At 71.1% G+C, this 115343-nt stretch carries 101 protein-coding genes, 3 tRNA genes and 2 pseudogenes (1 of these 106 running past the window's edge); 57 read left to right on the top strand and 49 right to left on the bottom strand.

The window, feature by feature from the left end; genetic code table 11:
* Positions 1–88, top strand: the final stretch of a protein-coding gene (locus ABD691_RS33425; protein ID WP_344686373.1) for an SdpI family protein. The gene continues 329 nt to the left of window position 1, outside the view; the window shows 88 of its 417 coding nt (coding positions 330–417); the start codon falls outside the window, past its left edge; it ends in the stop codon at positions 86–88.
* On the opposite strand, the gene ABD691_RS33420 is transcribed toward ABD691_RS33425, so the two are convergent.
* Together ABD691_RS33420 and ABD691_RS33415 are read right to left on the bottom strand one after the other, a co-directional pair.
* Positions 85–657 (bottom strand): YqgE/AlgH family protein, encoded by a 573-nt coding sequence (locus ABD691_RS33420; RefSeq protein WP_344686372.1) that lies wholly within the window; start codon positions 655–657, stop codon positions 85–87. The two genes, ABD691_RS33425 and ABD691_RS33420, sit on opposite strands and share 4 nt — an antisense overlap.
* A gap of 158 nt (positions 658–815) precedes the next feature.
* Positions 816–2306, bottom strand: coding sequence for a CCA tRNA nucleotidyltransferase (locus ABD691_RS33415; RefSeq protein ID WP_344686371.1), 1491 nt, complete (start codon positions 2304–2306; stop codon positions 816–818).
* Between the two features lie 136 nt (positions 2307–2442).
* Between ABD691_RS33415 and ABD691_RS33410 the strand changes: the two genes are divergently transcribed.
* From ABD691_RS33410 to ABD691_RS33370, 9 genes are all read left to right on the top strand, one after another.
* Complete coding sequence (locus ABD691_RS33410; protein WP_344686370.1) at positions 2443–3000, top strand: NUDIX hydrolase; 558 nt, start codon at positions 2443–2445, stop codon at positions 2998–3000.
* A complete protein-coding gene (locus ABD691_RS33405) occupies positions 2997–5195 on the top strand; it encodes a DUF6049 family protein (protein WP_344686369.1) in 2199 nt (732 codons plus the stop codon). Before ABD691_RS33410 ends, ABD691_RS33405 begins: the two co-directional genes overlap by 4 nt.
* Before the next feature lie 68 nt (positions 5196–5263).
* The gene (gene murJ, locus ABD691_RS33400; RefSeq protein ID WP_344686368.1) at positions 5264–7072 is read left to right on the top strand and encodes a murein biosynthesis integral membrane protein MurJ; all 1809 of its coding nucleotides are present in this window, start codon (positions 5264–5266) and stop codon (positions 7070–7072) included.
* A 96-nt stretch (positions 7073–7168) separates the two neighbouring features.
* Entirely contained in the window at positions 7169–8734 is a 1566-nt protein-coding gene (locus tag ABD691_RS33395; protein WP_344686367.1) for a protein kinase family protein, read from the top strand.
* 57 nt (positions 8735–8791) lie between these two features.
* Positions 8792–9400, top strand: a complete 609-nt coding sequence (sigM, locus tag ABD691_RS33390) for an RNA polymerase sigma factor SigM (RefSeq protein ID WP_344686366.1) — start codon at positions 8792–8794, stop codon at positions 9398–9400.
* Positions 9397–10161 (top strand): anti-sigma factor, encoded by a 765-nt coding sequence (locus ABD691_RS33385; protein WP_344686365.1) that lies wholly within the window; start codon positions 9397–9399, stop codon positions 10159–10161. The genes sigM and ABD691_RS33385 overlap by 4 nt, the downstream gene beginning before the upstream one ends.
* 219 nt (positions 10162–10380) lie before the next feature.
* On the top strand, positions 10381–11379 hold the full coding sequence (trxB, locus tag ABD691_RS33380) for a thioredoxin-disulfide reductase (protein ID WP_344686364.1): 999 nt from the start codon (positions 10381–10383) through the stop codon (positions 11377–11379).
* Positions 11380–11417: 38 nt separating this feature from the next.
* A complete protein-coding gene (gene trxA / locus ABD691_RS33375) occupies positions 11418–11744 on the top strand; it encodes a thioredoxin (protein ID WP_344686363.1) in 327 nt (108 codons plus the stop codon).
* 299 nt (positions 11745–12043) lie between these two features.
* Positions 12044–13195 (top strand): N-acetylmuramoyl-L-alanine amidase, encoded by a 1152-nt coding sequence (locus ABD691_RS33370; RefSeq protein WP_344686362.1) that lies wholly within the window; start codon positions 12044–12046, stop codon positions 13193–13195.
* A gap of 102 nt (positions 13196–13297) precedes the next feature.
* Here ABD691_RS33370 and ABD691_RS33365 read toward each other — a convergent pair whose 3' ends face one another.
* Positions 13298–13933: a GNAT family N-acetyltransferase gene (locus tag ABD691_RS33365; RefSeq protein WP_344686361.1), complete on the bottom strand. Its 636-nt coding sequence runs from the start codon at positions 13931–13933 to the stop codon at positions 13298–13300.
* A gap of 257 nt (positions 13934–14190) precedes the next feature.
* On the opposite strand from ABD691_RS33365, the gene ABD691_RS33360 reads away from it, so the two are divergent.
* On the top strand, positions 14191–15528 hold the full coding sequence (locus ABD691_RS33360) for an aminotransferase-like domain-containing protein (protein ID WP_344686360.1): 1338 nt from the start codon (positions 14191–14193) through the stop codon (positions 15526–15528).
* A 99-nt stretch (positions 15529–15627) separates the two neighbouring features.
* Positions 15628–16575 carry a D-alanine--D-alanine ligase family protein gene (locus ABD691_RS33355; protein WP_344686359.1) on the top strand — a complete coding sequence of 316 codons (948 nt, stop codon included), beginning with the start codon at positions 15628–15630 and terminating at the stop codon, positions 16573–16575.
* A 115-nt stretch (positions 16576–16690) separates the two neighbouring features.
* Here the strand turns inward: ABD691_RS33355 and ABD691_RS33350 are convergent, their stop codons facing one another.
* The 8 genes from ABD691_RS33350 to rpmH form a co-directional block, all read right to left on the bottom strand.
* Positions 16691–17701, bottom strand: coding sequence for a ParB/RepB/Spo0J family partition protein (locus ABD691_RS33350; protein WP_344686358.1), 1011 nt, complete (start codon positions 17699–17701; stop codon positions 16691–16693).
* Complete coding sequence (locus tag ABD691_RS33345; RefSeq protein WP_344686357.1) at positions 17698–18597, bottom strand: ParA family protein; 900 nt, start codon at positions 18595–18597, stop codon at positions 17698–17700. The genes ABD691_RS33350 and ABD691_RS33345 overlap by 4 nt, the downstream gene beginning before the upstream one ends.
* A 110-nt stretch (positions 18598–18707) precedes the next feature.
* Positions 18708–19439 carry a 16S rRNA (guanine(527)-N(7))-methyltransferase RsmG gene (rsmG, locus tag ABD691_RS33340; RefSeq protein ID WP_344686356.1) on the bottom strand — a complete coding sequence of 244 codons (732 nt, stop codon included), beginning with the start codon at positions 19437–19439 and terminating at the stop codon, positions 18708–18710.
* A gap of 178 nt (positions 19440–19617) precedes the next feature.
* Entirely contained in the window at positions 19618–20148 is a 531-nt protein-coding gene (locus ABD691_RS33335; RefSeq protein WP_344686355.1) for a Jag family protein, read from the bottom strand.
* A gap of 33 nt (positions 20149–20181) precedes the next feature.
* Complete coding sequence (gene yidC, locus ABD691_RS33330; RefSeq protein WP_344686354.1) at positions 20182–21126, bottom strand: membrane protein insertase YidC; 945 nt, start codon at positions 21124–21126, stop codon at positions 20182–20184.
* Positions 21127–21130: 4 nt separating this feature from the next.
* On the bottom strand, positions 21131–21460 hold the full coding sequence (yidD, locus tag ABD691_RS33325; protein ID WP_344686353.1) for a membrane protein insertion efficiency factor YidD: 330 nt from the start codon (positions 21458–21460) through the stop codon (positions 21131–21133).
* On the bottom strand, positions 21460–21894 hold the full coding sequence (gene rnpA / locus ABD691_RS33320; RefSeq protein ID WP_425565219.1) for a ribonuclease P protein component: 435 nt from the start codon (positions 21892–21894) through the stop codon (positions 21460–21462). Before rnpA ends, yidD begins: the two co-directional genes overlap by 1 nt.
* Positions 21895–21952: 58 nt before the next feature.
* Positions 21953–22096: a 50S ribosomal protein L34 gene (gene rpmH, locus ABD691_RS33315; RefSeq protein ID WP_263250281.1), complete on the bottom strand. Its 144-nt coding sequence runs from the start codon at positions 22094–22096 to the stop codon at positions 21953–21955.
* Positions 22097–22684: 588 nt separating this feature from the next.
* Here rpmH and dnaA point away from each other — a divergent pair.
* From dnaA to ABD691_RS33260, 11 genes and pseudogenes are all read left to right on the top strand, one after another.
* Positions 22685–24460, top strand: a complete 1776-nt coding sequence (dnaA, locus tag ABD691_RS33310) for a chromosomal replication initiator protein DnaA (protein WP_344686350.1) — start codon at positions 22685–22687, stop codon at positions 24458–24460.
* A 1136-nt stretch (positions 24461–25596) separates the two neighbouring features.
* Positions 25597–26721: a DNA polymerase III subunit beta gene (dnaN, locus tag ABD691_RS33305; protein WP_344686349.1), complete on the top strand. Its 1125-nt coding sequence runs from the start codon at positions 25597–25599 to the stop codon at positions 26719–26721.
* Between the two features lie 46 nt (positions 26722–26767).
* Positions 26768–27679 (top strand): annotated as a pseudogene (gene gnd / locus ABD691_RS33300) (phosphogluconate dehydrogenase (NAD(+)-dependent, decarboxylating)); the annotation flags it as partial.
* A gap of 154 nt (positions 27680–27833) precedes the next feature.
* On the top strand, positions 27834–29009 hold the full coding sequence (gene recF / locus ABD691_RS33295) for a DNA replication/repair protein RecF (protein ID WP_344686348.1): 1176 nt from the start codon (positions 27834–27836) through the stop codon (positions 29007–29009).
* Between the two features lie 103 nt (positions 29010–29112).
* Positions 29113–29634, top strand: coding sequence for a DciA family protein (locus ABD691_RS33290; protein WP_344686396.1), 522 nt, complete (start codon positions 29113–29115; stop codon positions 29632–29634).
* Positions 29635–29938: 304 nt separating this feature from the next.
* Positions 29939–31912 carry a DNA topoisomerase (ATP-hydrolyzing) subunit B gene (gene gyrB, locus ABD691_RS33285; RefSeq protein ID WP_344686347.1) on the top strand — a complete coding sequence of 658 codons (1974 nt, stop codon included), beginning with the start codon at positions 29939–29941 and terminating at the stop codon, positions 31910–31912.
* 164 nt (positions 31913–32076) lie between these two features.
* Positions 32077–34572, top strand: a complete 2496-nt coding sequence (gene gyrA / locus ABD691_RS33280; protein WP_344686346.1) for a DNA gyrase subunit A — start codon at positions 32077–32079, stop codon at positions 34570–34572.
* 54 nt (positions 34573–34626) lie between these two features.
* Positions 34627–35442, top strand: coding sequence for a DUF3566 domain-containing protein (locus ABD691_RS33275; protein ID WP_344686345.1), 816 nt, complete (start codon positions 34627–34629; stop codon positions 35440–35442).
* Between the two features lie 93 nt (positions 35443–35535).
* Positions 35536–35609, top strand: a tRNA-Ile gene (locus ABD691_RS33270).
* 65 nt (positions 35610–35674) lie between these two features.
* Positions 35675–35782 (top strand): annotated as a pseudogene (locus ABD691_RS33265) (DLW-39 family protein); the annotation flags it as partial.
* 173 nt (positions 35783–35955) lie between these two features.
* Positions 35956–36031, top strand: a tRNA-Ala gene (locus tag ABD691_RS33260).
* Positions 36032–36088: 57 nt separating this feature from the next.
* Here ABD691_RS33260 and ABD691_RS33255 read toward each other — a convergent pair.
* From ABD691_RS33255 to ABD691_RS33245, 3 genes are all read right to left on the bottom strand, one after another.
* Complete coding sequence (locus tag ABD691_RS33255) at positions 36089–36634, bottom strand: Clp protease N-terminal domain-containing protein (protein ID WP_344686344.1); 546 nt, start codon at positions 36632–36634, stop codon at positions 36089–36091.
* A gap of 2 nt (positions 36635–36636) precedes the next feature.
* Positions 36637–36846, bottom strand: a complete 210-nt coding sequence (locus ABD691_RS33250) for a helix-turn-helix domain-containing protein (protein ID WP_344686343.1) — start codon at positions 36844–36846, stop codon at positions 36637–36639.
* Positions 36847–36950: 104 nt separating this feature from the next.
* Positions 36951–37469 (bottom strand): hypothetical protein, encoded by a 519-nt coding sequence (locus tag ABD691_RS33245; protein ID WP_344686342.1) that lies wholly within the window; start codon positions 37467–37469, stop codon positions 36951–36953.
* Between the two features lie 194 nt (positions 37470–37663).
* Here ABD691_RS33245 and ABD691_RS33240 point away from each other — a divergent pair, with 194 nt between their 5' ends.
* A complete protein-coding gene (locus ABD691_RS33240) occupies positions 37664–38218 on the top strand; it encodes a peptidylprolyl isomerase (protein ID WP_344686341.1) in 555 nt (184 codons plus the stop codon).
* Position 38219: 1 nt separating this feature from the next.
* The gene (locus ABD691_RS33235; protein ID WP_344686340.1) at positions 38220–39146 is read left to right on the top strand and encodes a rhomboid family intramembrane serine protease; all 927 of its coding nucleotides are present in this window, start codon (positions 38220–38222) and stop codon (positions 39144–39146) included.
* Positions 39147–39159: 13 nt separating this feature from the next.
* Here the strand turns inward: ABD691_RS33235 and ABD691_RS33230 are convergent, their stop codons facing one another.
* Positions 39160–39570, bottom strand: coding sequence for a PH domain-containing protein (locus ABD691_RS33230; RefSeq protein ID WP_344686339.1), 411 nt, complete (start codon positions 39568–39570; stop codon positions 39160–39162).
* A gap of 205 nt (positions 39571–39775) precedes the next feature.
* Positions 39776–40042, bottom strand: coding sequence for a cell division protein CrgA (gene crgA, locus ABD691_RS33225; RefSeq protein ID WP_344686338.1), 267 nt, complete (start codon positions 40040–40042; stop codon positions 39776–39778).
* 272 nt (positions 40043–40314) lie between these two features.
* Between crgA and ABD691_RS33220 the strand changes: the two genes are divergently transcribed.
* The 4 genes from ABD691_RS33220 to ABD691_RS33205 all read left to right on the top strand — a co-directional run bounded on the left by ABD691_RS33220 (position 40315) and on the right by ABD691_RS33205 (position 42452).
* Positions 40315–41136: a class E sortase gene (locus tag ABD691_RS33220; protein WP_344686337.1), complete on the top strand. Its 822-nt coding sequence runs from the start codon at positions 40315–40317 to the stop codon at positions 41134–41136.
* Positions 41136–41291, top strand: a complete 156-nt coding sequence (locus tag ABD691_RS33215; RefSeq protein ID WP_344686336.1) for a hypothetical protein — start codon at positions 41136–41138, stop codon at positions 41289–41291. The genes ABD691_RS33220 and ABD691_RS33215 overlap by 1 nt, the downstream gene beginning before the upstream one ends.
* A gap of 47 nt (positions 41292–41338) precedes the next feature.
* The gene (locus ABD691_RS33210; protein WP_344686335.1) at positions 41339–41980 is read left to right on the top strand and encodes an aminodeoxychorismate/anthranilate synthase component II; all 642 of its coding nucleotides are present in this window, start codon (positions 41339–41341) and stop codon (positions 41978–41980) included.
* A 124-nt stretch (positions 41981–42104) separates the two neighbouring features.
* Positions 42105–42452, top strand: coding sequence for a peptidase inhibitor family I36 protein (locus ABD691_RS33205; RefSeq protein ID WP_344686334.1), 348 nt, complete (start codon positions 42105–42107; stop codon positions 42450–42452).
* Between the two features lie 54 nt (positions 42453–42506).
* On the opposite strand, the gene pknB is transcribed toward ABD691_RS33205, so the two are convergent.
* From pknB to ABD691_RS33170, 7 genes are read right to left on the bottom strand one after another with little or no spacing between them, the layout of a single operon-like run.
* Positions 42507–44471: a Stk1 family PASTA domain-containing Ser/Thr kinase gene (gene pknB, locus ABD691_RS33200; protein WP_344686333.1), complete on the bottom strand. Its 1965-nt coding sequence runs from the start codon at positions 44469–44471 to the stop codon at positions 42507–42509.
* Positions 44472–44529: 58 nt separating this feature from the next.
* The gene (locus tag ABD691_RS33195) at positions 44530–45813 is read right to left on the bottom strand and encodes a serine/threonine-protein kinase (RefSeq protein WP_344686332.1); all 1284 of its coding nucleotides are present in this window, start codon (positions 45811–45813) and stop codon (positions 44530–44532) included.
* 3 nt (positions 45814–45816) lie between these two features.
* Positions 45817–47268: a peptidoglycan D,D-transpeptidase FtsI family protein gene (locus tag ABD691_RS33190; protein WP_344686331.1), complete on the bottom strand. Its 1452-nt coding sequence runs from the start codon at positions 47266–47268 to the stop codon at positions 45817–45819.
* Positions 47265–48704 carry an FtsW/RodA/SpoVE family cell cycle protein gene (locus ABD691_RS33185; RefSeq protein WP_344686330.1) on the bottom strand — a complete coding sequence of 480 codons (1440 nt, stop codon included), beginning with the start codon at positions 48702–48704 and terminating at the stop codon, positions 47265–47267. Before ABD691_RS33185 ends, ABD691_RS33190 begins: the two co-directional genes overlap by 4 nt.
* Positions 48704–50125, bottom strand: a complete 1422-nt coding sequence (locus ABD691_RS33180; RefSeq protein ID WP_344686329.1) for a PP2C family protein-serine/threonine phosphatase — start codon at positions 50123–50125, stop codon at positions 48704–48706. Before ABD691_RS33180 ends, ABD691_RS33185 begins: the two co-directional genes overlap by 1 nt.
* Positions 50122–50586: an FHA domain-containing protein FhaB/FipA gene (locus ABD691_RS33175; protein WP_344686328.1), complete on the bottom strand. Its 465-nt coding sequence runs from the start codon at positions 50584–50586 to the stop codon at positions 50122–50124. The genes ABD691_RS33180 and ABD691_RS33175 overlap by 4 nt, the downstream gene beginning before the upstream one ends.
* Before the next feature lie 54 nt (positions 50587–50640).
* Positions 50641–51945, bottom strand: a complete 1305-nt coding sequence (locus tag ABD691_RS33170) for an FhaA domain-containing protein (protein ID WP_344686395.1) — start codon at positions 51943–51945, stop codon at positions 50641–50643.
* Between the two features lie 231 nt (positions 51946–52176).
* On the opposite strand from ABD691_RS33170, the gene ABD691_RS33165 reads away from it, so the two are divergent.
* The 7 genes from ABD691_RS33165 (at position 52177) to ABD691_RS33135 (ending at position 59600) form a co-directional block, all read left to right on the top strand.
* A tRNA-Leu gene (locus ABD691_RS33165) sits at positions 52177–52259 on the top strand.
* A 404-nt stretch (positions 52260–52663) separates the two neighbouring features.
* The gene (locus ABD691_RS33160; protein ID WP_344686327.1) at positions 52664–53527 is read left to right on the top strand and encodes a helix-turn-helix transcriptional regulator; all 864 of its coding nucleotides are present in this window, start codon (positions 52664–52666) and stop codon (positions 53525–53527) included.
* Between the two features lie 152 nt (positions 53528–53679).
* Positions 53680–54534 carry an oxidoreductase gene (locus tag ABD691_RS33155; RefSeq protein WP_344686326.1) on the top strand — a complete coding sequence of 285 codons (855 nt, stop codon included), beginning with the start codon at positions 53680–53682 and terminating at the stop codon, positions 54532–54534.
* A gap of 201 nt (positions 54535–54735) precedes the next feature.
* Complete coding sequence (locus tag ABD691_RS33150; RefSeq protein ID WP_425565222.1) at positions 54736–55194, top strand: DinB family protein; 459 nt, start codon at positions 54736–54738, stop codon at positions 55192–55194.
* Between the two features lie 203 nt (positions 55195–55397).
* Entirely contained in the window at positions 55398–56963 is a 1566-nt protein-coding gene (locus tag ABD691_RS33145; RefSeq protein WP_344686324.1) for a GMC family oxidoreductase, read from the top strand.
* Between the two features lie 536 nt (positions 56964–57499).
* Entirely contained in the window at positions 57500–57655 is a 156-nt protein-coding gene (locus tag ABD691_RS33140; RefSeq protein ID WP_344686323.1) for a hypothetical protein, read from the top strand.
* 100 nt (positions 57656–57755) lie between these two features.
* Positions 57756–59600: an ABC transporter ATP-binding protein gene (locus tag ABD691_RS33135; protein ID WP_344686322.1), complete on the top strand. Its 1845-nt coding sequence runs from the start codon at positions 57756–57758 to the stop codon at positions 59598–59600.
* On the opposite strand, the gene ABD691_RS33130 is transcribed toward ABD691_RS33135, so the two are convergent.
* The 3 genes from ABD691_RS33130 to ABD691_RS33120 all read right to left on the bottom strand — a co-directional run bounded on the left by ABD691_RS33130 (position 59597) and on the right by ABD691_RS33120 (position 62333).
* The gene (locus ABD691_RS33130; RefSeq protein WP_344686321.1) at positions 59597–60823 is read right to left on the bottom strand and encodes an FAD-dependent monooxygenase; all 1227 of its coding nucleotides are present in this window, start codon (positions 60821–60823) and stop codon (positions 59597–59599) included. The two genes, ABD691_RS33135 and ABD691_RS33130, sit on opposite strands and share 4 nt — an antisense overlap.
* A gap of 92 nt (positions 60824–60915) precedes the next feature.
* On the bottom strand, positions 60916–61770 hold the full coding sequence (locus ABD691_RS33125; protein WP_344686320.1) for an arylamine N-acetyltransferase family protein: 855 nt from the start codon (positions 61768–61770) through the stop codon (positions 60916–60918).
* Between the two features lie 89 nt (positions 61771–61859).
* A complete protein-coding gene (locus ABD691_RS33120) occupies positions 61860–62333 on the bottom strand; it encodes a MarR family winged helix-turn-helix transcriptional regulator (protein WP_344686319.1) in 474 nt (157 codons plus the stop codon).
* A gap of 59 nt (positions 62334–62392) precedes the next feature.
* Between ABD691_RS33120 and ABD691_RS33115 the strand changes: the two genes are divergently transcribed.
* From ABD691_RS33115 to ABD691_RS33100, 4 genes are all read left to right on the top strand, one after another.
* A complete protein-coding gene (locus tag ABD691_RS33115) occupies positions 62393–62809 on the top strand; it encodes a cupin domain-containing protein (protein ID WP_344686318.1) in 417 nt (138 codons plus the stop codon).
* Between the two features lie 75 nt (positions 62810–62884).
* Positions 62885–63673 carry an IclR family transcriptional regulator gene (locus ABD691_RS33110; protein WP_344686317.1) on the top strand — a complete coding sequence of 263 codons (789 nt, stop codon included), beginning with the start codon at positions 62885–62887 and terminating at the stop codon, positions 63671–63673.
* Positions 63674–63884: 211 nt separating this feature from the next.
* Positions 63885–64523 carry a hypothetical protein gene (locus ABD691_RS33105; protein ID WP_344686316.1) on the top strand — a complete coding sequence of 213 codons (639 nt, stop codon included), beginning with the start codon at positions 63885–63887 and terminating at the stop codon, positions 64521–64523.
* Between the two features lie 37 nt (positions 64524–64560).
* The gene (locus ABD691_RS33100) at positions 64561–65217 is read left to right on the top strand and encodes an SDR family oxidoreductase (RefSeq protein ID WP_344686315.1); all 657 of its coding nucleotides are present in this window, start codon (positions 64561–64563) and stop codon (positions 65215–65217) included.
* A 95-nt stretch (positions 65218–65312) separates the two neighbouring features.
* Here the strand turns inward: ABD691_RS33100 and ABD691_RS33095 are convergent, their stop codons facing one another.
* A complete protein-coding gene (locus ABD691_RS33095; RefSeq protein ID WP_344686314.1) occupies positions 65313–66629 on the bottom strand; it encodes a D-arabinono-1,4-lactone oxidase in 1317 nt (438 codons plus the stop codon).
* Positions 66630–66720: 91 nt separating this feature from the next.
* Between ABD691_RS33095 and ABD691_RS33090 the strand changes: the two genes are divergently transcribed.
* Positions 66721–67920 (top strand): amino acid deaminase/aldolase, encoded by a 1200-nt coding sequence (locus ABD691_RS33090; RefSeq protein ID WP_344686313.1) that lies wholly within the window; start codon positions 66721–66723, stop codon positions 67918–67920.
* Here ABD691_RS33090 and ABD691_RS33085 read toward each other — a convergent pair.
* Complete coding sequence (locus ABD691_RS33085) at positions 67890–68537, bottom strand: TetR/AcrR family transcriptional regulator (RefSeq protein ID WP_425565217.1); 648 nt, start codon at positions 68535–68537, stop codon at positions 67890–67892. The two genes, ABD691_RS33090 and ABD691_RS33085, sit on opposite strands and share 31 nt — an antisense overlap.
* A 571-nt stretch (positions 68538–69108) precedes the next feature.
* Between ABD691_RS33085 and ABD691_RS33080 the strand changes: the two genes are divergently transcribed.
* Entirely contained in the window at positions 69109–72417 is a 3309-nt protein-coding gene (locus tag ABD691_RS33080) for an L-tyrosine/L-tryptophan isonitrile synthase family protein (protein WP_344686312.1), read from the top strand.
* Between the two features lie 321 nt (positions 72418–72738).
* Here the strand turns inward: ABD691_RS33080 and ABD691_RS33075 are convergent, their stop codons facing one another.
* Both ABD691_RS33075 and ABD691_RS33070 read right to left on the bottom strand, forming a co-directional pair.
* On the bottom strand, positions 72739–73077 hold the full coding sequence (locus tag ABD691_RS33075) for a hypothetical protein (RefSeq protein ID WP_344686311.1): 339 nt from the start codon (positions 73075–73077) through the stop codon (positions 72739–72741).
* Positions 73078–73090: 13 nt separating this feature from the next.
* On the bottom strand, positions 73091–73339 hold the full coding sequence (locus ABD691_RS33070) for a hypothetical protein (protein ID WP_344686310.1): 249 nt from the start codon (positions 73337–73339) through the stop codon (positions 73091–73093).
* Between the two features lie 221 nt (positions 73340–73560).
* On the opposite strand from ABD691_RS33070, the gene ABD691_RS33065 reads away from it, so the two are divergent.
* From ABD691_RS33065 to ABD691_RS33055, 3 genes are all read left to right on the top strand, one after another.
* Positions 73561–74931: a helix-turn-helix domain-containing protein gene (locus tag ABD691_RS33065; protein WP_344686309.1), complete on the top strand. Its 1371-nt coding sequence runs from the start codon at positions 73561–73563 to the stop codon at positions 74929–74931.
* Positions 74932–75039: 108 nt separating this feature from the next.
* Positions 75040–75927: a phosphotransferase enzyme family protein gene (locus ABD691_RS33060; protein ID WP_344686308.1), complete on the top strand. Its 888-nt coding sequence runs from the start codon at positions 75040–75042 to the stop codon at positions 75925–75927.
* A gap of 144 nt (positions 75928–76071) precedes the next feature.
* Positions 76072–76380, top strand: a complete 309-nt coding sequence (locus ABD691_RS33055) for a hypothetical protein (RefSeq protein WP_344686307.1) — start codon at positions 76072–76074, stop codon at positions 76378–76380.
* A 79-nt stretch (positions 76381–76459) separates the two neighbouring features.
* On the opposite strand, the gene ABD691_RS33050 is transcribed toward ABD691_RS33055, so the two are convergent.
* From ABD691_RS33050 to ABD691_RS33035, 4 genes are all read right to left on the bottom strand, one after another.
* Positions 76460–77332 carry a macrolide 2'-phosphotransferase gene (locus ABD691_RS33050; protein WP_344686306.1) on the bottom strand — a complete coding sequence of 291 codons (873 nt, stop codon included), beginning with the start codon at positions 77330–77332 and terminating at the stop codon, positions 76460–76462.
* 87 nt (positions 77333–77419) lie between these two features.
* Positions 77420–77947, bottom strand: coding sequence for a copper resistance CopC family protein (locus ABD691_RS33045; RefSeq protein ID WP_344686305.1), 528 nt, complete (start codon positions 77945–77947; stop codon positions 77420–77422).
* Positions 77944–78684 carry a YcnI family copper-binding membrane protein gene (locus ABD691_RS33040; RefSeq protein ID WP_344686304.1) on the bottom strand — a complete coding sequence of 247 codons (741 nt, stop codon included), beginning with the start codon at positions 78682–78684 and terminating at the stop codon, positions 77944–77946. The genes ABD691_RS33045 and ABD691_RS33040 overlap by 4 nt, the downstream gene beginning before the upstream one ends.
* Before the next feature lie 76 nt (positions 78685–78760).
* Positions 78761–79000 (bottom strand): hypothetical protein, encoded by a 240-nt coding sequence (locus ABD691_RS33035; RefSeq protein WP_344686303.1) that lies wholly within the window; start codon positions 78998–79000, stop codon positions 78761–78763.
* Positions 79001–79637: 637 nt separating this feature from the next.
* Here ABD691_RS33035 and ABD691_RS33030 point away from each other — a divergent pair.
* Genes ABD691_RS33030 through ABD691_RS33010 form a run of 5 tightly spaced genes read left to right on the top strand, consistent with a single transcriptional unit; the run spans position 79638 to position 84841 of the window.
* On the top strand, positions 79638–81275 hold the full coding sequence (locus ABD691_RS33030) for a BCCT family transporter (RefSeq protein ID WP_425565216.1): 1638 nt from the start codon (positions 79638–79640) through the stop codon (positions 81273–81275).
* Between the two features lie 6 nt (positions 81276–81281).
* Complete coding sequence (locus ABD691_RS33025; protein WP_344686302.1) at positions 81282–81929, top strand: ABC transporter permease; 648 nt, start codon at positions 81282–81284, stop codon at positions 81927–81929.
* On the top strand, positions 81922–83097 hold the full coding sequence (locus ABD691_RS33020; RefSeq protein ID WP_344686301.1) for an ABC transporter ATP-binding protein: 1176 nt from the start codon (positions 81922–81924) through the stop codon (positions 83095–83097). Before ABD691_RS33025 ends, ABD691_RS33020 begins: the two co-directional genes overlap by 8 nt.
* Entirely contained in the window at positions 83094–83861 is a 768-nt protein-coding gene (locus ABD691_RS33015; protein ID WP_344686300.1) for an ABC transporter permease, read from the top strand. The genes ABD691_RS33020 and ABD691_RS33015 overlap by 4 nt, the downstream gene beginning before the upstream one ends.
* Positions 83858–84841 carry a glycine betaine ABC transporter substrate-binding protein gene (locus tag ABD691_RS33010; protein ID WP_344686299.1) on the top strand — a complete coding sequence of 328 codons (984 nt, stop codon included), beginning with the start codon at positions 83858–83860 and terminating at the stop codon, positions 84839–84841. Before ABD691_RS33015 ends, ABD691_RS33010 begins: the two co-directional genes overlap by 4 nt.
* A 49-nt stretch (positions 84842–84890) precedes the next feature.
* Here ABD691_RS33010 and ABD691_RS33005 read toward each other — a convergent pair whose 3' ends face one another.
* The 3 genes from ABD691_RS33005 to ABD691_RS32995 form a co-directional block, all read right to left on the bottom strand.
* Positions 84891–86207: a hypothetical protein gene (locus tag ABD691_RS33005; protein ID WP_344686298.1), complete on the bottom strand. Its 1317-nt coding sequence runs from the start codon at positions 86205–86207 to the stop codon at positions 84891–84893.
* Positions 86208–86327: 120 nt separating this feature from the next.
* A complete protein-coding gene (locus tag ABD691_RS33000) occupies positions 86328–87143 on the bottom strand; it encodes a lipase family protein (protein WP_344686297.1) in 816 nt (271 codons plus the stop codon).
* A 114-nt stretch (positions 87144–87257) separates the two neighbouring features.
* On the bottom strand, positions 87258–87800 hold the full coding sequence (locus tag ABD691_RS32995) for a DUF6474 family protein (protein ID WP_344686296.1): 543 nt from the start codon (positions 87798–87800) through the stop codon (positions 87258–87260).
* Positions 87801–87996: 196 nt separating this feature from the next.
* Between ABD691_RS32995 and ABD691_RS32990 the strand changes: the two genes are divergently transcribed.
* Positions 87997–89631, top strand: a complete 1635-nt coding sequence (locus ABD691_RS32990; RefSeq protein ID WP_344686295.1) for a TM0106 family RecB-like putative nuclease — start codon at positions 87997–87999, stop codon at positions 89629–89631.
* Positions 89632–89733: 102 nt separating this feature from the next.
* On the opposite strand, the gene ABD691_RS32985 is transcribed toward ABD691_RS32990, so the two are convergent.
* The 4 genes from ABD691_RS32985 to ABD691_RS32970 form a co-directional block, all read right to left on the bottom strand.
* On the bottom strand, positions 89734–90912 hold the full coding sequence (locus tag ABD691_RS32985; RefSeq protein WP_344686294.1) for a hypothetical protein: 1179 nt from the start codon (positions 90910–90912) through the stop codon (positions 89734–89736).
* The gene (locus ABD691_RS32980) at positions 90909–91223 is read right to left on the bottom strand and encodes a hypothetical protein (RefSeq protein ID WP_344686293.1); all 315 of its coding nucleotides are present in this window, start codon (positions 91221–91223) and stop codon (positions 90909–90911) included. The genes ABD691_RS32985 and ABD691_RS32980 overlap by 4 nt, the downstream gene beginning before the upstream one ends.
* A gap of 106 nt (positions 91224–91329) precedes the next feature.
* Positions 91330–92088, bottom strand: a complete 759-nt coding sequence (locus ABD691_RS32975) for an SDR family NAD(P)-dependent oxidoreductase (RefSeq protein ID WP_344686292.1) — start codon at positions 92086–92088, stop codon at positions 91330–91332.
* A 373-nt stretch (positions 92089–92461) separates the two neighbouring features.
* Positions 92462–93424, bottom strand: a complete 963-nt coding sequence (locus tag ABD691_RS32970) for an aldo/keto reductase (protein ID WP_344686291.1) — start codon at positions 93422–93424, stop codon at positions 92462–92464.
* 171 nt (positions 93425–93595) lie between these two features.
* Here ABD691_RS32970 and ABD691_RS32965 point away from each other — a divergent pair, with 171 nt between their 5' ends.
* A complete protein-coding gene (locus tag ABD691_RS32965; RefSeq protein WP_344686290.1) occupies positions 93596–94909 on the top strand; it encodes a UDP-glucose dehydrogenase family protein in 1314 nt (437 codons plus the stop codon).
* Here the strand turns inward: ABD691_RS32965 and ABD691_RS32960 are convergent.
* Positions 94906–95748: an aldo/keto reductase gene (locus ABD691_RS32960; RefSeq protein WP_344686289.1), complete on the bottom strand. Its 843-nt coding sequence runs from the start codon at positions 95746–95748 to the stop codon at positions 94906–94908. The two genes, ABD691_RS32965 and ABD691_RS32960, sit on opposite strands and share 4 nt — an antisense overlap.
* 118 nt (positions 95749–95866) lie before the next feature.
* Here ABD691_RS32960 and ABD691_RS32955 point away from each other — a divergent pair, with 118 nt between their 5' ends.
* The 3 genes from ABD691_RS32955 (at position 95867) to ABD691_RS32945 (ending at position 101595) form a co-directional block, all read left to right on the top strand.
* Positions 95867–97576, top strand: a complete 1710-nt coding sequence (locus tag ABD691_RS32955; RefSeq protein WP_344686288.1) for an oxygenase MpaB family protein — start codon at positions 95867–95869, stop codon at positions 97574–97576.
* Entirely contained in the window at positions 97577–99376 is a 1800-nt protein-coding gene (locus tag ABD691_RS32950; protein WP_344686287.1) for a gamma-glutamyltransferase family protein, read from the top strand.
* A 158-nt stretch (positions 99377–99534) separates the two neighbouring features.
* Entirely contained in the window at positions 99535–101595 is a 2061-nt protein-coding gene (locus ABD691_RS32945) for a putative bifunctional diguanylate cyclase/phosphodiesterase (protein ID WP_344686286.1), read from the top strand.
* A gap of 46 nt (positions 101596–101641) precedes the next feature.
* Here ABD691_RS32945 and ABD691_RS32940 read toward each other — a convergent pair whose 3' ends face one another.
* The 6 genes from ABD691_RS32940 to ABD691_RS32915 form a co-directional block, all read right to left on the bottom strand.
* Positions 101642–102778, bottom strand: a complete 1137-nt coding sequence (locus ABD691_RS32940; RefSeq protein WP_344686285.1) for a glycerate kinase family protein — start codon at positions 102776–102778, stop codon at positions 101642–101644.
* A 13-nt stretch (positions 102779–102791) separates the two neighbouring features.
* Positions 102792–104243: an SLC13 family permease gene (locus ABD691_RS32935; RefSeq protein ID WP_344686284.1), complete on the bottom strand. Its 1452-nt coding sequence runs from the start codon at positions 104241–104243 to the stop codon at positions 102792–102794.
* 199 nt (positions 104244–104442) lie between these two features.
* Positions 104443–105330 carry a DMT family transporter gene (locus ABD691_RS32930; protein WP_344686283.1) on the bottom strand — a complete coding sequence of 296 codons (888 nt, stop codon included), beginning with the start codon at positions 105328–105330 and terminating at the stop codon, positions 104443–104445.
* Positions 105331–105851: 521 nt separating this feature from the next.
* The gene (locus ABD691_RS32925; protein WP_344686282.1) at positions 105852–106514 is read right to left on the bottom strand and encodes a response regulator transcription factor; all 663 of its coding nucleotides are present in this window, start codon (positions 106512–106514) and stop codon (positions 105852–105854) included.
* Positions 106511–107962, bottom strand: a complete 1452-nt coding sequence (locus ABD691_RS32920) for a sensor histidine kinase (protein ID WP_344686281.1) — start codon at positions 107960–107962, stop codon at positions 106511–106513. The genes ABD691_RS32925 and ABD691_RS32920 overlap by 4 nt, the downstream gene beginning before the upstream one ends.
* Positions 107955–108203, bottom strand: coding sequence for a hypothetical protein (locus ABD691_RS32915; protein ID WP_344686280.1), 249 nt, complete (start codon positions 108201–108203; stop codon positions 107955–107957). Before ABD691_RS32915 ends, ABD691_RS32920 begins: the two co-directional genes overlap by 8 nt.
* A 153-nt stretch (positions 108204–108356) precedes the next feature.
* On the opposite strand from ABD691_RS32915, the gene ABD691_RS32910 reads away from it, so the two are divergent.
* On the top strand, positions 108357–111575 hold the full coding sequence (locus tag ABD691_RS32910; RefSeq protein WP_344686279.1) for a glycosyltransferase: 3219 nt from the start codon (positions 108357–108359) through the stop codon (positions 111573–111575).
* A gap of 313 nt (positions 111576–111888) precedes the next feature.
* On the opposite strand, the gene ABD691_RS32905 is transcribed toward ABD691_RS32910, so the two are convergent.
* The gene (locus ABD691_RS32905) at positions 111889–113217 is read right to left on the bottom strand and encodes a hypothetical protein (RefSeq protein WP_344686278.1); all 1329 of its coding nucleotides are present in this window, start codon (positions 113215–113217) and stop codon (positions 111889–111891) included.
* A gap of 257 nt (positions 113218–113474) precedes the next feature.
* Between ABD691_RS32905 and ABD691_RS32900 the strand changes: the two genes are divergently transcribed.
* Positions 113475–115343, top strand: a 1869-nt coding sequence (locus ABD691_RS32900; protein ID WP_344686277.1) for an acyltransferase family protein, incomplete at its 3' end; no start/stop codon positions are given.

The raw sequence follows: 115343 nt of genomic DNA, 5'->3' as shown, positions 1-115343 counted from the left end.
CGCCGCCGAGGCGATGCCCGAGCCCGCTCCCGCCGCGGGATGCGGCGGCTGCGCCGGGGGCTGCTGCTCGGCCCTCCAGAAGGGCTAGTTCAGCTTCACGTCTCCGGGGTGCGTGGCCAGGAACGCCAGCGGCGGCCCCTGCCTGCGCAGCACCCGGCCCCACAGCTCCGGCTGCGGAGCGGAGATCACGTCGTCCGGGAGCGCGGGCACGACCAGCCAGTCGCCGCGCTCGATCTCCCCGGCGAGCTGACCGGAGTCCCAGCCCGCGTAGCCGGCGAAGAACCGCAGGCCGCGGGCGCGCGGGACGAGTTCGGCGGGATCGCCGTCGAGGTCCACGAGCCCGATCGGGCCGCGGACGCCGATCATGCCCTCGACCGAGCCGACGTCCACGCCCGCGCGCAGCGCGGCGAGGCAGATCGCGGTGCGCTGCTCGACCGGGCCGCCGACGAACAGCGACTGCGGTTCGGTGGCGTGCTGGCCCCAGCGGGGCAGGACGTCGTCGACCGCCACCTCGCTCGGCCGGTTCAGCACGACGCCGAGGGTGCCCTCCGGCCGGTGGTGGATGATGTAGACCACCGTGCGGCGGAAGTTCTGGTCGAGCAGTTGTGGGGCAGCGACCAGCAACGTCCCCGGTTCAACGTCCGCGTCCGATCCCACATTCGCATGATCTCAGAAGCGCGGTGCCCGTGGAGCGCGGCCGGGCGCAACGGTTCGAAAAGCGAACAGATTTCCGCGATTCAGCGCTCAACATTGAGCAGCACAACTGAGTCGCATCGCTCAATATTATTAGTAGACTGCTGGCCAGCGGGAACGCGTCAGGACCCGGTTTCGATGCCCTGCTCCCGCGCCCACCGCAGCAACTCCGCGACGGCATCGTCCCGGTCCATGGGACCGCGGTCCAGCCGCACCTCCTTCAGGTGCTTCCACGCCTTGCCGACCACCGGACCGGGCGCCACGCCGAGCAGCTCCATGATCTCGTTGCCGTCGAGGTCGGGCCGGACCCTGGCCAGGTCCTCCTCGGCCGCGATCCGCGCGATCCGCGCTTCCAGGTCGTCGTAGGCGCGCTGCAACGCCGACGCCTTGCGGCGGTTGCGGGTCGTGCAGTCGGCGCGGACGAGCTTGTGCAGCCGGGGCAGCAGGTGCCCGGCGTCGTTGACGTAGCGCCGGACCGCGGAATCGGTCCACTGCCCCTCGCCGTAGCCGTGGAACCGCAGGTGCAGGTAGACCAGCCCGGAGACGTCGTTGACGAGCTCCTTGGAGTAGCGCAGCGCGCGCATCCGCTTGCGGGTCATCTTCGCCCCGACCACCTCGTGGTGGTGGAAGCTGACCCCGCCGCCGGGCTCGAACCGGCGGGTCGCGGGCTTGCCGATGTCGTGCAGCAGCGCCGCCAGCCGCAGGACCAGGTCCGGCTCGCCGTCCGGGTCGTCGGCGCGCTCCAGGTCGATCGCCTGGTCCAGCACGACCAGCGAGTGCCGGTAGACGTCCTTGTGCTGGTGGTGCTCGTCGATCTCCAGCTTCATCGCGGGCAGCTCCGGCAGCACGTGGTCGGCCAGCCCGCTGTCGACCAGCAGCTCGATGCCCCGCCGCGGGAACTCGCCGCAGACCAGCTTGGACAGCTCGACCTGCACCCGCTCCGGCGTGATCCGGTTGATCTCGGCGGCCATCTCGGTCATCGCCTCGACCACCCGCGGCGCCGGGGTGAACCCGAGCTGGGCGACGAACCGCGCCGCCCGCAGCATCCGCAGCGGGTCGTCGGCGAAGGACTCCTGCGGCGTCGCCGGGGTGTCCAGCCGCCGGTCCACCAGGTCGGCCATGCCGCCGTGCAGGTCGACGAAGGACTTCCGCGGCAGCTCGATGGCCATCGCGTTGACCGTGAAGTCCCGGCGCAGCAGGTCGCCCTCGATGGTCTCGCCGAAGGCGACCTCGGGGTTGCGGGTGACCCGGTCGTAGGTGTCGGCCCGGAACGTGGTGATCTCCACCGTCGTGCCGTGCCGGTACGCGCCGAGCGTGCCGAACTGGATGCCGGTGTCCCACACCGTCTCCGCCCAGCCGTCCAGCAGCCGCCGGACCTGCTCGGGGCGGGCCTCGGTGGTGAAGTCCAGATCGGTGCCCAACCGCCCGAGCAGCGCGTCGCGCACGCTGCCGCCGACCAGGAACAGCCGGTGTCCCGCGGCGGCGAACCGCTCCGCCAGCTCCTCCGCCACGGGTGCGACCCGCACCAGCTCGACGACCGCGTTGCGCTGCGCGTCGCGCTCCCGGGTCAGGTGGTCGGCCGATGTGGCTGGATCGTGGTGCGAGGTGGACACAGCTGTCCAGGGTATCTACTGCTCAGCGCGGCGAGCCCCGGTGCCCGCCGGAGATCCGCACGGGGTCGGGTGACAGGCCGCGCGCCGCACGCGGTGCACCGCCGGGCCGCACGGTGTCCGCACTACCATCGGCGGCATGCCCCCGTCGCCCGGCCGCTCCGGCGGTACCCAGCCGGGGCGTCGGAACCGGCGCCGGCGCCGGCGGCTGCGGACGGTCGACGAGACTTCGGCCGGTGGGCTGGTGGTCGACGGCGGCCAGGAGCTCGCTGCCATCATCGGGAGGCTCGATCGCAAGGGGCGGCTGCTGTGGTCGCTGCCGAAGGGCCACATCGAGGTGGGCGAGAGTCCGGAGCAGACCGCGGTGCGCGAGGTCGCCGAGGAGACTGGGATAACCGGCCGCGTGGTTGCTCCGATCGGCATGATCGACTACTGGTTCGTCGCGGGCAATCGACGCGTGCACAAGACCGTGCACCACTTCCTCATGGAAGCGGTGGGCGGTGAGCTTTCCGACGAGGACGTGGAGGTCACCGAGGTGGCGTGGGTGCCGCTTGGTGAACTGGACGGGGTGCTGGCCTACGCCGACGAACGGCGGCTGGTGCGACGGGCGCTGACCCTGCTGGACGGCGCGACCGACATCGCGGCCGGGGACCTGGCGCCCCGGCCGGTGCGTGGCAGTGGGACGGAGCCGGCGTGAGGTTTCTGCTAGCCGCCGTGGTCGCGGTGCTGATGCTGGGCGCGATCGCGCTGCCGCCTGCGGCGAGCGCGCAGCCCGCCGCCCAGCAGACGCTGCTCGAAGTGAGCAAGATCACACCAGCTGTGGTCGAGGGCGGAGCGCCCGGTGAGGTCACGGTCACCGGGACGCTGACCAACACCGGCGACCGCCGGATCGACGACGTCGAGGCGCGGATCCAGCGCGGCAACCCGGTGTCCACCGAGTCCGCCGCCCAGCAGGCGATCCGCGAGACCCCCTCGACCGTCACCGACCCGAACTTCACCCCGATCATCGACAGCCTCGCGCCCGGCCAGCGGCTGCCGTTCGAGCTGCGGGTGCCGTTCAACGGGCCGAACTCGCTGCAGATCAGCTCGCCGGGGGTCTACCCGCTGCTGGTCAACATCAACGGCAAGCCGGGGTCCGGCGGACGCGCCCGGATCGCCGAGGAGCACTTCCTGCTCCCGGTGCTGGCCACCCCGGGCGCCGCACCGGTCCGCCCGCCCAAGCCGACGCCGTCGACCCTGGTCATCCCGGTCGTCGACTACCCGCGGATGACCCGCGGCGGCGGCCCGGGCAGCCGCCCGGTGCTGATCGACGACCTGCTCTCGGCATCGCTCGCGCCCGGCGGGCGGCTCTACGAACTGGTGCAGGCGGTCGAGGACGGCGCCGGTCCCGGATCACCGCTCGGCAGCGCGCTGTGCTTCGCCGTCGACCCCGACCTGCTGGCCACGGTCGAGGCGATGCAGGGCGGCTACGACGTGCAGCAGCCCAACGGCGGCGCCGTGGAGGGCATCGGTTCCGGCGCGGCGCGGCTGTGGCTGGGCAAGCTGAGGTCCGCGGTCTCGGGCCGCTGCGTCATCCCGCTGCCCTACAGCGACGCCGACGTGGTGGCGCTGGGGCGGGCCGGGCTGCCGGACCTGATCAAGGGTTCGCTGGAGGGAAGCTCGCTGCTGATCGCGGACCTGCTCGGCGTCGAACCGCGCAAGGACGTGCTCTGGCCGATCGAGGGCGCGCTCGACCAGCCCGCCGCCGGTCAGCTCGCCGGGACCGGGATCACCACCACCCTGCTCCGCCCGGAGGCGCTGGGCGGCCCCGCGCCCGCGAAGGTGCGCGGCAGCAACCTGACCGCGCTCACCGTCGACCCGCTGGCCGCGTCCGCGCTGGACCCGCTGCGCGACACCCCGCGCGAGACGACCGAGATGTCGCCGCCGGTCGGCGGCTCGGCGAGGACGCAGGACGCGCTGGGCGCGCTCGCGTTCCGCGCGAGCAACGCGCCTGCCGGGCACTCGGTGATCACCCCGCCGCGGCGGTGGAACGTCCGCGGCGACGACGTCCGCGGCCTGCTGAGCGGTATGCAGCAGCTGACCGCGGCCGGGTTCCTCCAGCCGACAGCGCTGTCCGAGGCCGGCGGGGCCGCCCTGCCCGAGGCCGACCTCAGCTATCCGGTCGAGTCGGCCGCGCGGGAGATCCCGCGCCGGGTGCTCGACGAGCTCGCGCGGGAGAACTTCAAGGTCGGCGACCTGTTCCTGTCGTCGGACGTGGAGCGCTCGGTCAACATCGCGCCCGCCGAGGTCACCAACCCGCTGCGCGACGCGCTGCTGCGCGGGGCCTCCAGCGCCTGGCGGGGAAACCCCGAAGCGGCCCGGTTCTGGGTCGGCAACGGTGCCCGCACGCTGTCCGGCCAGCTGTCGAGGGTCCGGCTGGAGGAGGGCAACACCAAGATCGCGCTGTCGGAGGCCCAGGCGCACATCCCGCTCACCGTCAGCAACGAACTGCCGATCCAGGTGAGCATCGCGTTCCGCATCCCGCACACCCCCGGCATCATCACCCGCGACCTGGGCGTGCTGCGGATCCCGGCGCAGGGGCGCCGCACCTTCTACGTGCCGACCGAGGTGCAGCGCTCGGGCACGTTCAGCGTCGACGTCCACGTCACCACGCCGGCGGGCACCGAACTCGGGCCGCCGCAGCGGATGCGGTTCGACGCGGGGACCTACGGGCCGGTGACGATGGTGATCACGATCGTCGCCGCGGCGCTGCTGATCGTGCTGTCCTCGCTGCGGATCCTGCGCAGGCTGCGCAACCGGATCCGCCGCAACCGCGCCGCCGCGCAGCCCCCGGCCATCGAGTCGGAGGCCACTCCGCTCACCACCACCGACAGCGACCGAGGTTCGAGCTGACATCCTGTTCGGGTTAGGCGCCCCTCGGGCCGCGCGACGCGGTGCCCGGTGAGTGAAGGACTGAGCTGGTGAACCGAGACCGGGGACACCCCGCACGCCGGGTGCACCCATCCGAGCACCCGACCAGGCCGATCCAGCGCAGGCCGGCCCCGCCGCAGGCCGAGCGCGGCTGGCACGCCGCGCCGACCCAGCCGATCCCGGCGGTGGTGCCCGAGCCGGGCATGGACCAGGCCGCCGAGCAGGCGGCGGAGCAGACGCAGGTGATCCGCCCGGTCTCGCCGGGCCGCAAGTCCTCGCTGCTGCGCTCCAGCGGTTCGATGGCGATCGCCACCCTGATCAGCCGGATCACCGGCTTCCTGTGGAAGCTGATGCTGGGCTGGACGATCGGCGTCGGCGTGGTCAACAGCTCGTTCACCGTCGCCAACAACCTGCCGAACAGCATCTTCGAGTTCCTCATCGGCGGCGTGCTGACCAGCGTGATCGTTCCGGTGCTGGTGCGGGCGGGCAAGTCCGACGCCGACGGCGGCGAGGCGTACGTGCAGCGGCTGCTCAGCATCTCGGTGGTGGTGCTGGGGATCGGCACCGTGCTGTCGGTGATCGGGGCGTCCTGGCTGGTCGCGCTCTACGCCTCCGGCGAGGACAAGGGCAACCCCGAGCTGGCCACCGCCTTCGCCTACTTCCTGCTGCCGCAGATCTTCTTCTACGGGATCAGCGCGCTGATCAGCGCGATCCTGCAGTCCAAGGAGATCTTCAGCCCGCCGGCGTGGGCGCCGGTGGTCAACAACCTGGTCGTCATCGCGACCATCGCGGTCCTGTGGCTGCAGCCGGGCGAGCTGGTGATCGACCCGGCGCGGTGGCCCGCGTCGCAGACGATGCTGCTGGGCATCGGCGTGACGCTCGGCGTGGTGGCGCAGGCGCTGATCCAGATCCCGGCGCTGCGCCGGACCGGCATCCGGTTCCGCTGGCGCTGGGGCTGGGACCGGCGGCTGACCGAGTTCGGCGGCCTGGCGCTGTGGATGATCGCCTACGTCGGCATCAGCCAGCTCGGCCTGATGGCGATGAGCAAGGCGGGCACCAGCTCCGGCACCTGGGCGATGTACAACACCGTCTGGATGCTGCTCCAGCTGCCCTACGGCGTGATCGGCTTCTCGGTGATGACCGCGATCCTGCCGCGGATGAGCTCGGCGGCGGCCGACGGCGACCACCAGCGCGTCATCGACGACCTCTCGCTGGGCAACCGGCTGTCCACCGTCACGCTGCTGCCGATCAGCGCGGTGATGTGCGCGCTGGGCACGCCGATGGTGCTTGCGCTGCTCGGTTTCGGGGAGAGCGCGGGCGACGTCGACGAAATCGGCCTGGGGCTGGCGCTTTCGGCTTTCGGCGTCCTGCCGTACGCGATCACGATGATGCAGATGCGCGTGTTCTACGCGATGAAGGACGCGCGCACGCCCACGCTGATCATGGTGATCATGACGGCGTTCAAGATCCCGCTGTCGCTGTGGTCGACATCGCTGGAGACGCCGGTGCAGGTGCTCGCCGCGCTGACGATCATCAACTCGGCCAGCTTCGTGGTCGGCTGGCTGGTCGGCGAGGTCTGGCTGCGGCACCGGATCGGACCGCTGGGCAGCAGGCGTTTCCTCGTCACACTCGGCAAAACCCTGGTCGCCTCGGTCGTCGGCGGTGCGCTGGGCTGGCTCGCCGCGGTCGGCATCGACGCGATCGTGCCCGGCCCGGCCGGGCCCGGGACCGGCTGGCTCCAGTCCGTCCTCGGCAGCGTGATCGCGCTCGCGGCGATCTTCGGGCTGATGTGGGTGCTGCGGGTGGCCGAACTCCAGCCCGCGATCGGGCGGCTTACCGGTTTGCTGCGTCGTCGATAGGTTCCGCGTCACGTACCCTCGAACGGGAAGTCTCCTTTCGTGGGGGAGGGGGTGTCAGGTGCCCCCGGCTGGACCGGAAGGAGCGGGAGAGGGAAGGTGACCAGCAAACCGACCGAGCAGGTGGCGCCGGAACGCGAGGACATCGCCGGGAGCGAGGGCAAGGAACAGGGCCTCACTCCCGGTTCCGTGTTGGACCATGGGCGTTACCGGCTGCTGGCGCAGGTCGGCACAGATCCCCGCTGCGACGCGCAGCTGTGGCGCGCGAAGGACGGGGTGCTCGGCCGCGACGTCGCGCTGACGATCCTCGTCGGCGACCGCTCCGACTCGGAGGCCTCCGGCAACGCGCGCCGCACCCTGGAACGCGCGATGCACGCCAGCACCTTCAACCACGTCGGCGTCGCGCGGGTGCTCGACGTCGTCACGCAGTCGCCCGGTGATCCGCAGGGCGTGCTCGGCGTGGTGATCGCCGAGTGGACCCACGGCACCGACCTGCTCGACCTGATCGCCGAGGGCCCGCTGCCGCCCGGCACCGCGGCCCGCCTGCTCCAGCCGCTGGCCGCGGCCGTCGAGGCGGCGCACCACGCCGGCCTGGTGCTCGGCGCCGACCACCCGCAGCGCATCCGGGTCACCCCGGACGGCGAGATCCGGATGGCCTTCCCCGGTCCGCTGGCCAAGGCGACCTCCAGCGAGGACGTCCGCGGGCTCGGCGCGGCGCTGTACCTGCTGCTGACCGGCAGGTGGGCGCTTCCGGACGGACCGGAGGGCGTGCCGACGGCACCGACCGGCCCGGACGGCACGATCGTCTCCCCGCGCACGCTGCGGCCGACCGTCCCGCTGGAGCTGTCCACCGTCGCGGTCCGCGCGCTCGGCAGCCCGGACTCGACCGGCACCACCGGCGGTGTCCGCACCGGCGCCGCGGTGCTGCGCGTCCTGGAGCAGCACGCGACCTTCGAGTCCGCCGCCGCGGCCGACCAGGCGGCCACCGCGACCAAGGGCGAGAACGAGGTCTGGCGCACCGAGGACCCCAAGCCCGACCAGGCCAAGCGCAAGAAGCTGATGATCAGCGTCGGGGTGCTCGCGTTCGCGACCCTGCTGGTCGTCGGCTGGCTGGCCACCGGGCTGATCGGGATGTTCACCCAGAACGAGCGCGACACCGGCAACAGCCAGGTCGTCACCGACCCGAACAGCGACCAGGCCGGGCAGCCCGGCCAGCCGCCCGCGGAGCCGACGCCGATCGGGATCACCGGCGGTTCCTCCTACAACACCAACGGGGAAGCCGACGCGCCGAACCGGGTCAAGAACCTCTACGACGGGGACCCGGCGACCGACTGGCGGACCTTCGACTACTTCCAGCAGCTCGGGCCGGGCGGCATCAGCAACGGCACCGGCGCGGTGCTCGACCTGGAACGCCCCGCCACGCTGCGCGAGATCGTGATCAACTCGCAGAGCGCGGGGGCGCACGTCGAGATCCGCACCGTCGAGGGCGCGCCGAGTGCCACCGGCGGTCAGCTGATCGGATCGGCCGATCTGCGGGCGGGCGACACCCCGATCGAGATCCGGATGTCCGGTCAGACCAAGCAGATCCTGGTCATCCTGACCAAGCTCAACGGCAACGGCGGGAAGTTCGGCGCGCAGATCAACGAGGTCACCGTTACCGGCTGATATCAGTCTGCACGCGGGCGGCGGTGCACCGCTGCGTGGTCAGTAGAGTGCTCTACCGTGTCTGTCCCCGTCAGAACGGACGCCGACCTCATCGCGGCGCACACCAACGGAGATCCGCACGCGTTCTCCGAACTCTTCCGCCGGCATCGCGACCGGCTGTGGGCGGTGGCGCTGCGCACGATGCGCGACCACGAGGAAGCGGCGGATGCGCTGCAGGACGCGATGATCTCGGCTTTCCGAAACGCCTCGTCATTCCGTGCCGAATCGCAGGTCACCACGTGGTTGCACCGCATCGTGGTGAACGCCTGCCTGGACCGCATCCGGCGCCGCCAGGCCAGGCCGACGGTCCCGCTGCCCGACACCGGACCCGCCGAACCCGCGGTGCCCCGCGACGCCATGGCCGAGCAGGACACCCGGATGGCGGTGCAGGACGCGCTCGCCGAATTACCCGAGGACCAGCGGGCTGCGATCGTGCTGGTCGACGTCGAGGGCTACTCGGTCGCGGAGACCTCGACGATGCTCGGAGTCGCGGAGGGCACGGTGAAGAGCCGCTGCGCACGCGGGCGAACCAAACTGGCGAAACTTCTGGGACACCTGCGGAACCCAAGTGCAGATGCGAACGTCCCAGATGACGCCAAGGCCATGCGTCGACGGGAGGGACGATGAGTGGCGAAGAACGGCGCTCGGGGGCGCCGCAGGGCCCACCGTGGTCCCTGGATCTCCTGGCTGATTTCCACGCCGGAGTGCTCGACCAGGAGACCTCGGACCGGGTGCGGGTCCAGATCCAGGAGGACCCGGAGGCCAGGGAGGTCCTGGCCGCGCTGGACGCCACCACGTCCGACCTCTCCGACCTGCCGCCGCTGACGATCCCCGACGACGTGTCGGCGCAGATCGACGCGGCGCTGGCGGCGGAGGTCAAGGCGTGGTCGGCGGAGACCGCCGAGCCGCAGGCCCAGGTCGTGGACTTCGCCGCGGCCAAGCAGCGCAGGCGGCGCCGGTTCACGCTGGGCGCGGGGGTCCTGGCAGCAGCCGCCGCGGTCGCCGGGATCGTGGTGTTCTCCAGCGGCCTGGTCGGGCCGGGCGACACCAACTCGGCGCAGCCGCCTGCGGGCACTCCCAGCGGACCTCCGCCGCTGGCCTTCCAGGGCGAGGTCCGGCTGGAGGGGCAGGAGTTCTCCGAGGCGCTGGACAAGCCGCAGTACATCTCGTCGCTGGCCGACCCGAAGCAGCTCGTCGGCTGCCTCCAGGCCAACGGCGTGCGCAGCGGGAACCCGATGGGGGCGCGGGAGGTCACGCTCGACGGCAAACCGGGCCAGCTGCTGATCCTGCAAGGCGGCGGGATCGGCCGGTTCCGGCTCTTAACGGTCGGCCCCGACTGCGGCCCGGGCAACCCGGCCGTCATGTCGGACACCACCATCGGCGGTTGACCGGCAGCACTGCGCGGGCCCGGGGTGCTCCCCGGGCCCGTTTCGCTGTTCCTGACGGGCTGTCACCGGTCGGCTACCCGGCCCAACACGCGTGGTGAGTTCAACTACAGGCCCCAACTGGCCCAAAAGTGCGGGAACAGAGCCGCCTAGGATCGCGTTCACCCAGATAAGTTCGCGCAGAACGAGGCGCGGCGGGAGACGCGATACGGAAGGGGCACGGTGACTGACGACGTCCGCAATGTGATCATCGTGGGCTCCGGCCCGGCCGGTTACACCGCTGCGGTGTACGCCGCTCGAGCGGAGCTCGAACCACTGGTCTTCGAGGGCAGCCAGTTCGGCGGCGCGCTCATGACCACTACCGACGTGGAGAACTACCCCGGGTTCCGCGAAGGGATCATGGGGCCGGATCTGATGGAGCAGATGCGGTCGCAGGCCGAGCGCTTCGGGGCCGAGTTGCGCGCCGAGGACGTCGAGTCGCTCGAACTGGCGGGCGAGGTCAAGACCGTCGTCGCCAACGGCGTCACCTACCGGGCCAAGGCGATCATCCTGGCCATGGGGGCCGCTGCCCGCTACACCGGAGTCCCCGGCGAGGAGGAGCTGCTGGGTCACGGCGTGTCGGCCTGCGCGACCTGCGACGGGTTCTTCTTCCGCGACCACGACATCGCCGTGGTCGGTGGCGGGGACTCGGCGATGGAGGAGGCGACCTTCCTGACCCGCTTCGCCCGCTCGGTGACGATCGTGCACCGCCGCGAGGAGTTCCGCGCGTCCAAGATCATGCTGGAGCGCGCGCGGGCCAACGAGAAGATCAAGTGGATCACCAACGCCAAGGTCACCGAGGTCGAGGGCGAGGGCAAGGTGTCCGGCGTCAAGCTGGCCGACACCGTGACCGGCGAGGCGTCGGAGCTGCCGGTGACCGGCCTGTTCCTGGCGATCGGCCACGACCCGCGCAGCCAGCTCGTGCGCGGTCAGGTCGACGTCGACGACGAGGGTTACGTGCAGGTGCAGGCACCGACCACGCACACCCGGCTGCCGGGTGTGTTCGCCGCGGGCGACCTGGTCGACAAGACCTACCGCCAGGCCGTGACCGCGGCGGGCTCGGGCTGCGCGGCGGCCATCGACGCCGAGCGGTGGCTGGCCGAGCAGGAGGCCGCGCCGACCGCGGAGATGGCCTCCGAGTTCGTCGGCGGCGGCTACGCCGCCCAGGTCACCACCCTCTGAACAACCGCAAACCCCCCACCGAAACAAGGGAGCAGAACATGGCCGGCAACACCGTGACCGTCGACACCGACACCTTCAAGTCCGAGGTCCTCGACAGCGACAAGCCCGTCCTCGTCGACTTCTGGGCGACGTGGTGCGGACCGTGCAAGATGGTCGCGCCGGTGCTGGAGGAGATCGCCGGAGAGCACGGCGACAAGCTCAAGATCGCCAAGCTCGACATCGACAAGAACCCCCAGCTGCAGCGCGACTACCAGGTGATGTCGGTCCCGACCCTGCTGGTGTTCTCCAACGGCGAGCCGGTCAAGCAGATCGTCGGCGCCAAGCCGAAGGCCGCGCTGCTGTCCGACCTGGCGGACTTCATCTGATCCAGCTGTGAGGTCGGACGCGATCCGACGCAACCGACTAACGCGGTCCTGCCGTCCATCCGATATGGGTGGAGTGGCAGGACCGCGTTTTCGCGCACTGCGCGCGATCAGGTGCGCACCCGCAGGTCCCGCGCTTCCCCGCAGTCGTCGATGGGCCGCAGCGCCGCTGCGCGACGGGCAAGGCACAATGAGCCAGTGGCTCCGGGGCACATCCGGGTCACACCACAGAAGGACACCGGGGGACTAGGACCATCCTTCGCGTCGGTCCCGCACCGACGCCTGAATCGAGCGAGGAGTGCATGCAGCTGCTCCACCGCGGTGACGTCGGTCCGGCCGTTGCCGAGATCAAGAACACTCTTGCTGCGCTGGGTCTGCTCCCGGCCCCGAACGGGCGCCCCGGCCCCGCCACTTTCGACGCAGCGGTGGAACACGCGGTCCGGGTCTTCCAGCAACAGCGAGGTCTCATCACCGACGGCGTGGTGGGCCCGGCCACCTACCGCGCGCTGACCGACGCCCGCTGGCGGCTCGGCGACCGCTCGCTGGCCTTCCTGGTCTCCAAGCCGGTCAGCGGCGACGACGTCTTCGCCCTCCAGGAGCGCCTGCTCGAACTCGGTTACGACGCGGGCCGCCCGGACGGCATCTTCGGCCACGAGACCGAGCAGGCCCTGCGCAGCTTCCAGCGCGACTACGGCCTCAACTCGGACGGCATCTGCGGCCCGGCCACCCTGCGCGCGCTCAAGCAGCTCGCGCCGAAGGTCCGCGGCGGGCGCCCGGTGTTCCTGCGGGAGCAGGAGAAGGTGCGCCGCTCCGGTCCCCGCCTGCGCGGCAAGCGGATCGTGATCGACCCCGGGCACGGCGGCGCCGACCGCGGCGTCTGCGTCGGCGGGGTCTCCGAGGCCGACCTGGTGTGGGACCTGGCCCGCAGGCTGGAGGGCCGGATGGTCGCCACCGGCATGGAGGCGCTGATCTCGCGCGGCCCGAACGCCTGCCCGCCGGACGCGGAGCGGGCGCGGTTCGCCAACGAGGCGGGCGCGGACATGTTCCTGTCCCTGCACACCGACGGCAACGCGTCGCCGCTCGCGCAGGGCGTCGCGAGCTTCCACTTCGGCACCGGCAACGGCACCACCTCGACCGTCGGCGAGGCCCTGGCCGGCTTCCTCCAGCGCGAGATCGTCGCGCGTACCGGCATGCGCGACTGCCGCACGCACCCCAAGACCTGGGAGGTGCTGCGGCTGACCCGGATGCCCGCGGTGCGGATCGAGATCGGCTACCTGACCAACGCCGACGACCGCAACCGCCTGCTCGACCCGCGGTTCCGCGACATCATCGCCGAGGGCCTGCTGGTGGCGGTCAAGCGCCTGTACCTGCTGGGCAAGGACGACCAGCCCACGGGCACCTTCACCTTCGACGACCTGCTGCGCCACGAGCTGGCCCGCGCGGAAGGCGCCTGAGCCCGCTCTCAGCGTGCGACCGGCCCTGGTCACACCCGAACCGAGGCGAGCGTCCTTCGGATCCTGTCCGGCCTTCTGAGCCGTTGTTTCACGTGAAACCGGTCAGCGCCCGAAGGCGCCGCCGAGCGCGGGCTCGGCGGTCTTGACGGTGACGCTGCCGAGCAGGCGTTCCAGCGCCGCCTCGACGTCTTCCTTCCAGGAGATGGCGGTCCGCAGTTCGAGCCGCATCCGGGGCCACTTCGGGTGCGCCCGGACCGTCTTGAAGCCGACCCGCTGGAGGAACCCGGCCGGGATCACGCACCCCTGCGCCGTCTCCTGGAGGTCGGCGAACGCCTCGACCGCCTTCACCCCGCGCTTGGTCAGGTCCTTGGCGACGTTCTGCACCAGCACCCGGCCCAGGCCGCCCTGCTCGAACTCTGGCGAGATCCGCAGCGCGGTCAGCAGCACCGCGTCCGCGCTGACCGGGGCGGTCGGGAAGGAGGCCGCTCGCGGCACCGCGGCGGGCGGGGCGTACATCGCGTATCCGGCGGGAACGTTGTCGACGTAGATGATGCGTCCGCAGGAGCCCCATTCCAGCAGCACGCTGGACACCCAGGCTTCCTTTTCCAGATCGGTCTCGCCGAACTCCTCGGCCTGCTCCCGGACGTGCGGCGCCAGTTCCCAGTACACGCACCGGCGGCACCTCTGGGGCAGGTGGTCGAGGTTGTCCAGCGTGACGCCGACTACACGTCGCGACACCTGACCTCCTGGCACCCGCAAGGACCCGCGCTGCAGCTCGCGGGACGGGGTCAGGATATGCCGCAAGCACCGGCATCGGAAGGTACGCGGGTCCCGGCACCGAGTCCCGATGGGGTGAGATGGATTACCGCCGGACCGGTTTCTGCGAGGCGCCCGTTACACGACGACACTGTTACCGCGATAACACGGTTAGAATCGCGCGATCGTCCGCCAGCAGGAGACGATCACCACAGCGCACGACGAAACCGGAGCGCGGAATGCCAGATCAAGGAAGCCAGCCGACCGACCGCACCCTCGACAAGCAGGGAGCGGCACGCAACCTCGATGCGCACCTGGACCGCTACGCCCAGCGCACCGCAGGTATGACGGCCTCCGAGATCCGAGCTCTGTTCGCCGTGGCCAGCCGCCCCGAGGTGGTCTCGCTGGCAGGCGGCATGCCCAACCTCGCCGCGCTCCCGCTCGACTCGATCGCCGGCGAGGTCGCCCGCCTGATCTCCGCGGACGGCCAGGCCGCGCTGCAGTACGGCTCCGCGCACGGCGTGCCGGAACTGCGCGAGCAGATCTGCGAGATCATGGCGCTGGAGGGCATCTCCGCCCACCCCGACGACGTGATGGTGACCGTCGGCTCCCAGATGGCGCTCGACATGGTCACCCGCATCTTCTGCGACCCGGGCGACGTGGTCCTCGCCGAGGGCCCGTCCTACGTCGGCGCGCTCGGCTCGTTCACCGCCTACCAGGCCGACGTCGTGCACGTCGCGATGGACGACGACGGCCTCCAGCCGGAGGCGCTGCGCCAGGCGATCCGGGACGTGACCGCCAAGGGCAAGCGCATCAAGTTCCTCTACACGATCCCGAACTTCCACAACCCGGGCGGTGTCACGCTCGCCGTGCAGCGGCGGGCGGAGGTCCTGGAGATCTGCCGCAACCACGGCATCCTGGTGCTGGAGGACAACCCGTACGGCCTGCTCGGCTTCGACGGCCAGACCTACCCGGCGCTGCGCAGCCTCGACCCGGACAACGTGGTCTACCTCGGCTCGTTCTCCAAGACCTTCGCGTCCGGCCTGCGGGTCGGCTGGGTGCTGGCGCCGCACGCGGTGCGGGAGAAGCTGGTCCTGGCCGCCGAGTCGGCCACGCTGTGCCCGCCCACACTGAACCAGATGATCGTGTCCCGCTACCTCAGCTCGCACGACTGGCAGGGCCAGATCAAGGTCTTCCAGGAGCAGTACCGGGAGCGCCGGGACGCGATGCTCGGCGCGCTCGAACAGCACATGCCCGCGGGCTGCTCGTGGACCCGGCCGGACGGCGGGTTCTACGTGTGGCTCACCGCCCCGGAGGGCGTGGACACCAAGGCGATGCTCCCGCGCGCGGTGACCCAGCGGGTCGCCTACGCGTCGGGCACCGGCTTCTACGCCGACCAGCTCGGCAGCCGGCAGATGCGCCTGTCGTTCTGCTACCCGACACCGGAACGCATCCGGGAGGGCGTGCGGCGGCTGGCCAACACGCTGACCGACGAGATGGAGCTGGTGCGCACCTTCGGGTCGGTTCCCCAGCGAGCGGTGCCGGGCCCGCAGGCTCCGTCGCCGGACACCGCGTAATCTGTTCCGCACCAACGATTTCCAGCCGTTCGGTCCACTGTGCAGTGGTGTTCGCGCCACGTGCACAGTGGACCTGTCAGTTTCAGGGGTGTTCGAAGAGTGTCCGATCGCTGGGTCGCCGTGCTGGCCGGAGGGCTGTCGCACGAGCGTGAGGTTTCGCTGCGGTCCGGCCGCCGCCTGTCCGCGGCGCTGCGCTCCGTCGGCGTCACCGTCGCGGAGTGGGATGCCGACTCCCGCCTGCTGTCCCGGATCTCGCAGGAGCGGCCGGACGCGGTCGTCGTCGCGCTGCACGGTGGCGAGGGGGAGAACGGGGCGGTCCAGTCGGTGCTGGACATGTTCGGCATCCCGTACGTCGGCACCGACCCCCGCGCCTGCCGACGCGCGTGGGACAAGCCGACCGCGAAAGCGGAGCTGGCCCGGGCCGGGCTCGCCACGCCGGACTGGGTCGTGCTCCCGCACTCGACGTTCCGCGAGCTCGGCGCCCAGGCGGTGCTCGACGCACTTGTCGCGAAGCTCGGCCTGCCGCTGATGCTCAAGCCCGACCAGGGCGGCTCGGCGCTCGGCGCGCACGTCGTGCGCGACGCCGCCGATCTGCCCTCCGCGATGGTGGGCGCGCTGTCCTACGGCGACACCGTTCTGGTCGAGCAGTTCATCGAGGGGACCGAGGTCGCCATCGGCGTCCTCGACGGACCGGACGGACCGACGGCGCTGCCCGCCGTCCAGATCGAGGCGGCCAACGGCGTCTACGACTACACCGCCCGTTACACGGCCGGCCTCACCACTTACCGCGCTCCCGCGGAGCTCCCGGAGGAGACCGCGGCGGCGGCCGGGGAACTCGCGGTCGCCGCGCACCGGCTGCTCGGCCTGCGCGACGTGTCCCGGACCGACGCGATCATCGACCGCGACGGCACGGTCCACTTCCTCGAAGTGAACGTCTCGCCCGGGCTGACCGAGACCTCGCTGCTGCCGATGGCGATCGAGGCCGCCGACCGGTCTCTGGGAGAGGTCTTCGCGACGCTCGTGGAACGAGCGATCTCCCGGGGCTGATGTTTCACGTGAAACAGGGCCCGCCGATCCGGCGGGCCCTGTTTGCGTTCCAGCCCTCTGAAGCGCCAGATTTGTCCAGTTCTATTGATCGTCACCGTGACGAAAGACCCCAGGGTTATTGATCACGGGATTCGCGGCCCTTTTCGTTCAAGATCAACTCGCCGAGCCGCTCCAGGTCGTCGACCGAGCCGAACTCGATCACGATCCGGCCCTTCCGGCGTCCCAGCTCGACCTTCACCTTGGTGTCCAGCCGATCCGACATCCGCTCCGCCAGTCCCTGGAGGCCGGGGGCCTGGAGCTGCTTGCGCGCTGTCTGCTTCGGCTTCGCCGGCGCCTCGCTCTTCTTCAGCGTCACGGCTTCCTCGGTGGCTCGCACCGACAGCCCCTCCGCGACGATCCGCGAAGCCAGCTCCTCCTGACCGTTCGGCTCTTCCAGGCTCAGGAGCGCGCGAGCATGACCGGCCGAGAGCACACCCGCAGCGACGCGCCGCTGCACCGGCATCGGCAGGCGCAGCAGGCGGATCGTGTTCGTGATGACCGGTCGGCTGCGTCCGATGCGGTCGGCCAGCTCGTCGTGCGTCACGTCGAACTCGTCCAGCAGCTGCTGGTACGCCGCCGCTTCCTCCAGCGGGTTCAGCTGCACCCGGTGGATGTTCTCCAGCAGCGCGTCCCGCAGCAGCGCGTCGTCCTGCGTCTGCCGGACGATCGCCGGAATGACCTCCAGGCCCGCTCGCTGCGCCGCGCGCCACCGGCGCTCGCCCATGATGAGCTCGAACTGGTCGGCCCCGACCTCGCGGATGACGATCGGCTGCATCAGGCCGAACTCGCGGATCGAGTGCTCCAGCTCGCTCAGCGCCTCCTCGTCGAAGACCTGCCGCGGCTGCTTCGGGTTCGGCGTGATCGCCGAGATGTCGACCTCGCGGTAGACGGCCCCGGCCACCTCTCCGCTGGTTTCACGTGAAACCTCGGGCTCCGCGGAAGCGGTAGCCGGAGTGGAGGCGGGGGAGGGCGGGGTCCCGAATCCGGCCCCGCGGACGGCAACCCCGTTCGGCCCGCCTTCGGCGGGCGGGCCGCTCGGGATCAACGCGGCGAGGCCACGGCCGAGGCCGCCTTTTCGCTCGGTCATGCTGTCTTCCTCTCGGCACCACGTTCGGCGATCTCCCGCGCCGCGTCGAGATAGCTCATGGAGCCGCGCGAACCCGGGTCGTAGGTGAGGACGGTCTGACCGAAGCCGGGCGCCTCGGAGATCTTGACGCTCCGGGGGATCACCGTTCGCAGGGTCAGGTCGCCGAAGTGGCCGCGGACCTCGCTGGTGACCTGGTCGGCCAGCTTGGTCCGGCCGTCGTACATCGTCAGCAGGATCGTGGACACCCACAGCGCGGGATTGAGGTGCGACTGGACGAGCTCGATGTTGCGCAGCAGCTGCCCCAGCCCCTCCAGCGCGTAGTACTCGCACTGGATCGGGATCAGCACCTCGTGCGCGGCCACGAGCGCGTTCACCGTGAGCAGGCCGAGCGACGGAGGGCAGTCGATGAAGACGTAGTCCGGCGCGAGCTGCTCCAGCGCCTCGGAGTTGAGCGCCTCCTTGAGCCGGCTCTCCCGGGCGACCATCGTGACCAACTCGATCTCGGAGCCGGCCAGGTCGATCGTCGCCGGGACGCAGTGCAGGTTCTTCGACTGCGTGCTCTGCGCGGCGGCGTCGGCGATGCTGATCTCGCCGAGCAGGACCTCGTACACCGACGGCACGCCCGACCGGTGATCGACGCCCAGCGCCGTGCTCGCGTTGCCCTGCGGGTCGAGATCGATGACGAGCACGTTGAGACCCTGCAACGCCAGACCGGCGGCCAGGTTCACCGTGCTCGTCGTCTTCCCGACGCCGCCCTTCTGGTTCGCCACCGTGAGGATGCGCCGGCGGTCGGGACGGGGGAGCTGCATGGTCTCCGGGTGCAGCACCCGGGTCGCCCGCTCCGCCTCCTCCATGATCGGAGTCCAGCCGATGTCCTTCGAACCGAACTCGCTCATCGACTGCTCGTCTCCACCCGCTCCCGCAGCGGGGAAGCGCATACCGCCCACGGCGCGTCCCCTTGTTTCACGTGAAACACGACCCGCTCCGTTCGACTCCGGATTCACCGTCAACGATCCTTCCTCGTCCGACGCCCGCCGTCACGACGCCGACCGGACGTAGTTCGGGGCGATCCCGCTCCGGGGTGGGACCGGGCAGCCCGCTCGACCACTACGACGGTCGTCGGCACTTCGAGCACTCCGTCACCGCAAGACACAACTTCTGCACGGCCGCCACCGGCCGCCTGGATCGCCGCCGCGTCCCGTTCGAGCTCCTCCGCCGCGGTGGAGCCCTTCAGGGCCAGCAGCTTGCCGTCCGGGCGCAGCAGCGGAAGGCACCACTTCGCCAGCCGTGCCATCGGTGCGACCGCGCGGGCGGTCACGACGTCCTGACCGCTCAGTCGTTCCCGCACCGGGCCCTCCTCGGCACGTCCGCGCACCACCTCGATGTCGAGGCCGATCTCCGTGCTGACTTCCTGCAACCACGCCACCCGCCGAGCCATCGGCTCCAGCAGGGTCAGTTCAAGGTCCGGGCGAGCGATCGCGATCGGAATGCCCGGCAATCCCGCCCCAGAGCCTACGTCCACCACCCGGCAGTTCGGTGGTAGCAACTCCGCGAGTACCGCAGAGTTCAGCAGATGTCTTTCCCAGATCCGGTCCACTTCACGCGGACCGATCAGCCCGCGCTGGACACCGTGTTCCCGGAGCATCTCGGCGAACCGTTCAGCCGCTGCCAACCGGTCGCCGAACACGGTCCGCGCGACGTCCGGAGTCCGACCCGGTTCACCTTCTGCTGCCGTCACAGTCTTCCATCCCGATGTCGATGTTTCACGTGAAACGGCCCGTGGATTCGAGCCGTCCTGACTAAGCCTGCCGGATCGACTTCGAGGACCCGACACCAACCCATTGGTGTTGTTTCACGTGAAACACGAAGGCGCCCCCGCGGTCCGCAGACCACGGGGGCGCCCCGGTGACGAGCTGTCAGCTCTTGAAGACGACGACCTTCCGGTTCGGCTCCTCGCCCTCGCTCTCGCTGTGGACACCGTCCACGGCGGCCACCGCGTCGTGGATGATCTTCCGCTCGAACGGGGTCATCGGACGCAGCCGGGTTTCCTTGCCGGACTCCAGCACGCTCTCCGCCGTGGTCCGGCCGAGCGTGGTCAGCTCCTCGCGGCGGTCCGCGCGCCAGCCGGCGATGTCGAGCATGAGCCGGCTGCGGACGCCGGTCTCCTGCTGCACCGCGAGACGGGTCAGCTCCTGCAGCGCTTCGAGCACCTGGCCGCGGGCGCCGACGAGCTTCTCCAGATCGTCACCGCCGTCGATGCTCACCACCGCGCGGCCGGCTTCGACGTCGAGGTCGATGTCGCCGTCGTAGTCGAGCAGATCCAGCAGCCGCTCCAGGTAGTCGCCCGCGACGTCGCCCTCCTGCACCAGCAGCGCCTCGGTGTTGCTGGGGGACGACTCGGACGATGTCGCCTCGGCCTGGCTCGGCTCCTGCACAGTCTCAGACACTGGGTGTCTCCTCTCCAGGGGTACGCGACCGCCTCACCGGGACTCGCCCGGCTTGTCGGTGTCGCGGGAACGGTCTTCGATCACCCCGGGGATCTCACCGGGTTCGTCTTGGGCGGCCTCGCTCGACGGCTTCGCCGGAGCGGCCGGGGTCTCCGCGCTCACCACGGTCGAGTCGACGACGGTGGCGGTGCCGGCCTTCTCGGCCTCCTCGCGGTCGATCCGGCGGTAGACCACGCGCTGCTGCGCCAGCGTCCAGAAGTTGTTGGCCAGCCAGTAGATCAGGATCGCCAGCGGCAGGAACGGGCCACCGATGATCGCGAACATCGGGAACAGCCACAGCGTCATCCGGTTCATGACCGCCGTCTGCGGGTTCTGCGCGACGTCCGCGGTCTGCCGCTGCACGCCGTGGCGCGCGGTGAAGTGGGTGGCGATCGCGGCGGCGATCATCAGCGGCACGCCGACGATCAGCATCGAGGTGCGGTCGGTCTGGAACTGCGCCAGCACCTCCGGCGCCTGGCTGATGGTGTTCGACAGCTTCGCGCCGAACAGGTCGGCGGCCACGAACGAGGAGACGTCCTCGGCGTTGAACACGAAGTTCGACGCCGCCCCGGGGTGGAACCCGTTCAGCACGTGGAAGAGACCGATGAACACCGGGATCTGCACCAGCATCGGCAGGCAGCCGCTGATCGGGTTGAACCCGTGCTCGGCCTGGAGCTTCTGCATCTCCTGCGCCATCTTCTGGCGGTCGTCGCCGTACTTCTCCTGCAGCGCCTTGATGTGCGGAGCGAACTCCTGCATCTTCTTCATCGAGCGAACCTGGTGCACGAACGGCTTGAACAGCAGCGCGCGGAGCGTGAACACCAGGAAGACCACCGACAGCGCCCACGCGATGCCGCTCGCCGGATCCAGCACGAAGCCGAACACCTTGTGCCAGAACCAGAGGATGGCCGACACCGGGTAGTAGATGAAATCGAGCACTGAGCTACTCCTCGGCAGGGGACTGGGTCGCGCGTCGGGGCGGTACCGGGTCGAGTCCGCCCGGGTGCCACGGCCCGCACCGCAGCAGCCGCCGAACGGTGAGCCAGCCACCGCGAACGGCACCGTGCACGGTCAGCGCCTCGACCGCGTACGCGCTGCAGCTCGGGTAGAAGCGGCAGGTCGGCGGCAGCAGGGGAGAGATGACCTTGCGGTAGACGTGCACCGGAACCAGCAGCACCCAGGCGAGCGGGCTCGCCCGCCGAGCGCGCGGCTCGCCGTCCTGCACGTCTGACGTCCGGGCGTTCGCCGGAGTCGCGGGGTCGTCTGCTGCCATCAGGTGGAACTCGTCGAAGGGCGTGGGGCCTCGGGTACGAGCACACGGAGCTTGCGCAACGCCGCGTCCAGATCCGAACCGAGGTCACGGCTCGGGGCGTCGGCCGCCGGAGGTAACGCGCGTACCACCACCAGTGTGCCAGCGGGCAACAGCGCGAGGCGGTCGCGCATGAGATGGCGGAGCCGACGGCTCACCCGGTGGCGGACGACGGCGGTCCCCACCGCCTTGCTGACGACAAAACCCACCCGGGGCGACTCGCTCGGTTCCCGGGTGGGTGCCGTGTCCACGTCGGCTTCCGGGGACGTCCGCTCGCGGTCCGATCGCGCTGCTGAAGGCCGCGGGACCGCGCCCAGCTGGGCACGCGTCGCCGCGTCCGGTTGCAGCAGGTGGACCACCAGGCGGGAACGCCCGGCTCGGCGACCGCGACGGACCACCAGGCGGAACTCCTGGTTCCTGGTCAGTCGGGCAGCCGCAGGAAGCACAGGTCGGCTGTCAGGCGGTCAGGCTGGCGCGACCCCTGCGGCGGCGCGCGGCCACGATGGCCCGGCCCGCCCGGGTGCGCATGCGCAGCCGGAAACCGTGCTTCCTGGCACGGCGGCGGTTGTTCGGCTGGAAGGTGCGCTTGCCCTTGCTCACGGTCGGATCTCCCGGTTACTACAGGCACAATGGCCACGCTGGCCATGCGGGTCTGGTCAGGTGTCCCGTTTTCTCAAGCCGCAGCCGCTGAAACCGACACCGAGCGGTGTGCGTGGCACCTGATTCGTCAGGGCAGCGACGTGCCCGCTCGTGAAGCGGGGGACTGTACGAGGGTACGCAGTGCCCCCGGGCGAGTCGAACCCGGGGTCGGCCTCCAGCTTCCCACACCGGCGATCACGCCTGTGCGCCGTGGGGCGCTTGTGACCGCGAGCGCCCCTTGTTAGCGTGCGCATCTGCGAATCGGCCCGACGAGGTGGGAGTCCTCGGGCCGCCCGGGAGTGCGTGGCCCGGAGCGCAGCGCAAACCAGCGGTTGACCGGAGCTGCGGGGACCCACGGGGGATCTTCGAAGCATCCTGTCGTACCTTCGTACACAGTTGTGGACAACTCTGTGGACATCTGTCCCGACAGGTGCCCCCGGAGGTCCGACCCGCTCGTCGCAGCGCCCGCCGAACCACTCGCGGAACGTGGTCCGGCCTGGGGCAGCAGCGGTGCGGGTCGTGCGCAGGCGAGGGGAGGGGAGCACAGCGGTGTCCGACCAGGCGGATCTCGGCCGGGTCTGGGAAGAGGTGGTGCAGGAGCTGTCCTCCGGCACCCTTTCGCCCCAGCAGCGCGCGTGGATGCGCGTGACGCGGCCGATCGGTCTGCTGGACGGGACCGCGCTGCTGGCCGCTCCCAGCGACTTCGCCAAGGAGGCCATCGAGCGCGCCCTGCGCGAACCGATCACCGACGCGCTCTCGCGCCGGCTCGGCCGGGACGTCTCGCTGGCCGTCAAGGTCGACACCGCCGTGCCCGCGCCGCCGCGCCCGGCGCCCGGCGACGCGTCGTGGCCGACCCGCGACTCGATCACCGGCACCGAACGCCCGCCCGGCTTCGGCGACTCCGGCGTGTCGACCTTCATCTCGCCGCAGGCCTACGGCCAGCAGCCGCGCCCGGAGAGCTTCAGCACGCCCGTCCCGTCGCCCGGTGGCGACGGCCACTACACGCCGGTTCCCGACTACTCGGTCCCGGACTACTCCGTCTCCGACTACCCGACGACCGAGTACCACGACTGGCCCACCGCGGCGGAGCTGACCGGTAGCCAGCCCGCGATCCCGGCGGAGCCGGACGCCGAGCCGACCGCGGAGGCCACCGAGGACGAGGTCGACGAGGAAGGCGAGGCGATCGACGCGGCCAACGAGATCTGGCCGACGTTCAGCCGGGGCCAGTCACCGGAGTCGCAGCAGGGCCAGCCGTTCACCGCGCCGAAGCACGCACCGCCGACCTCGCAGACCCGGCTGAACGCGAAGTACACCTTCGACACCTTCGTCATCGGCGCGTCGAACCGGTTCGCGCACGCCGCCGCGGTCGCGGCGGCCGAAGCGCCCGCCCGCGCCTACAACCCGCTGTTCATCTGGGGCGAGTCCGGTCTGGGCAAGACCCACCTGCTGCACGCGGTGGGCCACTACGCGCAGCGGCTGTTCCCCGGCATGCGGGTGCGGTACGTCTCCACCGAGGAGTTCACCAACGACTTCATCAACTCCCTGCGCGACGACCGCCAGGTGGCGTTCCAGCGCAGGTACCGCGATGTCGACGTGCTGCTGGTGGACGACATCCAGTTCCTGGAGGGCAAGGAAGGAACCCAGGAGGAGTTCTTCCACACCTTCAACACGCTGCACAACTCGAACAAGCAGATCGTCGTGTCCTCGGACCGCCCGCCCAAGGGGCTGCGGACGCTGGAGGACCGGCTGCGGACGCGGTTCGAGTGGGGTCTGATCACCGACATCCAGCCGCCCGAGCTGGAGACGCGGATCGCGATCCTGCGGAAGAAGGCGGCCCAGGACCGGATGAACGCGCCTGCCGACGTGCTGGAGTTCATCGCGGCGCGCATCGAGCGCAACATCCGCGAGCTGGAGGGCGCGCTGATCCGGGTCACGGCGTTCGCGTCGCTGAACCGGCAGCCGGTGAACGTCCAGCTCGCCGAGATCGTGCTCCGGGACCTGATCCCGGACTCGCAGACCCCGGAGATCACCGCGCCGACGATCATGGCGGTGACCGCGGAGTTCTTCAGCGTCACCATCGACGACCTGTGCGGCCCCGGCAAGACCAAGGCGCTCGCGCAGGCCCGGCAGATCGCGATGTACCTGTGCCGCGAGCTGACCGACTCGTCGCTGCCCAAGATCGGGCAGAGCTTCGGCGGGCGCGACCACACCACGGTCATGTACGCGGACAAGAAGATCCGCAAGGAGATGGCCGAGCGCAGGCGGGTCTACGACCAGGTGCAGGAGCTGACCTCCCGCATCAAGCAGCAGTCGCGTTCCGCCTGACGCGTCCCTTCCCCTCACGTCTCCCCGGTGGATGCTGTCCTGAGCCGGGGGCTTCACCTTCGCTGCGGGCGCGAGATCTTTCTGTTGCCCCACCCCGGTCCGAGCGGACACCTCCGCCAGAAAAGATCGACGCGGGCGCCCGAGGGTCGGAGGTGGGCCGCAGTGCCGGCCGCCGCACCGGCGATCTGAGCTCGAAGCGCCGTCCCGCACCGCGGTGATCGGGCTTCGCCCGTCCTCGGACCCCTCGCCGCAGGCGCGGAATCTTTCTGCTGACCCACCCTGACCTGGCCGACCCGGTCCAGCAGAAAACTTCCGCCGCGCCGGAACGCCCGCCGCACAGGGGCGAACTGCTACCCACTGTGCCTTGTCGATCTCTCTCCGTGCACATCGGGTCCTTCGGGCGCCCGGGACTTTTCTGGGGACAGGGGTGGGCTTCACCTCACCGCCGCGTCAGAAAAGTCCGCGCGGCCGGAGCTGTCCACAGGCAGTTCATCCCCAGCCCTGACCAGGTCGTCTTGCCGAGTTGCCCACAAGCTGTGCACAGGTAGCCCACAGGTATCCGGGAGTTGACCACAGGATTCCCACAGATCCGCTCACAGCACGATCGGCTGAGCTGCCGAAATCGGGCTGGGTTGGGTACAACTCGGCGCACAGCTGTGGATGGAGGTGTGGATAACTGTGGACAGCTGTGGATCATCTGCGGACGGGCCGAAGTTGTCCACCACCCAGATGAACCATCCACCGGTTACACACAGTGCTCATCCACAGCCCGACACGCGCGATGACCAGCGCAAACATGAGCTGTCCCCATTATCCACAGCCCCTATTACTACTGCGCTCTTTTCTTCTCTTGATTGAAAAAAGAGAAGAGAAGTAGGGGCGGTGGATAAGTGGACAACTCGCGGCGGCGGTCGCGGTGGGGCCGCCGGAGTGCCCGGACCCGGATGCGGCGATCAGCGCGAACGCTCTACGGTGGAACTCCCGCGGAGGCCGCCCACTCGTTCTCCGGGCTCGCGGCAGTCGTGCGGGATCGCTCGGCGCCTCGTCGGCGCACGAAGCTGTTCGACCTCCAACGAGCCCCGGCTCGACCGCAGTTCTCCGGCAGCCGAGCCACGGCTGGACCCGAAAGGACACCCATGAAGATCCGCGTGGAACGTGACGGTCTCGCCGACGCCGTCGCCTGGGTCGCGCGCAGCCTGCCGTCGCGGCCACCGGTTCCGGTGCTCGGCGGCGTCCTGCTCGATGCGAGCTCGGGCGAGGCGCTGACCATCTCGGGCTTCGACTACGAGGTCTCGGCGCAGGTGACGATCGAGGCGTCGATCGACTCCACCGGCAAGACGCTGGTCTCCGGCAGGCTGCTGGCCGACATCACCAAGGCGCTGCCGAACCGGCCGGTGGAGCTGACGGTCGACGGTTCCCGCGTGACGATCACCTGCGGCAGCTCGAAGTTCAGCCTCCCGACGATGCCGGTCGAGGACTACCCGGAACTGCCCGCGATGCCCGACCACGCCGGCTCGGTCCCGGGCGACCTGTTCAGCGAGGCGGTCTCCCAGGTCGCGGTCGCGGCGGGCAAGGACGACACGCTGCCGATGCTCACCGGCGTCCGGATGGAGATCAACGCCGACCGGCTGACCATGGTCGCCACCGACCGGTTCCGGCTGGCGATGCGGGAGTTCACCTGGGAGCCGGGCACTTCGTTCGAGGACACCGCGGTGCTGGTCCCGGCCAAGACGCTGTCCGACTCGGCCAAGACCCTCGGCAGCGGCGGGAACAAGGTGGAGATCTCGCTGGCCTCCGGGGACGGCCTGCTCGGCCTGTCCGGCAGCAGGCGCCGCAACACCACCCGGCTGCTCGACGCGGAGTTCCCGAAGTACCGCCAGCTGCTGCCGTCGGAGAGCGCGGTCACCGCGATCATCGACGTCGCCCCGCTGGCCGAGGCGATCAAGCGCGTCTCGCTGGTCGCCGAGCGCGGCACCCAGGTGCGGCTGGAGTTCTCGGACAACGGGCTGCGGCTGACCGCGGGCGGCGACGACGAGGGCAGCGCGGAGGAGGAGCTGCCGGTGGAGCTCGTCGGCGAACCGCTGACGATCGCGTTCAACCCGGCGTACCTGCTCGACGGCCTCGGAGCGCTGAAGTCCGACCGCGCGCAGATGCTGTTCACCACATCGAACCGACCGGCAGTCATCAAACCGGTCGGGGAAGATGGTGAAGTGGCAGAGGGTTACCTCTACCTGCTGATGCCGGTCCGGTTGCCGGGCTGAGCGTCGCCCAGATGACGAGCGGTGGCGCGTCTGGCCACAGCCTCGCGCCACCGACAGTGAAGTGAGGGAGTCGGGTTTGCAACTCGGACTAGTCGGCCTCGGCCGGATGGGTTTCAACATGCGCAAGCGGCTGCGCGCCGCCGGGCATGACGTCGTGGGCTACGACCGCGACCAGGAGGTCAGCGACGTCGCCTCGATCGCCGACCTGGTGCAGAAGCTGGCCGGACCGCGGATCGTGTGGATCATGGTGCCGCACGGTGACCCGACCCGGCAGACGGTGGAGGCGCTCGCCGAGCTGCTGTCCCCGGGCGACCTGGTGATCGAGGGCGGGAACTCGAAGTTCACCGACGACCAGGCCAACGCCGCGCTGCTGGCGGAGAAGGGCATCAAGTACGTCGACGTCGGCGTGTCCGGTGGCGTCTGGGGTGCCGAGAACGGGTACGGCCTGATGGCGGGCGGTGACGCCGAGGACATCGAGCGCGCGATGCCGGTCTTCGACGCGCTGCGGCCGGAGGGTCCGCGCGAGGAGGGCTTCGCGCACGCGGGGCCGGTCGGCGCGGGCCACTACGCGAAGATGGTGCACAACGGCATCGAGTACGGCCTGATGCAGGCCTACGCCGAGGGCTTCGAGCTGCTCGCCGCTTCCGACGTCGTGACCGACGTCCCGGCGACGATCAAGGCGTGGAGCCGCGGCACCGTCGTCCGCTCCTGGCTGCTGGACCTGCTGGTCCGCGCGCTGGACGAGGACCCGGAGCTGGAGCAGCTCAAGGGCTACGTCAGCGACTCCGGCGAGGGCCGGTGGACCGTCGAGGAGGCGATCAACAACGCGGTGCCCGCGCCGGTGATCACCGCGGCGCTGTTCGCGCGGTTCGCCTCGCGGCAGGACGACTCGCCTGCGATGAAGGCGGTCGCCGCGCTGCGCAACCAGTTCGGCGGGCACGCCGTCCAGAAGAGCTGAACCCGGCGCGGAGGTCCGGCAGGCCCAGCGACGTGCCCCGGACCGACTCGTCGACTTGTCGACATTCCGGTGTCGGGCGCTTGGTCCGCGGACCTGTGGACAAAGTTCCGGTGTCGGCCTTGCCGGCCCGCGCCCACGACTAGGTTGGACCGCCGTGTACGTCCGCCATCTGCAAGTGACCGACTTCCGCTCCTGGCCGCACGCGGACCTGAACTTGGAGCCCGGCCCGACGGTGCTCGTCGGCTCGAACGGGCAGGGCAAGACGAACCTGGTCGAGGCCCTCGGTTACGTCGCCACCCTCGGTTCGCACCGGGTGGCGACCGACGCGCCGCTCGTGCGCGACGGCGCGTCGCGCGCGGTCGTGCGCACCGCCGTGGTCAACCAGGGGCGTGAGCTGCTGGTCGAGCTGGAGATCACGCCGGGCAAGGCGAACCGGGCGCGGATCAACCGCGGCGCGGCGGGCAAGCCGCGCGACGTGCTCGGGATCCTGCGGACGGTGCTGTTCGCACCGGAGGACATGGCGATGGTCCGGGGCGATCCCGGGGAACGCCGCCGGTTCATGGACGATCTGCTGGTCGCGCGGGCTCCGCGGTTCGCGGGCGTGCGGTCCGACTACGAGCGGGTGCTGCGGCAGCGGAGCGCGCTGCTGAAGTCCGCGGGCGCGGCGCGGCGCGGGGGCGCCGGTGCGGACCTGTCCACGCTGGAGGTCTGGGACGGGCACCTGGCGCGTTACGGCGCGGAGCTGCTGGCCGGTCGGCTCGACCTGGTCGCGGCGATCGCACCCCATGTGACCAGCGCATACGCCAGCGTCGCCGCGACCGACGAGAGCACCGCGCCGTCCGGGCGGGTGGCCGACGTGCGCTACCGGAGCAGCCTCGGGGACGCGTTGCCGGAGGGGTACGGGGTGCCGCTGGGCAAGGAGGCCGACGCCGAGGTGCTGGAGTCGGCGCTGCTCGGCGAGCTGGAGCGGGTGCGCCCGCAGGAGCTGGAGCGGGGCGTGTCGCTGGTCGGACCGCACCGCGACGACCTGGAGCTGGTGCTCGGCGAGCTGCCCGCGAAGGGGTATGCCAGCCACGGTGAATCGTGGTCGTTCGCGCTGGCGTTGCGGCTGGCGTCGTACCACCTGCTGGCCGACGATGGCGCGGAACCGGTGTTGATCCTCGACGACGTCTTCGCCGAGCTCGACCGCCGCCGGAGGTCCCGGCTGGCCGAGCTCGTCGCGGGAGCCGAGCAGGTGATCGTCACCGCGGCCGTTGCCGAGGACGTCCCGGCGGAGCTCACCGGCGTCCGGTTCGACGTGCGCGAAGGTGAGGTGCGGCGTGCGGAGTGACGACGCCCAGGCCGGCGGTGAGAGTGCACGCGGAGTGACCCAGGACACTCCAGAAATCCCCACATCTGGGGATAACTCTGTGGATGGTGTGGATAACTCTGTGATCACGGTCGGTTCCGACGGCGCTTCGCTGCGCGGACCGGACCTCGCGCGGGCGGCGCTGCAGGCCGCGCGCGAGCAGTCCAGGACCAAGCGCGGCAAGGTCAAGCGCGGCCGTCCCGGTGCTGGTCAGCGACGTCGTCGCGGCTGGTCGGGGCCGGGTGCCGACGAGCGCGACCCGCAGCCGCTGGGGCGGCTGGCGTCCCGGATCGCGACCGAACGCGGATGGGTGGACCACCTTTCGGGTGGCCGGGTCTTCGGCGAGTGGGCCTCGCTGGTAGGAGGAGACGTCGCCGAACACACCAAACCGGTGGGGCTCAAGGACGGCGAGCTGACCGTGCAGGCCGAGTCCACCGCGTGGGCCACCCAGCTGCGGCTGCTCCAGCGCCAGATCATCAAGCGGATCGGCGACGTCGTCGGCAAGGACGTCGTGCGCCGCATCAAGGTCCAGGGCCCCGCCGCCCCGAGCTGGCGGCACGGCCCTCGCCACATCCCGGGCCGCGGCCCGCGCGACACCTACGGCTGAGGCGCGCGGAGCGGCGCGCAGAGGGTGCTCGCCGCTCTCCGATGGTGTCCTGATCCGATTTCTCCACTCTGTGAGCAAGTCAGAGGTGTCCTTGCCCCACTTCTGCGGAACGGGACCAGTAGAATCGGTTCGAGAGGTGCGGTCCGACCCGCGATCCGGTGGGGAGCACACGGGCCGCCGCCGAGGTACGGCCATCCGTGTGAAGCCGTCCCGCTGTGGTTCCGATGCCGTGTGCGGCGCGAGTGGGTCGTACCCACAGGACCACCCTGACAGGAAAAGCCGGCTCTAGGAGACACCGAGGCCCGTGGCATCGAAGAAGAACGACTACAGCGCTTCCTCCATCACCGTTCTTGAGGGCCTTGAGGCCGTCCGCAAGCGCCCCGGCATGTACATCGGTTCCACCGGTGAGCGCGGCCTGCACCACCTGGTGCAGGAGGTTGTGGACAACTCCGTCGACGAGGCCATGGCCGGCTACGCGACGAAGGTCGAGGTCACGCTGCTGGCCGACGGCGGCGTCCGCGTCGTCGACGACGGCCGCGGCATCCCGGTCGACATCCACCCGGTGGAGAAGAAGCCGACCCTGGAGGTCGTGCTGACCGTCCTGCACGCGGGCGGCAAGTTCGACGGGGACAGCTACGCGGTGTCCGGCGGCCTGCACGGCGTCGGCGTGTCCGTGGTCAACGCGCTCTCGACCGCCCTCGAAGCCGAGATCCACGTCAACGGCCACGTCTGGCGGCAGCGCTACGAGGACTCCAAGCCCGTCCACGAGCTGCAGAAGGGCGAGGCGACCAAGCGGACCGGCACCACCATCACCTTCTGGGCCGACCCGACGATCTTCGAGACCACCAGGTACAACGCCGAGACGATCTCCCGCCGCCTGCAGGAGATGGCGTTCCTGAACAAGGGTCTGACGATCGTCCTGCGCGACGAGCGGGCCAAGGAGGAGGACGAGGGCGGCGAGGACGCCAGCGGCACCGCCGCGCGCGCGACCGAGCGCACCTTCCACTACCCGGGTGGTCTGGAGGACTTCGTCCGGCACATCAACGCGACCAAGGAGCCCATCCACAAGAAGGTGGTCTCGTTCAGCGCGTCCGGCAAGGGCCACGAGCTGGAAGTCGCGATGCAGTGGAACTCCGGCTACAACCAGTCGGTCTACACCTTCGCCAACACCATCAACACGCACGAGGGCGGCACCCACGAGGAGGGCTTCCGGTCCGCGCTGACCCGCGTGGTCAACGCCTACGCCAAGGACAAGAAGCTGCTCAAGGACAAGGACGGCAGCCTCACCGGCGACGACGTCCGCGAGGGCCTGGCCGCGATCGTGTCGGTGAAGGTCGGCGAGCCGCAGTTCGAGGGCCAGACCAAGACCAAGCTGGGCAACACCGAGGTCAAGTCGTTCGTCCAGACCAACGCCTTCGAGTGGCTGACCGACTGGTTCGAGCGCAACCCGGCCGAGGCCAAGACCATCGTCAACAAGGCGGTGTCGTCGGCGCAGGCCCGGATGGCGGCGCGCAAGGCCAAGGAGCTGGTGCGCCGCAAGAGCGCGATGGACATCGGCGGCCTGCCCGGCAAGCTCAAGGACTGCCAGTCCAACAACCCCGGGGAGTGCGAGCTCTACATCGTCGAGGGCGACTCGGCGGGCGGCTCGGCCAAGGAGGGCCGGGAGTCGCAGTACCAGGCGATCCTCCCGCTGCGCGGCAAGATCATCAACGTCGAGAAGTCGCGGATCGACAAGGTCCTCAAGAACAACGAGGTCCAGGCGATCATCACCGCGCTGGGCACCGGCATCCACGACGAGTTCGACCTGTCGAAGCTGCGCTACCACAAGATCGTGCTGATGGCCGACGCCGACGTCGACGGCAAGCACATCCAGACGCTGCTGATGACGCTGCTGTTCCGGTTCATGCGGCCGCTGATCGAGAACGGCCACGTGTTCCTGGCCCGGCCGCCGCTCTACAAGATCAAGTGGCCGCGCTCGGAGCCGGAGTACGCCTACTCCGACAAGGAGAAGGAAGCGCTGCTCGAACAGGGCGCCGCCGCGGGCAAGAAGCTGCCGAAGGACGACGGCATCCAGCGCTACAAGGGTCTCGGCGAGATGAACGCCGACGAGCTGTGGGAGACCACCATGGACCCGGCGACCCGGCTGCTGATGCAGGTCACCCTGGACGACGCGGCCACGGCCGACGAGCTGTTCAGCGTGCTGATGGGCGAGGACGTGGAGTCCAGGCGCTCGTTCATCACCCGCAACGCCAAGGACGCCGGCCTGCTCGACGTCTGACCCGAGGGTCACCGGTGCCACTACCGAAAGGATCGATCGCGGTGGCAAGCCAAGAGCAGTGCCTGGTCTGCAACGCCGACCGGCACGGTCCGAGGGAACGTCTGCCCGCGCTGCGGTGGCTCCGGAACCCGCCCCGAACATTCGCCTGAAAGGACTCCCCACTCGTGACGGAAATCCTGCCGCCGGAACACGGTCGGATCGAACCGGTCGACATCCAGCAGGAGATGCAGAACTCCTACATCAACTACGCGATGAGCGTCATCGTCGCGCGCGCCCTCCCGGACGTCCGGGACGGTCTCAAGCCGGTGCACCGCCGCGTGCTGTACGCGATGTACGACTCCGGCTACCGCCCGGACCGCGGGTACGTGAAGTGCTCGCGCGTCGTCGGCGACGTGATGGGCAACTACCACCCGCACGGCGACTCCTCGATCTACGACACCCTGGTGCGGCTGGCCCAGCCCTGGTCGATGCGGCACCCGATGATCGACGGCCAGGGCAACTTCGGTTCGCCCGGCAACGACCCGGCTGCCGCCATGCGCTACACCGAGTCGCGGCTGGCCCCGTTGGCGATGCACATGCTCGCCGACATCGAGGAAGACACGGTCGACTTCACCGAGAACTACGACGGGCGCACCCAGGAACCCACGGTCCTGCCGTCGCGCATCCCGAACCTGCTGGTCAACGGCGGTGACGGGATCGCGGTCGGGATGGCGACCAAGATCCCGCCGCACAACCTGCGGGAGGTCGCCGAGGGCGTGGTCTGGGCGCTGGAGAACCCCGAGGCCGACGACGAGGCGCTGCTGGAAGCGCTGATCCAGCGGATCAAGGGCCCGGACTTCCCGACCCGCGGGCTGATCCTGGGCACCAACGCGATCGCCGACGCCTACCGCACCGGCCGCGGCTCGATCAAGATGCGCGCGGTGGTCGAGGTCGAGGAGGACTCCAAGGGCCGGACCTCGCTGGTCGTCACCGAGCTGCCGTACCAGGTCAACCCGGACAACCTGATCGAGAGCATCGCGACGATGCACCGGGAGGGCAAGCTCACCGGCATCTCCGACATCGCCGACGAGTCCAACAGCCGCCGGGGCATGCGGATCGTCATCAGCCTCAAGCGGGACGCGATCCCGAAGGTGGTGCTCAACAACCTCTACAAGCACACCCAGCTCCAGTACACCTTCGGCGTGAACATGCTGGCGCTGGTGGACGGCGTGCCGCGCACGCTGCGCCTGGACCAGGTGATCCGGCACTACGTCAAGCACCAGATCGAGGTCATCGTCCGGCGCACCCGGTTCCGGCTGCGCAAGGCCGAGGAGCGGGCCCACATCCTGCGCGGTCTGGTCAAGGCGCTGGACATGCTCGACGAGGTCATCGCGCTGATCCGGCGGTCGCCGACGGTCGACGACGCGCGCACCGGACTGATCGAGCTGCTCGACGTCGACGAGGTCCAGGCGAACGCGATCCTGGAGATGCAGCTGCGCAGGCTGGCCGCCCTGGAGCGGCAGAAGATCGTCGACCAGCTGGCCGAGATCGAGCGCGAGATCGAGGACCTCAAGGACATCCTCGCCAAGCCGGAGCGGCAGCGGCAGATCATCCGCGACGAGCTGATGGAGATCGTCGACAAGCACGGCGACGACCGCCGGACCAGGATCGTCCCCTTCGAGGGCGAGGTCTCCATGGAGGACCTCATCGCCGAGGAGGACGTGGTCGTCACCATCACCCGGACCGGCTATGCCAAGCGGACCCGGACCGACCTCTACCGGGCGCAGAAGCGCGGCGGCAAGGGCGTGCAGGGCGCGCAGCTCAAGCAGGACGACATCGTCTCGCACTTCTTCGTGTGCTCGACCCACGACTGGATCCTGTTCTTCACCAACAAGGGCCGGGTCTACCGCGCGAAGGCGTACGAGCTGCCGGAGGCCAACCGCACCGCGCGCGGCCAGCACGTGGCGAACCTGCTGGCGTTCCAGCCGGACGAGCACATCGCCCAGGTCATGCAGATCAAGGACTACACGGCGGCGCCGTACCTGGTCCTGGCCACCCGCAACGGCCTGGTCAAGAAGTCCCGGCTGACCGACTTCGACTCCAACCGATCGGGTGGTCTGATCGGGGTCAACCTGAAGGACGACGACGAGCTGGTCGGCGCGGTGCTCTGCTCCGCTGAGGACGACCTGCTGCTGGTCTCGGCCGAGGGGCAGTCGATCCGGTTCCACGCCACCGACGAGGCGCTGCGGCCGATGGGCCGGGCCACCTCGGGCGTGCTGGGCATGCGCTTCAACGACGGCGACGAGCTGCTCGCCATGGGTGTCGTCCGCCCGGACCGCTACGTGCTGGTCGCGACCGACGGCGGATATGCGAAGCGGACGCCGATCGACGACTATCCAGTGCAGGGTCGCGGCGGTAAGGGAGTGCTGACGATCCAGTACGACAGGAAGCGTGGCAGGCTGGTCGGTGCGCTCATCGTCGAAATCGACGACGAGCTCTACGCGATCACCTCCACCGGCGGGGTCATCCGGACCACCGCCAAGGAGGTGCGCAAGGCCGGCAGGCAGACGAAGGGGGTTCGTCTGATGAACCTCGGGGACGGGACCTCGGTCGTGGCTGTCGCACGGAACGCCGACGAGGCCGCCGACCCGGACGCCGCAGGGCCGGAACAGCAGAAGTAGCGGGGTGGGACACCAGCCCGCCACAGGCCACCGACGATCATCGAAGGATCGCTCGTGACACCTTCCGAGAAGCCCGAGAAGTCCGGCTCGCAGTCCCAGGACGCGAGCGGGACCTCGGTCATCACGCAGTCCGACAACGCCGAGGCGGTCGCTGCCGAGCAGCAGGGCGAGGCCGGGGCCGCGGAGGCGTCCACCAACGACAAGCCGGCGACCGACGGCGAGGGCCCCGCCCTCGACGGCACCGACGTGCCTCCGCCGTGGCAACGGGCGGCGGCGGGGTCGGCGGGGACGGACCAGCCGGAGCCGCCCGCGGCGGTCCCGGCGGCCGTGCCGGACGCGGCGCCGGACTCCGAGACCACCCAGACCATCCCGAAGCCGGTCCAGGAGCAGGAGACGGTCCGGACCCAGGTGCCGTCGTCGGGCGGGCGGACGTCCGTGCCGTTCGGCGCCGACGCGTCCCGGGGGTCCGGCGCCGCCACCGCGACCAGCGCCCGGCGGCCGAGCCGGGGCCCGCGGCGGGCGAGCCTCCAGGTCAAGCGGGTGGACCCGTGGTCGGTGCTCAAGCTCGCGCTCGTGCTGAGCGTGGCGCTGTTCTTCGTGTGGATGATCGCGGTCGCGGTGCTCTACGGGGTGCTCGACGGGATGGGCGTCTGGGCCCAGCTCAACGGCACCTTCACCGAGCTGACCCAGCCCGACGACGCGGCGGCCGAGCCGCTGATCAGCGCGGGCCGGGTGTTCGGGGTCGCCTCGATCATCGGGGCGATCAACATCGTCCTGATCACGGCGCTGGCGACGGTGGCCGCGTTCATCTACAACGTGGCCGCCGACTTCGCGGGCGGCATCGAGGTGACGTTGTCCGAGCGGGAGTGAGGCCGTGACGTGGCGGTTTCCAGCGGGGAACCGCCACACCCACCCCCCGTTTCGGACCGCTCCGAACGTCCTGTAATGTTTGGAGCGCACCAGGGGCCTATAGCTCAGGCGGTTAGAGCGCTTCGCTGATAACGAAGAGGTCGAAGGTTCAAGTCCTTCTAGGCCCACTATCCCGTGTCGAGTACCTGATCTGAACGCCACGGGGCGAACGCCGTGCTAGGAGGCGACTGAAGTGAAGAAGCTGCTCGCACTCGCCGTTGTTGCTGGTGCCGTTCTGTTCGTCGTCCGCCGCAACCGTGCGGCCAAGGCCGAGGCGGACCTCTGGCGCGAGGCGACCGCGGAAGCCTGAGCCGTTTCCGAGCCGCTGACTCCGCCCTCGCCGTGAAGCATCGCAAGGGCGGAGTTCATGCCGTTCTGGGGGAGCTCACCGGATCTGGGGTAGTTGACCAGATCCGATCCGCCCGGAGGGCGGAGGCCCTTCGGGCCGCTTGACGCCCCATCGGGGGCGTCAAGGGGGACGTAGCTCAATTGGCAGAGCACCGCCTTTGCAAGGCGGGGGTTAGGGGTTCGATTCCCCTCGTCTCCACCAGTAGTTCCTTCGCTCGTCGAGCGATTTCCTTTTGTCAGTTCAGCGCAATTCGGATGGTCACGCGGCGCGGCTGAAGCGCGAGCGCACGCTCGCGTAGGTGATCCCGTTCCGGTCCAGGACTTCGGACGCGGCGGTGGCGCGTTGCAGGATCGCGAGCAGGAAGTGCTCGTCGCCGATCGCCCGGTTGCCCAGGTCGAGCGCCTCCCGGAGCGAGCCTTCGAGGATCTTCTTGGCCTCGGTGCCGAAGGGGATGTGCCTGCGCAGGCCGAACCGGCTCCGCCTGCGCCTGCCCGCGGCGAGCGCGCCGGGGCCGTGGGTGTCCTCGACGCTGTGCACCACGCTGTCCACGTCGATGCCCAGGTCGCGGAGCGCGGACGCGTCCGCGTCGGTGAGGCCGCCTCGGCGGCGGGCTTCCGCGTGCGCGGTGGTGATGTCGTCGCGGGTGACGCCGTGCTCGGCGAGCATCCGGCCGGCCCCGGTCGGGTTGCCCAGCACCGCCAGCAGCAGGTGTTCGGAGGTGATCTCGGGGGCCCGCTGCTGCTGGGCCTCCCGGACGGCGCCGGTCACCGCCTGCTTGGCGGCGCTGGTGAACCGTTCGAACATCGTCAGACCCTCCCGTGCTTCTTGTGCACCGCCTGCCTGGACACCCCGAGTTCGGTGGCGATGTCCTGCCACGACCAGCCCTGGTTCCGCGCGTTGCGGACCTGGACCGCTTCGAGCTGTTCGAGCAGCTTCCGCAGGGCGGCCACGGCTTTGAGCCCGCTGCGCGGGTCGCGGCCACCTGCTGCGGAGGCGAGTTCGGTCGCTTCGGTCATGGCGTCAACATAGGTTGACATCACCGCGGTTGTCAACCACAGTTGACGACAAGGGGCAAGAGAAGAGCGGTGGCGCGCATCGCGCCACCGCTCCCCGCGAACTTTCAGCGCTGGTGTTCGGGGTCCAGCGCGCTGTGCCGACCGTCACCCTGCGAGGGGACGCTCGACCGAGGGGTTTCGCGCGGCGGCTGGTCGTCGGCCTCGGCGACCGGCAACTCCTCCGGCCGACGCGACAGCGCGACCCCGGCCGCGGCGATCCCCGCCAGCACCAGCAGCACCCACGGCCACCGGCGGCGCCGCTTCGGCTCCGGGGCGATCCTCGCCGCGAGTTCGCGGCGGGCCGTCTCGGCGTTCTTCGCCAGCTGCTTGCGGGCCTTGCGGCTGCGCTTGCGCAGCTCCTTGCGCGACATCCCGGTGGTCCTGCGCGCGATGCGTTCCTGAAGCTCGTCCGGGTCGATCCCGCGGTTGGTCAGCTCGTGCTCGGCGAGGGCAGCGGCCTGCCGCGACATCTCCATCCCCGCACGGCCCGCGCGACACGCGCCGAGGCGGGCGGACCGCAGGCCCGTCCCGACGGCCCTGCCCACGCTCTCACCGGCTCGGGTCATGGCCTTGACTTCGTCCATCGTGCGCCTCCTGTGCAGTCTTCCCGCAGCGGGTCACCGGTTGGAACCCCAGGTGACCCGCCCGCGGGGCCTGGTTCGACGGCCGGCGTCCAGGCCGCCTCCGGCCGGGGCGGCGGAGCCCGCCTGGCGCTGACGATCGGCCCCATACTGCACCCAGACACCACGTTCCCGCTCTTCGATGGCAGGATGGTCGGGTGGCTGAAGACAACGGATCGCTCGTTGGGACGACGTTGACCGCGACCCTGCACACGACGCTGGGCGACATCAAGGTCAACCTGTTCCCGAACAAGGCGCCCAAGACCGTCTCGAACTTCGTCGGTCTTGCCGAAGGAACCAAGGACTACAGCGAGCCGAACGCCAAGGGAGAGCGTTCCGGGCCGTTCTACGACGGGGTCATCTTCCACCGGGTCATCGAGGGATTCATGATCCAGACCGGTGACCCGACCGGAACCGGCCGCGGCGGCCCCGGTTACAAGTTCGACGACGAGTTCCACCCCGAGCTGCAGTTCGACCGGCCGTACCTGCTGGCCATGGCGAACGCGGGCCCCGGCACCAACGGCTCGCAGTTCTTCATCACCGTCGGCGCGACCAGCTGGCTGAACTTCAAGCACACCATCTTCGGCGAGGTCGCCGACCAGGACTCGCGGGACGTCGTGGACCGGATCGCGACGACCGCGACCGGTCCGGCCGACCGGCCGGTCAACGACATCGTGATCGAGAAGGTCAACGTGGAGCGCGGCGAGGGCTGACGTGACGGTTCCGCCCGGGCAGTCGACCGGATCGGACGGGGCACCGGCGCAACTGCCCGCGTGCGTGCGCCACCCCGACCGGCCGACCGGGCTGCGCTGCACCAGGTGCGAGCGGCCCGCCTGCCCGGACTGCCTGCGCGAGGCGTCGGTCGGCTACCACTGCGTGGACTGCGTGGCCGAAGGCCGCCGCGGCACCCGGACGCCGGTGACGATCGCCGGTGCGCGGCTGGCCAGCAAGCCGGTCGTGGTGCCGGTGCTGATCGCGGTGAACGTGCTGGTCTACCTGTGGACCGCCGTCCAGGCGGGCAGCGGGATGACCAACTACGACGCGCCGGTCTTCCACTCCGCCTCGCTGCTGCCGATGATCGTCGCGACCGGGCAGTGGTGGCGGCTGGTCACCTCCGGTTTCCTGCACATCGGGCTGGCCCACCTGGCGATGAACATGATCGCGCTGTGGGTGATCGGCCGGGATCTCGAACTCGTGCTGGGCCGGTTCCGGTTCGCCGCGGTGTACCTGCTCTCCCTGCTCGGCGGCAGCACTGCCGTGTTCGTGTTCGGCGAGCTGGCCGCCCCGGTGGCTGGTGCGTCCGGCGCGGTCTACGGGCTGATGGGCGGGATCGCGGTTGCCGCGCTGCGGCTGAAGGTCAGCCTGCGGCCGGTGCTGATCGTGATCGGGCTGAACGTGGCGCTGAGCCTGGCGATCCCGCAGCTGTCACTGCTGGGGCACCTCGGCGGGCTGATCGTCGGTGCGGCCGCGACCGCCGCGCTGGTCTACGCGCCGCAGCAGCGGCGGATGCTCGTGCAGGCCGGGGCGCTCGCGGCGCTGCTGGTGGTGCTGCTCGCGCTGCTCGTCACCCGGGACCTCTCATTGGGGAACGTGATCTGCTTCGGGTCCGGTGGGCCCGGCACGCAGTGCGGGATCCTCTAGCCGGACGCTCTGGTCAGGGCCGGAGCTCGTCGAGGGTCCGGGCGACCTGGTCCGGGTCTTCGCCCAGGTCCAGCTTGGTGAGCACGATCAGCTCGTCGTCGGCGGTGTCGAGTTCGAGCACCTCGACCGTGCGGCCGAGCCGCTTGCTGCGGTCGAGCCGGACGGTCAGGCCGGACCACGGCCAGGTCCGCCGACCGCGCAACCCCCGAACGGTGACGCCCTGCTGGTCCGCGCTCAGCCGCGGACGGGCCAGCGTGCCGAACCCGCTCACCACGACCAGCACCAGCAGCACCGCCGTGACGAAGACGCGGTCGGTCGCGCTATCGGCCAGCACCCACCAGACCGCAGCCCCGGCTGCCAGCACCCAACCCGTGCTGACCAGGCCGATCGGTGTGGACCACTGGTGCGAGACCTTCGACTGCACCGGTACCTCCTCCGCTGGTGTTCCACGTGAAACCGCGTGCCGTTGTCCACACTGTTGATGGCGAGCCGAGTTATCCACAGGAGTTATCCCCAGTGGGGATGACTTACACACGTGTTGTTCGGTTACCGAACGCTTTCGTACCGGTGAACAGAGCGAGGCCCGAAGGTGTCTTCCCTCCGGGCCTCGCTCACGTGCTGTTCTCGCATCAGCGCCAGCGCATGGTCATCAGCAGCCCGACGATCATGAACGCGAATCCGACCGCGAAGTTCCAGGCGCCCAGATCGGCCATGAAGGGGATCGACTCGCCCGCCAGGTAGTTGACCACCAGCCACAGCAGGCCGATGACCATCATGCCCAGCATGACAACGACGTAGATCGGGTGCGACGGTCCGACCGCCTTCGCCTTCACCGGCGTCCGGCGGTCAGCCACCGGGGTGGCGGAGTCCTTCTTGCGGACCTTCGACTTCGGCATGGTGTCCTCGCCAGGAGAGGCAGCGCAGCGTCGGCTGCGTGCTCGGGCGGCAGCCGCACCGCTGACTCCGGACCACCGCAATTCCAGCCCGCGGTCGTTTCCGGCCGCAGTGACTTCCAGCCTCAGGGTTTCTGACCTCAGGGGTTGTCGGCCTGCGGCGGAACCGGACGCGGTACGGCTCGTTTTCCACCCAACACGTTAACGCAATCACGTAGCCGATCGAACACCCCGTGCGCAGGTGAGGCGGTCGGCCCAGAGCAGGAGGGGACACCGTGGCGTCCACCGGTGAAGTCGTGGCTCCACCCCCGGACCGCCGCCCGCAGCGGCTGCGCGGAGTCGTCCGCGCGGTCGGCGAGCTGCTGATCACGGTCGGGCTGGTCCTCCTGCTCTTCGTCTTCTACGAGGTCTACGTCACCGACTGGACGACCGCGCGCAAGCAGGAGGACGCGAGCCGCCGGCTCGACGAGCAGTGGCGGGCCGTCCCGGCTGCGGCCCCACCTGCGGTACCGGCCGAGGGCGACGGAATCGCCCGCCTCTACGTCCCGGCCTTCGGGCCGGACTACCGGTTCACCGTCCTGGAGGGAACCGACCAGGCCACGCTCGCCGCCGGCCCCGGCCACTACTCGGGCACTGCGCTGCCCGGCGAGCAGGGCAACTTCGCGGTCGCCGGGCACCGGATCGGCAAGGGCGCGCCGTTCAACGACCTCGACCGGCTCCGGTCCTGCGACGCGCTGATCGTCGAGACCGCGACCCACTGGTACGTCTACCGCGTGCTGCCGCACGCCGACGAGGTCGCCGGGTGGAACCCGTCGGACCCGAGATGCCGCGGCGTGGCGCCGATCGGTCCGCCCTACGACCAGGCCGTGGGGACGCGGATCGTGCGGCCCGAGCAGGGCGAGGTGATCTTCCCGGTCCCCGGGATGCCCGCCGGAACCCTGCCGCGCGAGCAGCAGACCCGGTTGATCACGTTCACCACCTGCCACCCCGAGTTCTCCGCCGCGCAGCGGCTGATCGTGCACGGGGTGCTGGTCAAGCAGTACCCGAAGGACCCGACGCACCCCGAACTGCAACCGCCCGAGCGGGAGGAACGCTGATGTACGGCTGGATCTGGCGGCACCTGCCCGGGCCTGCCGCGGCCAAGCTGGCCCAGGCCGTCGTGCTGGTGGCCGCGGTGGTGGCGCTGCTGCTGTTCGTGATCTTCCCGTGGATCGAGCCGATGCTGCCGCTCAACGACGTCACGACCACCTGACACCGCCGATGCGGGACAGCTGACCTGCGGGCACGTACTCTGTCGGGGTGCGCGTACTCGTCGTCGACAATTACGACAGCTTCGTCTACAACCTCGTCCAGTACCTCGCCCAGCTCGGTGCGGACTGCGTCGTGCGCCGCAACGACGTGGTGACCGACGAGGACGTGGAGTGGTCCGACGGGGTGCTGCTCAGCCCGGGCCCGGGAACGCCGGACCGCGCCGGGCGGACGATGGAACTCGTCAAGCGCTGCGCCGCGGAGCGCAGGCCGGTCCTCGGGGTGTGCCTCGGGCACCAGGCGATCGGCGCGGCCTGGGGCGGTGTCGTGGAGCGGGCGCCCGAGCTGCTGCACGGCAAGGTCAGCGAGATCCGGCACGACGGCGCCGGCGTCTTCGCCGGGCTGCCGGAACCGTTCATCGCGACCCGCTACCACTCGCTGATCGTGCGGGCCGACACCATCCCGGACGACTTCGAGGTCACCGCCCGGACCGAGTCGGGCATCGTGATGGGGATGAGGCACCGCGAACTGCCCGTCGAGGGCGTGCAGTTCCACCCCGAGTCGGTGCTGACCGACGGCGGGCACCGGATGCTGGCGAACTGGATGGCCGGGGCCGGTCACCCCGCCCAGCCGCACGTGGTCGACGAACTGGAGCGCGGGATGCGCGCGGTCGCCGCGGCGGCTCGACGCTGACCGCTGCTCCGAACGAGTGATAAATCCCCGTCTTCCCGCGTGCTCCGGGGTCTCGTTGCGACGGTGCGATCAGGCGATCTTGACAACTGGGGAATCGCCTGTGCACCGAACGAGGAGGAAAGACGTGGGCAAGACACGACGCGTGGCGCTGGCGCTGGCGAGCGCGGGGGCGTTGACCCTGGGGGTGGCGGCGCCGGCGACCGCGGCCCCGGCCGAATGCACCTTCTACCCGATCTGCGTGTGGCCGGCTGCGGACTTCGGCGGCGAGCCGTACGAGTTCGATCTCCGGGACAACATCTGCTATGTCGCCGGGCCACCGAACAACCAGGGAGTCGTCTCCGCGCGGAACGAGGCGCCGTTCGCGGTGCAGTTCTGGTCGAATTACGACTGCACCGGTGAGACCGCCATCGTGGCCAACGGTGGTGAGACCGGCAACCTGGGGTTCGTCGCTTTCAGCAAGCGGCGCATCTGACCGCCACCGCAACGAGAACGGGGCATCCGCGATCGCGGATGCCCCGTTGTGGTCCTACGGGAAGCCCGGCGGGAAGAACCCGCCGTCGCCGTCGTCCGGTGGCGTGGTCGGTGACGACTCGTACTCGCCGACGTAGACCGTGACCGTGTCGCCCTTGCCGAGCTTCTGGCCGCCGTCCGGGGTGCTGCGGACGATCTTGCCGTCCATGTCCTTGTCGCTGGTAGGCTCCGACGTCTCGACCAGCTGACCGGTCCAGCCCATCGACTGCAACCGCTGCCTGGCCTCGCTCGCCGACAGCCCGGTCAGCGGCGGCATCGAGATCTGCTGGCCGTTGGAGACGTACAGGGTGATCTTCGTGCCCGGCTTGGCCTTGCTGTTGCCCGCCGGGGACTGGTCGACCACGGTTCCCGGCGTCTCGCTGGAGTCGCGGTCCGAGCGCTGCACGTCGAACCCGGCCTGGATCAGGATGCTGCGGGCCTGCTCGAAGGGGAGGTTGCGGACGTCGATGACCGCCCGCTCCTCGATCTTCTTGCCCACCACGACGTTGATCGTGGCGTTCTCGGCGACGCTGCCCCCCTGGTGGTCCCAGCTGAGGATCTTGCCGTCCTGGTCGGCGTCGTCGACCGGCTTCTCGGTGGTGGAGCCCAGCACCAGCTTCACCTTGGTCAGCTCGACGCCGGCCTGGCCCACGGTCAGCCCCTTCAGGTCGGGGACCTTGACCTGCGTCGGGCCGCTGCCGATGCACGCGGTGATCTGCTGCTCGCCCTTGACGATCGGGGTGCCCGCGGGCGGGTCCTGGGAGGTCACCGTGTCCACCTGCTCGGGCAGCGACGGGCAGGGCTGCTGGACCAGCTTCCAGTCCCGGCCGTACTGGTTGGTGACCTGCGCCTTGGTCATGCCCATCAGCTGCGGGGTCGGGACCCTCTCCTGCGCGGACGGACCGCTCAGCAGCGCGTTGGCCAGCCAGGCGACCAGCGCGAACACCGCCACGCACAGCACCGTGACCAGCGCGATCGTCAGGTTCTTGCGGCGCTTGCGCTCCTGGGCGACGTCGACCTCGTCGTCGGCGACCCGCTCCGCCGAGCGGTGCCTGCCGGGCGAGAGCACCTCGGTCGCCCCGGCCGGGGCGATCATCGAGGTCCGCTCCTCCTCGGACATGATCATCGGCGCCTTCGGGCGCTGCCCGGACAGCACGCGCACCAGGTCGGCACGCATCTCCGCGGCCGACTGGTACCGGTTGGCCGGGTTCTTGCTCAGCGCCTTGAGCACCACCGCGTCCAGCGAAGCCGGGACCTGCTGGTTGACGTCGGACGGCTTGCGCGGGTCCTCCCGCACGTGCTGGTAGGCCACCGCGACCGGCGAGTCCCCGGTGAACGGCGGCTCCCCGGTCAGCAGCTCGAACAGCACGCAGCCCGCCGCGTACACGTCGCTGCGCGCGTCAACCGATTCACCTCGCGCCTGTTCCGGCGAGAGGTACTGCGCGGTCCCTATCACCGCGGCGGTCTGGGTGACCGCGGCCTGGCCGTCGGTCAGCACCCGCGCGATGCCGAAGTCCATCACCTTCACCGCGCCGGAGCGGGTGATCATGATGTTGGCCGGTTTCACGTCCCGGTGGATGATGTGGTGCCGGTGGCTGAAGTCCAGCGCCGCCGACGCGTCGGCCATGACCTCCATCGCGCGGCGCGGCGGCAGCGGTCCCTCGGACTTGACGATGTCGCGCAGGGTCCGGCCGTCGACGTACTCCATCACGATGTACGGCAGCGGGCCGCTCTCGGAGTCGGTCTCGCCGGTGTCGTAGACCGCGACGATCGCCGGGTGGTTCAGCGCGGCGGCGTTCTGCGCCTCGCGGCGGAACCGCAGCTGGAACGTCGGATCCCGGGCCAGGTCGGCGCGCAGGACCTTGACCGCCACGTCCCGCCCCAGCCGGATGTCCCGGCCGCGGTGCACCTCCGACATACCGCCGTACCCGAGCGTGTCACCGATCTCGTAGCGGTTGGAGAGAAGTCGCGGTGAGCTCATCGATGCGTCGTCCCGATCCTTGTCAACGATCGTCCCATCATCATGCTGACCTGCACTGTCACGATGCCCCCCGCAGGACGTCGTGCGCGGTCCCCCCGACCTCGATGTCCGGGCGCGTGGCGGCACCGGCCGTCCCGCCCGCGAGATGTAGCGAAGTCTGGCCGAAACGGTCGGTGGAATCCAGGTCGGTGCCGGTCGCGACCGGTGCGACCTGGTCCGGCCGGGCCGGATCGTTATCGGCCGGTCCCTGGGAGTTCATCCTGGTGACCGCCACGGCCACCCCGATCACGACCACGGCCAGCACCACGATCACCGCGCCGATCACCCAGAACCAGATCCGGTTCGAGCGCGCCGGCTGCGGGGCCGGTGCCTGCGGCGGGATCACGCCCGGCGGGTAGGTGTTGGCCATCGGCGGCATCGCCTGCGGCACCGGGTGGGCCGGACCGGGCACGGCCACCTGCTGCCGCTGCGGTGGGATCGCCAGCGCGGCGGGTGTCGGTAACGGCATCCCGGCCCGGACGCTGGCCACCGCACCGGCGAACTCGCCGCCCGCCGCGTAGCGCCTGCGCGGGTCCTTGACCAGGGTCGCCTCGATCAGCGCCCGCACGGGCGGCGGCACGTCCGGCGGCAGCGGCGGCGCGACGTCGCGGATGTGCATCATCGCGACGGTCACCGCGTTGTCCGACAGGAACGGGCGGTGGCCCTTCAGGCACTCGTAGCCGACCACCGCCAGCGAGTACACGTCGCTGGCCGGGGTCGCCTCGCTGCCCAGCGCCTGTTCGGGCGCGATGTAGTGGGCGGTGCCCATCACCATCCCCGACCGGGTCACCGGTGCCGCGTCCGCCGCCTTGGCGATGCCGAAGTCGGTGAGCTTCACCTTGCCGTTCGGGGTGATCAGGATGTTGCCGGGCTTGACGTCGCGGTGCACCAGGCCCCGCTCGTGGGCGGCCTGCAGCGCGTTGCCCGCCTGCTCCAGCATGTCCAGCGTGTGGTCGGTGTTGATCCGGCCCTCGCGGGCCAGGATCGCGGCCAGCGGCTCGCCCTCGACGAGCTCCATCACCAGGTACGCGGTGTCCTCCGGGCCGTCCGGGATCGCAGCGGTCTCGCCGTAGTCGTGCACGGCGGCGATCCCGGGGTGGTTCAGCGACGCCGTCGTGCGGGCCTCGGTGCGGAAGCGGTGCAGGAACTCGGCGTTGCCGCAGAGCTCGGGCTTGAGCACCTTGATCGCGACGGTCCGGTCGAGCCGGACGTCAACGGCCTCCCACACCTCGCCCATGCCCCCGACGGCGATGCGCTTGCCCAGCCGGTACCGGTCGGCGAGCAACTGGCCGGTGGTCAGCACGGATCAGCCACCCCCCTGCAGACCGGCGCGGATGACCTCGCGGCCGATCGGCGCCGCGATGGAACCGCCGGTGGCCTCGGCGCCCTCGTCACCGCCGTTCTCCACGATCACCGCGACCGCGATCTGCGGGTTCTCGGCCGGGGCGTACGCCACGTACCAGCCGTGCGGCTTGTCCCCGACGTCGCCGTGCTGGGCGGTGCCGGTCTTGGACGCGATGTTGATCCCGGCGATCTTGCCGGAGCCCTTGGTGTTCTGCTCCGACTGGAGCATCATGCCGCGGATCGTGCGCGCGACCTCCGGCGAGACGGCCTGGTTGAGCTCCTCCGGCTGCATCTCGCTGATGGTCGACTTGTCCGGCGCCGTGGTCCGCTTGACCAGCTCCGGCTTCATCAGCTTGCCGTCGTTGGCCAGCGCCGCGACCATCATCGCGTTCTCCATCGGGGTCACCCGGACGTCGCGCTGGCCGATGCCGCTCTGGTACAGCGACGGGGCGTCGGCCATCGGGCCCATGTCCGACTTGGCGACCCGCATCGGCATGTTGATGTCGCTGCCGAAGCCGAACGCGGCGGCGGTCTCGCGCATCTTGTCCGCGCCCAGCTTGCCCGCGATCTCGGCGAACGCGGTGTTGCACGAGTGCGCAAGCGCCTTGGTCAGGGTGTTGCCCTTGCAGGTGCTGCCGCCGTAGTTCGGCAGCTGCGTGCTCGTCCCCGGCAGCGTGATCGACGGCGCGTCGGTGACCGTGCTGTTGGCGTTGTAGCCGTTCTGCAGCGCCGCCGCGGTGGTGATCAGCTTGAACGTCGAGCCGGGCGGGTAGATCTCCGAGACCGCGCGGTTGGTCATCGGGTTGCCCTCGGCGGCCGAGAACTCGTTCCAAGCGGCCTGCGCCTGCTCGTTGTCGTGGGTCGCCAGCTTGCCCGGGTCGTAGGACGGGGCGTTGGCCATCGCCAGGATCGCGCCCGTCTTCGGGTCCAGCGCGACCACCGAACCCTGGTAGCCCTTGCTGGTCAGCTCCTCGTAGGCGACCTTCTGCATGGCCGGGTCGATGGTCAGCTCGACGTCACCGCCGCGCGGCTGCCTGCCGGTGATCATGTCCGAGAGCCGGTCGAAGGCCAGGCTGTCGTCGGTGCCGTTGAGCACCGAGCCCTGGGCCCGCTCGACGCCGTTGGAGCCGTAGACGAACGAGTAGTACCCGGTGACCGGCGCGTACATCGGCCCGCTCGGGTAGGTCCGCAGGTACTTCAGGTTGTCCTGGGTCTCAACCGAGTTGGCGACCGACTCGCCGCCTGCGATGATCTGCCCGCGCTGGCGGGAGTACTCGTCGTAGATCGTCCGCGAGTTCAGCGGGTTGTCCCGGAGCTCGTCGGCCCGGATCACCTGGACGTAGGTCGCGTTGCCCATCAGCAACACGACCATCACCATCATGGCCAGCGCCACCCGGCGCAGCGGCTTGTTCATCGGGGACGCTCCACCAGTTCGGTATGTGCTTCGGCGATCGGAGCCTGCTTCGGCTTCGGCTTCGCCGGGGTCTGCGGGCGCCGGGCGGCGTCGGAGATCCTCAGCAGCAGAGCGATCAGGATGTAGTTCGCCAGCAGCGACGAGCCGCCGTAGGCCAGGAAGGGTGCGGTCAGACCCGTCATCGGGATCAGCCCGGTGCTGCCGCCGGCGACGACGAACAGCTGCATGCAGATCGCGAACGCGAGACCGCCGCCGAACAGCTTGCCGAAGGAGTCCCGCACCGCCAGCGCGCTGCGCAGGCCGCGCATCACCAGCAGCAGGTAGACCATCAGCAGCGCCATCAGGCCGACCAGGCCGAGTTCCTCACCGATCAGGGTCAGGATGAAGTCGCTCTCCCGGACCGGGGTCAGCTTCGGCTCGCCACCACCGAGACCGGCGCCCCCGATGCCGCCGCTGGCCATCCCGAACAGGGCGTTGCGCAGCTGGAAGCCGGGGTCGTAGTCGTCGCTGGGGATGGTCATCGGGTCCAGCCAGGTGTTGACCCGCTCCTGGACGTGGGTGAACAGGTTGAACGCGATGACCGCGCCGATCGCGAACATCGACAGGCCGATGCCCACCCACACCGCGCGCTCGGTGGAGATGTAGAGCATCACCAGCACCATGCCGAAGAACAGCAGCGAGGTGCCGAGGTCCTTCTCCAGCACCAGGACGCCGATCGACAGCAGCCAGGCGAAGATCACCGGCATCAGGTCCCTGGGCCGCGGCCAGTCCACGCCGAGGAAGCGCTTGCCCGCGGTGGTGAACAGCTCGCGCTTGGACACCAGGAACGACGCGAAGAAGATCATCAGCAGGATCTTCGCGAACTCGCCCGGCTGGATCTGGCCGAGCGGGCCCAGCCTGATCCACAGCTTCGCGCCGTTGGCCTCCGAGATGCTGCTGGGCAGCAGGCCGGGCAGCGCCAGCAGCGCCAGCCCCACGAAACCGCAGGTGAAGCTGTAGCGGGCCAGCGTGCGGTGGTCCTTGATCAGCGCCAGCACGACGATGAACAGGGCCACGCCCACGGTGGCGTAGGCGATCTGCTTGCCGGTGAACGGCGAACCGCTGACCTCGGCGAAGTCGATCCGGTGCAGGACCACCAGGCCGAGGCCGTTGATCAGCGACACCAGCGGCAGGATCAGCGGATCCGCGTACGGCGCCCACCGCCGGACCGCCACGTGCGCGGTGCCGAACAGCGCCAGGAACGCGGCACCGTAGTACAGCAGTTCCCGGCTGAGGGTCTGCTCCTGGCTGATCTGCACCAGCATGATCGCGATGGTCACGATCACGGCGGAGCAGATCAGCATGAACAGCTCGGTACCCCGTCTGGTGGCCGGCCGGGGGATCCGGTTGAGGCCGGTGAGACTGGGCTTTCCGGCTGCGGGGGCCGGCTGCGACATCAACTCACCGTCCGGCAGGTGACACCCGGTTTCTGCTCCTGCGTGTGCAACGGGGTGGCTTCCGGGTTGGGGATTTGTTCGGGCGGCGGGACCTGGCCCTGGGGCGGCGGGAGCTGCCCGGAAGGCTGGTTCGGGTCGGGGTTGGGCGGCGGCAGCTGCTGCTGGGGCGGCGGTGCGGGTTGCGGCTTCTCGCACTCCGGCAGGAGCGCGGTCATCCGCAGGTGCAGCATCGCCGCACGTGCCGCTTCCAGCCCGTCGACCTCGGTGATGCCGTTGCTGACGTCACCGCGCTGGGCGGGCTGCAGGTCGTGCAGCTTGATCGGATCGCAGGTAGGGGATGAGTCGGCAGGGCACGAGTCCTCGACCTGCCTGCTCAGCGGCATGCCGAGGATGCTGCCCTGCACCCCCTGGAAGATCACCACGTCGTCGGCGTGGTTGACCCCGATGTAGTACTGGTTGAGCATCCACCAGCGCCCGACCAGCGCTGCCCCCGCGAGCACGACCAGCACGCCGACGATCACCAGCACCGAACGCAGCCAGCGCCGGCGGCGCCGCGGTTCGGCAGGCGGGGACGTGGGTTCGTACCGCTGCGGCTGGGGCCGCGGCAGGGTTGCCGCCGACGCCCGAGCCGCCGAGGAATCCGGCTGCGGATGCTCATCGCCATTTCCCGCCGCGCCCCCGACGATCGGTGCGTTGTCGCCGAACTCGACGTCGACGACGTCCGCGATGATCACAGTGACGTTGTCCGGACCGCCGCCCTTGAGGGCGAGCTCGATCATCCGGTCCGCGCACTGCTGCGGGTCGGGTATGCGCAACGCCTCCGCGATGGTCTCCTCGCTGACCGGTCCGGTCAGGCCGTCCGAGCACAGGAGGTAGCGATCTCCCGCCCGGGCCTCCCGGACCGCCAGGCTCGGCTCCACCTCGTGACCGGTCAACGCCCGCAGCAGCAGCGAGCGCTGCGGGTGGTTGGCGGCCTCCTCCTCGGTGATCCGGCCTTCGTCGATCAGCGACTGCACGAAGGTGTCGTCGTGGGTTATCTGGGATAGCTCGCCGTCGCGCACCAGGTAGGCGCGGGAGTCGCCGATGTGGACCAGGCCCAGCTTGCTCCCCGCGAACAGCACCGCGGTGAGCGTCGTCCCCATCCCGTCCAGGTCGGGGTCGCTGGCCACGAGCTCGGAGATCGCACCGTTGCCGGACAGCACCGCGTCGCGGAGCTGTCCGAGCAGGTCGTCGCCGGGCTCGTCGTCGTCCAGCGGCGCGAGCGCCGCGATGACGACCTTGCTGGCCACCTCACCGGCGGCATGGCCTCCCATGCCGTCCGCGAGGGCGAGTAGTCGTGGGCCGGCGTAGACCGAGTCCTGGTTGTTGGAACGCACCAGGCCGCGGTCGCTGCGGGCAGCGTAGTGAAGGACGAGGGTCATGAGCGCAGCTCGATCACCGTCTTGCCGATTCTGATCGGAACGCCGAGCGGGACCTTGGTCGGCCCCGTGACCTTCGCCCGATCGAGGTATGTGCCGTTAGTGGAGCCTAGATCTTCCACGTACCAGTCGGTGCCGCGGAGCGACAATCTAGCGTGCCGGGTCGACGCGTAGTCGTCGTCCAACACCAACGTGGAGTCATCGGCCCGGCCGATCATGATCGGCCTGCCTTCGAGCGAGATCCGGGTACCCGCGAGAGCGCCGTGGGTCACCACCATCTGCCGGGGTGCCCTGCTCTTCCCGCGGGCCTGCTTGCCCGGAGCCTTGCTCCCACCCGGCATCGGTACGCGCATGCCGGACGCCGAGTGCAGATCGGAACGAACCACGCGAAGCGCGGCCAGCACGAACAACCAGAGCAGGGCGAGGAACCCTGCTCTGGTCAGCTGAATCACCAGCTCTGGCACTTGTTGTGAACGCTCCTACTCGTTGTCTTCGGGTGCGTGCACCCGGCGGTCGGCTCAGCCCTGGCTGCGGAAGACCAGGGAGGAGTGGCCGACCCGGATCACGTCGCCGTCGGCCAGCTGCCAAGTCTGCACCGGAGTGCCGTTGACCGTGGTGCCGTTGGTCGAACCGAGGTCGGCGAGCATCGCGCTCTGGCCGTCCCAGGTGATCTCGATGTGCTTGCGGGACACACCGGTGTCGGGGAGCCGGAACTGGCCCTCCTGACCGCGGCCGATCACGTTCGAGCCGTGCTGGAGCGTGTAGGAGCGGTTCGAGCCGTCGTCGAGCTGCAGCGTCGCGGTGAGCTGGCGCGGAGCGGCCTCGGGGTAGCCGCCGGGAGCGCTCGGCGGGTAGGCACCGCCGGGCTGCTGGTAGCCCTGCTCGGGGAAGCCGCCGGGCTGGCTCGGCGGGTAGGCGCCACCGGGCTGCGGCTGGCCGTAACCCTGGTCGTAGCCCGCGGGCTGCCCGTAGCCCTGGTCGTAACCGGGCTGCGGCTGGCCATAGCCCTGGTCGTAGCCGGCGGGCTGCCCGTAGCCCTGGTCATACCCGGCGGGCTGGCCGTAACCGGGCTGGGGCTGCCCGTAACCCTGGTCGTAGCCGCCCGGCTGGGGCTGGCCGTAGCCCTGGTCGTAACCCGGCTGCGGCTGCCCGTAACCCTGGTCGTAGCCAGGCTGCTGGCCGTAGCCCTGGTCGTATCCGGGCTGCTGCCCGTAGCCCTGGTCGTAACCGCCTGCGGGCTGCTGCTGGCCGTAACCGCCCTGGTCGTAACCGGGCTGCGGCTGGCCGTAGCCGTAGTTGGGGTCTTGCCCGTACTGGCCTTGGCCGTAGCCCTGGTCGTAGCCGTACTGCCCCGGCTGCTGGCCGTACGGATCTCCCTGGGGGTAGTGGCCTGGTGGCTGGCTCATGGGTCGGTCTCCTGCGGTACGAGGGGTTGCCGCCCGTCGGCTTACGTCGGGGTCGACGGACGATCTGATTCGAAACTGTCCCGTGTGCAGCGTTTCAGAGCGCTCCAGGGAGACTACGACGTCACCATATGTGTCCCACCCCTGCTCGGTGAGATGCTCCTGAACGCAGTCGGCGAGGAGGTCGGTGACCCGATCCTCATCACCGGCGAGCCGTTCGTGATCGGGGGCGCTCAGTTGCACTACGTAGTGATTGCAAGCAAGCAACCGCCCACCGGCGAGCTCGCGGATCTGCAGCTCGGCTTCCCGCTGCAGAGCCTGTGCGACCTCCTGGGGGACGACCTTCCCGCCGAAAACGCGCGCGAAGCCATTACCGACGATGCCTTCGAGCCGGCGCTCGAAGCGCTGCACGAGGCCCACGACAATCCCCTCCACGCGAACGACTCCACCGACCATCGTATCTGGGTCAACGGGCCGAGACACCGCCCAGTTCCCAACCGGCCCAACCCCCCCGGCTAAGCCCCTAGTCAGGCCGTGTTAGTCTTCAACGGCCAACAGCGCGGGGGACCGGAACCCAGCAGGTTCAACTGCAGGTTCCAGACCCCGGTGCGAGGGGCCGGAAGCGAGCAGGATAAGCTTCAGGCAAGCCACGGGCGAGTGGCGGAATGGCAGACGCGCACGGTTCAGGTCCGTGTGTCCGTAAGGACGTGAGGGTTCAACTCCCTCCTCGCCCACTCCGCGAAGCGGGGGCGTTCACCGAGAGGTGAGCGCCCCCGCTTCGTTTTGTCGGGGCGGGTGTCGTAGATCACCGGGGCGGCGCGGTATGTCCACGCGGTTCGGCCTGTGCTCCGGTGGCGTTGACCAGCGGCTGGGGCATGTGTGGGCAGTGCCACTGTCCTTCGATCCGAGCGGCGTCGGCGTGCTCGGCCTGCACTCCGAGCTGGGCTGCCTCCTCTGTGCCCAGGGGCGGAAGATGCGGCAGCACACGGTCCGATGTGGACAGACCATCCAGTCCTGCCGCCGATGTCAGCACGGTCACCGGTGTTCGGATCCGGAGGTTTTCGGCCGGCCATTGGGTGGTCCTCGCAGGGCCACCTTCCCCGTTGGCGGGTGACCACGGCGAGCTCAGACTTGAGGCATGGCCAACAAGGAACTGGGCGACTTCCTCCGCGCCCGCCGCGCCGGACTCACACCGGAGGAGATCGGGCTCCCGGTCGAGCTCGGTGCCGGTCGCCGGGTCGCCGGCCTGCGGCGCGGCGAGGTCGCCCGGTTGGCCGGGGTGAGCGCCGAGTACTACACCCGGCTTGAACAAGGCCGCGCCGGACAGCCCTCCGAGCAGGTGCTGCTCGCCCTGTCCGACGCCCTGCGGCTGGACGACGTCGAGCGACGGCACCTGTTCACCCTCGCCGGCACCGCGTCCGGGATGCGGGACCGCGGCGAGCACTCGGCGCGACTGCGGCCGGCGATGCGACAGGTGTTGGAGTCGATGGACTCGTGCCCTGCCTACGTCCGCGACGGCAACCTCGAGATCGTCGCCGGGAACGCGCTGTGGGCACTGCTGTTCCCCGATATCGCCGCACTGCCCCGCCGGGAACGCAACATGGTCCGCTGGACGCTGCTGGACCCCCGCGCGCGCCTGGTCTGGTGCGACTGGGAGCGCGTGGCCCGGGACTACGTCCACGTGCTGCGGCTGGCCGCCGCGGACCAGCCCCGCAACCAGCGCATCACCAACCTGATCGGCGAGCTGATGGTGCGGTCACCGGAGTTCCCGGCGTGGTGGTCCGAGCACCGCGTCCACGAACGCAGCGCCGGCAGGAAGCGGATCCACCACCACATCGTCGGTGACCTCGAGCTGCAATTCGAGATCTTCACCCCGGTCGCCGACCCGAGCCTGTCGATGCTGGTCTACGCCGCCCCGCCCGGCTCTCCCAGCGAGGAGCGCCTGCGGCTGCTCGCCAGCTGGGGAAGCGAGCCCACGGCCGCGGCACCCGGGGAGCGCTGACACCGACTCCTGACCGGCCCCAGCGGGCATCCGGCCACCCCCATCACCCAGACACGCGTGCGCCGCGCACGCGGAGTCGATATCGCCGTGCGCACACGCGCCCGGCGGCGCTCGATCACGGCTTGAGGGCCGTCACTGAAAGGAAATCCCTGATGAGCAAGACGTTCCTGGTCACCGGTGTCAGCACCGGGCTCGGACTGGCGATCGCCCGGCAGGCGCTGGCCGCCGGGCACCGGGTGGCCGGCACGGTGCGCACCGAACAGCACGCGGCCGCCTTCCAGTCCCTGGACGCCGAACGCGCCCGGGCCTTCATCCTCGACCTGGCCGACGAGGACCGGATCGAGCCGACCGTGCGCGCCGCCGAAGCCGCGTTCGGGCCGATCGAGGTGCTCGTGGCCAACGCCGGTTACGGCGTCGAGGGCACCTTCGAGGAGTCCCCGATGGCCGATCTGCGCCGCCAGTTCGAGGTCAACGTGTTCGGCACGGTGGCGACCATGAAGGCGGTGCTGCCCGGTATGCGCGAACGGCGGGGCGGTCACATCTTCGTGATCACCTCGATGGGCGGGATGACCACGTTCCCCGGCCTGTCGTTCTACGAGGGCAGCAAGCACGCGATGGAGGGCATCACCGAGGGACTCGCACAGGAGGTCGCGCAGTTCGGGGTGCGGGTGACCGCGGTGGCCCCCGGCGCGTTCGCGACCGACTGGGCGGGCCGGTCGCTGGCCCGCGTGCCACGCGGCATCCCCGACTACGACGAGCTGTTCGATCCGATCCGCGCCCGCCGCCAGGCCCTGGCCGGTCAGGGGATCGGCGATCCCGACCGCGCCGGGCAGGCCATCCTCACCGTGCTCGACGCCGACACGCCACCCGTGCACCTGCTGCTCGGCTCGGACGCCCTGCGCCTGGTCACGGCTGGACGTCAGCGTGTCCAGAACGACATCGACACCTGGAAGGACCTCAGTCTGTCCACTGATCGCTCCGATGGCGGAGTCACCGTCTCCTCCTGACACAGCGGTTGCCGTCGCTTCGTTTTGTCGGCGCGGTGTGAGGGTTCTTACTGATCGTCCCGCTCGTGCTGTTCTGTTCGAGGCCAACGGGATTCGGGCGTACCTTCTCCCTGCCGCGCCGCCGCGCGGGATCCGAGAGGGAGGACTGCCGAAGTGAGCGTCGAACGGGTCAGCCCGCCGCCGACGGCCGGGGAGCGCGAGATGTTGCGGTCGTACCTGGACTTCCACCGCGCGACGCTGGCCTTGAAGTGCGAGGGGCTGTCGGACGAGCAGTTGCGGCGGCGGTCGATGCCGCCCTCGGCGCTGTCGCTGCTCGGGCTGGTGCGGCACATGGCCGAGGTCGAGCGGACGTGGTTCCGGCGGACGATCAACGGTGAGGACATCCCGCTGGTGTGGTCGTCGGAGGGCGACTTCCAGGCGGCCTACGACGGCGGGTCGTCCACCCGGGCGGAGGCGTTCGGGGCATGGCAGGCCGAGGTCGAGCACTCGCGGCGGATCGAGCGGGCCGCGGAATCCCTCGACATCACCGCGTATCAGCCGAGGTGGGGGCACGACGTGTCGCTGCGGATGGTGATGCTGCACCTGATCCACGAGTACGCGCGGCACAACGGTCATGCCGACTTCCTGCGGGAGGGCATCGACGGAACCGTCGGCGCCTGAAGCAAAATCGCTGGACCCGGCCGGCGGGCAGCCGCTACCTTGCCCGCATGTCCAGCCCCGAGGCGTCAAGACCGCGGCCACCGCTCGTCCGGTGGCCGCGCATGTCCTCTCGCTGAAGGCCCCGCAGGGGCCGCGTTCCGCGACATCCCGGCACCGGACGGCACCGAACACATCCGGATTGGGCCGTACAACTGGGAGAAGTCGTGACGAACAACGATGGCTGGGATCTGATCGTGGTCGGCGCCGGGTCCGCCGGCGCCGTGCTGGCGGGCCGCTCCGCCGCGCGGGGGAAGAAGGTTCTGCTGCTGGAAGCGGGTCCGGACCACCGGTCCGCGCAGCTGCCGGAGATCTGGCGGTCGCCGAATCCGCTCCGGGCGCTCGGCGACCCGGCGGCCGGGGCGCACCTGTTGCAGCGCGGTCTGCTGGCCCGCCGCACGGAAGCGCAGGCCGCGCAACCGTATTTCCAGGGCCGAGGTGCGGGCGGTGGTTCGACCGTCAACGGCCAGATCGCGATCCGGCCGCCGGTCGAGGACTTCGACGACTGGGCCGCCGACGGGTGCGAGGGCTGGTCCGCCCGCGAAGTGCTGCCGTACTTCGTGAAGCTGGAGGACGACGCGGACTTCGGGGACGCGCCGTGGCACGGCCGCGGCGGGCCGATCCCGATCCACCGCACGCCGCGGGCGGATTGGGGCGCGGTGGACGCGGCGCTGCACGCCGCTGCCGTCGACGCCGGGTACGGATGGGCCGAGGACGTCAACGCGCCCGGGGCCCGCGGGGTTTCGCCGTACCCGATCAACTCGCGGAACGGGCGCCGGGTCTCGACCAACGACGGTTATCTGGAGCCCGCGCGGGACCTGCCGGGTCTCGCCGTCCGGGCCGGCGCGGTCGTCGACCGCGTTCTGCTGTCGGGACGGCGGGCCGTGGGCGTGCGCTTCCGCGCCGGGGGCCGGGTGGAGGAGGCGCACGCCGACCGGGTCGTGCTCAGCGCGGGCGCGGTGCATTCCCCCGCGATCCTGCAACGTTCCGGCTTCGGCCCGGCCGAACGGCTTCGCGCGCTCGGGATCGAGGTGCGCGAGGACCTGCCGGTCGGCCGGGGCCTCCAGGACCACCCGCTGAGCATCCTCGGCTTGCCGCTGGACGAGCGGTCGTCGGCCGGGCCCGACGACCGCTACACCAACGTCTGCGTCCGGTACACCAGCGACGGGCCGGACCCGGTGCCGCACGACCTGATGATGGTGGCGGCCAACCAGAACGTCCTCGCCCTCGCGACCGCCGACGTCGGGGCCGGTGCGGGCGCGCTCGTGGTCTGGCTGAACCAGGTGCGCTCGCGCGGCGAAGTGCTTCTGGCCACCGCCGATCCCGCGGCGCAGCCCCTGCTCGACCAGCGCATGCTCGCCGACCCGAGCGACCTGGCCCGGCTGCGCTCGGGCGTCCGGTCGCTGCTGGAGCTCGCGCGCGGCAGCCACCTGACGGCCATCACCGACGGCCGGTTCGACGAGGTGAACGCGCCGCTGCTGACCGTGGTCGACGACGACGCGGCGCTCGACGCCCACCTGCTGCGGACGGTGACCGACGGCCAGCACCTCACCAGCAGCTGCCGCATGGGGAACCCGGACGCCCCGTCCACAGTGGTCGACCCCGGCTGCCGCGTGCTCGGCACCGAGGGGCTGCACGTGGTCGACGCCTCGGTGTTCCCGTCGTGCCCGCGGGCCAACACCAACCTCGCGACCATCATGGCGGGCGAACTGGTGGCCGACCGGCTCGACTGATTTCCGGTGGACGAATCATGCCGCCCGGTGTGGTCTTGTGACAGACCAACCGGGCGGCTACATTTTGTTTCCGACGACGCATCGGCGGATTGTCCGAAGGCGTTACGGTGGTGGTCCGGGCACTTTTTCCTCTCTTTCTTTTCCTGGAACGTCCGGGACATTCATTGCTAGGGCCTTAAGGCCCGTTTCCGGGGCCGAAACCGGTCACCCGCAGTAGTTTCGGCCGATGTCCGAGAACTCCGGCAATGCGGCTTGTACCGGGCAGCGCACCGGCCTACGGTGGTATCGGCCGCCGAGAAAGCCTGGTGGCCGGTAGCTCTGATCGTGACGGAGCGCAACATGGGGTGAACGGATCATCCGCGGGTACTCGTGACCCGATGACCGCACGGGCTATTTCCGGAAATGCTCTTCTGGTGCGGAGAAGAATCATCGTCGCGGGTGCGTGCCGGCCGATGACGGCCGGAAATCCTGCCGCCCGGGTTCCGGTGAACCGCGGGCGGCACCGGATCAGCACAACCCGAAAGCGAGATCGGAAAATGCGTATCAAGGTGATCTTCGGCAAGAGCCGTTCGGGCAACGGCTGGGGCAATGGCTGGGGCAACGGCTGGGGCTGGGGTTGGGGCCACGGCTGGGGCTGGGGCTGGGGCAACGGCTGGGGCTGGGGCCACTGGGGCGGCTGGTGGGGCTGCTGAGTGACCTGCCCAGCTGAATCAGCGCAGCTGGTTGTTCCGGGTGTAGCTCCCGCTCCCGCAGCGGGAGCTACACCCGTGTCATCGGGGATGAGGTGAGCTCGTGCTGGGGGTCGCGAGGTGGCTGGTCCGCCCGCCGGAGGGCGACGCCGAAGGAATCGTGGAGGCGGCGCCCGCGAAGCGGGTGCGGGAGGTCTTCCGCCGGTTCTGGCCGGACGCGCGGCCGTTCTGGGGCTGGATGCTGCTGAGCCTGCTGCTGGTCCTGCTGGCGCCGCTGATGGACGCCGCGGGCATCTGGCTGTTCAAGGTCCTGATCGACGACGTGCTGTCACCGCGGAACTTCGCGCTCTTCCCGCTGGTCGCCGCCGCCTACGCGGTGGTGACGCTGGTCGGGGGCGCGATCGAGTTCGGCAGCCAGTACCTGACGGTGTGGATCGGGGAGAACTTCCTCAACCGGCTGCGCGTCCGCGTGTTCGCGCACCTGCACACGCTGTCGGTCGGCTTCTTCGACCGCCGCAGGCTCGGCGACACGCTGAGCAGGCTCACCGGTGACGTTGCCGCGATCGAGCAGCTGGTGCTGTCCGGGGTCGCGCAGACCTTCTCGTCGCTGGTCAAGATCGTGGTGTTCGCCGGGGTCATCTTCTACCTCGACTGGCGGCTCGCGCTGGTGGCGCTGATCGCGGTGCCGCTGTTCCTGTGGATCGCGAAGTTCTTCGCGGTGCGGATCAAGGTCGCGGCCCGCGAGGTGCGCGGGCGCACCGGGTCGATCAGCACCGTGGCCGAGGAGAGCCTGGGCAACGCACCGCTGATCCAGGCGTACGGGCGGGAGCACGCCGAGGTCGAGCGCTTCTCCCGGCAGAGCCGCGCCAGCGTCGGGGCCGAACTCGCCTCCGCCCGGATCGGTGCGCTGTTCTCGCCGATGGTCGACCTGGTCGAGGTGATCGGCGTGATGGCGATCCTGGGCGTGGGCATCTGGGAGCTGTCGGCCGACCGGATCAGCCTCGGCGGGCTGCTGGCGTTCCTGGTGTACCTGACCCAGCTCTACACCCCGGTCCGCGAGCTGGGGCAGCTGACCAACACGGTGTTCGAGGCGTCGGCCGGCGCCGAGCGCATCATCGACCTGCTCGACCAGAAGCCGCAGGTCAGCGCCCCGGCGAAGCCGGTCCCGCTCGGGCGGGCCCGCGGGCTGCTGCGGGTGGACGGGGTCAGCTTCCGCTACCCGGAGACCAGCGACGACGTGCTGACCGACGTCAGCTTCGACGCCGAGCCCGGCACCACGACCGCCGTGGTCGGCGCCAGCGGCGCGGGCAAGTCGACGCTGACCAAGCTGCTGCTGCGGTTCTACGACCCGACGCGCGGCCGGATCAGCCTGGACGGGCACGACCTGCGCGACCTCGACCCGGAGGAGCTGCGGGCCAACATCGCGATCGTGCTGCAGGAAACGCTGCTGCTGGACGGAACCATCGCGGACAACATCCGCGCCGGTCGCGCCGACGCCACCGACGTCGAGCTGGTCCGCGCGGCCGAGGCCGCCGACGCGCACGAGTTCATCCTGACCCTGCCCGACGGTTACGAGACGCGCGTCGGCCAGCGCGGCAGGCTGCTCTCCGGCGGCCAGCGGCAGCGGATCGCCATCGCCCGCGCGATGATCCGCGACGCCCCGGTGCTGCTGCTCGACGAGCCGACGACGAGCCTGGACGCCGAGTCCAGCAAGCGGATCCTGGCGCCGCTGCGGCGGCTGATGGCGGGCCGCACGACGATCGTCATCTCGCACAACCTGCTGACCGTCTCCGACGCCCACCACATCCTGTTCCTCGACCGGGGAGTGGTGACCGAGGCCGGGACGCACACCGAACTGCTCACCAACGGCAGCGGTTACGCCCACCTCTACCGCCTGCACCACCCGTCGCCGAACGGTTCTCCCAACGGCGTCGCGCCCGGGGGCTAGGACCCCAGCGGCAGCCGCTCCCGGATCGGAGCGGTGACGGACTCGCCGCGCCGCAGCGCCAGGAACCAGCGGCGGCCGTTGTCGAAGTAGCGCATCCCCTTGCGCACGGCGGGAACCTGCGTGACGCGGTGCAGCTGGTACTGCCACGGCGGCTGCGGCTCGTGCCGGGACGCCATCGAGTAGGAGAACGACAGCGCGTCCCGGTCGAGGTACTGGTCGGCCCGCTCGAACCACGCCATGCTGCTGCGCGCCGCCGCCTGGATCGGGCGCAGCGCGGCGCGGGCCCGCTGGTCGAAGTCGCGCAGCGCGACCTCCACGTTCCGGTTGTCGTAGAGGCTCTGAGCCAGGTTGATGGCGTCCAGCATCGCCAGCCGGGTGCCGGAGCCGATGGTGAAGTGCGTGGTGTGCGCGGCGTCGCCGATCAGCACGATGTTGTCGTGGATCCAGGACTCGTTGCGGACCTGGGTGAAGCGCAGCCATTGCGCGGGCCGCCCGCGGGACTGGCTGATCAGCCGGTGCCCCTCCAGCGGGCGCTCGAAGATCCGCTCCAGCAGCCGGATCCCCTCCTCGTGGTCGATGGAGTCCAGGCCGAGGTTGCGCCAGGTCTGCTCGGTGCACTCGACGATGCAGGTGCTGATCCCGGCGCTGGACGGGTAGGCGTGGAACCAGATCCAGCCCTGCGGGGTCTCCTCGAACGCGAAGGTGAAGCGGTCGAACACCTTGTCCGTGCCCAGCCAGATGTAGGGGTTGCTGCCGGTGTCGGTCCGGGTGCCGAAGACGTCCGCGCGGGACTGCCGGATCTTGCTGTTCACCCCGTCCGAACCCACGATCAGGTCGGCGTCGGGCAGCGCCGCCGGATCGGTGATCTCACGCTGGTACTCGATCTTGACGCCGAGGGTCTGCGCGCGGCGCGCGAGGACGTCCAGCATCGCGGCCCGGCCGAGGCTGTAGCCGTACCCGCCGAGGTAGGCCGAATCCGCGTCGTTGAGGCGGATCTCCTGCTCCTGCCACAGCGTGGACGCGGCGCGCAGCTGCTGGGCGCTCTCCCGGTCGTTGCGGTAGAGCACGTCCAGCAGGTCGTCCCAGTACACGACGCCCCAGCCGTAGGTGGCCCCGGGCGGGTCGCGCTCGATGATGCTGATCTCGTGGTCGGGATCGCGCAGCCGCACCGAGATCGCGAAGTACAGCCCGGCCGGACCGGCACCAACGCAGCAGATCTTCATTCCCGCAACCTCCCCCGGAAAACTGGCGGAGAGCCCCCTTCTCCGCCTCGCCCCATGCTGCACGCAGCGGGCACAGGTCGCAGCGTGCGGCCCTAGGGCTCCAGGTAGGCGACCAGGGCCGCGCTGTCGTCGGTGTCCAGGACGACGTCGAACTGCTTGGCGAGCACGCCGGGCACCTCGGACGCCGCGAGCCGCCGCTTGTCGACGGCGCCGTCCGGGCGGGTCGTGGTGAGCACCGTGCCGTCCAGGGTGTGCAGGAACCCGGGGCCGATGCGCATCGCGTGCAGGTCGCCGGAGAACGGCGACCGGGGGTGCGTGGCGATGTAGTGGTTCCCCACGCGGTGGTCGATGGTGTAGGCGGGGTTGGTGGTGAAGCGGTGCAGGACCATCCAGCGCTCGCCGGTCCAGCGCTGCACCTCCCACTCGCCGGTCCCGGAGACCTCGTGCAGCCGGTTGGTCCAGCCGCCCTCGGTGTCCTGCGCGCCGTCGGCGAACTCGATCGGCCCCAGCGGACCGCAGCCGAGCCCGACGTCGCAGATCCAGCGCGTTCCGGAGGCTTCCACCAGCAGCAGCGAGTGGGTGGCGGGGATCAGCCTGTCGGAGTCCATGACGACCCGGGACAGCAGCCCGGTGATGGTGTAGCCGAGCCGTTCCAGCACGGCCGCGAACAGGCCGACGTGCTCGTAGCAGTAGCCGCCGCGCGGCCGGCGCACCAGCTTGTCCTGGACGGATCCGAGGTCCAGGTCGACCGGGCGGCCGAACACGACCTCCAGGTTCTCGAAGGGGATCGCGGCGATGTGCGCCAGGTGCAGCGCGCGCAGCGTCTCGGCGGTGGGCGCGCGGTCGCCCCGGTACCCGATGCGGTCGAGGTAGGCGTCCAGGTCGAGGAGTTCGGAGTTCCAGCCGTAGCCGGGGCCCCGCCGCGGATGCGCGATCTCGATGCTCATCGTTGTCCTCCCGGGAGTTCTGCACCGTCGCCTAGCAGTTCGAGCGAACCGGAGGTCGCCGAAATTCCGGATCAGGCCGGATTTCCTGATCAGGCCGGATTTCCGAACCAACCGGGCACGTCCAGCCGGAAGACTTCGGGGGTGACCTTGCGGAGGTCGTCCTCCAGCGCGCGCAGGCGCTGCTCGCCGATCTCCTCCGCCCACCGCGCCCGCAGCGCGTCGAAGATCCGCGCCGAGCGCCGGAGGCAGTCGAGCCCGCGGTCGGTGAGCCGGACGACCTTGCGCCGCGCGTCGCGTGCGTCGGCGCCGCGCTCGACGTAGCCGAGCCGTTCGAGGGAGTCGACGGTCTTGGCGGCGGCCTGCTTCGAAATCCCAAGCGCACGGCCGAGTTCGGCCGCGGTGGTGCCGTCCGGCCCGATCGCCTGGAAGACGAAGCCGTGCGTGGGCCGGACGTCCGGGTGGCCCTGGCGGGCCAGTTCGGCGTGGAGTTCGTCCACGAGCGCCCGGAATCCGAGGAACAGGCGCATCGGCAGCTCGAACCCGGGAGCGTCAGCGGTTGACATTTTCGACAACCAGGTTAACCATCTCGACAACCATGTTGTCGATTTTAGGAGATCCGACCATGCCTGTCATCCGCGCCGCCGACAGCCGCCGTTCCGACACGCCGAACGGCGTGATGACCACGCTGGCCTCGCCGACCCAGGGCGGAACCGGACTCGCGCTCTGGCGCGTCGACCTCGAACCCGGCAAGGGCGGGCCGAGGCACGCCTTCGACGCCGAGCAGATCTGGACCGTCCTGTCGGGCACCGCCACCGTCGACCTCGACGGCGTCGAGCACGTCGTGACCTCCGGGGACACCGTGGTCCTGCCCGCGGGCGCGCCGCGCCGGATCACCGCCGGGCCGGACTCCGGGGTCGCGGCGATCGTCGCCGCGCCTGCCGGAACCCGCGTCTACAACCCGGAGGGCCGCACCGCCGACGAGGCGTGCGACCAGGCTCCGAAGGGCGCGCAGCTGCTGCTCCCGCCCTGGGTGGTCTGACCAAACGCGGAACCGGGCTTCACTCCTCCTGGTGATTGTGCTGGGCTATGTGCCGTCAGCACGAGGAGGTACGAGATGGCGGGAAACAGCCGGGATCCCGGTCGTTCGGTCACGGCACGGGCCCTGAGCGTGCTCACGGCCTTCGACATCGACCACACCCGGCTCAGCCTGACCGCCATCGCCCGCCGGGCCGGGATCCCGCTGGCCACCGCGCACCGGCTGGTCCGCGAGCTGGAGACCTGGGGCGCGCTGCACCGCGACGGCGACGGCCAGTACGCGGTCGGGCTGCGGCTGTGGGAGATCGGCCTGCTCGCGCCGGTGAACAGCACCCTGCGCCAGGTCGCGCTGCCGTTCATGCAGGAGCTCTGCGCGGCCACCCGGGACAACGTGCACCTGGCCGTGCGGGACGGGGTCGAGGCGGTCTACGTCGAGAAGCTGACCGCGCACAGCTCGGTGCCGATCATCTCCCGCAGCGGCGGACGACTGCCGCTGCACTCGACCAGCGTCGGCAAGGTGCTGCTGGCGCACGCGCCCGCCGCGCTGGTGCACGAGTACTGCGAGCGCGGCCTGAGCAGGCACACCCCGTACACGATCACCGAGCCCGGGCGGCTCGGCAAGGAGCTGCAGGGCGTGCGCCTGCGCGGTTTCGCCCAGGCGACCGAGGAGATGTCGCTCGGCAACTGCTCGGCGGCCGTCCCGGTGCGGGACGGCACCGGCGCGGTGGTCGCCGCGCTCGGCGTGGTCGCCCACAGCGCTCGGGCCGAGGTCCCCAAGCTGGTCAAACCGCTGATCCCGGCGGCGGAGGCGATCCGGCAGCGGCTGGGCGAGCAGCACCGGCAGATGCGGGACGTGCTGTCGAACTGAGGGCGGTCGGCGCGCTTCCCCGACCTGACTCACCTGATTGGAGGACCGCCGGGCTGAAGTCCGGTTGCCGTTCGTCGACCAGTCACCGACCACTGTCGGCCGCCGGTCGCACGGGCCCTGTCGGGTCATCTGAGAAAGGCGCCGAGCTGTTTAGGTTCAGGACTGCCCGCCACGCGAGTGGCCGCCGCAGCAGCTAGGGAGGCGGAAAGCCGTGACCGGAACGCCGGGACGTGCCGTGGTCGACAACGAGATCCGGGTCTGCTCGGCCCATGTGCGCTCGCCCCTGGACCTACCCTCCTCGATAGGGACCCTCGCCGAGCTCTCGGCGAGCGTCCTGGGCTGGACGGGCAGCGTGCTGCCGCCGCTGAAGCTGCTCGGCAGGCACGTCGTGCCGGTCGCCGACCTGGTGCCCGACGCGCACGCCGAGCGGCTGTGCCTGGGCAGCGAACCGGTGCTCGACCGCGCCGAGATCGCGACCTGGGTGTGGCCGGAGATGGACGGCAGGGTGCCGCCGCCTGCGGCGCGGGTCAGCGGCGTGCTCGCCCCGGCCCGGCACTGGCGCAGCGCGCTGACCGACGCGGTGCCGTTCGCCCGCTTCACCAACACCGCGATCGTCGTGCCGCGCAGCGTCACGCTCGCACCGGACTTCATGGAGACCTGCCTGATCCGGGCCCGCCAGTTCGGCGTCGGGGTGCTCAGCGCCGACGGCGAGACCGTGCAGGTCGAGCTCGCGGGCCGCTGCTTCGACGACGCCCCGCCGGTCGAGCACACGGCGGTTTCGCGCTGGATCAACGAGGTCGTCTACCAGCAGCTGCTGTCCCTCGACGTCCCGGCGCCCTCCCGCAGCTGAGCCGGACGAGCGCGGACGCGGCCCTTAGGGTTGGGGCATGCGAGTGGCGATTGCGGGCGGGCACGGGCAGATCGCGCGACTGCTGGGCAGGCGGCTGGCCAGGCGCGGGGACACCGCGCTGGGGCTGATCCGCAACCCCGACCACGCGGCTGATCTGCGCGTCGACGGGATCGAACCGGTGCTCGCCGACCTGGAGCACACCGACGCGGCGACCCTCGCGGACCGGATCGCGGGCTCCGACGCCGCGGTCTTCGCCGCCGGAGCCGGTCCGGGCAGGGGTGTCCCGCGCAAGGACACAGTGGACAGAGCGGCGTCCGGGCTGCTGGCCGACGCCTGCGAGCGTGCCGGGGTCCGGCGGATCATCCAGATCAGCGCGATGGGCACCGCGCGGCCGAACCCGGCGGACGTGGGCGAGGTCTTCGGCGCGTACCTCGACGCCAAGCGCGCCGCCGAGGCCGACCTGCGCGCCCGCGACCTGGACTGGACGATCCTGCGCCCGGGCCTGCTGACCGACGACGCGCCGACCGGCAGGGTCACGATCGCCGAGTCGGTGCCGCGCGCCGAAGTCACCCGCGCCGACGTCGCGGCCGTGCTGGTCGCGCTCCTCGACGCGCCCGGGGCGGCGCAGCACACGCTGGAGATGGTCAACGGCGACACCCCGATCGACGAAGCCGTCCGCAGCGCGCTGGCCTGATCCACGAGCCGAGGGCTCCTTGATCTTTGAAGCGGTGGCGGCGCTTCGGTCCCGCAGCGAGAAGGCAGGCGCGTGAGGTTCCGCCACCCCGACGGCTACTTCGCGTTCCGGCTCACCCCGAGCACCCGGTCCAGGTAGGGGTTGCCGAACACGCCCTCCGGGTCGACCTCGTCGCGGACCCGCAGGAAGTCGTCGAACCGCGGGTAGCGCTCCCGGAGGTCGGCCGCGGCGAGCCGGTGCATCTTGCCCCAGTGCGGGCGTCCGCCGACCGCTCCCACGATCGACTCGAACGTCTCGAAGTAGTGCCGGTACGGCATTCCCGCGAACTGGTGGATCGCGACGTAGGCGGACGGGCGCCGGTAGGCGGTCGACAACCAGATGTCGTCCGGCGCGGCCACGCGGACCTCGATCGGGAACATGACGGGATGTTCGAGCTTGCCGACCGTCGCGCGCAGCTCGCGGATCACGGCGCCGAGCTGGTCGAGCGGGACGGCGTACTCGGACTCGACGAACCGGACCTCGCGCCTGGTCACGAAAACGCGGTGCGAGCGGTCGCTGTAGGAGCGGGCCGAAAGCGCCGAGCCCGCGAGCCGGTTCAGCGGTCGCACCAGCGCGGGCAGGCCGCGGCCGAGCCGGCACAGCGCGCCGAAAACCCGGTTCTCCAACAGCTCGTACTCGACGAAGTGCCGCAGCGGGCTCAACGGCTGCCGCGGCGCTCCGTCCGGCAGCCGGTTGTTGCGCTTGACCAGCGTCTTGGTCCCGTGCGGGAACCAGTAGAACTCGAAGTGGTCGTTGCCCGCGGCCAGCTCGTCGAACCGCTCCAGGACGGCGTCCAGCGGTTCCGGGCGCTCGTCGGCGACGAGCCCGAAGGCGGGCACGCAGCGCAGGGTGACGGTGTGGATCACGCCCAGCGCGCCGAGGCCGACCCGCGCGGCGGCGAACAGCTCGGGGTTCTCGGTCGCCGAGCAGCGGCGCGGCGAACCGTCCGCCAGCAGCAGTTCCAGCGCCTCGACCTGGGTGGCCAGCCCGCCGAGGCCCGCGCCGGTGCCGTGGGTGCCGGTGGAGATCGCCCCGGCGAGGGTCTGGGCGTCGATGTCGCCGAGGTTGGCCATCGCGAGGCCGTGCTCGTCGAGCTCGCGGTTGAGCTGGTGCAGGGGGGTGCCCGCGCGGACGGTCACCAGGTCGCCCTCGGTGCGCGCGATCCCGGTCCACGCCGAGAGGTCCAGCGCGATCCCGTCGGCCGGGGGCGCGCCGATGCCGGTGAAGGAGTGCCCGGAGCCGAGCGGGCGCACCCGGTGTCCCGATCCGGCGGCGGTGCGGATCGCTTCGGCGGCGGCCTCGGCATCGCGCGGGGTCAGGGTCCTGGCGGGCGTCGCGGACTCGGTCCCGGCCCAGTTCCTCCAGCTGGTCATGACGGAAAGCCCCTTCCGGCTGACACACGGTGAGGGAGAAATTATGTGAATATGATTCACATAACAAGGGTTGTCGGCATAACGTGGGTCCGTGCTCAAGGCGCTCCCCGAGTCGCGGAGACTCGACACGGCCACCAGCGAGCTCGACCCCCCGTTCGCGGTGGCCGACCTCGAAGCTTTCCGGCGCAACGCCGCCGACCTGGCGCGGCGCGCCGCCGGACGGCCGGTCCGGGTCGTCACCAAGTCGGTCCGCTGCCGCGAACTGCTGCGCCGCGCCCTGGAAACCCCCGGCTTCGCCGGGCTCATGTGCTACAGCCTCGCCGAAGCGCTCTGGCTGCACGCCGAAGGGCTCGCCGACGACATCGTCGTCGCCTACCCGACCGCCGACCGCGGCGCGCTGCGCGCGCTGGCCGCCGACCCGGCCGCCGCCGCGGCCGTCACGATCATGGTCGACTCCGTCGAACACCTGGACCTCGTCGACTCCGCCGTCGGCCGGGACCACCCGGACATCCGGCTCTGCCTCGACGTCGACGCGTCCTGGCGTCCGCTGCCCGCGCTGCACGTCGGCACCCGCCGCTCGCCGGTGCACACCGCCGACGACGCCCGCAGGCTGGCCGGATCGCTGTTGCGCCGCAAGGGATTCCGGCTGGTCGGCCTGATGGCTTACGAAGGTCAGATCGCCGGGGTCGGGGACGCGCCGCCGGGCAGTCCGCTGCGCGGGCTGGGCGTGCGCTGGATGCAGCGGCGCTCCGCCGCCGAGCTCGCCGACCGGCGGGCGGACATCGTCGCGGCGGTGCGCGCCATGACCGAACTGGAGTTCGTCAACGGCGGCGGCACCGGCAGCATCGAGAGCACCGCGGCCGAACCCGCCGTCACCGAGGTCGCCGCCGGGTCCGGACTCGTCGGACCGGTCCTGTTCGACGGCTACCGCTCGTTCCGCCCCGATCCGGCGCTGCTGTTCGCGCTGCCGGTGGTGCACCGGCCAACCGAGCGGATCGCGACCCTGTTCGGCGGCGGCTACGTCGCGTCCGGTCCGGTCGGACCGGACCGCGCCCCCGCCCCGTACCTGCCCGCGGGGCTGAGGCTGACCGGGCTGGAAGGGGCAGGCGAGGTGCAGACCCCGGTGACCGGCACCGCCGCCCGCGCGCTGCGCCTGGGCGACCGGGTGTGGTTCCGGCACGCCAAGGCCGGTGAACTCGCCGAGCGGTTCAACGAGTACCACCTGGTGGCGGGCGACGCGGTGGCCGGATCGGTGCCGACCTATCGCGGCGAGGGCAGGTCCTTCGGCTGATCGTCGGGCAGGCGGTTGGCCAGGTAACCCCGGACCAGCTCGCGGGCCTCGGTGACCAGCGTCGGATCCCCTGCCGGATCGCGGCGGAAGGCCAGGTGCAGCACGGCGTCGGCGGCCTCCACCGCCACCGACAGCGGCAGCAGCAGGTCGGCGGGTTCGAGGCCGAACTCGTCGGCGATCAGCGAGGTCAGCTTCTCGGCGATCACCGTGTTGTTGTCCTTGCTCTCGTCGAGCAGGCGCAGGTCCACGACATCGCCGAAGTGCAGGCGGCTGAAGCCGGGGACCTCCCGGTGCATGGTCATGTAGACGTCGAAGACGGCGTCCACGGCGTCCCACCAGTGGGCCATCCCGGCCTTCTCGAAGCGGTCGGACACCGTCCGCACGAACCGCTCCAGGTTGCGCAGCGTCAGCTCCTGCACAACCGCCCGTTTGTCCGGGAAGAACTGGTAGAGCGAGCCGACCGCGACCCCCGCGCGCTCGGCGATCAGGGTCGTGGACAGCCCGTCGTAGCCCAGCTCGTCGATGAGCTGAGCACAGGCTTCGAGCATCTTCTCAACTCGCTGTGCGCTGCGTTGCTGGACCGGCTTGCGGCGCAGGGGCGCTACTTCGGTGGGCAAGGCGACTCCTTGATCATGTTCTCGACCATCTTGCCGACCACGACCGTGACTCTCTTTCAGGGGAGCCCTCCCTCGATTGCCGGGACACGGTCCCAGCGGCCGGGTGCGTCGAAACCACTCGATTCCGTTGGTCCGATTTTCCCGTTGCCGCTCCGTGCACGCGCTGCGGACATGCCGAAAGGTACATCAACCGGACGGGTGGTTTCGGCGTTCACAACTTGACCTCCTCCGACGCGTACGTTCCCCGGGACGTGGCAAGGGATACCGCCGCCCGGCGGACCCGGAGCACCGATGTGGCCGTATGCATTCCGTCACGTTGTCAATGCGAAGGGTCACTATCTAGCGTGGTTCGAATCTGTTCGATCCGCGACAGAAGGGTCAACGTGGGTAACTGTGGCGCCGCTTCTCGTCATTCCGGCACCCGTCGTGCTGTGCTCGTGCGGTGGGCACTCACCGGGAGGAGACCACCGGGCAGCGCGGTGAGCCTTCCGCAGGCCGCACCCGCGGTTCCCGCCCGGTGACCGCCGGACCGACGGCTCCCGCTCGCCGGGACGGACAAGGAGACCGATCGTTGGACGGTTGGCGTCGCCGGGACCTGTGGTCCCCGCTGGGGGTCGAGGAGGCCAACACCCTGCTCCGCGACGGCGGCTACGGACTGCGGGTCGAGGGCGCGCCGCACCGGCTGGTCGGCGCGGGCGCCGGGGCCGGGCTGCCGCTGGGCGGCGAGCCGACCTGGGCCGACCTGTACCGCGCGCTGGTGCGGCTGCGGCGCACCAGGCGCGAGCACGACCCGCTCTGGCTGCACCGGCTGACCCGGTTCCTGGCCGGGCCAGAGTCCGCGCCGGCCGGAACCGGCTGGGTGGCCCTGCCGCCGGACCGGGTGGAGCCGCTGACCGCCGACGAGTCGATCGACGCGCGGCACCGCCTGGGGCCGCTGATCGGGTCCGACGGTTCGGTGCTGTTCCCCGCGGAGCGGGGCGCCGACCGCCCGGACTCCGCCGTCGGTGACGGGCCCGCCGTGCGCGGCTCCGGCCCGGTCGTGGAGCTGCGCACCACCGACCGCGACGGCGCGAAGCGGCAGCTGGCCGGGTGGCAGCGGCTGGACTCGGCGGTCCGGTCCGACCCGGTGCTGCGGATGCACTGCGCGACGCTGCCGGCGTCGGCCGCGTTCGTCGACAACCGCAGCGGCACGGCCGTCCTGGGGTGCGAGGCCGAACCGCAGCCACCGCACCCGAAGCACCCCGGCGGCACCGTCGTCGCCACGCTCCCGGCGCTGCTGCGCGGCACCGGGGACGGCGGTCCGGCGCTGCTGCGGCAGGTGATCGAGAACCGGTTCGAGCGCCGGGAGGACGAGCTCCCGTACTTCCTCGACCACCTGGTCCGCCCGCTGCTGCGGGCGTTCCGGCTCGCCGTCGACACCCACCGGATCGGGCTGTTCGCCCTGGACGAGCGCGGTGTGGGCTTCGAGCTGTCACCGGAGTTGCAGGCCACCGGGCGGATCGTGGTGACCGACTTCGAGCGGGTGCTCGACCGGCCGTCGGCCGCCGACGTGCCGTCCGGGGCGGCGGCGCTGGTCGGCACGATCGACGCGCTCAGCGCCGGATTCGCCCGCATCCGCTTCGGTTCGGGCGCACGTTCCGAGAGCAGGGTGCGCGCGGCGGCGGACCGCGTCATCGCCGAGGAGCTGCGCTTCCTCAAGCCGCGCACCGCCGAACTGCTCTCGACCGACCCGGCGTTGCGGGAATTCGCCCACACCGTGGCGGAATCGCAGGACGACGTGCTCAAGGAGGTCCTGCACACCGTCCAGGAGCGGACCAGGCGCAGGCGGTGGGACCCCGGCCTGCCGCCCCCGACCGTGGTCATCGACCTCGACCTGTGCGGAATCGTCCCGCTGCAACGCACTTTCGACGCGGCCCGCGCGATCTCGGGCCCGCGGCCCGGTGCGCCGGAAGGCGTCCTCGAACTCGCCAGCCCGGGATCGCTGCCGCTGCTGCCCACCTACGCCGAATCCACCTGGCACAACTTCGTCGAGCTCAGCGGGCTCGGCGACAAGTACCCGGAGGTCGACTGGCGGCAGGTGCACTCGGACTTCTTCCGCGCCTTCGCCCGGCCCTGGGAGCGGTTGCGCACCGACACCGTCAACGCCGGGCTGGCCCGGTTCGTCTGGGACGTCCAGGACGCGGGCGGGCAGGTCGTGTTCTGCACCGGGCGGCGGGAGCGGGTCCGCCGGTACACCGAGGAGGTGCTGGCCGAGGCCGGTGTGCCGGACGCCGTCCTGCTGTGCATGCCGGACGAGCGGACCCGGCCGATCTCCGAGCTGAAGGTGGAGAAGCTCCGGGAACTCGGCGAACTCGACGTCGTCGCGGTCTTCGACGACATGCTGTGCAACCGGATCGCGCTGACCAAGGAGTTCCCCGGCGCGCTCGCGGTGGCGGTGGAGGTCCCCGGGCTGGCGACCGAGCGCAGGCCGGAGCAGCCGGTGCCCGACGACGCGCGGGTGATCGCCACCTTCGAGACCTCGCCGCGGCCGAGGAAGACCGGCTCGTCGCTGTCCAACACCCATTCCCTGGAGGAGATCCAGGTCGGCGCGATGCGCCGGAACCGGGTCGCCGACCGGTGGTCGGTGCAGCTCACCGAGGACGAGTCGCTCGCGGTGGTCGACTCGGTGCTCGCCGACGTCGACCGCTCGGCGGCGCGCACCGCGCAGAGCGCCCGCGCCAAGTTCGCGGTCGACGGCGGCGATCCGGAGCAGGTGATCCGGGCGCTGCACCACGTCTTCACCCGCAAGCAGTTCCTCAAGGGCGCGCGGTCGAACTACCGGTGGGACGACATGCGCCGGGACGCGGGACCGGCCGTCCGGCGCGGCGAACCGATCGAGACGGTGCTGCTCGGCTTCCCGGTCAAGCAGTGCCTCAACCGGCTCAAGGCGTTCGGCCCGCTGCCGGACCTTGCCGAGTTCGGCGGTCTGGCGCGGCTGCGGGAGTTGCAGCAGGCGGTGCGCGGCGTGCACCCGCCGGGGCTGCACTTCAACATCCTCACCGACGGCAGGCACTTCCGGCCCCGGCCCGCGGCGATCACCGACGCGTACAGCCGGAAGCTGCGGGAGTACGTCGACCTGGTCGGCATCGGCGACTGCACGACGGTGGAGGAGATCGACACCGTAGCGCGCGACCGGCTCGGGCCGGACGTGCCCGCCGAACGCGCGGTGCGGCTCGCCCGGTACCGGGCCGAGATCAACGACCTGCTGCGCGGTTTCGACATCACCTCTAACCCGCTGCGGACGCTGGAGTCGGTGCACTCCTATCTGTCCACTGTGGATGGACCGCTGGCCCCGGTGCTGCACCTGTTCCGGGAGATGCTGATGTCGGTGGTGTACTCGGTGCCGGTGCCGGTCCCCGCGGGCGTGGACCGGATGTCCTGGTCGGCGCTGGTCTACGCCGACGTCTACAACCTCACCGACCGCACCGCGGCGCCCGAGGTCCGGGACGCCAGGGCCGCGGTGCTGCGCCGGGCCTGGCACGCGGTGGTCCGCTACCTGGCGACGCTGCGGGTCGACGAGGAACTCGGCTACGAGGAGCTGTTCCCGGACCGCGTGCGGCTCACCGTCAGCGCGGCCAGGCCCGGTCGCTGCGGCTTCACCTACCTCGGCGGCTCGGGTCTGCTGCCGTGGCAGGGGACCGGGGTGGTCGACGGCCGGGGATACCTGGCGGTCGACTTCGCGGTCGCGATGCTGGACCGGGGTTTCGTGCCGGTCTACTCGCCGCTGGTCGGTCCCAGGCAGCCGTGGCTGATGGTGCCCGCCGAGCGGACCCGCCTGTCCGGCACCGGCATTCGCCTGGACCCCGACTTCGCCGCCCGGATCCGGTTGCGCCGCAAGTAGCAACCGCGCACCGCCGTGCGGCGCAACGGGTTCTGGTCGTGGAGATGTAAAGGCCCCGGTGTCAGCGTCCGGGGAAACGCCGGCACCGGGGCCTTCTCACACTCCGAGATCCGTGTCGGGGAGGACGGATACGGAGCAGCTTGGAAATCCGCGAGCCGGCGCCGGTCGGGGGAGGGGAGTGCTTCAGCGCCGGCCCGCGGATGTCTGCGATCCGCCTGGTCGGCGGATGTCCACTGTGGAGTTGGAGAGGTCGGGGTGGTGGCCGACGAGCACGTGCCGAGGTCGGGGGTTCACGACATGCGCTCGTCGGCCACCACAGCTTTACGGCACCGGCGCCGCCCGGCGCAGAGTGTGCGCGGGGCGCAGGTGCCGTGCGGGACGGGGTGCCAGGGCGCCCGTCACGAGGTGCTCGTACGCCGAACGCCACACCGAGCACGGTGCTTTCCGAGGGCGCCAGCGGGTCGAGCACTCGGGGCAGTTCCCCTTTTCGTCGGCGTCGTGAGCGGAGAGCAGCGTGCGCCACCCCTCGGTGAGCCGAGGCAGCTCGGAGCGCGCCACGGAGAGCAGGGACGGGGCGTCCGCGCGGTTCGCCAGCTCGGCAAGCACATCGAGCCGCTCCCACACCGCGTTGCGCAGCACCTGTCCCAGGATCTCGTCCACCGCAACCTCACCGTCACTTTCTCGCCTGGTCGGCGGCGCTGCGCAGGGCACGGCTCAACTCACCGACTCCGCTGGTCGAGAGCACTGCGGCAGCGCCAGGCGGTCCGACAAGAACCACCCTGTCCCGGTTTACCAGCACGTCGAGGTCCCGGTGGACGTTCGTCGCGTCCCGGCAGTGGACCCGCCACCACGGGCGGCGGTCGGCGTCGGGGGAGAACTCGGCCGCTTCGGCCGGGTTTCCCGTCTGCCTGTTGCTGTCCACTGTCGTCGGGGTTCCTCTCCGTGCTCGGTTGCCTACCCATGACTAGATTGGATCTAGTCGGGCCGTTTCGCCTAGCGGTAGGCGATGACCGGGCAGACGGCGACGACGAACGGTCGGCGGACTTCACCCCTGCCGATCACCTTTGCCGAACTGCACTTCACCGACTTGCGGGAGTGCCCTTACTCTGCGACCAACGCCCGTCAGAGCGTGAGGGGGTCCAAATGAACATCATCGGTTCGAGCGGCTCGCCCGTTACACCCGAGGTCTGGAACGACCGCGCCATGCGGGATGCTCTGGCCAACCGGAACATCAGCGAGGTCTACAAGCAGCTTCGCAGGCACGGTGTTTCGCAGCGCCAGATCGCGGCCTCCACCGGGCAGTCGCAGTCCGAGGTGTCCGAGATCCTCAAGGGTCGGCAGGTCATGGCCTATGACGTGCTGGCCCGCATCGCCGACGGGTTGGGAATACCGAGGGGGTACATGGGCCTCGCCTACGACGGGGCGACGCAGTTGAGGGTCGCGAATTCGACGAGCGACTCCCAGGCTGAGGAGGACGAGTCGGTGAAGCGTCGGAAGTTTCTGTCTCATGCCGCGGCCGTCACCATGGGTGCGGCCGTCTTCGGCGCCGAGGAGGCCAACTGGGTGCCCGCGAACGCCCAGACGCCGGCCCCGGCGCGCATCGGTATGACCGACGTGCAACAGATCCAGGCCGCGACGAAGGCGTTGCGGGACCTCGACTACCGCTACGGCGGTGGCACGTGCCGCGATGCGGTGGTCGCCCAGCTCTCCTGGGCGCAGCAGTTGCTGGAAGCGACCGCGACCGAGCAGGTGCGCAGGAAGCTGTTCGTGTCGCTGGCCGACATGCACAGCCTCGCCGGGTGGACCTCGTTCGACACCGGTCTGCTCGACCCGGCCCGCGGGCACTTCGGCAAGGCGCTGGAGTTCGCCAAGCAGGCCGAGGACGACAGCCTGGTGGCCAGCGTGCTCTACCGGATGGGCCGGGTGTACCTGCACTACGAGGAGCCGAACGAGGCGCTGAAGCTGTTCCAGCTGGGGCAGATCGCCGCCCAGGAATCGGGATCCGCGCTGACGGTCGCGGTGCTGTGCGCCAACGAGGCGTGGGCCTACGGCATGCTCAACAAACCGGACCAGGTGCAGAAGATGATCGGCCGGACCAAGGACGAGTTCGCCCGCGCCGACACCAACGAGGCTCCGGACTGGGTCCGGTTCTTCAACGAGAACGACCTGCACGGGATGATCGGCTCGGCGCACGACGCGCTGGCCGTGTTCGACGCGGACCGCTACGCCCCGATGGCGGTGGCCGAGACCATCAAGTGCAACGAGGCGTACGGCGCGGACATGCAGCGAACGCACGTGTTCGGGCTGAGCTTGCAGGCCACCAACCACATCCGGGCCGGTGACCTGCAGCAGGGCATCAAGGTGGGGCGGCACGCGCTGGCGATCGGCGAGAAGGTCAAGTCCGCCCGGGTCGCCGACCGGCTCCGCCCGTTGCAGCTGGAGGCGGGCAGGCACCGGATGAACTCCGACGCCCGCGATCTGGCCGAGGAGATCCGGCGGTTCCGCGAGGTGTGAGGCCGCTGCCTGCCGGGCGGCTGACCGCCGGCGGCGGCATCGGCATCCGCCGGTCGCCCGCCCAGGCAGGCAATTGGTTGGCAGACGATGAGTTCCCAGACACGACCCATGGAAGACGGCCGGTACACCAGGCCGAAGCTGGCGCTGGCGCTGGCGCGGATCTGCGCCGAGGTCGGGCTCGACCCGAGCGGCGCCCGGCTGATCCGGTTCGTCAACAACGGGGTCTTCCTGCTCCGCGAGCACCCGGTGATCGTGCGCATCGTGCTCGCACCTTCCTTCTCGTACCGGGCGGCCAACGTCGTGGAAGCGGCCCGGTTGCTGGCCGAGCACGGGGTTCCCGCGGTGCGGCTGCTGCCCGGGGTGTCGCAGCCGGTCAGCGTCGGCGGGCACCTGGCCACGCTGTGGCAGGCCGTGCCGGAGACCGGCACCGCCTCCGGCGCCGACCTGGGCGGGCTGCTCCGGCAGGTGCACTCGCTGCCGGTCCCGGCGACGCTGCCGGACTGGCGGCCGATGGACGACGTGCGGCGCAGGCTCTTCGACGCCGAGGAGCTCGACCCCGACGACCGCTACTTCCTGGAGCAGCGCTGCGACGACGTCGAGCGGCGGCTGGAGTCGCTGGACTTCCCGCTGCCCCGCGCGGTGATCCACGGTGACGCGCACCTGGGCAACCTGATCGCGACGTCCGAGGGAACGCTGCTGTGCGACCTGGACTCGCTGTGCGTCGGCCCGCCGGAGTGGGACCTGACGCCGATGGCGGTCGGCAGGCTGCGGATGGGGCATCCGCCGGAGCGCTACGAGGCGCTGGCCCGCAGCTACGGCTTCGACCTGCTGGCGTGGGAGGGCTTCCAGGTGCTGCGCGACCTGCGCGAGCTCAAGATCACCATCAGCGTGCTGCCGATCCTGCGCAGCAATCCCGCGATCCGCGGCGAGCTCCGGCGCCGGTTGCGGTCGATGCGCGCAGGTGACGTCACTGCGCAGTGGGCGCCCTACAACTAGCGGCGGACCCCGCATCACACTTTCGTACGTTCGAGGGAACTTGATCGACAGACCGCGATCATTTGGTGATTCTTGGTCACGGATTCACCCTTGTGCATGTAAACCATTCGTGGATATGTCGCGAGACGACCGGACGGGCAGTCGATGAGGATCGCGAAGATGAAGCGGGCGCTGCTGAACCCGGGCTGGCGGACGCGGCGGGCGCTGCGTTCGGCCGCCGTGCTGGACGAGGTGGTGGACTCGCAGGTCGGGATGGTGCCCGGGCTGCCGCCGGAGCTGCGGAAGCGCTCCGCGGACCACCTGGCGGAGCTGGTGCTGCTGGCCCAGTCCTACCGGCACTACGCGGCGGGCTGGATCGACCGCCGGGAGCTCGAACACCGCGCGTGCGCGGCATTGGACCGTATGGAGTCGCGCAGGGGGCCTCGGTTGGGGCAACTCACCGAGCGCGAATGACCGCTCGGCGAACTGCATATTATTCCGCGATGCGAAAAGATCCGGGCCGGTTCGGTCCGGAGTTCAGCTCGGCCGAACGTTAGCGATCTTGGTCGGCCAGCCGGGCGCGGGCGATGGCGACGTACTCCGGATCCCCCGTTTGCAGGCCGTGCAGACCGAGCATCACGCTCGACCGGAACGCGGTCAGCTCCGTGACGTGCTCGCGGAACCGCTCCGGCGGTCGCCCGCCCGCGTCGATGTAGTGCGCCAGCAGCCGGTCCAGGCCGGCCGCGCCGAAGGCCAGGCACGGCGCGGCGAAGTCGGCCGCGGGGTCGTCGATCGCGGTGTCGGTCCAGTCCAGCAGGCCGATCAGCGCACCGCCGCCGTCGACCAGGGTGTGCGCCGGGTGCAGGTCGCCGTGCACGAGCCGGGGCTCCGCGCTCCAGTGCCGTTCGTCGTCGATCCACGCCTGCCACCGGCGGACCTTCTCGTCCGGGACGCCGAGTTCGGTCCGCGCCTCGGCCAGTCCGCGCTCGGCCTCGGCCCGCTGCCAGCGGGGCCCGCGGACCGGCAGGCCGAGCGGTTCGAGCTCGGCGAGCGGGGTCCGGTGCAGCTCGGCGATCACCCCGGCCAGCGCGCGGAGGAAGTCGCCGGTCGGCTCGATCGGCGCCGGATCCCGCAGCACGACCGGGTCCTCGGCGGCCAGCGGTTCACCGGGGAGCCGCCGGTAGGCGATCAGCTCCGGGCTGCGGATCTCCCACTCCGGCAGCGCGACCGGCAGCCGTCTGCGCAGGAACTCCAGCAGCCGGGCCTCGACCGGGATCAGCTCGGCGACCTCGGGGCGGCGCGGCACCCGCAGCACCCAGCGGGTTCCGTCGTCGCCCACCGCGTGGACCACCCGGAAGTCCCAGCCCGTCTCGTCCACGTCCACCGGCCGCACCGCGAGGCCGTGCGCCTCGGCGAGTTTCCGCATGGCAGCCAGCGTATTCCGGGACGAAAGCGATTTTTCCGGCGAAGCCCGCGGGCCCTCCCGGTGGTTCGGGAGGACCCGCGGACGAGCTCACCTGCCGAGGCGCATCGCCAGGGTCGCGCCGAGGCCGACCAGGACCACGGCCCCGACGATCCACGGCCAGATCGGCATCCCGCCGGAACCGGCCTCGCCCGGCTGACCGGCCTGCTCGCCTTCGGCGGCGGGCGGCGGCGCCGGGGTTCCGTTGCCCGGCTTGGTCAGCGTGAAGGTGACCTTGCCCGGAACCGGGTGCCCGTCGGCGGACAGGATCCGGTAGCCGACGGTGTAGACGCCCGCGGGCCCGAGCTCCCGGACCGGCGCGGTGACCGAGGTGCCTTCGACCGACACCTTCCCGTCGGTCCAGTACGTCCCGTCCGGGCCGACGACGTTGACCGTGTTGTAGCCCTCGCCCGCGCGCACGGGCTGGTCGAAGGTCAGCCGCACCTGCTGCGGGCCGACCTCCAGCTGCGCGCCCTCGGCCGGGTCGCTGCCGACGAGCACGTTGTGCGCGAGCGCGGTCCCGGCCCCGCCGAGCAGGGCGGCCAGGGACAGCGCCGCGATCGCGATCAGCCGCTTCACGCCTGCTCCTTCCCGGACTTGCGGGCGCGGGCCAGCGCACCCGCGCTGACGCCCAGCGCGAGCGAGCCGACGCCCAGACCGGCTCCGCCGAGGTAGAGGGCGGTGTTGTCGGCACCGGCCGGGGCGGCCTGCTGCTCCGGCCGCTGCTGCTCGGGCTGGGCGCCGTGCTGGCCGTGGCCGCCCTCGGACTCCTCCACCAGGTCCAGCGTGGGCGCCGGGTGCTCCGGCTCCTCGCCGCCGGGCGGGGTCGGGGCGTCCCAGCGGACGACCTCGCCGTTGTCGTAGGTCTGCTCGGTGGGCAGCAGCAGCTGGTCGACGTCGGTCGGCAGGGTGCCCAGCGAGACCTCGAACTCGTCGAACTGGTCCGGCGCGATCCGGGTTCCGGGGTTCGCGGTCCAGGTCACGCTGGTCACCGCCTCGGTGACCTCCGCGCCGGCCACCTGGACCGGCTGCGGCAGGGCGACCTTCTCGACCTGCGAGGTCCAGCCGGGCATCGGGCGGGTGCGCACCGAGCTCAGCGGGTGCTCCGGCGGGAAGGTGACCTTGATCTTCACGGTGCCTGCGCCGTCGCGCTCGTTCGGGACGCGGAAGGCGACCTTGGCGTAGCCGCCCTTGGCGGCCTCGCCGTCGGGGTTGGCCGACACGTGCGCGGACGCGGTGCCCGCCGCGGCGAGCGCGGCGAACCCGGCGGCGGTCGCGACCGCCGCGGAACGGACAAAATGCCTGTTTGCGGACATGGCGGAAGAAACTCCTGGCGTTCGTGCTGGGGAAGATGACAGAACGACAACGATCGGGCGGTGGTCGCCGCCCGGATCAGCAGGAGTGGACCGGGGGTCCGCGAAGCGCGTTTATCCGCTGGTGGATCAGCTCCGCGAGGACGCGCACCGTGTCCGCCGGGACGCAGACCGCCACGAGCTCGGTCACGATCCGTAGCGGATCCGGCTTCCTCGGCAGCACCAGTCCGAGCGCGTTGGCGACTACGAAGAGTGCCTGTTCGGCGCGGGCCAGGGCCAAACCGGTGAACACGGCCGCGAGCACGTGTCCGGCGGTCATCGTCACCGGATCCAGTGACACGCCGGGCCCCGCGCCCCCGTCCTGGTGAGAGCCCGCAAGCTGGAGAAAAACGTGAAGTGCCAGCTGCCCAACGCCCAGAGCACCTACAATGCTGAGCGACCCTCGCCTGCGACCGGCGAGTGCCACACCGGCACCGGCCAGCAACGAGGTGATCACGAGGGTGGTGCCCGGGTCAGGCACGGACCCGCCGGCGGCCGCGTGCGCGGCTACTGAGAGTGACGCCGAGGTGATGGCCAAGCCCGTACCGCGGAGGACGCGCAGCGCACCCTTCGCCGGACTCGGACGGACCGTCACAGCGGTCAAGTCTAGGTGTCGGTTCGGCCACGCTGACCGCAGGTGAGCTTGCCTTGATACCCCGATTGGGTCACGGTCTATGGGTTGCCGACGGTCAGGATCGATCCTGTACGAGATGTGGGAGACGGGTGCGAGGTTCCTGGCCGTCGTGACTGACGACGGAGAGGAGGGGGCGTCGAGCTAGTCGGCGCCGAAACCTGTGTCGACCGAAACAGAAAAAGGAAGTGGCGGCTCGTCCCCGGGCCGCCATTCGACGGAAGTACCAGCCTTCATCGACCGGCCGCGCACCGACTGGGTGGTCTTCGGTGTCACGGCAGCGATCATGTTCGGCCTGGTCGCCTGGGGTGGCCTGGCGACCGACTCGCTGAGCAACAGCATGAGCACCGCGTTCACGTGGATGATGAACAACCTCGGCTGGGGTTTCGTGCTCGCCACGACCGGCTTCGTCGTGTTCGCGCTGTACCTGGCGTTCAGCCGGTACGGGCGCATCCCGCTGGGACAGGACGGGGAGAAGCCGGAGTTCAGGACCGTCTCCTGGATCGCGATGATGTTCTCTGCCGGTATGGGCATCGGTCTGATGTTCTACGGCGTTAGCGAACCTCTTTCGCATTTCGTCAAGCTGCCGGGCGCCGAGGAGGCCAAGCTCGCCGGCTGGACGCAGCAGGAGATGGACGACGCGCTGCAGACGGCGATGTCGACCTCGCTGTTCCACTGGACCCTGCACCCGTGGGCGATCTACGCGGTGGCGGGTCTGGCGATCGCCTACAGCAGCTTCCGCCGCGGTCGCAAGCAGCTGATCAGCGCGGTGTTCGTGCCGATGATCGGCAAGCGCAACGCCGAGGGCCCGATCGGCAGGCTGATCGACATCCTGGCGCTGTTCGCCACGCTGTTCGGCTCGGCCGCGTCGCTGGGCATCGGCACGCTCCAGATCAAGACCGGCATGCAGGCCGCGGGCTGGATCGGCGAGACCGGCACCAACATCCTGGTGGCCATCATCGCCGTGCTGACCGTGTGCTTCATCGCCTCGGCGGTCTCGGGCGTGGCCAAGGGCATCCAGTGGCTGTCCAACATCAACATGGTGCTCGCCGCCGCGCTGGCGGTCTTCGTGTTCGTGGTCGGCCCGACCGTGCTCATCCTGAACCTGCTGCCCACGACGCTGGGTGCCTACCTCAGCGACTTCGGCGCGATGGCCTCCCGCACGGGTGCCATCGGCGGTGACGCGATGACCACCTGGCTGTCCAGCTGGACGATCTTCTACTGGGCGTGGTGGATCTCCTGGACGCCGTTCGTGGGCATGTTCATCGCCCGGATCAGCCGGGGCCGCACGATCCGCCAGTTCATCGGCGGTGTGCTGCTGGTTCCCAGCGTGGTCAGCCTGGTGTGGTTCGCCATCTTCGGTGGCGCGGCCATCAACCTCCAGCGGGGCGGCGAGAACGTCTACGGCCAGGGCGAGGCCGAGGCCCAGACCTTCGACGTGCTGGCGCACCTGCCGCTGCCGCTGGTCACCTCGGTGCTGGTCATGATCCTGGTGGCGATCTTCTTCGTCTCCGGTGCCGACGCCGCCTCGGTGGTGATGGGCACGCTGTCGCAGCGCGGTTCGATCGAGCCGAGCAAGTGGGTCGTGATCTTCTGGGGTGCGGCCACCGGTGCCGTCGCGGCGATCATGCTGGTGATCGGCGGTGGCAAGGAGACAGCGCTCGAAGGCATCCAGAACCTGACCTTCATCGCGGCCCTGCCGTTCACGGTGGTCATGGTGCTGATGTGCGTCGCACTGCTGAAGGACCTGCGCAGCGACCACATCACCGTCCGCGGTGAGAAGGGCGTCGAGGTCCTGGAGCAGGCGGTCATCATCGGCAACGAGGAGCACGACGGCGACTTCCAGCTGGAGATCTCGCCCGCCGAGCCGAGCGACGACGACGCGGACTCCGACTCCGAGACCGCCAAGGCCAAGGCCGAGTAGGTCCGAGTGGAGTTCCTGGACTACGTCGCTTCCAGGTGGCAACAGCTGCTGGTGGACTCCTACCAGCACGCCAGCATGGTGGTGCAGTGCATCGTGCTGGCGACGATCGTCGGCGTCCTGGTCGGGGTTGCGGTCTACCGCAGCCCCGCCGGGGCGGCGATCGCCACCGCGCTGTCCAGCGCGATCCTCACGATTCCCTCGTTCGCCCTGTTCGGGCTGCTCATCCCGTTCATCGGGCTGGGCGTGGCGCCCTCGGTGGTGACGCTGGTGCTCTACGCGCTGCTGCCGATCGTGCGCAACACCATCGTCGGCCTGTCCACGGTCGACCAGCCGGTCCTGGACGCCGCGCGCGGGATCGGCATGAGCCGGTTCTCGGTGCTGACCAGGGTCGAGCTGCGGCTGGCCTGGCCGGCGATCCTGGCGGGCATGCGGGTCAGCGCCCAGATGCTGATGGGCATCGCGGCCATCGCCGCCTACGCCAAGGGCCCCGGCCTGGGCAACCTGATCTTCAGCGGGCTCGGCCAGCTCGGCGGCGCGAACGCGCTGAACATGGCACTGGCCGGAACGCTGGGCGTGATCGTCCTGGCCCTGCTGCTGGACGCGGTGTTCGTGCTGGTGGGGCGCCTGACGACTTCGAGAGGTATTCGTGGCTGAGAACAACATCGACCGGCCGGGGCACGGGGTGGAGATCCGGCTGGAGGAGGTCTCCAAGCGGTACTCCGGCCAGCGGCTGCCCGCCGTCGAGTCGGTCACCATGACCATCCCCGCCGGGGAGACCGTGGTGCTGGTCGGGCCGTCGGGCAGCGGCAAGACCACCACCATGCGGATGATCAACCGGCTGATCGAGCCGACCTCCGGCCGGATCACCATCGGCGGGCAGGACGTGCTCGGCCTGGATCCGGACAAGCTGCGCCGGGAGATCGGCTACTCGATCCAGCACGCGGGGCTGTTCCCGCACATGACCGTCGGCGAGAACGTCGGCATGGTCCCCAGCCTGGTCGGCTGGGACAAGTCGCGGATCGTCGAGCGGACCGAGGAGATGCTCGACCTGGTCGGGCTGGACCCCGCCGAGTTCCGCACCCGCTACCCGCGCCAGCTCTCCGGCGGGCAGCAGCAGCGCGTCGGCGTCGCCAGGGCGCTGGCCGCCAACCCGCCGGTGCTGCTGATGGACGAACCCTTCGGCGCGGTGGACCCGATCACCCGCGGTGTGCTGCAGGACGAACTGATGCGCCTGCAGGCAGACCTGGGCAAAACGATCGTGTTCGTCACGCACGACTTCGACGAGGCGGTCAAGCTGGGCGACCGCATCGCGGTGCTCGGCGAGCGCTCGAAGATCCTCCAGTACGACACGCCCGAGGCGATCCTGGCGAATCCGGCCGACGACACCGTCGCCGGTTTCGTCGGTGCCGGGGCCGCGCTCAAGCAGCTCACGCTGCGCCGGGTGCGCGAGATCGAGCTCGGCCAGGTGCCGACCGCGCGGGTCGACGAGGAGCCGTCGGCGCTGCGCGAACGCCTCGGCACCCGCCGGGGCGCGATCGGCCTGGTGCTCGACAAGCGCAAGCGCCCGCTGCGCTGGGCGACCGCGCGGGAGGCGGGCGCGGTCGCGTCGCTGGACCGCGCGGGCAGGCCGGTCGAGGACAGCGTCTCGCCCGCGTCGACGTTGCAGGACGCGCTGGAGGCGATCCTCACCGACGACGACGGCGTCGCGGTCGTGACCGGATCGCGCGGCGAGTACGTCGGCGTCGTGGACATCGACACCGTCATGAACACCATCAAGTCGCTGCGCGAGGAGTACGCCGACGACCAGGAATCCGGGTCATGAGCACCCGGTTCGCCGCCGACTCCGGGTCCAGGAAGGCCGAGCGGCTGCGGCTGGCGGTGCAGCCGGTCGTGGTCGTGCTGCTGGTCGCCGCGGTGCTGGGCTGGGCGTTCGGCCAGGACCTCAGCGAGGTCACCGCGCGCAGCATCAACGCCACCACCATCGTCAGCCTGACCTGGCAGCACTTCCTGCTCAGCCTCGCGGTCGCGGCGATCGTCGTGCTGGTCGCGGTGCCGCTGGGCGTGCTGCTGAGCCGCAGGTGGGCGCGGCGGATCGCGCCGCTGGTCATCGGCATCGCCAACGTCGGGCAGGCCGCGCCGTCGGTCGGTCTGCTGGTGCTGTTCTTCATCGTCACCGGCGGCACCGCCGGGTTCTGGATCGCGGTGCTGCCGATCGCGGTGTACGCGCTGCTGCCGGTGCTGCGCAACACCATGGTCGGGCTCCAGCAGGTCGACCCGGCGCTGGTCGACGCCGGCCGCGGCATCGGGATGTCGGCCACCAAGGTGCTGGTGCGCATCGAGCTCCCGCTGTCGGTGCCCTACATCCTGGCCGGGCTGCGCACCGCGCTGGTGCTGGCGGTCGGGACCGCGACGCTGGCGCTGTTCGTCGGCGCGGGCGGGCTCGGCGAGCTGATCGACACCGGCTACAAGCTGAACAACTGGACCGTCATGTGCGTCGGCTCGGTGCTGGCGATGGCGCTGGCCCTGCTGGTCGACTGGCTGGCCGCGCTGGCCGAGGAGTACCTGTCGCCGAGGGGGCTGCGATGAACCGCCGGACCGCGCTGAAGTTCGCCTCCGCGGCGCTGGCGGCGGGGGTCCTGGTGTCGGGCTGCGGGCTGAGCTCGGGCTCTTCGGTGCCGCTGCCGGTCGGGCCGGGCTCGATCCGGCCGGTCCCGGAGCTGGAGGGCGTGCGGCTCACGGTGGGGTCCAAGGACTTCACCGAGCAGCTGATCCTGAGCTACATGGCCCAGTTCGCGCTGGAGGCCGCCGGGGCGAACGTCCGCGACCTGAGCAACATCACCGGCTCGGCCAGCGCGCGCAACGCCCTGGCCAGCAAGCAGATCGACGTGCTGTGGGAGTACACCGGCTCGTCGTGGATCAGCTACAACGGCAACACCGAACCGATCCCGGACGCCCGCGAGGCTTACGAGGCGGTGCGGCAGCTGGACCTCCAGCGCAACGGGATCAACTGGACCGCCCCGGCGTTCAAGGTCGACAACACCTACGCCTTCGCGGTCAACCAGGACGCGGTGCGGCGGCTCGGCGTGACCAGGCTGTCGGACCTGCCGCGGGTCGTCGCCGAGCATCCCCAGGACGCGACGTTCTGCGTGGAGACCGAGTTCGCCAACCGCAACGACGGCTTCCCCGGTGTGCAGGAGACCTACGGCTTCAAGGCCGACGAGACCAAGGTCAACACGCTCGCGACCGGCACCATCTACCAGGCGGTGCTCAACGGGACCTGCACCTTCGGCGAGGTCTACGCGACCGACGGCCGGATCCAGGCGCTGAACCTGACCACGCTTGAGGACGACAAGCAGTTCTTCCCGCGCTACAACCTCGGGCTCACCGTCCGCGACGAGCTGTTGCAGCGGTATCCGCAGATCACCGCGGTGTTCGAGCCGGTGTCCGAGCGGTTGAGCAACGCCGAGCTGCTCAAGCTCAACGCCAAGGTCGACGTCGACGGCCGTGACCCGGCCGAGGTCGCGCGCGAGTGGATGGTCCAGCAGGGCTTCGTGACGATGCCCTGAACTCCGACGACCGCTGCGGGGAGCCCTCCGGCGAGGGCTCCCCGACCGGTCAGCGCAGCCGTTCGGCGACCTGCTGCGCCACCGGCACCAGCCGGGCGCGCAGCGCCTCGTCGTCGAAGAGCTGGGAATCCTCCGTCGCGGCAAGCGAAACCACGTACCGGCCGACGTGGAACATGATGCTGTGCTCCTTGGCGAACGCCGGTGAGAGGTAGGCGCGGCCGTCGCCGATCGACGCGTCCAGCGGGGTCGCCGGGCCGAAGGTCGTGGAGATCTCCGAGTTCGGGTCGGCGTAGAACTCGACCTGCTCGGCGGCCTTCCCGGCGTCCGGGAAGGTGCGCAGGGTGACGTCGATGCTCCCGGTCCGCGCGGAGATGTCGTCGCGCGGGGCGACGCTGCCCTGGTGGCAGGTGCTTTCGGCGTAGACGATGCGCTCGTTGTCGCCGCGCTTGAAGACCTCGACCGGCGACGAGCTCCACGTGCGGTCGACGACGCCGGAGTGCTGCAGGTGGAACACCTCGTCGATGTCACCGGGCTCGATCGCCGCGCACGGGTCCGGCACCTCGCCGAACGGTGCCGGGTACTTCCCGGCGCTGGCGCCGGCGTAGGCGCTGTCCCACTTCGCGATCATCTCCGACAGCGCCTGCTTGGCCACGTCGACCGCCTTGGCGTGCGGCGTGCCGGTCGGGCTGACGATCGAGAACTCGACCACCGAGGTCCTGTCGGTCAGGTAGCCGTACGCGCCTTCCGGGGTGCCGGGGTTCTCCTCGTCGAGCAGGATCTCCCACTTGCCCTCGGTGGTCGAGGTGCTGCCGTGCTCCCGCGCGATCCGCAGGTCGGACTCCATGCTGCCGGGATCGCTGATCGGCGCGGCGTCGACGCTGAAGGAGACCTGCGCGTCCTGCTCGAACAGCACCGAGCAGCCGCTGAGACCGGTCAGCAGCCCGCCGGGCTGCTGGGCCACCGGCTGGGGCGCGGGGTGGTCCGGGTCGGGCAGCCGCTCGGTGATCGTCTCCTCCGGGGACAGCTGCCAGCCCTGGGACTTCAGCAGGTCGACCGGGACGATCGAGCAGACGTTGGGGGCCCGCGTGCCGCCGTAGACGGGCACCGGGCCGGAGCCGGGCGAGATCGGCAGCGAGGTCAGCGGCTGCGGCTCGGCGGCGGAGGGTTCGCGCCCGCCGGGCGCCTGGACGAGCACGACCGCCGAGACCACGACGAGGGCGAGGACCAGCACGCCGGCCACGCACAGGGTGACGATCAGCCCGGTCCGCGACTTCTTCGGGGGTGGCATCGGCGGACCGGGCGGTGCGAAGCCGGGGTGCGGGGGCCGCGGCGGGTACGGGGGTTGCTGCTGGTACGGGTTGGTCATGCCCTCATCCGGAGTTCGAACCTGCGTCAAACACCGGGAGCTTATGCGCCGGGGCGGCGGCGCGGACCCGTTTCGGGAGGGTTGAGCTGCGGACCGGGTGCGGCCACCCGGTCCGATCGCTCAGCGCAGGTTGTTCTCCATGAGTTCGACGTACTTCGCCATCTGGTGGTCGCGAATTCCGTCGGTGGCGGGCGCGAACATGTCGCTGGTCAGCCCCTTGGCCTTGTCGGTGATGCTGCCGAGCAGGCTGGTCTTCTCCCGCAGGTTCCCCTTCGCGTCGAAGTAGCGGAGGGTCTTCACGTGGTGGTAGAGCGGTTCCGGCGGAACCTGCGGCACGATGTCGTTGTTGTTGACGAACCGGAACGTGCGCGACTCCAGGACCTCGTCGTAGGCGTTGGCCAGGAACCGGTCGCAGGTGCGCGGCTGCCCGAAGGTGTACACGCCGTCGGCCGTCAGCCGCGGGTCCTCGAAGTGCAGCCGCGCGGCGGCCAGCATCGCCAGCGCCCCGCCGAGGCTGTGGCCGGTGATCCACAGCGTCTGCCCGTTGTCGCGGAACTCGGCGATCGCGTCCTTGATCTCGGGGAACACCGAGTCGAGGGCCTGGTGGAAGCCCAGGTGCACGAATCCCTTGGCGCCGGGCCCCGGCGCGGCGGGACCGTTGACGTCGGTGAGCCAGTCCTGGATCTTCTTCGGCTCGGTGCCCCGGAACGCCAGGATGATCATGCGGTCGCTGCCCGCGACGAAGCCCTGGGTGTCGTCGATCGGCAGCATCTGGTGGCTGCTGAAGAAGTACCGGAACCGCTCGAAACCCCATTTCCGGGTTTCGCTCTGCATTTCCTCCTCGGTGCTGTAGGTCAGGTCCGCGGCACGCGCCATCCAATAGGCGTGCAGCGCGCTGTACCCGGTGGTTTCGTGGTCGAGATCGGCAATGGTCATGGCCGCGCCTTTCCGTGTTCGTCGTCGGCGCAGCGAAGTTAGCCCCGGGAGAATCCGCCGAAGCGGATCGGAAGGCGGCGCGGCGGCTGAATCGCCTGATCGATCGTCAGCCGGTCAGACCCCGAGCCTGCGCATCAGCTGGACCTCCAGCCGCCGGAGCTCGCCGTCGACGGCGCGGTGCGCCGCGCGGCGCCGCTGCGTCGGCATCCGCTCGGCCGCGCGCACCGCGCTGGCCAGCTGCGACAGCCTGCCGTCGGTCTCCTCGGCGTACTGGTCGGCGGCGAAGACCTCCTGCTCGCTGCGGCCCACGGTCTGCGCGCGCATCTCCTGCAGCGCGTCGCGGTCGGCCGCGATCCGGGCGTGCAGCGCGGCACCCCGGCCGGTGAAGCGGCCGAGGTCGGCGACCTCGACGCCGAGGCGGCGGGCGCGCATCCGGTCGTAGGAGGAGCGGGCGGAGGCCACCGCGCGGAGCAGGTACGGCATGGCGACCGGCCCGATGACCTTGAGCACGCCGATGACCCGCCTGGCGTTGCCGGGGGTGATCCGCCCGAGCTCGCCCCTGCGTTCGGCCCTGCGGGCCTTCCGGTTCGCCTTCTTCTCCGCTCGGCTCGCCGCGTGCGTGCAGGACTTCGGAGACTTCTTCGCGGACCGGGTCATCGGCGGCCGTCCCTCCTCCGGCGGGGTACTGGGGGCGAGCGGCCGGTGCCGCTCACAGCACAGACACTAAGTCCGGTGCGCCCTCGGCACGACAGCAACGCGCCGGGCCCGGCGACACGGTGCGTGACCGGCGATGATCACCGGTGTCACCGGGGTGATGGGCGCGGGTGTCGGGGCCACGGCATACGCTCTCACCGTGGAAGAGAAGGTGCTGCTCGACGCGAGCGTGGTGACGCGCTGTCGTCGGCGTGTGCACCTCGAATCCGATCGCACGATGCGCGACGTCCCCAAGGCTCCGCCGGATCCGGGCATCGAGCAGCGCATCAGCGACGCCGCCGACCACCGCCGGTTCGTCGCCGACCGGCTGGGCAGGCTGCTGGGCGGCGCCTGGACGCAGATCCCCACCGACCTCGACCGCGCGCGGCGCGAGGAGCTGACGCTGGCGGCGATGCGCGCGGGCGTGCGCTACGTCTCGGCCGCGCAGCTGCCCGCCGATCCGGCAGGCGGGCGGCGCGGTTCGGTGGACCTGCTGGTCCGCGGGCAGGACGGGTACGTCCCGGTGCTGGTGGTGCGGCACAAGATCACCGACCCCGGCTTCGGCGCGCGGATCTCCCCGCTGAGCAGCCCCGACCCGGCCGCGGCCCGCACCGACGACCGGCTCAAGGTCCGCTCCCACTCGCGGGACCAGCTCCGGCTCGCGCACGCGCTCCGGCTGCTGCGGTCGACCGGCCTCGGGTCGGCGGGCTCGCTCGGCGGCGTGATCGGCGTGGACGCCGAGTTCGTCCTCTGGCACGACCTCGCGACGCCGAACTGGCCGGGTGGCCGGACCGCGCTCTCCGAGTACGACGCGCGGTTCGCCGACCGGCTCGCCGTCGCCACGGCTGCCGCGACCGGTGCGGACGCGCTGGCCGAGCCGTCGCGGATCACCGAGTGCAAGGGCTGCCCGTGGTGGCCGACCTGCGAGCGGCAGCTGCGCGAGAACCGCGACGTCAGCCTGGTCGTGCGGGGCGAGGACGCGGTCAGCCTCCGGAGGATCGGTGTGTCCACTGTGGATGACCTGGCCCGGATGTCGCCGCGGGAAGCGGAGGAGCTGCCGCTGACCGTCACCCGGGTCAACGACGTGGTGCTGCTGGCCAGGGCCTGGCTGCGCGAGCTGCCGCTGGTGCGCCGGGTGCGCGAGCTGAGCGTGCCCAGGGCCGACGTCGAGGTCGACGTGGACATGGAGAGCTACGCCGACTCCGGCGCCTACATGTGGGGCTGCCTGCTCTCCGGTGCCGACGTGGGGCACGAGCCGGGCTACCGCGCCTTCGTGACCTGGGACCCGCTGCCCTCCGACGACGAGGCGCGGTCCTTCGCGGAGTTCTGGTCGTGGTTCACCTCGGTCCGCCGCGCCGCCGCCGAGCGGGGGCTGACCTTCCGCGCCTACTGCTACAACGAGCTCGCGGAGAACCGCTGGATGCTCGCCTCGGCCGAGCGCTTCGCGGGCAAACCCGGCGTGCCCGCGGTCGCCGAGGTCCGCGCGTTCATCAACTCCGGGGAGTGGGTCGACCTGTTCGCCTCGGTGCGCGACCAGTTCCTGTGCCCCAACGGCAAGGGCCTGAAGGTGATCGCCCCGTGCGCGGGCTTCGCCTGGCGCGACGCGGAGGCCAGCGGCGAGAACTCGATGCGCTGGTACCGCGACGCGGTCGGCCTGGACGGCGACCCGCCGGTGCCGTCCCAGCGCGACCGGATCCTGACCTACAACGAGGACGACGTGCGGGCGACCTGGACCATCCGGCGGTGGATGACTTCTCCCGCCGCTCTGGACGTGCCCTTCGCCGAGGATCTCTGAGGCCGAAGGGGCTTTGCCGCTTCGGGTTCTGTTGGGTGCGGGCGGGTGCGTTGACCCGTGCGCCTTCCGGACGGCTGGACCGGCCCGGAAGGCGCACCGGCGTCAGCGCCCCTGTTCCTCGTAAGCGTCCGGCTGCCGTTCCGTGCCGAACGGGTCGCGGAGGTTGTCCCAGAAGTCGCGCGGGCGCCGGACGTGGTGGTCGCGGTCCGGGTCGGCGTCCTTCTTCGGCTCCTGGACCAGGTCGTCGGTGCTGGTCCGGTCGGTGACCTCGTCGGGCTGGTCCTCGTGCCGGAACTCGTCCGGGTCGAACTTCTCGTCGGTGACGATCTTCGGTCGCTGCGGCCGGACCTCGTTGAGGTTCTTGCCGGTGCTCAGCACCGTCACCCGGTACAGCGCCTCGCCGACGCGGCCTGCCGCCTCCTGGGCGTCCTCGACGAGCTGGTCGCCGATCTTGACCATGTTCTCCACGGCCTCGCCCTTCGAGGCGCCGCCCATGGTCAGGTTCGTCACCCCGATCCCGCCCGAGGTCAGCGCCGAACCCACCGCCGACCAGGCCGCGACCGACGCCAGCGCGCCGCTCGCCACCGGCACCGCCACCAGCGCCGCGCCGGTGGCGACCACCGAGCCCAGCACCGTCAGCGCCACCTTCTTCTGGAGCTCCTCGGCCTCCTCGAACTGGGCGTAGGTGCCGTTGACCGCCTTGAGGACGTCCTTGCGGAACGCCTTCAGCGCGCGCTCGTAGTGCGCGACCGCCCGGTACATCGCGGCGATGCGGTCCTGGCACGCGCCGATCGCGAGTTCCAGGTCGATCAGGTGCTTCTTGAAGTTGCCCGCCGCGTCGCCCTCCCACTCCTGGAGGTCGACGTCGAGCTTGCGGAGGTTCTCCTGCGCGGAGGTGTCCAGCTCGACCTGCTTCTGCTCCAGGCTCGCCTGGCTGAGCCCGGTGCCCGACCGCACCGATCCCAGCGGGGCCCGGCCGAGGGTTTCGAGCAGCCTGCGGGTCGGCTCCAGGTCGCCGGACAGGAACTCGGTGCTGAACAGCTCGTGCAGCCGCTTGTCGATCCGGTGCCACTCGTTCATCGCCGAGTCCGGGATGTTGTCGAACAAGCCCGTCACCGGGTGGCCGGGGCGGGGCTGCTCCCGGCCGGGGCCCGGGGGCTGGAGACCCACGCCGGGCACGGGCGCGAGGTGCCGGATGCCGTCCTCGGCCCAGACCGTGCGGATGGCCTCCTCGTGCTTTTCCATCTGCCGCGCCCAGGCGGCCTGGTCCGTCGCGCTCATCCCGGCATCCCCTCCGCACCCGACTGGTCGTCCTGGTCGTACCGGTCGGCGATCTCGACCAGCGCCTGCTGCGAGAGCCTGATGTTCTCGGTGTTGTCGGCGAGCACCCGCAGCACGTAGTGGTGGGTGTCGTCCCAGAAACCCGTGATGCCGTTGAACAGCGACCCCTGGCCCCGGAACGCGTCGGTGAAGTTGCCCGCTTCCTGGAGGACGCGCTGGGCCGCCTCCAGGTCCTCGATCAGGTTGCCGAGGTAGGTCTTCGCGCCCTTCCTCAGCTGGTCGGTGTCCGTGGCGAAGCCGCCGTCACCCATCGGTCAGTCCTTTCCCTGAGCGCTCCGCCGCCGACCGGGGCGGCAGAGCTTGCATGAGCAAGGACGTCCGCCGCCCGCCCGCGGTTCCGGACTGGCCGCGTTTCGTTTACCGCGGCGCCATCCGCAGGGCACCGTCCATCCGGATGACCTCGCCGTTGAGGTAGTCGTGCTCGACGATGTCGATCGCGAGCTGGGCGAAGTCCTCCGGCGCCCCCAGCCGCTTCGGGAACGGCACGCTCTCGGCCAGCCCGGCGCGGAACTCGTCGCTGACGGTGGCCAGCATCGGGGTGTCGATGATGCCCGGCGCGATGGTCATGACCCGGATGCCCGAGGACGCCAGGTCGCGCGCGGCGGGCAGGGTCAGGCTGGCCACGCCGCCCTTGGACGCCGCGTAGGCGGCCTGCCCGATCTGGCCGTCGAACGCCGCGACCGACGCGGTGTTGACCACCACGCCGCGCTGGCCGTGCTCGTCGGCCTCGGTCCGGCCGATCGCCTCCGCGGCCAGCCGCAGCACGTTGAAGGTGCCGATCAGGTTGATCTCGACGACCTTGCGGAACAGGTCGAAGTCGTGCGGCCCCTTGCGGCCGACGACCCGCGCCGACGGGCCGATCCCGGCGCAGTTGACCACGATCCGCAGCGGCACCCCGGCGCCCGCGGCCTGGTCGACGGCGGTCTGCACCTGGTCGGCGTCGGTGACGTCGGCACCGACGTAGTTCACCCCGTCGACGACCGGTGCGTTGGTGATCACCTGCGGCAGATCCACCGCGAACACCCGCGCGCCCTTGGACGCCAGCGCTCTGGCCGTGGCAGCGCCCAGTCCGGAGGCTCCGCCGGTGACGATGGCCGCGGTTTCGGTGATCAGCATCAAGGTCTCCTCGCGTTCGCTGCGATCCGCCGGTCGCACTCTAACCAGACGGGGGCCTGGGACCGCACCGTTGGCGAGGAAGCGACGGCGTCAGCGGTCGCGGTCGGCGAGCACCAGCAGCGCCATCAGCGGCAGCGCCGCCAGCAGCGCGAGGCCGATGAACAGCGCCGCGAACCCGAGGAGTTCCATGCCTGCCAGGGTGATCGGGGCAGGGCCCTCCGCGCGTCGGCCGCTGGTGGGGTTCCGCCGTCCGTCCGAGGGATGACTTCGGGTGACGCGACGTGGCGGGGCTCCGGGGTTGCTCGGGGTTTCGGTTTTTGTGGGTGGTTCTGGGGCGCTCGCCGCTTCCAGCCCTGTCCGAAGCGCGTGGGAGCTAGTGCCGGAGCGGTGGGCAGAGCGAGTCGATCTCGTCCATCTCGTCGGCGGTGGGGCGCCAGGTTCCGGCGGAGGCGTTCGCCTGCACCTGCTCCGGGGTGGTCGCGCCGGTGATCACCGAGCCGACCACCTCCTGCGCCGTCAGCCAGCCGACCGCGACCGCGGTCATCGGCACTCCGCGCTGCTCGGCGAAGGCGCGCAGGCGCTCGATCCGCTCCCACGGCGCGTCCGCGAGCACCTGGCCGCGGCCTGCCAGCCTGCTGCCCTCCGGCGGTTCCTGCTCCTGCCGGTACTTGCCGGTGAGCAGCCCGTTGGCCAGCGGGAAGTACGGGATCACGCCCACCCCGAACTTCCGGCAGGACGGGATCACCTCCCGCTCGGCCTCCCGCGCCAGCAGCGAGTAGTGGTTCTGCGCCGAGACCGGGGTGGCCAGCCCGCCCGAGGTCGCCGTCCAGGCCGCGTCGGCGATCTGCCAGCCCGCGAGGTTGCAGTGCCCGACGTAGCGGATCTTGCCCTCGCGGACCAGGTCGTCGAGCACCGACAGGGTCTCGTCCAGCGGCGTCACCGGGTCCGGCCGGTGCAGCTGGTACAGGTCGATCCAGTCGGTGCCCAGCCGCCGCAGGGACGCCTCCACAGCTCGGCGCACGTAGCTGCGGGAACCGCGGGCCGCGTAGTCGGGGCCGTTGTAGCCCTGCATGTCCATGCCGAACTTGGTCGCGATGATCACGCTGTCCCGGCGCCCGGACAGCGCCTGGCCGAGCAGTTCCTCGCTGCGCCCGCGCGGGGAGCCGTACACGTCGGCCACGTCGAAGAAGGTGATGCCGCAGTCGAGCGCGGTGTCGACCACCGCCCGGACCCCCGACAGCGACTCCGTCGCCGTTCCCGGCCTGCCCAGGTTGTTGCACCCGAGCCCGACCGCGCTGACCAACAGACCGGATTCGCCCAGACGTCGCTGTTCCACGGGGCGTGAGCCTAAACGGCAGGACACCGTTACGGCACAAGCGACATACGTGCGGTGAACACTTGCCCAAGTCGGTTCCGCTTTCGCGTGAGTGTGCCACGATTCCTGTGGGACGAGGCTCCAACCTGGGATTTTCGGGAAGCCTGGGATTTTTCGGGAAGGTGGTGGGCCGTGTTCGCCCGTCGGATCGTCGTGGTGGGAACCGGGTACGTCGGCCTGACCACGGGTGCCTGCCTGGCTTCGCTGGGGCACCGCGTGGTGTGCAGCGACGTGGACGCCGCCAAGGTCGAGCAGCTCACCCGCGGCGAGGTGCGGATCCTGGAACCCGGGCTGGCCGAGCTGGTGCAGGAGGGCATCGCGGCCGGTCGGCTGGAGTTCGTGGTCGGCTCGGCCGGCGCGGTCGACGAGGCCGAGGTCGTGTTCCTGTGCGTGCCGACGCCGATGGGCTCCGGCGGCGCGGCGGACCTGGCGGCCGTGGAGTCGGTGACCCGCGAGGTGCGGGAGCGGCTGCCGCACGGGTGCGTGCTGGTCACCAAGTCGACGGTCCCGGTCGGGACGTCGGCCCGGGTCGCCGAGCTGGTGGGCCGCCCGGACGTGCCGGTGGTGAGCAACCCGGAGTTCCTGCGCGAGGGCTCGGCGGTGCACGACTTCCTCAACCCCGACCGCATCGTCGTCGGCTCCGACAGCCAGGACGCTGCGGAGCGGGTCGCCGCGCTGTACGCGCGCCTGGGCGCGCCGACGGTGCTGACCGACGCGGCGAGCGCGGAGATGGTCAAGTACGCGGCGAACTGCTTCCTGGCGACCAAGCTCTCCTACGTCAACGCGATCGCCGAGCTGTGCGAGCGGCTGGGCGCCAACATCTCCGACGTCACCGAGGGCATGGGCTACGACCGGCGGATCGGGCAGTCCTTCCTGCAGCCGGGCCCTGGCTGGGGCGGTTCGTGCCTGCCGAAGGACACCGCCGCGCTGATGCAGGTCGCCGAGGCGGCCGACTTCGACTTCGGGCTGCTGCGCGCGACGATCGACTCCAACGCGCGGCAGCGGGAGCAGATGGTGGCCAAGGTCGCCGACGCCTGCGGCGTGGGCGTCGAGTCGTCGCTGCGCGGCGTGCGGCTCGGGCTGCTGGGGCTGACGTTCAAGGCGGGCACCGACGACCTCCGGGACTCCCCGGCGATGGCGGTCGCCCGGCTGCTGGCCGCCGAGGGCGCCGAGCTGGTCGCCTACGACCCGGGCCTGCGCGGTGACGAACCGGAGCCGACCGAGATCATGACGCTGGTCGACGACCCGTACCTGGCGGCCAAGGGCTCGGCCGGGCTGGTGCTGCTGACCGAGTGGCAGGAGTTCCGGGCGCTGGACTGGTCGCGGCTGGCCGGGCTGCTGGAGGGCCCGGTCGTGATCGACACCCGCAACCACCTCGACCCCGACGTCCTGCGCCGCGCCGGGTTGTCCTGGCGCGGCGTCGGCCGCAGACCGGTCGGGGTCTAGAGCTGCTCGATCGACTCCCGCTGGGAGTCGGTCAGCCGGAGACCGGCCGCGGCCACGTTCTCCTCCAGGTGACCGAGCGACGCGGTCCCCGGGATCGGCAGCACGACCGGCGACCGGGCGAGCAGCCAGGCGAGCAGGACCTGCTGGACGGTCGCGCCGAGGTCGGCGGCGGCGGTCGCGAGCCGCGACGCCGAGTCGGGTGCGACCGGGCGCCACGGCAGGAACGCGATACCGGCGGCCTCGCACGCCTCCAGGACCGGCTCGTGCTCGCGGTCCAGCAGGTTGTAGCGGTTCTGCACGCTCGCGATCTCGGCGGTCCGCCGGGCTTCGGCCAGTTCGGCGGCTGAGACCTCGGACAGCCCGATGTGGCCGATCTTGCCCTCCTGCTGGAGCTCGCGGAGCGCGCCGACCTGCTCGGCGATCGGAACCTCCGGGTCGAGCCGGTGCAGCTGGAGCAGGCCGATGCGCTCGATCCGGAGCCGGCGCAGACCCGCGTCCACCTGGCGGCGCAGGCTCTCGGGTTTCGCGTCGTAGGCGTAGCCGTCCGGCTCGGACCTGACGATGCCGACCTTGGTGGCGATCAGCAGGTCCTCCGGGTACGGGTGCAGGGCCTCGGCGAGCAGTTCCTCGTTCGCGCCCCACCCGTACATGTGGGCGGTGTCGATCAGCGTGACGCCGAGTTCCACCGCCCGCCGGGCCACCGCGACGGCGCGCTCCCGGTCGGGGGCGGGCGCGGCGGGCAGGCGCATGGCGCCGAAGCCGAGGCGGCGCACCGGGAACTCGCCGCCGATGGTGAAGGTGTCGGCCGCGTTGTCGGCGCCCGTAGTGCTGGAAGTCATCGCTCTCCTCGTTGGTCGGCCCGACGATAGCCCGGGGAACCCGCCCGAGCGGGTGGTTCGGCCGGGCTGGCAGGTGAGTGGGACGGCGCGGGGGCTTGCGTTCTCCGACGCTGGTCGCATGGACATCAGCGGGGAAGCACTGGACCGGCTGGCGCGCGAGGGTGACCCGGCGGCCGACCGGCTGATCGCGGACCTGGCCAGGTCCGGGCAGCTCGGCGAGGTCAACCGGCTCCTGCGGGAGTGGCAGCCGTCCGACCGCGAGGCGCCGGAGCAGCGGTCTTCGGGCCGCGGGGTGCCGGGCTGGCAGCCGCCGGCCCGCGGGGCGCGGGCGCGGCGGTCTTCGGATGGGGAGATGCCGGAGTGGCAGCCGTCCGATGGCGGGGTGCGGGAGCGACGGCGGCCGGACGGTGAGGTGCCGGGGTGGCGCCTGCGGGCTCGCGGGGTGCGTGAGCGGTGGTCTTCGGGCTGGGAGGCGCCGGAGTGGCAGCAGTCGCCGGCCCGTGGGGTGCGTGAGCGGTCTTCGGACGGGGACGTGCCGAACCAGCAGCCGCCCGACGGGGAGGTGCCGGAGCGACGGCCGCCCGACCGCGAGGTGCGGGAGTGGCAGTCGCCGGACGCGGACGTGCCGAACCAGCAGCCGCCCGACGCGGACGTGCCGGACTGGCAGCCGCCCGACAGCGACGTATGGGAGCGGCAGTCGTCGAACGGGAACGCGCCGGACCAGCCGCCGAACGGCGAGGTGCCGGATAGAGAGCCACCCGCCCCGGGACTCCCGCCGGACCTGCCCGCGAACCTCCGCGAGTTCGTCCGGACCGCCTGCCGCACGCCGGAGTGGGCCGATCGGGAGCGGCTGGCGCGGGTCCGCGAGTTCTTCGCCGACGACGGCATCCACGTGGGCACCGTGCTCGCGCTCGGTTCGATGGCCACGGCCTACGCCGTTCCGCTGGGCGCGAAGGTGATGGGCGTGGCCCACCGCCTCCGCTACCCCGAGCGCCGCACCGCCGCCTCCGCCCAGCTCGCGTTCGACCTGATGCGGCCCGAACCCTTCGCACCCGGTAGCCGGTTCGCAGTCGGCGCGGTCAAGGTCCGGCTCATCCACGCCGCCGTCCGCCACCACCTGCGCGCCACCGGCAACTGGGACGAGATCCGGCACGGCGCCCCGGCCTCGCAGGAGCAGCTGCTGATCTCGTGGATGGCGATGTCGGTGCAGGTCCTGGACTTCCTGGACCGGCTGCGGATCCGGGTCACCGCGCAGGAGGCGCAGGACTACCTGCACATCTGGCGGGTGGCGGGCGCGTTCCTCGGCATCGGCGAGGAAGCGATGCCGCGGACCGTCGGGGAGGCCCGGCAGCTGTTCGCCACCGCGCTGGCCCGCAGCGCCGGACCCTCGCCGGAGGGCGTCGAGCTCACCCGGCACCTGCTCGACCTCCATGCGGGCGCACTGCCCGGCCGGGCCTTCCACGGCGTCGTGCCCGCGCTGCTGCGCCGCATGGTCGGCAAGGAGGTCGCCGACTGGCTCGCGGTCCCGAGGTCACCGCTGTGGCAGGGCGCGCTGCGCTGCTACGCCGGACTGGTCGGCGCCGTGCGCAGGATCGAGGACCGCCCGCTGGGCCGGGGCCTCAACAACCGCCTCGCCCGGCTCCGCCGCGCGCTGGAGCTGCGCATCCTCACCAGGGGTCGCGGCGTTCCGCTGGAGCTGCCGCCCGAGCTCACCGGTTACGTCGCCGTGCCGAGGCCGCGCGCCGGGCACTCGCCGGAGGGCGTGCCGATCCTGGCGGTGGACGTGCAGGGTATCGCTCGAAGGGGTGAAGGAACCTACAGTGGCTGAGTGTTCACGACCCGCCCGGAACTCGCCGGTACGCACGGAATGGTCGCCTCCACGCACTGGCTCGCGTCCGCTGCGGGAATGGCCGTCCTGGAAGCCGACGGCAACGCCTTCGACGCCGCCGTCGCGACCGGATTCGTCCTCCAGGTGGTCGAACCGCACCTGAACGGACCCGGCGGCGAGGTGCCCGCGCTGTTCACCACCGCCACCGATCCCCGTCCCCGCGCGCTCTGCGGCCAGGGCCCGGCGCCGGCGGGCGCGACGATCCGGCACTACCGCGACGAGCTCGGGCTCGACCTGGTCCCCGGCACCGGCCTGCTCGCCACCACCGTCCCGGGCGCCTGGGACGGCTGGCTGACGCTGCTGCGCGACCACGGCACGAAGTCGCTGCGCGAGGTCCTGTCCTACGCGATCGGCTACGCCCGCAACGGGTTCCCGATCGTCGAGCGGATCAGCAGCACCATCGACCTGGTCCGCGAGATGTTCGTCGAGCACTGGCCGACCTCGGCCGCCCGGTGGCTCGACGGCGGCGCGGCCCCGGCACCGGGCAGCGTGCTGCGCAACCCGGTGCTGGCCGACACCTGGGAACGGCTGCTCGCCGAGGCCGAGGCGGTGACCGGCCGGGAGGCGCAGATCGACGCCGCGCGCCGCGCCTGGTCGCAGGGCTTCGTCGCCGAGGCCATCGACAAGTTCGTCCGCACCCCCTGCCGCGACAACTCCGGCCGCGACCACTCGGGCGTGCTGACCGGCCAGGACATCGCCGACTTCCAGGCCACCTACGAGGAGCCGCTGACCGTCGACCTGCCCGGCGGCTGGACGCTGGCCAAGTTCGGCATCTGGTCCCAGGGCCCGGCCCTGGCCCAGCAGCTGCGCCTGCTCGAAGGCGCCGACCTCGGCTTCACCGGCGGCATCGCCGACGCCGCCACGGTGCACCTGGCGACCGAGGCTGCCAAGCTCGCCTTCGCCGACCGCGAGGCGTTCTACGGCGACTCCGCCGATCCCGGCGTCCTCGCCGACCTGGTCTCCCGCGACTACGCCGCCGCGCGGCGCCAGTTGCTGGGCGACCGCGCCTCACTGGAGCTGCGCCCCGGCTCGCCGGGCGGGCGCAGCCCGCGGCTGCCCGCGCACATCGCGCTGGCGCGCGGCGCGGGTGGTCCGAAGGACCCCAGCGGGGTCGGGCTCGGCGAGCCGACGGTGTCGCCGACCGGCGAGAGCCGGGGCGACACAGTGCACGTGGACGTGGTGGACCGGTGGGGGAACCTGGTGTCGGCGACGCCGTCCGGCGGCTGGCTCCAGTCCTCGCCGACGATCCCGGAGCTCGGGTTCTGCCTGGGCAGCCGGGCGCAGATGTTCTGGCTCGACGAGGGCCTGCCGAACTCGCTGGCCCCGGGCAGGCGGCCCCGGATCACGCTGAGCCCGTCGCTGGCGCTGCGCGGCGGCGACCCGGTGCTGGCCTTCGGCACGCCGGGCGGCGACCAGCAGGACCAGTGGCAGCTGTGCTTCTGGCTCGCCCACGTCCACGGCGGGCTGAACCTCCAGCAGGCGATCGACGCGCCCGCCTGGCACAGCGGCGCGTTCCCCGGGTCCTTCTACCCGCGCACCTGGGAGCCGGGCAGGCTCGTGGTCGAGTCCCGGCTGGGGGAGGACCGCATCGCCGAGCTCCGCCGCCGCGGCCACGACGTGCTCGACGCGGGTCCGTGGGCGCTCGGCCGCCTGTCGGCGGTCGCCCGCGACCCGGAGACCGGCCTGCTGCGCGCCGCCGCCAACGCCCGCGGCGCGCAGGGCTACGCCGCCGGCCGCTGATCACTTCGGGTCATTGCGTATCGGGCGTTCCTCCCTGTTAGGAGTAAATTCAGGGCCAGGGATCTGAGAGCCCCGACACAGACCGTGATAACGGCTGCGTGCGCCGCATCGCATTCCTGGCGACACTGAGTACCTGCCTTCGTCCAGGGGAGGTGGACATGGTTGACGCGGGTGTTCACACGGACCGGGATCTGATCGGTGAGCTGGGACTCTCCTTGCGCGACTACGCCATCTACACGCTCGACCCGGCCGGTGTGGTCACCAGCTGGAACGCCGGCGCGGAGGAGATCCTCGGCGCACCCGCGGCGGACGTGATCGGCGGTCTCGCCGACGTCTACACCGCCGAGCAGGTGGAGGCGGGCCACGCGCAGTGGATCCTCGACCGGGCCAGGGAGCAGGGCACCCACATCGACGAGGGCTGGCGGGTCCGCCGGGACGGGAACCGGTTCTGGGCGCACGTGGTGACCACCGCGCTGTGGTCGTCGACCGGCGAGCTGCGCGGCTACGCGAAGGTCATGCGGGACGACACCGAGATGCACAGCCGCCTGGAGTCCTCCCGCCAGCTGTTCCGCGACCTCTACGGCCTGACCCCGGTCGCGATCTGCCTGTTCGACCGGTTCGGCTACGTGCTGGACTGCAACGACGCGATGTGCGAGCTGCTCGGCCACTCGGCGGCGGACATGCGGGGCAGGCACATCACCACGATGATCTGCGCGGACGATCCCGGGTTCGAGATGCTGGCCGAGGCGTTCCGCAGCGGGAACCCGCCGGACGAGCCCAAGGTGCAGGAATGGTCGCTGACCCGCGCGGACGGGCGGCGGGTGTACTGCGAGGTGCACATCGCCAGCTCGGAGCAGCCGAACGGCGAACCGTTCTGGCTCGCGGTCTACGAGGACGTCACCCACCGGCACCAGGAGGCCGAGGCCCTGCGCTACTGGGCCCGGCACGACGAGCTGACCGGGCTGTGGAACCGCGCGGCCGTTCCGGAGCTGCTCGCCGACGCCCACCCCGAGCGGGCGGCAGTGCTGTACTGCGACATCCGCAACTTCAACCGGATCAACGAGTCGCTGGGTTACGCCGCCGGGGACGACGTGCTGATCGCGATGGCGCGCAGGCTGGAGGCGAACCTGCCGGAGGGCTGGTCGGTGGCCCGCGCGGCGGCCGACGAGTTCGCGGTCATCTGCCCGGACGTCGACGCCGCCGGCGGGCTTCCGGCGGTGGCGACCACGGTGTCCGGGCTGATGCGGGCGACGCTGCCGGTGCGCGGCCAGGTGGTGCAGGTCGCCGCGCTGATCGGGGTGGCGGTGGCGGGCGACTCCGGCGGGCGGGGCGAGGACCTGCTGCGGGTCGCGTCGGCGTCGGCGCTGAAGGCCAAGAAGTACGGGCACACCAGCATCGCGGTGGCCGGGCCGACGCTGATCGGTTCGCTCGACGGCCAGCTGCGGATGGAGACCGAGCTGCGCCGGGCGCTCGACGAGGACCGGCTGGTGCTGCACTACCAGCCCTCGGTGTCGGCCGACGGCACGATCGTGTCCGCCGAGGCGCTGGTGCGCTGGCCGCACCCGGAGCGCGGGCTGCTCACGCCGGTCGACTTCCTGCCGATCGCCGCGCAGAGCGGGATGCTGGCCGACCTCGACGCGTGGGCGCTGCGCACCGCGCTGCGCGAGGCGGCGAGCTGGCCGACGCCGCCGACCGGGCAGCCGGTGTCGGTGTCGGTGAACCTGGCGGAGCTGATGCCCGGGTTCACGGTCTTCACCGACCTGATCGAGCGCGCGGTCGCCGACAGCGGCATCGACTGGAACCGGATCGTGCTGGAGCTGGTCGAGACCGCGATCGTCGACCTGCCGTCCCGGATGCGCGCCGCCATGAGCGCGCTGCGCGACCGGGGTGTGCGGTTCGCGGTGGACGACTTCGGCACCGGCTACTCGTCGCTGACCAGGATCAGGCAGTTCCCGGCGCAGATCATCAAGATCGACCGCACGTTCATCGACGAGATCGCGGGCAGCACCTACGACTACGTGCTGGTCCGCACCGTGACCGAGCTGGCGAGGGCGCTGGGCTGCTCCACCGTCGCCGAAGGCGTGGAGACGGTGGAGCAGTTCGACGTCCTGCGGTCGATCCCGGTCGACGCCTACCAGGGCTGGCTGTTCTCCCGGGCCGTGCCCGGCGGGGAACTCGCCGAGCTGATCAGGAGCGGGCCCCTGAAAACGTTCAAATGAGCGGCAAACCTTTAATTGAACGGGACGGTGGCCGACTTGGCGGCGCTCAAGCCGCCAGAGCCCGCCCGAGCAGCAGCATCCGCAGGGTCCGCGCGGTGGCGGCGGCGATCAGCTCGGGCGCCCGGCTGATCGCGTCGGCGAGGTCGACGGGACCGGTCAGGATCCCGGCGATGGCGTCGATGCCGGTGTCGTAGCTGGTGTCGGCCCCGGCGCCGATCGTGCCCGCGATCGCGACCACCGGCTTGCCGTGCCGCTTGGCCAGCCGCGCGACCTCGGCCGGGATCTTGCCGAGCGCGGTGGACGCGTCGATCGCGCCCTCGCCGGTGATCACCAGGTCCGCCGCCGCGAGCCTGCGCTCCACGTCGGCGGCGTCGAGCAGCACGTCGAACCGCGACCGCAGCGACGCGCCGAGCACCCCGGCCAGTCCCGCGCCGAGCCCGCCGGAGGCGCCGCTGCCGGGCAGCCGCCCGAACCGGGTTCCGCTGTGCCTGCGCAGGACGTCGCCCCAGACCCGCATCGCCGCGGACAGCTCCTCGACCTGCTCGGCGGTCGCGCCCTTCTGCGGCCCGAAGACCCGCGCGACGCTGTCCAGGAGGTTCCGCGGGTTGGTCGCGAGGACCAGGTCGACGCCGCGGATCCGGGCGTCCAGGTCCCGGGTGTCGATCCGGCGGGTGCGGGACAGCGCGGCGCCGCCCTCGGGCAGCTCGTCGCCGGACGCGTCGAGCACCCGCGCGCCCAGCGCCCGCAGCGCCCCGGCCCCGCCGTCGCAGATCCCGGAGTCGCCGCAGCCGATGATGATCTTCTCCGCGCCGGCGTCCAGCGCGGCGGCCACCAGCTCGCCGACGCCCCGGCTGGTCGTGCGGCCGGGGTCGCGCCGGTCGGCCGGGACCAGCGAGAGCCCCGCCGCCGCGGCCAGCTCCACGAACGCCGTGCGCGGTCCGAGCAGCGCGAAGTGGGACCGCACCGGGTCGCCGACCGGCCCGGTCACCTCCACCGGCACCAGCTCGCCGCCGGTGCTGCGGGCGAGCTGCCGGGCCGACCCCTCGCCGCCGTCGATCAGCGGGGCGGTGTCGATCAGCGCGCCGGGCACGACGCGGCGGATGCCGGTGCCGATGGCTTCGGCGACCGCTTCGGCGTCGAGGCACTCCTTGAAACCCGTCGGGGCGACGGCGAAGCGCAGCATGATCAAGTTCCTCCTACTTCAGCGGCAGGCCGAGGACCGGCCAGACCTGGGTGGCGAACAGCAGCACCAGGCCGACGAGCGCCGGACCGAGTGCGGCGGACAGCGTCAGCAGGTCGCGCGGGGTGTAGTGGGCGGAGAACAGCGCGACCGGTTTGGCCGAGGACGGCAGGGTGTGGCAGAACCCGGCCGCGGCGGTGGAGGCGAAGGCCAGCGCGACCGGGTTCATCCCCACCGCCGCGGCGGCCGGGATCACCAGCGGGATCAGCACCGACGAACGAGCCGAGCGCGACTGCACCAGCAGGTGCGCCAGCGCGCTGGCCACGACCACCGACACCAGCAGCGCGGGCCCGCTGCTCCCGTGCAGCACCGCCGCGGCCATCGCGTCGGCGACGCCCGACGAGGTCAGCGCCAGCCCGAGCGCGGTGGTCGCGGCCATGAACAGCAGCATCGACCAGGGGATCTCGGCGACGGCCGTGCCCAGCTTGACCGCGCCGACCTTAGGCGAGGTGACCAGCAGGGCGCCGCCGAGCGCGATCAGCGCGGGCGGCAGCCCGTGCAGCTGCTCGGTGCTCCACAGGACCACGACCGCGAGCAGCAGCGCGGCGGCGCGGATCTCGGTGCGGCGGATGTGCTTCGGGATTCCCATTGCGCGGCGGAGTTCTGCCGCGTCGACGGTCAGCCGCGCCCGCCGGTCCGCGCGCCCGGTGAACAGCAGCAGGACCAGCTCGGCCGCCAGGTGGCTGCTCGCGATCGCCAGCGGCGCACCCCACAGCAGCCACTGCGCGAACCCGATGCCCTCGCCGGTGGTTTCGGCGAGCAGCTGGCTCGTGATCAGGTGGGCGCCGGCGCCGACGAGAGTGGCGACCGCCGACAGCAGCACAACGGTCGGGAACAGCAGCGCGAGCGCGTGCACCAGCCGCCTGCGGTCGGCGAACGCGTCCGCGAGCACGGTGAACACCGGCAGCACGAGCGCGGCCCGGCCGCTGGTGCTCGGCACCAGCAGCGCGGTCAGCAGCAGCCCGGCGGTGACCAGGTGCACCAGGCCGCGGGCGGTCCGGGCGCGACCGATCAGCGCGACCGCGGCCCGCGCCGTGAGGCCGGTGCGGCTGACGCCGGAGGCGAGCACGAACGCGGCCACCAGCAGCCAGATCTGCTCGCCGCCGAGGGTGGCGAACAGGTCGTCCGCGTCGAGGGCGCCGAACAGGACCAGCGCGGTCGCGGCGACCAGCGCGATGTGGGTGTCGTCGAAGCGGTTGCTGACCCAGCCGACCACGGCCGCGGCGAACACCACGACGACCGCGGTCTCGCGCAGCCCGCCCGGCGGCGGGCCCATCAGCAGCGCGGCCCCGCCGAGCAGACCGAGTGCGGCGAGCGTGATCCCCAGCGCCCAGCCGCGCTCACCGCGCTCGACGCCGACGGCCCGCTGCGGGCGCAGCGGCGTCGCGTACTCGGTTCGGACCGGCATGGGACCAACGATGTGTCCCAGGGCTGAGGTGTTCGTGAATCTTCGGTGAGGGCGCGTTCATGAACTGATCACCTGGGACAACTTGTACACAGCCTGTGGATAACTCTGTGCACAACTCGCGACCTGGGGAAATCACAGTTCATCTGCAGGTTGTGCACAGCTGTGGAGCGAGTTGTCCACAGCTGTGCACAACTTCGGCTCAGCGGCGCAGGCTGACGAGCACCAGCCCGGCGCCGATCAGCGCCATCCCCAGCCAGCCCGCGAACCCGAGCCGCTCACCGACCACGAGCAGGCTCAGCAGCGCGGCCACGACCGGTTCGAGCAGGCTCAGCGTCGTGGCCGCCCGGACCGGTGTGTGCCGCAGCCCGGAGCCGAACAGGACGTAGGCCAGGCCCATCGGAACCACCGCCAGGTACAGCGTGACGACCACGCCGGTCGGGGTGCTCAGCAGCGGGCCGCCGGTCCACGCCAGGACCGGGAGCAGCGCCAGGGCGGCCACGCCGAACAGCGCGCCCATCACGGCCCGGGAACCGTGGCCGCGCCGCAGGATCCGAGCCGCCACCCAGGAGTACGCGGCGTACGAGAGGCCGGCCAGCAACCCGAGCAGGATCCCGGGGAACGAACCCTCCACCCGCTCGCCGTCGGCGCAGAGCAGCCCGCCGCCGACGATCGTGACGGCCGCGGCCGAAGCCCACCGCCCGTCGAGCCGGACCCCGTCGGCGACCCGCTCGATCAGCGCGGCGAAAACGGGTGCGGACCCGAGCGTGACGACGGTGCCGACGGCAACGCCGGCCCAGGCCATCGCGGTGTAGAAGGCGAGCGGGTAGACGGCGATCGACAGCGCGCCGAGCAGCAGCAGACCGGGCCGCGCCGAGCGGAGCACGCCGAGCGCGGAGCGCCCGGCGAGCAGCGCCAGCAGCAGCCCGCCGATCCCCATGGTCGCCGCGCCGATGGACAGCGGGCTCGCACCGGGAGGCGCGAAGGTCGCCGCGGTCCCGGTGGTGCCCCACAGCGCGGCGGCGACCAGGACGGGCAGGGGCCCGGAGGTGAAGGTGTGGACAGGTGAAGCGATGACGTCGTCGGACACGTGAACTCTTCCGTTCGCCGGAGCAGGGACTGCCGCGAACGGGCGCGTGCTGAAGTGCGAGGCCGCCGAGCGACCTGCCGAAGGGACCTACCCGCGCCCGTCAGGCAGCGGGCGGCGGAGTGACGCGACGCCAGTAGGAGTTCACGGCTTCACCATAACGGGGGAGGCCGCCGTCGCCCGGCGGGGGCGGGCGGGGTGTCGTTGGGCGGCGGGGTCGCCGGCGGTTCGGGCGGCGGAGTGGGCGGCCGAGCGGGCGGCGGAGTGGCCTGGTGGCGGGGCAGAAGCTCGGCTCCCAGGTGTCGAGGCCGAACGGTGACGGCTGGTCGGTGGTGCGGGGCTCGTGGTCGGCGGTGCGGGGCTCGTGCCGAACCGATGCCGGGACGGAACGCCCCTGCCGCCGCGTGCCCGACGGCGGCCGAAAGCGCCGACGCCGCCCCCTCGCGCTCGCCGCTGCGCCCCCGACGACCCCGCCGCTGCGCCGCCCCGCCCTGCGCCGACCCAGCTCCCCGCCCCCCCGCCGCTCAAACGCCGAGCCGGTACCCCATGCCCCGAACGGTCTGAATCCGCTCGGCCCCGATCTTCCGCCGCAGCGCGCGCACGTAAACGTCCACGACGTTCGACCCGGGATCGAAGTCGTACCCCCAGACGTGGGAGAGGATCTGCTCCCGCGACAGCACCTGACCCGAGTGCCGCAGGAACAGCTCCAGCATCGAGAACTCCCGTGCCGTGAGGTCCACCGTCGCCTGCGGCACCTGCGCGCGCCGCGTCCGCAGGTCGAGCGACAGGTCCCCGTCGCGCAGCACCGTGACCTCCGGCGTGCGGTCCGCGGGCCGCAGCCGCAGCCGGACCCGGGCGAGCAGCTCCTCGAACCGGAACGGCTTGGTCATGTAGTCGTCCGCGCCGCCTTCGAGACCGGCGACCGTGTCGTGCACCGAGTCCCGGGCCGTCAGGATGATCACCGGGACCGTGCGGTGCTGGGCCCGCGCCGCGCGCAGCACCGAGAACCCGTCGCGGCCCGGCAGTCCCAGGTCGAGCACCACGAGGTCGAAGTCGCCCGTGATCAGGTAGTCCAGGGCCGCTTCGCCGTCGCCGACGACGGTGGTGCTGAACCCGTTGGCGCGCAGGCCCTTCTCGATGAAGGCCGCGATCCGGGATTCGTCCTCGGCGATCAGGATCTTGCTCATGGGTGCTGCTCCTCAACGGTCTCGGTGACGGGCAGTTCCAACTCGAAGGTCGCGCCGCGGCCCGGCTCGGAGCGCACCAGCACCCGGCCGTGGTGCGCGTCGGCGATGGCCTTGACGATCGCCAGCCCCAGGCCCGCGCCGCCGCGCCCGGGACCGCTGCCGTGCGCGAACCGCTCGAAGATCTGCTCGACCTCCGCCGGGTCGACCCCCGGCCCGCGGTCGGCGACCCACAGCCGCACGTGCTCGCGGTCCAGCCGCGAACCGATCCGGATCTCCGACCCCGGCTCGGTGTGCTGCACCGCGTTCTGCGCGAGCTGCACCATCGCCTGGGTCACCCGCTGCTCGTCGAGCGGCACCTCGCCCTCGCCGATGCCGTCCAGCAGCCACCTGCGGTCCGCGATCGAGCGGACCTTGGCCTCGATGTCGCTGGTCAGCTCCGCCAGCGACACCGGGGCCCGGGAGACGAAGTCCGGCCGCTCGGACTTGGCCAGGATCAGCAGGTCCTCCACGATCCGGGTCATCCGGTCCAGCTCGTCGGTGCACAGCCGGACCACCTCCTCCCGTTCGGCCGGGTCGTCGCCGAGCAGTTCGAGGTTTCCGCGCACGATCGTGATCGGCGTCCGCAGCTCGTGGCTCGCGTCGTCGACGAACTGCCGCTGGGTGCGGAAGGCGTCCTCCAGCCGGTCGAGCATCGCGTTGAACTGATCGGCCAGCGCCGCGATGTCGTCGCGGCCCTCGACCGGGATGCGGCGGGTCAGGTCGTGCTCGCTGATCTCGGCCGCGGCCTGCCGGACGGTGCGCACCGGCGCGAGGATCTGGGCCGCCACCACCCACGACGCGATCGCCGCGAACAGCACGCCCAACGCGCTGACCAGCAGCAGCATCCGCACGGTCTGGTCGGCGTCGGCGGTGGCCTCCGCCGGGTAGTGCTCGGTGACGAACCAGCCGTCGATGCCGTCGTTGACCGCGCGCACCTTGACCCAGCGCATCTCGCCCGCTGCCGTCTGGACCGTGCCGAAGTGCTCCGGCGAGTCGACGATCTGCGCGAGCAGCACCGGATCCGCGGCCAGCGCCTTGAACCGGTCCGGCGCCTGCGTCACTGGCTCCAGCCCGGCCGGGGTGCGCCACACGCCCACCAGCGCCTCGGCCGCGTCCGGGTACTGGGTCTCCAGGTAGGAGCGGAACAGCGTGCGCGGATCGGTCAGCAGCTGCCGGGTGACCGGATGCCGCCCGGTCTCGGCGAACGCGGTGAACTCCCGCGCCTCCTGCTCCATCGCGGCGGTGACCTGGTTGCGGACGTCGTTGTGCAGGAACTGCCGCACCAGCAGCACCACGGCCAGCAGCACCACCACCAGCACGAGCAGCATCCAGCCCATGATCTGCGCGCGAGCCGGGATCCGGGTGCCCTGCCTGCGCACCGTGCCCTGCCTTTGAACCGGCTCAGTCATCGAGGTCGTCTTCGTCGTCGTCATCGTCCGGCTTCGGCGGCGGGAGCTGGGCGGGCGGGTGCTCGGGGGGCGGCGGCGCGGGCGCGACCGTCGGGTCCGGGCCCGGTGAGCTGCCTATCTCCACCCGCGCGGGCACGTCCGGCGTCCGCGGGCCGTCGGTGACGGCGAAGCTGACCAGAACGGCCGCGATCGGCAGCGCGAGCGCCGCGATCAGCAGGACCGTGCGGGGAACCGACCTCATGCCCACCACTGTTACCTCCCGACCGGGCGAACTCCGATGAAGGCGGGATGAGAGCTTTTTCATGAAGGCCGTTCCCGGCCGGTCCGATCCGGGACCGCGCGCCGATCGCGACGCGCTAGCCTGCCAGCAGAATTCACGCGGGCGAGGGACGAGATGGACGACAACACCGACCGGCGGCTCATCGACTGGACCGGGGAACGCTGCGTTCCGTGGGCCGACGACGTCCAGGTGATCTACGAGCACTACCACCGCTACGCGCTCGCGGCCCGGTTCGTGCGGGGCAAGCGGGTGCTCGACCTCGCGTGCGGCGAGGGCTACGGCGCCGCGCTGCTGGCGGCCGCGGGCGCCGAGGTCGTCGGTGTCGACATCGACGAGGCCACCGTCGAGCACGCCAACCGGACCTACGGTGGCCGCGACGTCACCTTCCGCGCCGGATCGATCACGGATCCCGAGCTGCTGGCCGACGAGAAGCCCTTCGACGTGGTCGTCTGCTTCGAGGCCATCGAGCACGTCGCCGAGCACGACGCCGTGCTGGCCCTGGTCCGCGCCCGCATGGTGCGCGGCGGGCTGCTGCTGGTCAGCACCCCGGACACGGCCGTCTACCAGCACGAGCACGGCAACGACAACCCGTTCCACGTCAAGGAGCTCACCGCGGGCGAGTTCGAGTCCCTGCTGGAGGGCGCCTTCCGGCACGTCGCGATGCTCCGGCAGAACGTGGCGGTCGGCTCGGTGCTGTCGGCGGCCGACCCCGGCGACCCGGACGCGGCGATCGAGGGCGTCCGGTTGCAGACGCTGCGCAGGCAGGGGCCGGGCTGGACGGTCGAGCAGGGCCTGCCGCACACCTACCTCGTCGGCTTCGCCTCGGACAAGCCGCTTCCCAAGCTGCCCGCCGCCGCGGTGCTGCTCGACGCCGACCTCACGCTCGCGCGCGGCGCCGGTGACGCGGTCGTCGAGCAGCGCGACTCGGCGGTCGCCGACGTCGCCAAGCTCAACGAGCTCTACCAGCGCAGCCGCGCCGAAGCCGAGGAGCTGAAGGCGGCCATCGCACGCCTGGAGTCGCTGCGGCAGGCCGAGGAGCAGCGCGCCGAGACCGCGGAGCGGGAACGCGCGGCGGCCGATGCCGAGCTGGCGGAGGCCGGGCGGAGCGCGGAGCGGGACGCGGCGCGGATCGAGTGGTTGCGGGGCAGCGTCGCGCACCTGGAGGGGCGGGCCGCGGACGCCGAGCAGCGCTCGGCGGAGCTGAGCGCGGAGAACGCCGAGCTGGCGGCGCAGAACTCCGCGCTGGTGCAGCGCGCGGTGTCGAAGTACCGGCAGGTCGTGGAGCGGGTGGCACCGCGCGGCACCGCGCGCCGGGACGTCTACGAGATCGCGCTGGGCCGCAAGCCCGGCGTGCGGACCGAGGTCGAGGCGGTGGAGACCGGTCCGCTGCCGGTTCCGCACAGCGACCGGCCGGTGGTCAGCGTGATCGTGCCGGTGCACGGGAAGTGGCCCTACACCCGGCAGTGCCTGCGGTTCCTGGGCGGGCACCTGGTGTCGGTGCCGTTCGAGGTGATCGTGGTCGACGACGCCTCCCCGGACGACAGCGCCGAGAAGCTCGCCGCCTGCGAGGGAGTGCGGCTGGTCCGCGCCGAGCGCAACCTCGGCTTCATCGGCGCCTGCAACCTCGGCGCCGAGCACGCCCGCGGCGAGCACCTGTTCTTCCTGAACAACGACGCCGAGGTCACCGAGTCCTGGCTGGACGTCCTGATGGAGACCATGACCTCCGACGAGCGGATCGGCCTGGTCGGCGCGAAGCTCGTCTACCCGGACGGCAGGCTCCAGGAGTGCGGCGGCATCGTCTGGTCCGACGGCAACGGCTGGAACTACGGCCGCGGCGGCGACCCGAACGGCGCGGAGTTCGGCAACGTTCGCGACGTCGACTACTGCTCCGGCGCGGCGATCCTGGTGCGCGCCGAGGTGTTCCGCCAGGTCGGCGGCTTCGACACCCGGTTCGCCCCGGCCTACTACGAGGACACCGACCTCGCGTTCGCGGTCCGGGCGGCCGGTTACCGGACCGTCGTGCAGCCCAAGGCCGTGGTCGTGCACCACGAGGGCGTGTCCAACGGCACGGACCTCAACAGCGGCGTGAAGCGCCACCAGGAGCTAAACCGCGAGGCGTTCGTCGAGAAGTGGGCGGACACGCTGGCCGCCGAGCACCTGCCGGAAGCCTCGCCGCGCAACCTGTGGCTGGCGCGCCAGCGCGGCAGCGCGGGTCACCGCGGCCCGATCGTGCTGGTCAAGGACCACCAGGTCCCGCGCCCGGACTTCGACTCCGGCTCGGTGCGGATCCGCCGCATCCTCCGGCAGCTGGTGGAGCTGGGCTGCCGGGTGGTGTTCTTCCCCGGCAACCACGCCCGGCTGGAGCCCTACACCACCGACCTCCAGCAGCTCGGCGTCACCGTGCTGCCCGCGCCGGAGCTCCAGCAGGCGTTCCTGGCCGAGGCCGGGTCGGAGATCTCGCTCGCGCTGCTGTCCCGCCCGCAGGTCGCGTGGAGCCTGCTGGAGGAGCTGCGCACCTGCGCGCCGCAGGCGGTCGTCGCTTACGACACGGTTGACGTGCACTTCCTGCGGCTGGAGCGGCAGGCTGCGCTCGCCGAGGCAGAAGGCGACACCGCGGGGGCGGAAGCGCTGCGCCGCAAGGCGTTCGCGTCGCGGCAGATGGAGCTGGGCCTGACCCGCAGCTGCGACGTCACGTTCGTCGTGTCGGAGGCCGAACAGCGGCTGCTGGCCGAGCTGGTGCCGGAGGCCGACGTGCGGGTGCTGTCGAACGTGCACGAGGTCGACCGGCGCCCGGCGCGGCCGGAAGGGCGGCGCGACGTGCTGTTCGTCGGCAGCTTCGACCACCCGCCGAACGGCGACGCGGCACGCTGGGCGGCCGAGGAGATCATGCCGCTGGTGCGGGAGAAGTGCCCGGACGCGGTGCTGCACGTCGTCGGCAGCAACCCCACCGAGGACGTGCTTTCGCTTGCGGGCAAGGGCGTCGAGGTGCACGGCTGGGTCGCCGACCTGGCGCCGATGTACCAGCGCAGCCGCGTGACGCTGGCTCCGCTGCGGTTCGGCGCCGGCGTCAAGGGCAAGGTCGGCGAGAGCCTGGGCAGCGGCGTTCCCGTCGTGGGGACCTCGGTCGCGACCGAGGGCATGCACCTGGCCGACGACCGGGACGTCCTGGTCGCCGACGACGCCCGCGGCCTCGCCGACGCCGTGGTCCGGCTGCTCACCGACGACCAGACCTGGCGGCGGCTGTCGGACGCGGGCAAGGCCGCGGTCGACGCCCAGTTCGGCCCCGCGGTCTCCCTCGCCGCGCTGCGCGCGCTGCTCGCCGCCACCGCCTGACCGAAGCAGAACGGGCGGGATGCTTCGCCGCATCCCGCCCGTTCTTCGCGTCAGAGAGCCTGTTTTTGATCTTCGAAGCGGCGTCAGCCGCTTGGCCCACGCACGCAACCGGCACCGCCGCGGGTTCTCAGGCGTTCGCTGGCGAGGACAGCTTTTTCCGTCGTATTGGCATACGTCGGAAAAAGTTACCGCAGCCAGCGGGCGCCTGAGGTTCCGCTGCTCGCACCGCTACGCAAGACGAGTTCAAAGACAAGTTCTGAGGTTCCGCTACCTGCACCGCTGAGCAAGACGAGATCAAAGACAGGTACTCAGATCACTTCCGCACGGTCGGCGGGCTCTGCTGCAACTGCTGGTCGAGCGTGGACTTGAACAGCTCGCGGGCGGCGGGCTTGTCGTTCCCCGCGCTGACGTCGACGATCACGACCCAGTTGTGCACCACGTAGGCGGTCCGGAAGGTGCCGCCGGTGTTGACCACGTCCACACCCTGGAAGGACAGGTCGTCCACACTGGACAGACCTTGCTGCGCGCCCAGGTACTTCTCGACCACGCCGGAGGCGCTGTTCTGGTCGGGCATCCGCAGCGCCAGCAGCGTCGTCTTCGGCGTGGTGCCCTCGGCGCTGCCGGTGAACCAGCCGTCCACGAAGCCGTTCTGCAGCGCGAAGTCGCGCACCGCCTGCGGCTGGAGCAGGCCGCTCTTGCCGCCGCCGAGCGAGGCCGGGTCCAGCGGGCCGTTCCACGGGTTCGGCGCGCCGGGCAGGGCGACCAGCACCTCCTGCGAGCTCGCCGGGGGCGCCTTCGCCGCGGGCGGTTCCGGCAGGGAGCTGGTGGGCGGGGTCTGCGGCTGCGCCGTCGGCGGGTTCTGCGGGGACGGCTGCTCCCCGCCCTGGGACGTGAAGTAGAAGACGCCCGCGACGATCACGCCGACCAGCAGCACCGCGCCGATCGACACGCCGGCGATCATCTTGCCCTTGCCGGACTTGCCCGCGCTGTCGAAGACCTCCGGGCCCTGCCGCATCCAGCTGGTGTCGCCGTGCTCGGTGGCGGGCACGTCACCGTCGCCCCACGGCGTGCTCGGCGGCTCCGGGTTGTTCCAGCCCTGCTGCTGCGGCCACTGGGCCTGCTGCTGTTGCTGACCGGGCCAGGGCTGCTGCGGCGGCGTCTGGTTGAGGTTGACGACCTGGGTGCTCTCGTTGTCGCTCTGCTGCGCGGGCTGCTGCTGCAACAGCGGGTTCTGCACGACCTGCGTCGCGTCGTTCGACCCGGGCTGCTGCGGTTGCTGCTGCGCGGCGGTGCCCCAGTTGAACGCGGGCGGGAACGGGCTGCCCTGCTGCTGCGGAGCTTCCTGCTGGGGGAACCCGCCGGAGTCCTGCGCGGGGAACCCGCCGGACGAGGGGCCCGACTCCTGCTGCTGCGGGAATCCGCCCGAGGGCGGCCCCGTCTCGGGCTGCTGCGCGGGGAATCCGCCGGAGGACGGTCCGGACTCGGGCTGCTGCGCGGGGAACCCGCCGGACGACGGTCCGGACTCGGCCTCCGCCTTGGCCCGACCGAGCGCGGCGTCCCGGCGGTTGCGGTACTCCTCGGCGGAGATGCGTCCTGCCGCGAGTTCGGCGTCGAGATGTTGCAGCTCGTCTTGCCAGGTCACCGATGCGCCCTTTCCGGATTGGCGACCGCACCCCAAATGGCGATCGACCGCCATTTTGCACCCAGGCCCCGCGGCCGGGTGCACCGGCCGGATAACGATCCGGCAGGTGGAACGCCCTGCGGCCGGTGACCGGTGCTCCGGACGGATGGCCGGGCTCGGGGACAGGGGTGAACTGCCTCCATAGATCGTCCGGGGCGGGCTACGCTACGCAGCGTTCCAGGGATGGCGGGGGAAGTTCGCGTGATGGGGTGATCTGGGTGGGTGAGGCGCGAGTCGTCCACGCCCGCCCGGAGCTGTTCGCCCCGCCCAACCACGGCTTCGCCTGGCTGCGCATGATCGGTGCGCTGGTGGTCATCTACGGCCACAGCTCACCGCTGGTCGGTACCGGCGAGCTGTTCCCGCCGGAGTGGCCGATCCAGCCCGACGAGGGCGTGCTCATGGGCTTCTTCGCCCTGAGCGGCTTCCAGATCACCGAGAGCTGGATCCGCGACCCGCACCCGGCGAGGTTCGCGGCCAAGCGGGTCCTGCGGCTGTGGCCGCCGATGCTCACGGTGTCGCTGGGGATGGCGCTGATCATCGGGCCGATGGTGACCAAGCTCCCGGTCGGCGAGTACTTCGGTGCGAACGGCACCTGGGGGTACGTCGTCAACAACGCGGGCCTGCTGACCCTCAAGCACGAGCTGCCGGGGGTGTTCCTGGACAACCCGTGGCCGGACGCGGTCAACGGCTCGCTGTGGACGCTGCCGATGGAGCTGCTGGCCTACGGCGGGCTGTACGTCCTGCTGCTGCTCGGCGCGGGCCGGGACCGGTTCCGCTGGCTGGCGGTGGTCGCGCTGGTGCTGCTGATCGCCTGGGACCGGCACCTGGAGAACCTGCCCGGCGCGGAGTCGGCGGGTTCGCTGCTGAGCGTGCCGATCGAGTCGCTGGTGGCGTTCCTGGTCGCGTTCGCGGCGGGCGTGGTGCTCAACCTGTACCGGATCCCGCTGTCGCCGACCGCGGCGATCGCCGGGCTGGCGGTCCTGGCGCTGATGCCGAACAACCAGGTCGGCTCGTTCTGGATGTGCTTCGCGGTCAGCTACGCGGTGATCGTCACCGGTCATTTCTGGCCGTCCCGCCTGGAGGTCCCGGGGGTCTGGGTCAACGGCAGCTACGGCGTGTACGTCTGGGGCTTCCCGATCCAGCAGCTGCTCGCGATGGCGGGGATCGCGAACCAGTACCTGATGCTGCTGTGCGCGGCACCGCTGGCGTACGTGATGGGAACGCTGTCCTGGCGCTACGTCGAGGAACCGACCATGCGCCTGCGGCACTACATCACCCCGCCGGAGCGCAAGCCTGCCAAGTCCCGGGAGGAACCCGAGGCGGACGCGGACGGTGGCGATCCCGGCGATCTTGCTGACCTCGACGGCCCCGCTGACCCCGGCGATCTCGGCGATCTCGGCGAGGAGCCCGAGCCGACCCGGCGGGCCGCCGTCCCGTCGCCGCCGCGCGGTCCGCGCCCCGCGGCTCCGCCGCTGGACCGGGTTTCGGCGCTGGATCCGGCGTCCCGCCGCTCGGCCCAGCGCGATCCCGCCGATGCCGCGCTGGACTCGGCTCCGCCGGACCCGGCGTCCCGCCGTCCGGCCGCGCCGGACCCGCTGGATGCACCGACTCGCCGGCCCGCCGCGATGGACCCGTCTCCGGTCGACCCGCCGACCCGCCGTCCGTCGGCGTCAGGCCCGGCCGCGCTGGACTCGGCGTCCCGTCGCCCGGCCGCGCCGGACCCGTCTCCGCTGGACCCGGATTCCCGTCGCTCGGCCGCGCTGGATCCGGCCGCGCTGGACCCGGCCTTGCTGGACTCTGCGTCCCGCCGCCCGGTCGCGCCGGACCCAGCTCCGCTGGACCCGCCGACCCGCCGAGCCGCCGCGATGGACCCGGCTTCGCCACCGGACTCTGGCCGCTCCGCCGTGCCGGACCCGGCTCCGGTCGATCCGCCGACCCGCCACCCGGCCGCGCTGGACTCGGTGTCCCGTCGCCCGGCCGCACCCGACCCGGCCGCGCCGGACTCTGCGTCCCGTCGCCCGGCCGCACCCGACCCGGCTCCGCTCGACCCGGCGTCCCGCCGCTCCGCCGCACCCGACCCGGCTCCG

Source organism: Saccharopolyspora taberi (genome assembly GCF_039534165.1).
Taxonomy (GTDB): Bacteria; Actinomycetota; Actinomycetes; order Mycobacteriales; family Pseudonocardiaceae; genus Saccharopolyspora_D; species Saccharopolyspora_D taberi.
Note: the sequence above shows the minus strand (reverse complement) of the source record. Positions and strands in the feature narration are given on the sequence as shown.

Excerpts from the sequence above, each read along its gene's own strand:
- trxA (WP_344686363.1), top strand. The coding sequence starts at position 11,418 with ATGGCCGGCAACACCGTGACCGTCGACACCGACACCTTCAAGTCCGAG.
- ABD691_RS32980 (WP_344686293.1), bottom strand. The coding sequence starts at position 91,223 with ATGGGTGACGGCGGCTTCGCCACGGACACCGACCAGCTGAGGAAGGGC.
- ABD691_RS33100 (WP_344686315.1), top strand. The coding sequence starts at position 64,561 with ATGCGAGTGGCGATTGCGGGCGGGCACGGGCAGATCGCGCGACTGCTG.
- ABD691_RS33030 (WP_425565216.1), top strand. The coding sequence starts at position 79,638 with ATGTTCGGCCTGGTCGCCTGGGGTGGCCTGGCGACCGACTCGCTGAGC.
- ABD691_RS33005 (WP_344686298.1), bottom strand. The coding sequence starts at position 86,207 with ATGACCAACCCGTACCAGCAGCAACCCCCGTACCCGCCGCGGCCCCCG.
- ABD691_RS32940 (WP_344686285.1), bottom strand. The coding sequence starts at position 102,778 with ATGCTGCGCTTCGCCGTCGCCCCGACGGGTTTCAAGGAGTGCCTCGAC.
- ABD691_RS33010 (WP_344686299.1), top strand. The coding sequence starts at position 83,858 with ATGAACCGCCGGACCGCGCTGAAGTTCGCCTCCGCGGCGCTGGCGGCG.
- ABD691_RS32935 (WP_344686284.1), bottom strand. The coding sequence starts at position 104,243 with ATGCCGGTCCGAACCGAGTACGCGACGCCGCTGCGCCCGCAGCGGGCC.
- ABD691_RS33385 (WP_344686365.1), top strand. The coding sequence starts at position 9,397 with ATGAGTGGCGAAGAACGGCGCTCGGGGGCGCCGCAGGGCCCACCGTGG.
- ABD691_RS32975 (WP_344686292.1), bottom strand. The coding sequence starts at position 92,088 with ATGCTGATCACCGAAACCGCGGCCATCGTCACCGGCGGAGCCTCCGGA.
- dnaN (WP_344686349.1), top strand. The coding sequence starts at position 25,597 with ATGAAGATCCGCGTGGAACGTGACGGTCTCGCCGACGCCGTCGCCTGG.
- ABD691_RS33360 (WP_344686360.1), top strand. The coding sequence starts at position 14,191 with ATGCCAGATCAAGGAAGCCAGCCGACCGACCGCACCCTCGACAAGCAG.
- crgA (WP_344686338.1), bottom strand. The coding sequence starts at position 40,042 with ATGCCGAAGTCGAAGGTCCGCAAGAAGGACTCCGCCACCCCGGTGGCT.
- ABD691_RS33055 (WP_344686307.1), top strand. The coding sequence starts at position 76,072 with ATGAGGATCGCGAAGATGAAGCGGGCGCTGCTGAACCCGGGCTGGCGG.
- ABD691_RS33110 (WP_344686317.1), top strand. The coding sequence starts at position 62,885 with ATGGCGGGAAACAGCCGGGATCCCGGTCGTTCGGTCACGGCACGGGCC.
- ABD691_RS33140 (WP_344686323.1), top strand. The coding sequence starts at position 57,500 with ATGCGTATCAAGGTGATCTTCGGCAAGAGCCGTTCGGGCAACGGCTGG.
- ABD691_RS33410 (WP_344686370.1), top strand. The coding sequence starts at position 2,443 with ATGCCCCCGTCGCCCGGCCGCTCCGGCGGTACCCAGCCGGGGCGTCGG.
- ABD691_RS33155 (WP_344686326.1), top strand. The coding sequence starts at position 53,680 with ATGAGCAAGACGTTCCTGGTCACCGGTGTCAGCACCGGGCTCGGACTG.
- ABD691_RS33115 (WP_344686318.1), top strand. The coding sequence starts at position 62,393 with ATGCCTGTCATCCGCGCCGCCGACAGCCGCCGTTCCGACACGCCGAAC.
- ABD691_RS33000 (WP_344686297.1), bottom strand. The coding sequence starts at position 87,143 with ATGACCATTGCCGATCTCGACCACGAAACCACCGGGTACAGCGCGCTG.
- ABD691_RS33120 (WP_344686319.1), bottom strand. The coding sequence starts at position 62,333 with ATGTCAACCGCTGACGCTCCCGGGTTCGAGCTGCCGATGCGCCTGTTC.
- ABD691_RS32915 (WP_344686280.1), bottom strand. The coding sequence starts at position 108,203 with ATGAGGTCGGTTCCCCGCACGGTCCTGCTGATCGCGGCGCTCGCGCTG.
- ABD691_RS33040 (WP_344686304.1), bottom strand. The coding sequence starts at position 78,684 with ATGTCCGCAAACAGGCATTTTGTCCGTTCCGCGGCGGTCGCGACCGCC.
- ABD691_RS33185 (WP_344686330.1), bottom strand. The coding sequence starts at position 48,704 with ATGTCGCAGCCGGCCCCCGCAGCCGGAAAGCCCAGTCTCACCGGCCTC.
- ABD691_RS33150 (WP_425565222.1), top strand. The coding sequence starts at position 54,736 with ATGTTGCGGTCGTACCTGGACTTCCACCGCGCGACGCTGGCCTTGAAG.
- ABD691_RS33245 (WP_344686342.1), bottom strand. The coding sequence starts at position 37,469 with ATGGACGAAGTCAAGGCCATGACCCGAGCCGGTGAGAGCGTGGGCAGG.
- pknB (WP_344686333.1), bottom strand. The coding sequence starts at position 44,471 with ATGAGCTCACCGCGACTTCTCTCCAACCGCTACGAGATCGGTGACACG.
- ABD691_RS32985 (WP_344686294.1), bottom strand. The coding sequence starts at position 90,912 with ATGAGCGCGACGGACCAGGCCGCCTGGGCGCGGCAGATGGAAAAGCAC.
- ABD691_RS32995 (WP_344686296.1), bottom strand. The coding sequence starts at position 87,800 with ATGACCCGGTCCGCGAAGAAGTCTCCGAAGTCCTGCACGCACGCGGCG.
- ABD691_RS33060 (WP_344686308.1), top strand. The coding sequence starts at position 75,040 with ATGGAAGACGGCCGGTACACCAGGCCGAAGCTGGCGCTGGCGCTGGCG.
- ABD691_RS33180 (WP_344686329.1), bottom strand. The coding sequence starts at position 50,125 with ATGACCCTCGTCCTTCACTACGCTGCCCGCAGCGACCGCGGCCTGGTG.
- ABD691_RS33255 (WP_344686344.1), bottom strand. The coding sequence starts at position 36,634 with ATGTTCGAACGGTTCACCAGCGCCGCCAAGCAGGCGGTGACCGGCGCC.
- ABD691_RS33130 (WP_344686321.1), bottom strand. The coding sequence starts at position 60,823 with ATGAAGATCTGCTGCGTTGGTGCCGGTCCGGCCGGGCTGTACTTCGCG.
- ABD691_RS32925 (WP_344686282.1), bottom strand. The coding sequence starts at position 106,514 with ATGAGCAAGATCCTGATCGCCGAGGACGAATCCCGGATCGCGGCCTTC.
- ABD691_RS33250 (WP_344686343.1), bottom strand. The coding sequence starts at position 36,846 with ATGACCGAAGCGACCGAACTCGCCTCCGCAGCAGGTGGCCGCGACCCG.
- ABD691_RS33345 (WP_344686357.1), bottom strand. The coding sequence starts at position 18,597 with ATGAGCGAGTTCGGTTCGAAGGACATCGGCTGGACTCCGATCATGGAG.
- yidD (WP_344686353.1), bottom strand. The coding sequence starts at position 21,460 with ATGGCAGCAGACGACCCCGCGACTCCGGCGAACGCCCGGACGTCAGAC.
- ABD691_RS32910 (WP_344686279.1), top strand. The coding sequence starts at position 108,357 with ATGGACGACAACACCGACCGGCGGCTCATCGACTGGACCGGGGAACGC.
- ABD691_RS33095 (WP_344686314.1), bottom strand. The coding sequence starts at position 66,629 with ATGACCAGCTGGAGGAACTGGGCCGGGACCGAGTCCGCGACGCCCGCC.
- ABD691_RS33370 (WP_344686362.1), top strand. The coding sequence starts at position 12,044 with ATGCAGCTGCTCCACCGCGGTGACGTCGGTCCGGCCGTTGCCGAGATC.
- ABD691_RS32920 (WP_344686281.1), bottom strand. The coding sequence starts at position 107,962 with ATGACTGAGCCGGTTCAAAGGCAGGGCACGGTGCGCAGGCAGGGCACC.
- ABD691_RS33190 (WP_344686331.1), bottom strand. The coding sequence starts at position 47,268 with ATGAACAAGCCGCTGCGCCGGGTGGCGCTGGCCATGATGGTGATGGTC.
- ABD691_RS33065 (WP_344686309.1), top strand. The coding sequence starts at position 73,561 with ATGAACATCATCGGTTCGAGCGGCTCGCCCGTTACACCCGAGGTCTGG.
- ABD691_RS33160 (WP_344686327.1), top strand. The coding sequence starts at position 52,664 with ATGGCCAACAAGGAACTGGGCGACTTCCTCCGCGCCCGCCGCGCCGGA.
- ABD691_RS33125 (WP_344686320.1), bottom strand. The coding sequence starts at position 61,770 with ATGAGCATCGAGATCGCGCATCCGCGGCGGGGCCCCGGCTACGGCTGG.
- ABD691_RS32960 (WP_344686289.1), bottom strand. The coding sequence starts at position 95,748 with ATGACTTCCAGCACTACGGGCGCCGACAACGCGGCCGACACCTTCACC.
- ABD691_RS33035 (WP_344686303.1), bottom strand. The coding sequence starts at position 79,000 with ATGACCGCCGGACACGTGCTCGCGGCCGTGTTCACCGGTTTGGCCCTG.
- ABD691_RS33215 (WP_344686336.1), top strand. The coding sequence starts at position 41,136 with ATGTACGGCTGGATCTGGCGGCACCTGCCCGGGCCTGCCGCGGCCAAG.
- ABD691_RS32945 (WP_344686286.1), top strand. The coding sequence starts at position 99,535 with ATGGTTGACGCGGGTGTTCACACGGACCGGGATCTGATCGGTGAGCTG.
- ABD691_RS32955 (WP_344686288.1), top strand. The coding sequence starts at position 95,867 with ATGGACATCAGCGGGGAAGCACTGGACCGGCTGGCGCGCGAGGGTGAC.
- ABD691_RS33050 (WP_344686306.1), bottom strand. The coding sequence starts at position 77,332 with ATGCGGAAACTCGCCGAGGCGCACGGCCTCGCGGTGCGGCCGGTGGAC.
- ABD691_RS33015 (WP_344686300.1), top strand. The coding sequence starts at position 83,094 with ATGAGCACCCGGTTCGCCGCCGACTCCGGGTCCAGGAAGGCCGAGCGG.
- ABD691_RS33350 (WP_344686358.1), bottom strand. The coding sequence starts at position 17,701 with ATGACCGAGCGAAAAGGCGGCCTCGGCCGTGGCCTCGCCGCGTTGATC.